The following is a 115343-nucleotide window of genomic DNA, read 5'->3' as shown; positions in this document are numbered from 1 at the left end:
GGCCCACCACACGAGGCCGGAACAGTCGAACTCCTGGCCGGGGATGGCGTTGCCGGCCCACGAGTAGCTGACGCCGAGCTGGGACTTGGCGGCGGCGATGGCGCCGGAGATGCCGGAGCCGAAGTCCTGGTTGCCGCTGGAGTGCGAGCCGGAGTTGCTGTGCGAGCCGGAGCTCGAGTTGCCGTTTGAGCCGGAGTTGCCGCCCGAGTTATTGCTCGAGCCGGAGTTGCCGGAGGTGGCGTTGTTCGAGCCGGAGTTGCTCGAGCCAGCGTTGCCGCCGGCGTTCGCGGCGGCCTCCGCCTCGGCCCTACGCTGGGCCTCCTCGGCGGCGAGCGCCTCCTGGACCTCACTCGACAGCGAGTTCACATAGGACTGCTGCTGCTCGAGCGCGCTCTGGATCTCGCCGGCCTTGGACTGCGCGTCATCGACGAGCCTCTGCTGCTCCTCCTGCTGGGACTCGAGCTCGTTCTGCTTGGCGGCGAGTTCAGCCTGGACGCCCTGGACCTGGCTGATGACCTCGGCGTCAGACTCCGCCACGCGGTTCGCGTAGTAGACGCGGCTGACGAGGTCCTCGAAGCTCGAGGAGTCGAAGAGAATCGAGACGAGTGAGACGCCGCCGGTCTTGTAGTTGGAGGAGACACGGCCGGCGAGGGTGTCCTGCGCGGCATCGAGTTCGGTCTGCTTCTGCGAGACCTCCTCCTGCGTGGAGGCGATCTGAGCTCGGGTGTCCTCGAGCTCCGCCTGGAGCTGCTCGAGCTCGGCGAAGGCGTTGTTAGCCTGCTCCTGGTACTTGGCGGTCTGGGCCTCGGCCTGCTGGAGCTGGGCCTGGAGGTCCGACGAAGACGCCGCGAGGGCGGCGGTGGGCGACGTGGCAAACAGAAGCCCCGCGGTAACAACGGTGACGACGAGGCGCTTGCCGACGGTGGGGGCTGTGCGTTTAAGGTTCATTGTCCCTCTCCTTTCGGGTGGTATCAGTATAGGCGAGGATTCCGCCGCGCCCAACCCCCGATGACAGATGGCGTCACCGTATGCCCACACGGCCTGGTCAAGCGGCAATTTGGCCGTTAACGCCGGTGCCCCAGCGGCAGGCGACGTGTCGAGGCCCAGAGCGATCGCGGCGTGTCGGCGGCAGCGGCAGCCCGGAACTGCAGACGGCACGCCGGAGGCCCCGGACAATCGAGGCATCTCGGCGGTCCCGGCGTCCCGAAGCGGCAGACGGCACGTCGGCGGTCCAGAGCAATCGCGGCATCTCGGCGGCACCGGTGGCCCGAAATGGCAGGCAGCACGCCGGAGGCCCGAAGCGGTCACGGCATCCTGCCAGCTTGGCCCGCCGCCTTCGTCTTTGCGGAAACGAGCGGTCGTTTTTGGATTTCCCCGAAGAGAGTGACGAAATGACGTGGCATTTTTCGCCCGCGCCGAGTAGAGGCCCGATCCTCATTTGGGAAACCGCAGGTAGACTAATTGCTGTAAAAAGGTCTACTTTGCGTTCGTCGTTTTTGCCACGTCATTTCGACTCCGCTAATTGAAAGGGCCCGCGTCAGGCGCTCGACTGAGCGCCTGACGCGGGCCCAAGCGCAGAAAAACCCGCGCACTCTCACGTGCGTCGTTCACGAACGGGCCCGAGGAGCGCGCGGGCGCCGCAGCTTGGGCGACCCCTAGCGGCGGAACTTGCGCAGGATACTGCTCACAAAGCTGGCCTCGGGGAGTTTGAGCGCGACGGCAATGCCGTAGGTCACGAGCACGGACGGGATTCCGCCCGCAACGATGACGACAAGCGCGCGCGTAATCGTCAGGGAGCCAAAGCCGCCCATCAGCCATACGACGAGCGCGCCCACGGCGCCGCCCGCAAGCCCCAGCACCAACGCGCGGACGCTACTAATCACAAGGCCGCGGATGCCAATCCGACCCATGGCGTGGCGCAGGAACGCAAGCGACACCACACACAGCATAAGCATGAAGATAGCGCTGCCGAGGGAAACCGCATGAATGCCAAGGACGCCCACCATCCCGACGGTGAACGCGACCTGCACGACGGAGGCCGCGACATTGGCGAGTGCGAACAGCGTCATGCGCCTCATCGCGGAGAACACCTTCTGGAAGAAGGTCTGGAGTCCGTACCACGGGAGCGCAAGCGCGAGCGTCGCGAGGTAGGCGGCGGTGAGGTTGGCGCTCTCGGCGTCGAACTGGCCCACGCGTAGAAGCGACATGAGCGGCTTCGAGAAGACCATCAGATAGACCATGAACGGAATGAGGGCGAACATCACGTGCCCCATGCCCGTCGAGACCTGGCGCCTGAACGAATGCTCGTCACCCTTGGCGAAGCTCTCGCTCATCTCGGTGAACATCGCCACGGTGATGGGCACGGCGAGCACGGCGTAGGGCAGGGTGTACCACAGGCGCGCGTAGTACTGGATGGAGCCGCCCTGCTCGGGCACGGCCGCAAGCGCCATCGACGTCATGACCGAGGTCGTCACAAAGGAGCACGCGGTGACAATGAGGGTAGGGGCACCGATGCCCACGGTCTCGCGCAGTGCCGGATCATGCAGGTCAATGCGGAAGGTGAGCTTGATGCCATGGCGGCGCAGGCTCGGGAGCTGCATGAGGACCTGGACGGCGACGCCGAGGGGGTTACCCAGCGCAAGGATGAGGAAGGCCGCTGAGTAGTTCACGTTGACGAGCGCCGCGAAGCCGATGAACGACGCGATGGTGATGAGGTTGTTGAAGATGGGAGCGGCGTTGCTCCAGAAGTAGTCGCGCTCGGCGTTGAGGATGCCCGACGCCAGGCTCGAGAGGCAGTAGAGGACGATCTCGATCGCGAAGAAGCGGAAGAGCGTGATGCCATCGGCCATCTGCGCCTGGTCGGTCTTGGCGGACTGCACCCAGATCAGGGGCGCGGCGAAGACGAGGCACAGCACGAAGCATACGCCGAGCAGGACGAGCAGGATCGAGAGCAGGTTGGAGATGTAGGTGTTGGCGCCCTCCTTACCCTTGTGCTCGCGAACGTCGAGGTAGACGGGGAGGAACGCCGTGATGAGCATGCCGCCGATAACGAGCTCGTAGAGCTGGTTGGGCAGGTTGTTGGCCACGGTGTAGCAGCTCGAAAGCAGCGTGGTGCCAAGCGCGAAGGCCTGGCCCCAGGTGCGGAAAAAGCCGGTGAGGCGGCTCACGATGACGAGGGCGGTCATAAGCGGGGCGGTGCGGGGGACGTTGAGGTCGGCCGCAGCGGTGGCGGCCTCAGCGGGCACGGCGGCTTCGCCGGGCGCGGCGGCTTCGGCGGGCGCGGCGGTGACACCGGAGGCGGTTTCGGCCCCCCCACGCTTCTCGGCCAGGGCGTCACCCTGCTCGGATGCCTTAATGTCGTCGGTCATCGGAGGTCCTCTCGGCAGATGTCGGCGAGGGTGGCGCCCAGGAAGGAGACGAGCTCCTCCGGGTTCAGCTTGAGGGTGAGGCCCAAGCGCCCGCCGGAGATGTAGATGTCATCGAAGAGCTGCGCGGTCTCGTCGATCAGGGTTGGGAACTGCTTCTTCATGCCCACGGGCGAGCAGCCGCCACGCACATAGCCCGTCGTGGGCTCGAGGTCACGGACGTGCATGAGCGACAGGGACTTCTCCCCCGCCGCGGCCGCGGCCTTCTTGAGGTCGAGCTCATCGCCGGAGGGGACGCAGCAAACGACGTGGCCGCCAGCAGGCGTCACGCACACGAGGGTCTTGAATCCCTGCTCGGGGGCATAGCCGAGCATGTTCGCGATGCGCACGCCGAGGTCGCTCACGCCGGTCGGGTCGGGCTCCTCGAAAGTGATGGCCTCGTACGCCACGCCGCCACGCTCGAGCTCGCGCATGGCGTTCGTCTTCTGGACCTTCTCCTTGCGTGCCATTCGGCTCCTCCCGACGGGTGTCGCGCGGGCAACCCCGTTGCTTTCCGTGCGAGGCGCGGGGCAAAGCCGCACCGTCCGCGGCGACCCGCGCGCGGGGCGCCATAAAATCGCTCGCAGACGGGCCTTCGCAGGACCGTCACAACGCATCCATTCCGAAGGGTATAGTTAACCACTACGTAAGACCGAATATGCGCAGGTCGCATGGAGAAGACGGGCTGGTGTGCATCATGGAAAAGCTAGGCGTCATTGGCGGCATGGGCCCCGAGGCTTCGTCGTACTTCTACAGCGAGGTCATTCGCCATACCAAGGCGGAGCGCGACCAGGATCATCTCGACCTCGTCCTCATCAGCCAGGCCTCGATGCCCGACCGCACGGAGGCCATCGAGACCGGTGACGACGCCAAACTGCTCGAGAGCATGCGCGTCGACCTCCAGGCACTCGAGGCGTTCGGGTGCGCGCACGTCGCCATCACGTGCAACACCTCGCACTACTTCTACGACAAAATCCAGGCATTCACGAAGGTACCCATCATCCACATGCCACGCGAGGCCGTGCGCGAGGCCGTCGAGGGCCGCGGCGCCAAGTGCGTCGGCATCATGGGCACGGACGGCACCGTCCGCACGGGCATCTACTCGCACGAGTGCGAGGCAGCCGGCGTCGAGTGGGTCGTACCCTCCCCCGAGCGCCAGGCCGACGTCATGTCGATCATTTATGACGACGTAAAGGCAGGCAGGCCTGCGGACATGCACAAGTTCGACCGTGTGATGCGCGAGTTCATCCGCCTCGACTGCGACGCCGTGATCCTCGCCTGCACCGAGCTCTCCGTCGTCAAGCGCGACCACGAGGTTCCCGACCTTTGCATCGACGCGATGGACACCCTGATCCGCGAGTCGATCGTCCGCAGCGGCGCCACCTACGTGTAGGGTCCGCACGACGTCCGACGCACGACATCCCCGCAAACGACAGGCGGTGCGGCACCATTCGTGATGCCGCACCGCCTTTGCGTACGCATGCGCGCCCGCGCGCCGGGTGCGTTGCCCTTCGCAAGCCGGGTGCGCCGCCCTTCGCAAGCCGGGTGCTGCCGCCAGTCGCGTGCCAGCCGGCAGCACCCGCGAGCCTACTCCTCCGCCGGGGCGGCGCCAAACGCGCTCACGCGCGGAACCCACTCGCCCTTCCCCGAGGCGTCGAGGGCATCCTGCAGCTCGCGCGTGCGCTCGAGCACCGGCCCGAGGAACTTGCCGGTATAGCTCTCCGGACAGGCCGCGACCTCCTCGGGCGTGCCGGTGCACACCACGGTGCCGCCGCCGTCACCGCCCTCGGGGCCCATGTCGATTAGACGGTCAGCCACCTTGATGACGTCGAGGTTGTGCTCGATGACCAGCACCGTATTGCCCGCGTCGACCAGGCGCTGGAGGACGTCAAGCAGCTGGCGCACGTCCTCGAAGTGCAGGCCCGTCGTGGGCTCGTCGAGGATGTAGAAGGTCTTGCCCGTCTGCTGGCGGTGGAGCTCCTTGGCGAGCTTCACGCGCTGCGCCTCGCCGCCAGAGAGCGTCGTTGCCGGCTGGCCCAGGCGGATGTAGCCCAGACCCACGTCATAGAGCGTCTGGAGCTTCTTCTTGATGCGCGGGATGTTCCCAAAGAACGCCAGGGCCTCGGTCACGCTCATGTCGAGCACGTCCGAGATGCTCTTGCCGTGGTACTTCACCTCGAGCGTCTCGCGGTTATAGCGAGCACCATGGCAGACCTCGCACGGGACGTAGACGTCTGGCAAGAAGTTCATCTCGATCTTGATCTGGCCATCGCCCTTGCAGGCCTCGCAACGGCCGCCCGGCACGTTGAACGAGAAGCGACCGGGACTATAGCCGCGGGCACGGCTCTCCGGCGTGGACGAGAAGAGCGCGCGGAGGTCATCCCACAAGCCGATGTACGTGGCCGGGTTGGAGCGCGGCGTGCGGCCGATCGGGCTCTGGTCCACGTCGATGACCTTGTCGATTTGGTCGATCCCCGTGAGCTTCTTGTACTCGCCCACCGGACGCAGCGAGTTCTGGATGGCGTTGGTGAGCGCGGGGGCGAGGGTGTCCGTCACGAGCGAGCTCTTGCCCGAGCCTGAGACTCCCGTGACCACCGTGAGCGTGCCAAACTCAATGCTCACAGTCACGTTCTTGAGGTTGTTGTGGCTCGCACCGACGATCTTGAGCTCGCCGCGGCCGGGACGGCGGCGTTCCTCCGGCAAGCGAATGAGTCTCCTACCCGTGAGATAGGCGCCTGTGATCGAGTCCGCGCACTCGCAGATCTGCCCGGGCGTGCCCGCGGCGACCACCTCACCACCCAGCTCGCCCGCGCCGGGGCCCATGTCGATCACGTAGTCAGCCGCGCGGATCGTGTCTTCGTCATGCTCGACCACAATCACGGTGTTGCCCTGGTCGCGGAGGCGCTCGAGCGTCTTGATCAGGCGGTCGTTGTCGCGCTGGTGCAGGCCGATGGAGGGCTCGTCGAGGATATAGAGCACACCCATGAGGCCCGCGCCGATCTGCGTGGCCAGGCGGATGCGCTGCGCCTCGCCGCCGGAGAGCGTCGCCGAGGCGCGGGCGAGGGTGAGGTAATCCAGGCCCACGTCCACCAGGAAGCGCAGGCGCTCGACGATCTCCTTCACGATGCGCCCGCCGATGAACTCCTGGCGCTCCGTGAGTTTGAGGTCACGGAAGAACTCGAGGGACTCGCGACAGCTCATGCAGCAGACGTCATAGATGGACTTGCCGCCCACCGTGACGGCGAGAATCTCCGGCTTGAGGCGCGCGCCATGGCACGTCGGGCAGGGCACCTCATGGATGTACTTCTCCAGGCGTGCGCGCATCTTCTCGTTGGTTGTCTCCGTGTACTTCTCGAACAGGACGGAGCGCACACCCGAGAAGGTGGTCGACCAGTTGGTATCTCGACCGTCGAGCGTGTGGTAGTCGACGCGGACCTTCGTGGAGCCGAGACCGTCGAGGAGGGCATCGCGCACCTTCTTGGGCAGCTTGTTGAACGGGGTGTCAGGGCTCGCCTTAAAGTGGCGGCACACCGCAGCGAGCACCTGCGGGTAGTAGTTCGACCTGCCGAAGAAGCTGCCAAACACCCCCTCGGAAACGGAGAGGTTGGGGTCCTCGATGAGCGACTCCGCGTCCACCACGCGCCTGAAGCCGAGGCCGTCGCAGTCCGGGCAGGCGCCATAGGGAGCGTTGAAGGAGAAGTCGCGCGGCTGTGGATCATCCATCGAGTGGCCGTGGATGGGGCACGCGAGCGCGAGCGAGTACTGGAGCAGCTCGCCGGGAATGCCCTCGGGGTCATCGCGGTCGGGCAGCATGTAGACGCCCACCTTACCGGCGGCGAGGCGCGTCGCCGTCTCCACTGCCTCCGCGATGCGGCCGAGGCTCGTCTCGCGAATGACGATGCGGTCCACCACGACCTCAATGTCGTGCTTGAGCTTCTTGTCGAGCTTGATCTCCTCGTCAAGCTCGCGGACCTCGCCATCGATGCGAACGCGCGAGAAGCCCTCCGCGCGCAAATCATCGAGGAGCTTCGTGTACTCGCCCTTACGGCCAAGAACCACGGGGGCAAGCACCAGCGCGCGCCGGCCCTGACCCGCGGCGAGGATCTTATCCGCCACCTGGTCCGTCGTCTGGCGCTCGATCACGCGGCCACACTCCGGGCAGTGGGGCGTGCCCACGCGGGCGAAGAGCAGGCGGAGGTAGTCATAGATCTCCGTCACGGTACCCACGGTTGAGCGCGGGTTCTTCGACGTGGTCTTCTGGTCGATGGAGACCGCCGGGGAGAGGCCGTCGATCGAGTCGAGGTCCGGCTTGTCCATCTGGCCGAGGAACTGGCGCGCATAGCTGGAGAGACTCTCCACATAGCGACGCTGGCCCTCGGCATAGATGGTGTCGAAGGCCAGGCTCGACTTGCCAGAGCCCGAGAGGCCCGTGATGACGACGAGCTTGTCGCGCGGAATCGATACGTTGATATCGCGCAGGTTATGCTCGCGCGCGCCCCTGATAACGATGGAATCGGAAGCCATGGACCACTCCCCCGTTGTGCCGTTTCTCATAGCTCTTCAGTGTAACGAGACGAGCCGCGAGGCGCCAAACGCCATCGCGGCTCCATAGAACATCCGTTCGTTGTTCGCCCTGGAGTAGCAACCTGCGGCTACTAGCGAAGCCCACCCTGTGGCCACCAGCGCAGCCCGGGCCGGCACCCCGCGCCCATCAGCGCAGGCCGGGCCGGCACCCCGCGGCCGCTAGTGCAACAGCGGGTTATCGAGGTGAAGCTCCGGCCTCGGGGCACGCGAAGGCACGCGTGCGACGGGCGCTGAGGCCACGGGGGCCTCCTCAACGACGCGGAGCTCCCACGCACTCGCCACCTCGGCGGATGGTGAACCCTTGCGCACGCGAGCCAGAGCGGTGGAGAAGACCGGGCCCACGACGTCACAGCGCCAGACGCGAGCTCGCACATGGCGCCAGGCAATACCCTCGCGAAGCCACAGCTCGACCGGCTCGTCGAACCAGAGCGCCCGGGCAAGGCCCGCCCCCAGGTCGCTACGGTCCTCTCGCAGGGCAACGACAACGCCACGCTCGCCCGCAAGCTTGGAAACTCCCAGCTCAGAGGCGGAGAACGCCTCGCAGAACAGAGTCCCCTCCTCGCCGGGGACGCTCACGCGCGGTGCGCCCTCGCCCGAGGGCGTCTCGCCCGCGGCGACAACCTCGGGAGAAGTCTCCTCGCGGTTCAGGCCCTTCCAGACGGAGGCGTCGATTCGCTCGAGGTCCGCATCGGGGTGGTTGCCGCACATCTTGTAGTCGTCCTCGAACGCAACCAGCCCATGGCTCGCGCGCACGTCGTGGAAGCCCTTCGCGAGCTCCACGTAATACTCGATGGGAGGCATCGGGCGCCAGCCCAACACGCTGCGACGATGCGGGCGCCAGATGACGGACAGGCAGGTCACGCCGCGCTCGGCGAACCACTCGCACGCCTCAAGGTTGCGCTCGATCGCCTCCTCGGACGTGAGCACCGCGCCGTCACCGGCGAGCTCGGCCCCGCCAACCACCTGCGTGTAAACGTTGCCCGCACCGAAGACGTCCACGGCGTCGACCGTGCGACGAAGCCACTCGTCATACCCTACGTGAGCGTTCTTGCCAGGGCACAGGCGCGCGAACTGGCCCGCGCCCCAGACCTCGAGGTTCGGGCTATACGAGGTGACACCCGACTCATCATGCAGGCGCTTGACGAGCTCGCGAGGCCAGGCGGGAGCCATGACCTGGCACGAGAAGCGCCCGGAGAACGTCTCCCCCATGGCGCGAACGCAGCGCAGGTAGCGCTCGAGCTCACGCCCGAACGGCGGCTCGCCCGCATAGTCCGTACCTCCGGAGATGTAGAGCTCGGAGTAGCGGCCGGGCTCGGCGAGAGCCGTGCGCACGGTCTCGCCAAGCTGGGCGCAAGGGACCTCGGGCTCGATGCCGTGGCGCGTGAACAGCGCGCAGAAGCGGCATTGCTCGCCGCGGCCCCAAAACTCGCAGCGACGATAGGACGTGAGGATCAGCTTCTGGGCGCGAACGTCGGCAAGCTCGTCCATGGGAACGCCGCCCGTCGCCTCATGGTCGAAGAGCTCGGGGCGCAGCACGAAATCCACGACGTCCAGGATGCCCTCGCGGACGTCTCCCGCAGGGTCGCCGTCCGCAGCGATCGGGCCGGCGGCCGGTTCGCGAAGCACGAACTCGCCCGCACGCTCGTCAAAGTCGATGACGTAGGGGTCGTCGTACGTCTCGCCCCAGTTTATGTAGACGTAGGTGGCGTCGCGGAGGAGCACGCCGCCGGGCATGACGAGGCGCGCGGGCCTTCCACCAAACGCGATGTCAAAGGGCTCGGCGGAGGCAAAGCGGTAGTCGCCCTCCTGCAGACGAGCGAGCGCCGTCGCGGAAAGACGGGCGCCATGCCAAACCATCGAGATCTTGAGCAGCACAAACGGGCTCATGCCCGGGTTCTCCGAGCAGAGCCTGCGCCACTGCTCGGCCTTGGTCTCTCGCATGGAAAGCTCCCTTCGAATCGGATGAACGGCGAAAAGTTGACAAAGTGACAAAGGGACAGTCCCTTTGTCAACTTTGCGGACGCGCGCAGCGCGGACGGGCGTGGGGAGCTCGCGCGACCCCACGCCCACCCCACCTACGGCACCAGAACGAGCGCGGCGACAATCGCCGCGTTCAGCCCCACGGCGAAGGCGACATCACGAGCGCGGAGCGGCACCTCGAACGCGCAGCGTCGTTCGCCGGAGTCCCCGAACCCGCGAGACTCCATTGCCATGGCAAGGCTCTCCGAGCGCTCGAGGGCGTGCGCCAGCATCGGCACGACACGCCTAGGAGACAGCGGGTTCACGTGAACGCCGCGGGCCTTAAGCGCAAGGCCGACCTCGGCGTACTCGTCCTTGACCACGGGAAAGAAGTGGTAGGCGGCCAGTACGCCGTAGGCGAACTTCGGCGGCAGGCGGAACTGCTGCATGAGGCTCATAACCAGCTCGAAAGCATCGCTCGTGAAGGCGAATGACAGGCCCAGGCCGCCGTATGCCATGACGCGGCTCGCGAGCTGCGCGGCGGTGGTCCAGTCACTGGCGAACAGGGTGCGCTGGCCAAACACGTCCGCCTCGATGGCCGCGGAGGCGTTTCCGCCCGAGCCATACATGAGACCGGTCACAAAGAGCGCCGCCGAGGTCAGGGCGAAGGGCACGAGCGCCGCTGCGACGCCGCGACGGTTCGTGCCAGGGCTCGCGAGCGTCGCCACAAGGGCGGTGACGCAAACCGCGAGGTTGACGCGCGTGTTGAACGTGACGGAGAGGATGAGCGACGCCACGGTGAGCGCGGCGAGCTTGATCCCGGGATTCAGGCTCCTCATGAGGCACTCCCCTCTCGAACGGCGGATGCGGCGGCATCGGCGGGCGCGGCAATCGAGACGGCGTCGGCAGGCGCGGCGGTCGTCGCGGGCTCACGACGAGCCTCGACGTAGGCGTCAAGCTCCTCGCCCTCGAGCGGACGCACATGCCCGTCACCTACGAGCAGCACCTGGTTGGCGATGGCGCGGGCGAGCACGAGGTCGTGCGTCGCCACGACGACGGTGAGGCCAGCGGCAACGCGTCGCTCGAGTACGTCGAGCATCTTCCGCGTCGAACGCTCGTCCTGCGCATACGTAGGCTCGTCGAGCAGAAGGACGTCGGCACGCCCCGCTAGCATCGCGAGCATGGCGAGACGGCGCTGCTGGCCCTGGCTAATCTCATACGGCGAGCGCTCGCCCAGGCCCTTCAGGCCAAACTCGGCGAGAAGGTTGGGCACGCGTGCCGCAAGCTCCTCCTCCGCCACATCTGGATTGGCGGCACGCAGCGTCACCATGACTTCCTCGGCAACAGTGAGCGCGAGGAACTGCAGACGCGGGTTCTGGAAGACCAGGCCAACGGATCCCTCGACCGCGAGCTCGCCGGACGTGCGACACGCGCCCGCGATGGCATGGAGCAGCGTGGACTTGCCGCTGCCGCACTCGCCCACGAGGGCAGCCACGCTGCCGTGAGCCACCTCGAACGAAACACCCGAGAGCACGGTGGACGCCGACCGGCCTCGCCCATAGCCAACGGACAGGTCGCGGACGCGGACGACCTTCTCGGCATCCTCGGAAACGAGCGCGGGGCGCAGGCCCCTCGCCCATTCGTCATTCACGAACAGGCCGTCGGCGCGCATTTCCGCCTCATGGGCCGCGAACTCCGCGACCGGGAAGCTTGCCTCGTCAAGGCTGCCATGCTCGCGCATGAGCACGACGCGGTCCGCAAAGGGCAACCACCAACCGGCACGATGGTCGACCACCACGAGCGTCACGCCCTCTTGCTCGTTGAGACGGCGAAGCTCGACGGCGACCGAGGCGCACGACGACGGATCGAGATTGGCGAACGGCTCGTCAAGCACGAGCGTGCGGGCGCCGCACGCGAGCGCGGTGCACAGCGCGAGCTTCTGCTTGGTGCCGCCGGAGAGCTGGCCGATGCGGTCCTTCTCGCGTCCCTCGAGGCCCACGAGCGCGAGGAGCTCGCGACAGCGCTCGCGCATGTCACCAGGCCAGGCGACGTTTTCGAGCGCAAAGAGCACCTCGCGCTCGACCGTATCCATGCAGAACTGGTTGTCAGGATTCTGGAACAGTATCGAGACTTCGCGGCTTCGCTCGCACGGACCCATCTTCCCCACCGGACGACCAGCCGCAAGGACCTCGCCCTCGAGCTCGCCTGCATAGGCCGGGTAAAGCCCGGCGAGGCAGAAGGCGAGCGTCGACTTGCCCGACCCGGAGGCCCCCATCACGAGGACGACCTCCCCCCGACGCACGGTCAGGGAGAGGTCGGAGAAGACCGGGCCCGAGCCCTCGCTGTAGCGAAAGCCCAGGCCACGAGCCTCGAGCGCGATGTCCGTCTCGGCGCTAGGCACGCGAGCGACCCAGGGCGTAGCCCTTAAGCAGGCCGGTCTTGGCGAGGCCGTCGCCGATGGCCTTGGAGAGTAGGCCGGCGAAGAGCATGGAGCTCACGAGCCTCACGACGAAGAACAGCACGAGCACCGGGACGGCAATGAGGCCGTAGCCGGAGCGGATGAAGCTCCAGACGAAGCTGATGACGGTGCAGAAGGCGCTCGCGAGCAGCATGTCCTTGGTCTCGAAGCTCTTGTAGTGGCCGAGGGCGAAGGCGAGCTCGGCGCCGGCACCCTGGACGAGGCCGGTCACGATGACCATCGGGCCATACATGTTGCCGAGAAGGACCTCGATGAGGGCGGCGACGACCTCAGAGACGAGAGCGACGCCCGGACGCTGGATGATGTAGGCCGCGAGCGTGGACACCATGAACCAGATGCCAAACACGATCTCGTTGCCCATGGGGCCGATGCCCATCGGGGTGAAGGCGGCGACCATTGCCGCGGCGGCGTAGACCGCCACGAGGTAGACAACGCCGAAGACGACGCAGAGCATCGCCACGAAGATGATCTCCTGGAGCTTCCAGCCGCCCTTGGCGGCACCGTTCTCGTTAGCCATTCCTTGTTTCTCCTCTCGTCACCTGAAAAAGGGACTGTCCCTTTTTCAGGTTCTTGCGGTAAGTGCGCGGGCGTGGGTCGCCCGTCGCGTCGTTCAGCGCGACAGCCAGCGCGCTGGCCAAGCCCTCGTGGTCCTACTCGACCGTGGGGCTATTGACGTTGATCGTGAAGTGCAGCACGTAATGGTGGACGTTCTCGCTCGCTTCCATGAGCTCGCAGACCTCCTGCAGGTAGGTGAAGACGTCCTTGATGCTGCCCTCGATGCGCGTGGCGTAGTGAATCGTGGTGGGGTTGAGGCCACGCTTCTCGGCGAGGCGCCAGACCTCGGCGATGTCGTCGATGTAGTCGCCCACGCCCATGGGATAGAGGGCGAGCTTGCACAGGCACGGCTGGGTGGCAGCCTCGACGATGGCGTGGTTGGGAGCCTCGCCCGTAGCCTCGAGCACCGAGTCGCCGGAGACGTCACCCGGGCAACCCTTGGAGACCTGGCCCTCGATGGCCATGTGGACGCCCTCAGTCCAGGAGCTGGCGAACAGCGCGGAGACCGCATCCATCACATAGGGAAGCTTGCCGCGGTAGACCGTCGAAAGGGCGTCGGTCTCGCTCCAGACGCAGGAGGTGTCGACGCGCCCGAGGGCACCGAGAATGATGTCGATGAAGTTGTCGCACATAGGGTAGAGCGTGAATCGGCAGCCGGAAATCGGCAGGTCAGTGCCCCTGCCAGCCCAAGGCAGATCGGGGCGGTTGCAGCCCTCACAGCAGTTTTCAGACATGTCTTCCTCTCGTTCGTGACGCAGGCGGGCTGCGTCGTGGCCGCACGGGCCACATCCGCGGCCGTAGGGACCGCATCTGGATGCAAGCAGGAACGAGAGGCTTGAACGAGCCGGCAAGACAACGTCGCCGCACGAGACGGCGGGTGCGGCAAAGCCGCGCGCCAGAAGAACGACGCCTCGAACGCGAGACGGGTAGCTTCCCTACGCTGGTCCTAACCAGGTCAGGTTCAAGGGGTTGGAAATCCTCTCAGCTCTTGCGAGCACCCCCAGCACGCGTGCCGCGCGTGGCGGCAACGGTTTGGCATTGTACTAACCCCGACGATGCTGTCAAGAGGCGTTGCAATTGCACGCTAGCACGCCAACAGCCCGACGTAGCCACCGTCTTAGCTGCTCAGAAGCTCTGTCACTCGTCGCGACGGCACTTGACGGGCCTTTGCGCCCGCTTGCACTCTGTCATGAAACTGTTACGTCTGCGTCCGGAACGCGTTCGGCGGGGAATACTTATGTAAGACTGTGCCGGTGAACCAAAAAGACGCCCTGCAGGGATCGCGACGCGCCCCGCCGTGGCGGATCAGAAGGGAGCTCCCATGCTCAGGATTGGCCTTCTTACCAGCGGCGGCGACTGCCAGGCGCTCAACGCCACCATGCGTGGCATCGTGAAGACCGTGCTCAGGAACTCGAAGGAAAAGGTCGAGATCTACGGCTTCGAAGACGGCTACCAGGGCCTCATCTACGGTCGCTATCGCAAGATGAGCTGGGCTGATTTCTCTGGCATCCTCATCAAGGGCGGCACAATCCTGGGCACCAGCCGCACGCCCTTCAAGCTCCTCGACACGCCCGAGGCGGACGGTGTCGAGAAGGTCCCCGCGATGGTCAAGAACTATCGCAAGCTCGATCTCGACTGCCTGTTCGTGCTGGGCGGTAACGGCTCCACGAAGACTGCCAACCGCCTTCGCGAGGAGGGCCTCAACATAATCGCCCTGCCGAAGACCATCGACAACGACACCTATGGCACCGACATGACCTTCGGCTTCCCCAGCGCCATTGACATCGCGACGAAGTGCATCGACGACATCCACACCACGGCGGACAGCCATCGTCGCGTCTTCGTGATCGAGATCATGGGCCACAAGGTTGGCTGGATTCCGCTCTACGCGGGCATTGCCGGCGGCGCCGACGTCATCCTCATTCCCGAGATTCCGTACGAGATGGACAACGTGATTGACGCCATTGAGCAGCGCGAACGCGATGGCGGGCGATTCTCGATCGTCGTCGTGGCCGAGGGCGCCATCACCAAGGAGGAGGCGGCGATGAAGAAGAAGGACTATAAGCGCCTGGTCGCCCAGCGCGTGAAGCCCAGCGTCGCCTACGACATCGCCGAGGAAATCGCCGCTCGCACCGATCGCGAGGTTCGCGTCGCGGTACCTGGCCACACGCAGCGCGGCGGCGAGCCCAGCGCGCAGGACCGCATCTTCGCGACCCAGTGTGGCGTCGAAGCCGCAAAGAGCTGCCTCGCCGGCGAGTACGGCTGCATGATTGCCCTGCGCGATGGCCGCATGACGCGCGTCCCGCTCAAGGAGGTCGCCGGCAAGCTCAAGTACGTCGACCCTAACAGCGAGCTCGTCCGCGAGGCCAAGATGCTTGGCATTTCCTTCGGCGACGAGTAGGACACGAACGGTTTATCCGTCTCCCGCCAATAGGCTCAGCTAGACCAATCAGGCGCCGCCCAGCTTCTCCAGCCGGGCGGCGCCTTTTCTGTTAGGGGGTGCGGCCGTAGCCACACCCCCTCAAAACGTTAGATTTCCCTGCGCTACCCGCCCGATACTTCGACTTCCTGGCAATAGCCGGGTGTTACCCGAGCGTCACGGCATCGGCACCGTCGATGCGGAGGTCGGCGTTATAGAAAGCCGTGAGAGCCTCGATGGCGAGGGTCACATCGCGCGCTCCGCCTGTCTCGTAGCTCGAGTGCATGGCCAGCTGCGGCAGGCCCACATCAACGGCATGTACGCTGACCTGCGTGTTCGAAAGGTTACCGAGCGTAGAGCCGCCCGCCATGTCGCTGCGGTTGGCAAACGTCTGAAGCGGCACGCCCGCATCGGCACAAACCGCCTGGAGCACGGCGCGGCTGAAGGCGTCGGTGCAGTACTTCTGGTTCGCCGCCTCCTTCACCACGAGGCCGCCGTTAAGGCGACAGCGGTTGACGGCGTCGCACTTACCCGCCTGGTTCGGGTGAACGGCATGCGCGTTATCGCAGCTCACGAGCATGGACTTGGCAACCGCCTGGCACAGCTCGTCGCTCGTGTGCCCGAGCGCCGCATTAACGCGCGCGAGGGTATCGGCGAGCACGGTGGACATGGCGCCCTGCTTCGTGTTCGAGCCAACCTCCTCGTTGTCGAAGCAGCAGTAGACGCTCACATCACGCTGGTTGTCGCTCGCAAGGAACGCCTTGAGCGACGTGAATGCGCAGGCAAGGTCATCAAGCTTGGGCGAGGACACGAACTCGCTGGCAGCACCCCACACGCAGCCACGCTGACGGTTCACGAGGAACAGATCGCGCGCGACGATGTTCTCGGGCTCGATCCCAAGATGCTCTGCCACGAGCGCGTCGACGGTGCCCACGGTGCAGTCACCTGCGGACATGATCGGGCACAGGTCGGTCGCGCGGTTGGGCGAGAACTTGTCGTTCACGGCACGATCAAAGTGAATGGCAAGGCTCGGGATAATCGCGACGTCACGGTCGAGCGACACGAGGCGGCTCTCGATGCGAGAACCCTCGCGCACGAGCACGCGACCAGCAAGCGACAGGGGCTTATCGAACCAGGTGTAGTCGATCATGCCGCCGTAAGCCTCGGTGTCGAGACGCAGGTAGGCCTCGGGGCCTTCCATCTCGGCAACGTTCTTGAGCTTAAACGCCGGCGAATCCGCGTGAGACGCCGCAAGCTGGAAGTGATAGCTCGAGTCCTCCTCGGCAACGCGCTCGCCCACCTTCCAGGCGATGACGGTCGAGTTGTTGCGACACGTGTAGTAGCTGCCGCCCGCGCGGACATCCCACGCGCCGGCCTCGGGGAGGTACGTGAAACCGGCCTCGTCGAGGTAGGAGCGAATGGTCTTAACGGAGTGGAACATGCTCGGGCTCTTCTGAATGAAGCTGACGAGCTCCTCAGCAGCGGCGATTTCCGCCGCGGAAGTCTTAGTGGTGACGCCCATGCGATTCCCTTCTGACGTTTGGTTGCCCGTCCAGTCTATCACCCGCATGCGAACAGGGGATGCAGCCCGACTGCGCACGCGAGGATGCCGTCGCCGCGCGCAAACGAAAGACACGGCTCCCCCGCATCATCCTCCGCCGTCCCCTAATCCAGGCGGTTCACGCCAATCGCGCGGTACTTGGCATAGCGCCTTTCGACGAGCTCCTCGGCATCCAGGCCCGCAAGCTCGTCGAACGTCGTCTGTGCCTCGCGCACGATGTCACGGGCAAGCTCGGCCTTGGTAAGACCGGCATCGGCGATGACGCCATCGACAAGCCCAAGTTCCCGCAGCTCTGGTGCCGTGAGGCAAAGCACCGCGGCCGCGTCCTCGGCACGCTTCGGGTCCTTCCAGAGGATGGAGGCGCAGGCCTCGGGGCTCACAACCGAGAAAGCCGAGCTCTCGAGCATGAGCAACTTGTCGGCAACGCCCAGCGCGAGCGCTCCACCGCTACCGCCCTCGCCCGTGATCACGCTCACGACGGGCACCTTAAGCCCACTCATCTCAACGAGGTTCCGAGCGATGGCCTCGCCCTGGCCACGCTCCTCGGCGCCAATGCCACAGTAGGCACCCGAGGTATCGACGAGGCACAGCACCGGACGGCCAAACTTCTGGGCCTGCCGCATGAGGCGAAGCGCCTTTCGATACCCCTCCGGATGAGGCATGCCAAAATTGCGGCGTACGCGCTCCTTGGTCGTCGCGCCTCGTTCGATGGCAATGACGGTAATCGCGCGGCTATCCTTCCAGCCAATGCCCGCGACCACCGCGGCATCATCGCCAAAGAGGCGGTCTCCATGGAGCTCGACAAACCCGTCGAGGCCAGACTCGATGATTTCCGTGGCGGTCACCCTATCCGCCGAGCGAGTGAGCTTGACGACGTCATACGCACTCCTCGCCGCCGCTCCCCTCTTCGCCTTGCCCACGCGCTTGGCCAGGCGGCTTGGCACGCCACCAGCGTGCGAGTGGGGCGAGTCCCCCGCGGGAGCCTCCCCCTCATGAAGGGCCAGCAGCTCCGCGAGGGTGGCGACCATGTTCCCGCGCTCAACGATGGCATCGCAAAAGCCGTGCTCAAGGAGGAACTCAGATCGCTGGAAGCCAGCGGGAAGCTTCTTCCTGGCGGTCTGCTCGATCACGCGCGGGCCGGCGAAAGCCGCGAGCGCACCCGGCTCGGCGAGCGTGACGTCGCCCTCCATGGCGAAGCTCGCCGTGACGCCACCCGTCGTGGGGTCCGTCAGAACGCACACGTAGAGAAGCCCCGCCTCGGAGTGACGACGCACGGCGGCCGACACCTTCGCCATCTGCATGAGCGACGTAACGCCCTCCTGCATGCGAGCCCCACCGGAAACGGTGAAGCCCACAACGGGAAGTCGCAGCTCACAGGCCTTCTCGAACGCACGGCAGATCTTCTCGCCAACGACTGATCCCATCGATCCCATCATGAAGTCGGCGTTCATGAAGAACAGCGCGCAGGCATGCCCGCCTATGGTGCCACGCCCGCAGATGACGGCATCGTTCTCGTGAGACGACGCGCGCGCCGCCTCGAGCTTCTCGGCATATCCCGGAAACTCCAGGAAGTCCGTCGCCCGAAGGCCGGCGTCCCACTCCTCGAAGCTCCCCGCGTCGACGGTCGCGCGCATGCGAGCACGGCCAGACAGGCGCAGGTGCTTGCCGCAGCGTGGGCACACCTCGAGGTTCTCGCGGAGCGTCCCCTCGTCAATGGCACGGCGGCAACCAGGGCACTTAACGAGCACGTGGCGCGCGGGAAACTCGGCACAGACCTCGGTCATGGGCCCCTCGAGCGCGTTCAGGGCATGGCCGATCCTATTGCGCAGCATTGATGCCCTCCATCAGGTTCGTGTGGTAGTTGCCGGAGAGGAACTCCTCATTGGCAAGAATCCGCAGCTGGAGCTCGCTATTCTCATCGACGCCCTCGATCACAAGCTCGCCCAGGGCAGAGCGCATCTTGCGAATGGCGCCGTCGCGCGTAGACGCGCAGACGATGACCTTCGCGAGCATCGAGTCGTAGTAGGGCGGCACGACGGCGCCGGGGAAGAGCGCCGAGTCGAAGCGCACCTTCGGCCCGCCAGGAACGTGCAGCATCGTGACGGTGCCGCACGAGGGCAGATAATCGGGCGTCTCGGCGTTGATGCGGCACTCCATGGCGTGGCCAGCCACCGGAAGGTCCTCGCGCTCGAAGGGCAGGGCCTGGCCCGCCGCCACGCGCAGCTGCCATTTGACGAGGTCAACGTCAGTGACGAACTCGGTAACGGGATGCTCGACCTGCAGGCGCGTGTTCATCTCCATGAAGTAGAAGCTGCCATCGTCCGAGTAGAGGAACTCGACGGTGCCGGCGCCCTCGTAGCCCACGGCGCGAGCGAGGTCACGCGCGGCGCGATGCATGCGCTCGCGCACGTCAGGGCGACCCTCGAGACAGGGCGCCGGGCTCTCCTCAACGAGCTTCTGGTTGCGGCGCTGCACGGAGCACTCGCGCTCGCCGAGGGAGAAGACGTTGCCAAACTTGTCGGCCATGACCTGGACCTCGACGTGGTGAGCGGGCGAGACGAACTTCTCCATGTAGCACTCGCCGTCACCGAAGGCGGCCTCCGCCTCTGCGCGCGCCTCGCCGAAGGCACGCCCGGCATCCTCGACACGCTCGACCTTGCGGATGCCTCGACCGCCGCCGCCCGAGCGGGCCTTGATGAGCACGGGGCACCCGATGCGGCGCGCCTCGCGCTCCGCCTCCTCGGGGGACTTCAGCAGGTCGCACCCGGGAACCACGGGCACGCCCGCGGCCTTCGCGGTGCGGCGGGCGGCGTCCTTATCGCCCATGCGGTCGATGACCTCGGCGGAGGGGCCCACGAACGCAAGACCGCACTTCTCGCACTCACGCACGAAGCCCGCGTTCTCCGAGAAGAACCCGTAGCCGGGATGGATCGCCTTGGCGCCAGACTTCACGGCCGTGGTCAGGACCGCGTCCTCGTTGAGGTAGCTCTCCGCAAGACGCGAGCCGCCGATGCAGTAGGCCTCATCGGCGAGACGCACGTGCAGGGCTTCGGCATCCGCGGGCGAGTAGACGGCGACGGTCCGCACGCCCATGTCGCGGCAGGCGCGAATCACGCGAACGGCGATCTCGCCCCGGTTCGCGACCAGAATCTTGTCGAACATCGACCCATCCCCTACCGGACTTCGTCCACGAGCGCGAACGACATGGATGCCTTGCAGCAGACCTCGCCATCCACGGTCGCGGTTCCCTCGCAGAAGCGGAAGGGGCCGCGCGCACGGGTGAGCCTGCAGCTGAGCTCGATGGTGTCGCCCGGGCGGACCGGGCGCTTGAAACGCACCTTGTCGAGACTCGTGTAGAGCGGCGTGCCACCCTGGGCGAGCTCCTCGGAGAAGAGCACGCAGCAGTTCTGGGCAAGCATCTCGCACTGGATCACGCCCGGCACCACGGGGTTGCCAGGAAAGTGCCCCTGGAGAAAGAACTCCTCACCGGTGATGGTGATGCGCCCGCGGGCCTCGTCACCCACGAGCTCGGCCTCGTCGAGCAAGAGCATCGGCTCGCGATGCGGCAGGACGCGCTTGATCTCTTCCCTGTTCATGTCTGACCCCTAACCGATCCTCATGAGGCAACTGCCGTACTCGACCAAATCGCCGTCAGCGGCCTCGATGGAGAGGATCTCGCCGTCCGCCGTGGCGGCGACCTCGTTCATGACCTTCATCGCCTCGATGATGCAAAGCGTCTCGCCCTTGCGGACCTTCGAGCCCACGCGCACGAAGGGCTCGGCATCCGGCGCCGGGGAGGCGTAGTAGACGCCCACCATCGGAGACGTGACCTCCACGCCCGCGGGTTCCGCCCCCGCAGGCTCAGGCGCCACCGACGCCGCGACCTCGGCCTCGACCGTGGCAGCCCCCGCGGCCGGCACGGCCAGCGGCGCGGCGACGGCCGTACCGGCGACGACCTGCGGCATCACGACCGCGGGAGCCGCCTCGCGGACGGCACGCTCGAGCTCGAAGGCGGAGCCATCCGGCTCTTCGACGCGCACGCGGGTGAGACCACGGCCCTCCATCACGTCCGCTATCTCGGCAATCTTGTTGGAATCCATGCCTATGCCTCCTTGGCGGCTCGCAGGGCGACGCACGCGTTGTGACCGCCAAAGCCGAGGTTCGTCGAAAGCGCCCACCCAAGCTCGCAGGCACGGGCCTCGTTGGGCGTGTAATCCAGGTCGCAGGCGGGGTCGGGCGTCACGTAGTTGATGGTGGGCGGCACGATGCCGTCGCGCAGGGCGAGGGCACACGCCATGATCTCGACGGCACCGGTCGCGCCGAGCATGTGGCCGGTCATCGACTTGGTGGAGCTCACGTGGGCGGCATGGGTGGCATCCTCGCCCAGCGCGCGCTTGAAGCCGAGCGTCTCAGACGCGTCGTTGAGCTTCGTCGAGGTGCCGTGGGCGTTGATGTAGAGCCCTTCCCCGGGATTCACGCCGCCCTCCGCCACAGCCTGGCTAATGGCGCGAGCGATACCCGCGGCCTCAGGGTCCGGGCTCGTGATATGGTGGGCGTCATCGGTGTTGCCATAGCCAACGACCTCGGCATATATGCGCGCTCCGCGAGCGACGGCGTGCTCCCACTGCTCGAGAGCAAGCACGCACCCGCCCTCGCCCATGACGAAGCCATCGCGCTCGGCGTCGAAGGGGCGGCATGCCGTCGCGGGATCCGGGTTGGTGCTGAGCGCACGGCACGCAGTAAACCCCGCGACGACCTCGCGGATGATGGGTGCCTCTGCGCCACCCGCGAGGATGGCGTCCGCATAGCCGTGCTTGATCGCGCGGAACGCCTCACCCACCGCGTGGGCCGAGGTGGCGCACGCGGTCACCACGGGCAGGGTCGGCCCCTGGGCGTTGTGGCGGATGGCGACGTTGCCCGCGGCCATATTCGGGATCATCATCGCGACCAGGTAGGGAGAGGCACGACGCGGGCCCTTCTCCCCCATGAGGCGCACCTGCTCGGTGTAAGTCTCCACGCCGCCGATGCCCGAGCCGATGTAGACGCCCAGGCGCTCGTGGTCGACGGCTCCCTCGGCATCGAGTCCGGCGTCCGCCATCGCCTCGTCGGCTGCCGCCATCGCGAACTGCACGCAACGGTCGAGGTGCTTCGCCTCGCGACGCCCAAAGTACGCCTCGCCGTCAAAACCCTTGACCTCCGCCGCAACGCCCACCGAGAGGCCCTCCGTGTCGATGCGGGTTATGGGGCCGATGCCGCAACGCCCCGCGCACATGGCCTCCCAGGTCTCGGGGGTCGTGTTGCCCAGAGGCGTGACCGCGCCAATACCGGTGATCGCCACCCTATGTTCCATCGTCTTCTCCAAACCAGACCGAGGCACCCCGGCCCCTCTCTACATCGCCATTCCGCCGTCTACGCGAATGACCTCGCCCGTCACGTACGCCGCGGCGTCACTAACCAGGAAACGGACCACGCCCGCGACCTCGTCCGGGTCTGCCAGCCTGCCCAGGGGAATCTGGCCCTCGTATCGCTCGAGGACCTGCTCGGGCAGCGCCGCGGTCATGTCCGTGCGCACGAATCCGGGCGCCACCGCGTTGACGGTCACGTCTCGACCGGCGAGCTCTCGCGTTACGGACTTCGTAAGGCCGATGAGACCCGCCTTCGACGCGGCATAGTTCGCCTGTCCCGCGTTTCCCATAAGGCCCACGACCGACGACATGTTCACGATGCGGCCCCCGCGCTGGCGCATGAAAGCACGCGTGAGGGCACGCGTCATGTTGAAGGCGCCGGTGAGGTTCACACCGATCACACTCGCGAAGTCCTCGTCCTTCATGCGCGCGAGCAGCGTGTCGCGCGTGATGCCCGCGTTGTTGACGAGCGCCCAGACGGACCCGAAGTCCGCTAGGACGGCATTGACCGTCGCCTTGACCTCGTCGGCGTTGGCCACGTCACAGCGATAGGCGCGCGCCGTGGCACCCGCCGCCTCGCACTCGGCGACGGCCTCCGCCGCGGCTTCGGCGTTTCCCGCATAGACGAGCGCGACGTCAAAACCATCGGAAGCAAGCCCACAGGCAATGGCGCGACCGATGCCGCGCGACGCTCCCGTCACGAGGGCGACGCGCCTCGACCCCTCGCGTGCGAGCGCCCCTTCCCTACCGTTGTCCATCGCTTGAGTCCTTTCCTCCGCAAAGCGCGGCAGCAACCGCCTCGAGCTGCTCTGGCGTCTCGACGCCAGAGACCGAGACACCTTCGAGCGTCCGCTTGGCGAGCCCCTGGAGGGTCTTACCGGGACCAACCTCCACAAAGGTGTCCACGCCGGCGTCCGCCATCCAGTGCAGGGTCTCGACCCAACGCACCGGGCTCTTCACCTGCTCGGACAGAAGCGCCGCGGCCTCGCTCGCGCCAAGGGGATACGGACGAGCGGAGCGGTTGGCCACAACGGGCACTTGCGTCGCCGCGGGCTCGTGCGTCTCGAGGTATGCAGCCAGGCCCTCGGCCGCCGCGGCCATATACGGGCTGTGGAAGGCACCCGAGACGGCCACCCTCACCGCGCGACCGCCAGCCTCGCGCACGAGCTCGTCGAGCCTCTCGCAGGCAGCGGGCGAGCCCGCGACCGCGGTCTGAAGCGGGCTGTTGTAGTTCACGGGCCAGCAGGCGCCGTCCGTGTCCGCCCCGGCCCGGGAGGCAAGCTCCTCCACCGTGACGGCGTCGAGCTTGAGCACGGCGCGCATGGCACCGGGATGAGCCGCGGCCGCCTCTGCCATGAGCTCGGCACGACGGCACACGAGAGCAAAGCCCTCCTCGTCGTCAAACGCACCGGCGAAGGTCAGCGCCGCCACCTCGCCGAGGGAAAATCCAGCCACGACATCAGGGCGAACGCCGCGCTCGAGAAGGGCGCGAGCGCAGGCGAGGTCCACGGAGAAGACGCAGGGCTGCGTGTTCGCGGTCTGCGACAGCTCCTCCGCCGTACCCTCGAAGCACTGGGCGGAAGTCCCGGGGCGCACGGCGTCGGCGGCCTCGAACACGGCTCGAGCTGCGGGAGAGACGCTGGCAATGCCCGCGCCCATGCCCGGGCGCTGGGATCCCTGGCCCGCGAAGAGGAAGGCTACCTTACCCATCGGCCCGCCCCCGAGAGAACCTCCTGCGCGCCCTCGACCAGGTCATCGACGATCTCTCGCGCGCTCTGGCGCTCGTGCACCATGCCCGCGATCTGACCGCAGAGGAACGAGCCGTTCTTGACGTTGCCGTCCTTGGCGGCACGACGGAGCGCGCCCGTACCGACCTCCGCCAGCTTCTCCGGGCTCGCGCCCTCCGCCTCGAGCCTCGCATACGCGTTGCTGAACTGCGTCTTGAGCGCGCGGACCGGATGGCCCGTCGTGCGGCCCGTGGCACGGGTGGAGATGTCCTTCGCCTTGAGCACGAGTTCCTTGTACTCCTCGGAGACAGTGCATTCGTCCGCCACGAGGAAGCGCGTGCCAACCTGGACGCCCTGGGCGCCCAGCATGAGGGCGGCCGCGACGCCGCGGCCATCGGCGATGCCGCCCGCCGCGACGACGGGAACGTCAACGGCATCGACGACCTGCGGAACGAGGACCATCGTGGTGAGCTCGCCAATGTGGCCGCCGGACTCCGTGCCCTCCGCCACGACGGCGGTCGCGCCGGCACGGGCGACGAGCTTGGCAAGGGCCACCGAGGCGACGACCGGAATGACCTTGATGCCGGCAGCGAGCCAGCCCTTCATGAACCTGCGCGGATCACCGGCACCGGTGACGACCACCGGGACCTTCTCGTCGATGACGACCTGGGCGACCTCGTCCGCAAAGGGGCTCATGAGCATGACGTTCACGCCAAACGGCTTGTCCGTGAGGCGACGCAGCTCATGAATCTGCTCGCGGAGCCACTCGGCGTCCGCGTTCATGGCGGCGATAATGCCGAGGCCGCCCGCCTCGGAGACGGCGGCGGCAAGGGACGCGTCGGCGATCCAGGCCATGCCGCCCTGGAAGACGGGCTTCTCGATGCCCAGGACGTCGCAGAGAGGAGTCTTCAGCATCGTTACTTCTCCAGCTGGGCCTCGACCAGGTCGACGAACTCGCCGACGGTCTCCGGGTTGACGGACTGGTCAAGCTCGATGTCGAACTCGCCCTCGATGGCGACGACGACCTCGACGGTGGCGAGGCTGTCGAGGCCGAGCTCAGCCATGGTGGTGTCACGAGTCAGCTCGACGGTGTCGTCGCCGGCGTTGTCGCGGATGATGTCACAGACGCGCTCGAAGGTGTTGTCAGTAGCCATGTTCTTCTCCTTTGCTTGCCCTTTGGGCGTTGGCGTTTGTCTTGCCGATTGGTTCTTGCTATGCGAGTCACTGCTCCCAGCGAAGCAGACAGGCCCCCGTGTCAAGGCCAGCCCCAAAGCCGACCAGCGCAACGAGCTCTCCGCGCTCGAGCTCGCCCGAGCGGACGAGGCTGTCGAGCGCGAGCGGAATGCAGGCACTCGAGATGTTCCCCGTACTCCTGAGGGTGCGGACCACGCGCGCGTAGTCCACGCCCAGGAGCTTGACGGCGGCGGAGAGGATCCTCTCGTTCGCCTGGTGAAATACGAAGTGGTCAATATCAGAGAGCGCGACGCCGGCCTGGCCCGCCAGGGATTTGACGGCGTCACAGATGGCGCCGACGCCAAAGCGGAACACGCGACGGCCATCCATGGAAAGGGTGCTCGCGGCATGGTTCGCCGGCCTGAACGGACAGGTTCCGGAGACGCCCGGAACGTTCAGGGAGGCAACGTCGGGCGTCGTCGAAAAGCTCATCGCGAGGGGGCTCTCGCCCTCGTCAGCAGAGATGACGGCCGCGCCGGCACCGTCGCCAAACAGAACGCACGTCGCGCGGTCCTCCCAGTCGAGGATGCGGCTCATCTGCTCCGCGGCGACCACGAGGACACGCGAGGCACGGCCGCGGGCCATGAAGCCATCGGCGACGTCGAGGGCGAGGACGAAACCCGCACAGGCTCCCGAGACGTCGAACGCCGCGCAGTTGGCGCCCAAGCCCTCGGCGATGGCACACGCCTCCGCGGGAACGAGATGGTCGCCCGTCGTGGTCGAGCAGACGATGAGGTCGAGGTCCCCAGCGGCGACGCCCGCCATGTCGAGAGCTCGACGACTCGCCTCCATCGCAAGGTCGTCGAGGGTTTCCTCCGTGCAGATACGGCGCTCCTTGATACCCGTACGAGTGAAAATCCACTCGTCGGAGGTGTCGAGGAAATCCGACAGGTCGTCGTTGGTGACGACGCGCTCTGGAAGGGCAGATCCCGTACCGAGAATCCGGAAGGACAAGGCTTGGCACCCCTTTCGCGTGACGCTTGTTGACGTGTTAACATCTTATAGGCAGAAGAGCCTACCGGTCTGTTGTTGACTCGTCAACATCTAAGATGCCGTTCCTCACAAGTGCTTCATACGGAAAGCTACGGGCAAGAGAATCCATCTCTCACAAATGGATCGAGTCCATCCCCCGCATATGACTCGAGAGAACCTTGCAAGGCCGTTAAGCAATACGCGCCGACGCACGGGCCTATCCGTGGTGTGCGTAGGATACGGCCGAGAATAGCGCCACGAGAGGAGAGCCCATGCCCGGCAGTACCCTTAACGTCCTTGTCCTTCCGCCGTTCAATGAACAGCAGCGCACTCGACTCGAGGCATCTGCCCCGCACGCGCGCTTCACGTATGTGACGCCCAAGCCGGGCGCCATGCTCGGAAACCCCACCAGCGACCAGGTCGCCGAGGCGAACGTCATCGTGGGCAACCTCTCGCCCGAGCGTCTCCCCGAGGCAACCTCGCTCAAGCTGCTGCAGCTCAACACGGCCGGCTATGACAATTACCTTGCCGCGGGCACCCTTCCGGCAGACCTCGCGCTGTGCTGCGCCGTCGGCGCCTACGGTCAGGCGGTCTCCGAGCATCTCTTCGCGATGACGCTCGCCCTCATGAAGCGCCTCCCGGGCTACTACGATCTACAGCACGCCCATGACTGGGGCGACCTCGGCCCGGTCACCACCCTCGCCGGCGCACGAGTCCTCGTTCTGGGCACGGGTGACATCGGCAGCCACTTCGCTCAGCTCTGCCAGGCGATGGGTGCACGCGTCACCGGCGCGAACCGTCACGGCGGCGAGGTGCCTGCCGGCTTCGAGACGGTCCACCCTATTGACGAGCTGCCGCAGATTCTTGGCGAGGCGGACGTCGTCGCATCGTTCCTGCCGAGTTCACCGGCAACGCAAGGCCTTGTGGACGCCACGTTCTTCTCGGCGATGCGCCCGGGCGCCTTCTTCGCCAACGGCGGCCGCGGAGACCTCGTCGTCGCGGACGACCTGGTCGCGGCGCTCATGAGCGGGCACCTCGCAGGTGCCGCGCTCGACGTCACCTCGCCGGAGCCGCTTCCGGAGGACAGCCCGATTTGGGATGCACCCAACCTCTTGATCACGCCGCATGTCTCCGGCGGGTTCCACCTCTTCACGGTCCTCGACAACATCGTGGACATCGTCGCGGGGAACATCGCCCACCTCGAAGCCGGGGAGCCCCTGCGCAACCTCGTGCGGCACTAGCCTTGAAGCCGAGAAGCCCCTGCGCAACCTCGTGCGGCGCTAGCAACCACAGCCGTAGCGGCGGCGCCGGCAATCACGGCCTCACCGCACCACCTAGCGCTCGAACAGCTCCCTCACGCGCTCGCGGATGCCGGCACGATTGATGACGCTCTCGTAGCGCTTCATGCACATGCGCGGGAACGCATTGAAGAATCGCAGGTCTCGCCTGCCAAGACGCGACACGAGCGACTCGGCGGCGGAGTTGAGCCACTCCGTCGCCTGGGCATTCGAGGCCGCATGCCTCAGACGCGCGTTCTCGCCGGCGGCACGGAGCTCGGCCAGGCGGCCCTCGCCTCCGTGCTCCGCGATGCCATCACGCAGCATCTGCGTGGCCTGGCCAATGCCAGCCGCGACGACGCGCGGATCAAGCTTCGAGACAAGGTCCCCGGCAGCGTCGCGCGTGCGTTCATAGACCTCGGCGGCACCCTCTACCACGGGTTCCGGCAGCGCTTCGAGCATGCGCTCGGAGGCCTCGCCCATCGATTCGTCAATCCTGACCTGGATCTGCGTGCGCAGCGACTCGAGCTGGGTGGACAGGCGACGCCAGCTCGCCATGGCAAACACCAAATCAACGACGAGGGCTATCGCGCACACCACCGCCACCGCCTCGAGCGCGACAACAGGCACATTCACGAGCACGCCGAGAAGCGCAGGCTCGAACACACGGCAGATCAAGACCGCGCCGGCGCCAAACATCAGGAAGCCGTAGAGGCAAACCCGTCCGTTGATGTTGGCCGGCTTGTCCTCGTAATCCCAAAAGCGCGCGCCCGTCGTCGCTTCGAGCATGACGCTCACCGCGTATTCGAGTGTGCAGCACAGCAAGCCCGACACGAGGAACTGCGACAAGACGTCCGGAATCTCGCGGAGGAAGAGCCAGCACGCGAGAGCGCCCACGCCGTAGATCGGGCAGATGGGCCCAAGCAGGAAGCCGCTGTTGGCGAAGCGCCCCTGATTCATCATCGCGCAGGCGGTGGACTCCCAGAGCCATCCGGCAAAGCTATAGACGAGAAACGAGATGAAGAGTCCCGAAAGCGGGGCGGCGGGCACGGATGCCGCCAGAAGCGGGATCATCGCGGCGGATTCAGGACTCATCGACCGGCCTCCTTGAGCCAGCGGGGAAGCAGGCGCTTCGGCACACGCGAATCGAGCGTCTCGCGCAGGGCAACCAGCTTGTCAGCGCCGCACACAATCCATGCCTCCCGACACGTGGGTGGCATCGGTACCAGCGGAAACATGTGCCTCGCAATGATGTTGCGCTCGCGCTCGCCCAAGGTGAAATCGTCCTCCGCATTGCGCAGTGCGAAGAACGGGTGGCGAAACCCATGGAGCCGATGGCTCGGATCCGGATCGTGCCAGTCATAGAGGAAGTAATCGTGGAGAAGCGCCCCGCGCACGAGCGAGGGCCGATCGACCGCGATGCCATGACGCGCGAGGGCGTCCGCCATGCGACAGCTCTCAACCGCGACCGCCACCACATGCTCGTACACGGACACATCTCCATGCTGGACGAACTCGCGGCAAAGGCCGAGACGGCCCTCACGCTCGAGGCGAGCCGCCTCGGTGGCAACCTCGGGGGCAGTCGTACGGGCGCGCGACGGACGAACAGGGGCAGCGGGGTCACGCGCGACGTCCGCGGCCTTCGCGGCTTTGGTGCCCGCGGTGCCCGCCGCCGTCGCGGCCTCAGCGCCCACGTGGCTCGCGACTTCATGCATCAGACCACTCGTCAACGCCATCGCCCCCTAAAATAACCTCGCCAATCGACACTATTCTGCCGCTGGCACATCCCCACCACACTTTCTTTCCCCAAATGTGCCAATCTATATGTTTATGCGCCCTAAATAGGCGCACTTTTTAGCACGATTCAAGAAACCGCAGGTCAGATGATGGGAGGGCACATGTATCTCGAGGGCATTGCCACACCGGCAGACGTTCGCGCTCTCCCCGCCCAAGCGATGCGTCCCCTCTGCGAGGAAATCAGGTCCGCCATCATTGCGACCTGCGCCAAGGTGGGCGGTCACGTGGGCCCCAACCTTGGTGTCGTCGAGCTTACGGTGGCGCTCCACCGCGTCTTTGACTCCCCTCGAGACAAGATCGTGTTCGACGTCTCCCATCAGACCTATGCGCACAAGATGCTCACCGGCCGTGCCGAGGCATTCATAAACCCAGAGCTCATGGGCGCAGTCTCCGGATTCGCCAGCCCCGTTGAGAGCAAGCATGACCACTTCTCCATGGGTCACACCTCGACCTCGGTGGGCCTCGCGCTTGGCCTCGCGAAGGCACGCGACCTCGCGGGAGACACCTATGACGTCGTCGCCGTCATTGGCGACGGTTCGCTGTCCGGCGGCCTCGCCTTCGAAGGTCTCGACAACGCGGCAGAGCTCGGCACGAACCTCATCATCGTCGTGAATGACAACGAGTGGTCCATCTCCGAGGACCACGGTGGCATCTACGCCAACCTCGCCGAGCTGCGCGCCACGCGAGGACACGCCAAGGACAACTACTTCCGCTCGATGGGCCTCGACTATCGCTACCTCGAGGACGGCAACGACGAGGCCGCCTGCGAGGAGGCCCTCGCGAGCCTGCGCGGCTGCGACCACCCCGTCGTGCTCCACGTCCACACCCGCAAGGGCCTCGGCTTCGCCCCGGCGGAGGAAAACGAGGAGAGCTGGCATCACGTCGGCCCCTTCAACCCGGAGACTGGCGAGAAGCTCTCCGGCGGGCGTGCGAGCGGCGGCATCGTAATCACCCCGCCCGCCACCTATGCGGACATCACGGGTGAGTATCTACTCAAGCGCATGGCCTCTGACCAGCAACTTGTTGCCGTCTCTTCAGCCACGCCCTACATGATGGGATTCACGCCCGATCGTCGCGCCGCGGCAGGCAAGCAGTTCGTCGACGTCGGCATCGCGGAGGAGCACGCCGTCACGCTATGCGCCGGCCTCGCAGTTGGCGGTGCCAAGCCCGTCTACGGCGTCTACGGCACCTTCCTCCAGCGCACGTATGACCAGCTCTGGCACGACGTCTGCCTCAACGCCGCGCCGATCACGGTCCTTGTGTTCGGCTCGAGCGCCTTTGGCACGACCGATGCCACTCACCTGGGCTTTTATGACATCGCAATGCTCAGCGACATGCCAGGTCTCACCTACCTCGCGCCCACGTGCCGCGAGGAGTACCTCGCCATGCTCGACTGGGCGATCGACTGCCGCCGTGGCCCGTATGCGATTCGCGTGCCCGGAGCCGGCGTCGTCTCCCGCCCGAGCGTCGAGATTCCTGACGGCGGCTACGTCTTCGGCATTCCCGAGATCGTCCACGAGGGCACGAGCGGCGCCGCGATTCTCGCGCTTGGCTCCACCATGCCCCTGGGCGAGAAGGTGGTGGCCCTCCTCGCGGAGAAGGGCATCGACGTCACGCTCGTCAACCCGCGTTACGCATGCGGCATCGACTTCGACTGGGTGTACTCGCTCACAGACGAGAACCGCGTCGTGGTGACCCTCGAGGACGGCGTGCTCGACGGCGGCTTTGGCAGCCACATCGCCCGTATCCTCGGCCCCACCAACGCGCGCGTGCGCGGCTTCGGCCTGCCGTATGGCTTCCCGGATCGCTATGAGCCAGAAGACCTCCTCAATTGCTGCGGCCTGACCGAGAGAAGCGTCGCGAGCGAGGTCATCGAGCTGCTCGAGGAGACGTCCTAGCCCACCGTCCGCCGGACAGGCCGCGCCCAGGTGCGCCCGCGAGCCGCGTGCCCGCGCCAGGCAGCGAGGCAGAGGATGCGACCGTCATCCTCAATCCACCTGAAGGTGGGCTATCGCGTGCCGCCGTTCGCGATGGCGAGTCTGAACGCATCGAAGGCGCCCTTTATCTCAGCCTCTGAGGCAACGCCGCCGAGGCCCTTGAGGAAGTCCACGAGCTCACTCATATGCATGACGGGACAGGCGCAACGGACGCCCGTAAGGTCCGTCCCGTCATCGAACACGATCACGTACGTCACGTCCCTCTCGATGAATCCACCGAGGAACTTCTTCTGACGGCGAACGTAGGTCAGAGGAGACGGGAAGGCCTGGCTCTCGCCGTCTCGCTCGATTCGCCACACCCCGTCGTCGCCTCCGCTCACGGTACCCGTCGCATGTAAGCAGCACGCGGAGACGAACCCGCGGGTAGTAAGGACGGTCGCGAACCGCGCCGCCTCGTTGTCCAGCGCGTCATAGTAGGAGTTGAACGCCAGGCGATGCCTACCGAGCTCGTGCTCGAGCCACGCTGAGTGGGAGAAGTCCTGGTCGCCGCAGTACTTGCGGAAGTATTCGAAGAAATTGCCAAAGAGCTGCTGGTAGATAGAGCCCTTGTAGGACGTCCATGCACTCATCGTATGCCTTCCGATGGCTAAGGAAATCAATGCGTAGAGGGTAATGATAGCCTTCGTGGCCAGGCGCGGGCACCAGGCGCGCGGGTTCCGGCCACCTCCTGCATGCCCGCCGCACGCGAGTGCGGTCGCGCGCACCAGGCACGCGTGGCGCCTACTTGTTCTCGATGCTGCCGATGTTCTTGAGCTCGATCGAGATGAGGCCGTTGGCCTCGGTGGAGAACTGGATGAACTCCGGGTCATCGCCGTACTCCGCCGGGAACGAGACCTCGATGCCGGTGTCCGTCACGATGCGGTGGCAGCGCACGCGCTTCTGGGCGACGGCACGGCGATCGACGGCGACGCGCTCCGGCAGGTGACGCACGTCAGCCGCAGTCTCGAAGGCACGTCGCGCGGGCTCAGAGTCCTCGAAGACCTTCTCCGCGAGGCCATCGCGCGAGAAGGAATCCTGTTCGTCGACCTGCTCGGCGACATAGGCCTTGGCGCGGGAGAGAGCCAGGGCGGCATTGGCACCGTGCTCCTCGGCGACCTGTTCCACGATCTCGGTCACGCAGTCGATCGTCTCGCGAGCGCTCGCCTCGGAGCTGCACTGGAGCAGACCCTCGGGGATGAGCAGCGTGTCCTGGCCGTCGATGGAACGCGGCTTGTCGACATAGGCAATCTCGAGGTTGTCCGCACGCACGAGGGCCCAGCTCGCAAGCTTCTGGGTGGCGGCGGGCAGCACGCCATAGCGACGAACGATGTCACAGCTCACCATCGAGCCAGCCTGGCTGACCTCATGGACGAAGGCCTTCTTGCCCTCGAGGAGGAAAAGGCCGATGTAGCGCGTATCGTCACCATCGAGGAAATCCGTCATGAGAAGGTCCGTGCTACGGGCACCATCCGCACGCTGGAGCTCACCGAACAGGAAGCTCGCCACGGTTGCCGTCAGCGGAACGAACTCATCCGCGCCATGGAGGTAGCGGCTCACCTGGGTCGCGAGGGCGTTGTCCTGTCCGAACTTGCCGTGGCGGCAGTCCGTCGAGCCGAGGGACTTGCGGCAGATGCTCTGCACATAGGACTTGACGGGCTTCTCCTCGAGGTCAAGCTCGGCCTTAGAGATGACGCTCACGGCAGAGTCGAGGTCGAGGACGTGCAGGACGGCCTTGTTCAGGCGGACGATCATGGGTGCCTCCAGCGGTTGGTACGAATTGCGAGGGTCTACTATACCCTGCCTCTGTGACATGACGAGGGCTGTCGCGGCGGATGTGGATGCTTGTTGACGCATGGGGTGGCCACGGCGAACGAAACGCGCGAGCAGGCGTCCCGCCGAGCGCAGCGGGGCGAGCGGCGTCACGGCAAGCCCGCAATCCCTACCCCTCGAAGCCCTCATCCTCGAGGAGCTGGGCGGCAGGCGCGGTTGCGGCGGCAACGGCAAGCTGGTCGCAGCGCTCGTTGAGCTCGGCGCCCGCGTGCCCGCGAACCCATACCCAGCGCACGTCATGGGGCTTGGCAGCCGCGATCAGACGCTTCCAGAGGTCCGGGTTCTTCACTGGCTCCTTCTTGGCGTTCTTCCATCCGCGGCGCTGCCAGCCATCGACCCAACGCTGGTTGAACGCGTTCACGACGTATTGCGAGTCGCTGTGGACCTCCACCTCGCACGGACGCTTGAGCGCCTCGAGTGCAGCGATGGCAGCCATAAGCTCCATGCGATTGTTCGTGGTGCGCGCATAGCCCTGCGAGAGTTCGCGCTCATGAAGGACGCCCGCCGGATCGGTATAGCGCAGCACCGCCCCAAAGCCACCAGGACCAGGATTGCCCCTGCTAGAACCATCCGTATAGATAACGACCCTCATACGCTCCCCTCGTGTTTGTTGACTGAATACGCCGACTGACGCCATGCGTGCCTCGCGGCGGCAGCGTCCGTCGCCACCCGGGAATCGCGCCCCTCGCGGTGGTAACGGCTATCGCTGCCCAGGCACCACGACTACTTCGCGGCCGCCCAATCCTCACCGTAGGAAACCTCGGCCACCAGCGGGACGCTCAGCGTCACCACGCCCTCCATGGTCTCCTTGACGAGCGCGCTCATTGCTTCGAGCTCGGCCTCCGGCACCTCGAAGTCGAGTTCGTCGTGAATCTGGAGAACGAGCTTGCTCGTCATCCCCTCCTCACGCATGCGCGCGTCTACCGCGACCATCGCGAGCTTGATGATGTCTGCCGCGGTGCCCTGCATGGGGTGGTTCATCGCCGTGCGCTCGCCAAAGTTGCGCAGGCTGGCGTTGCGCGCCAAGATGTCCGGAACGTGACGCTTGCGACCGTACATCGTGGACGCCCAGACATTGCGCTTGGCAAGCGCGACGGTCTCGTCAAGATAGCGGCGCACGCCGGGATAAGCCGCAAAGTAGCGGTCAATCATCCCCTGCGCCTCCGCGCGCGAGATACCAAGCGACGTGGAGAGGCCGTAGGCCTGTTGTCCGTAGACGATGCCGAAGTTCACGGCCTTGGCGCGGCTGCGCATCACGGGCGTGACCTCGGACACGAGCACGCCAAAGACGCGGGCGGCCGTCTCGGCATGGAAGTCCTCGCCCTCGCAGAAGGCCTCGATGAGATGTTCGTCGCCAGAGAGGTGCGCGAGCAGGCGCAGCTCGATCTGCGAGTAATCGCACGCGAGGAACACGCTGCCCGGAGCCACCTTGAAGGCCGTGCGCACGCGATGCCCCAGCTCGGAGCGAGTCGGGATGTTCTGCAGGTTGGGGTTTGAGCTCGAAAGGCGGCCCGTCGCCGTAACCGTCTGGTTGAGGCTGGTGTGAATGCGGCCGTCGCCCGCGATGAGCTCGGGAAGGGCGTCGAGATAGGTGCTCTTGATCTTGGCCTTCTCGCGGTAAGCGAGCACCTCGGCAACCACGTCGTTCGTGCGGGCGAGGTCCTCGAGCACCTTGGCGTTGGTGGAATAGTAGCCACGCTGGGTCTTCTTGAGACCCGCCGTGGGTAGCCCCAGGTCATCAAAAAGCACACCGGAGAGCTGCATGGGACTATCAACGTTAAACTCGCGACCGGCGGCGGCAAAGATCTTCTGGCGGCTCTCCTCGATGTCCGCTCCCAGCTCGCGCGATTGGGCAGCAAGAACCTCGGGGTCAACAGCGAGGCCCATGCGCTCCATGCGTGCGAGTACACCCACGAGCGGCATCTCCATCTGGTCCATCAGCTGGGCGGAGCCGTCACGCTCAAGCGCCTCGCGCAGGACGGGCACGAGTACGCGGCTCGCCGTCGCGGCGACGGCGGCGGTGGGAACAGCATCGGTTGCCTCGGGCAGCTCTCCCTCGAGATAGCGCTCGGCCACCTCTGCCACGGGATACGAACCCTTGGAGGAATCGAGGAGGTAGGCAGCCACGCCCGTGTCGAAGAGGTTGGCCGGGTTGCAAAGGGCGGGATCAAAGGGGCTGCCGTCCTCATTCACCGCCGGCGCAACCGAGGAATCGCTCGGGTAGACGGCGTGCATGAGGGCCTTCACGTCGCCCGAAGCGACGCGCCAACCCTCGAGCGCGCGGACGAGCAGCGCAGAAGCCGCGTCGCCCTCGAGCTTGCCCATGCCAGCCTCGCAGCTCGCCCAGACCATAAGCTCAGGCGCGGAATCAAACAGCGTCGTCTGCGCGGGGGCCTCGCCGAGGGCGAGACCGACCCACTCCCCCGCCTCACCGGCGTCGCGAAGTGCCTCCTCAAGAGCGGAGCCCGAGAGGACCTTCGGCAGCACGAACGCGGGCTTCGCCGCAGCGGCGTCGCCCTCCGCCGTTGCGAGGGCGAGGACGCGGGCCGTCATACCCGTAAAGCCCAGCTCGCCCATGGCGGCACGGACCGTCTCGACGTCAAACGTGGGAAATTTCGCCGTAGACAGATCGAGCTCGATAGGCGCATCCGTGCGAATGGTCGCGACCTTGCGACTGAGCAGGGCGTCGTCGATGTGGGCGCGGAGGCTCTCGCCCATCTTGCCCTTAACCTCGTCCGCATGGGCGATGACCTCGTCCAGGCTACCGTACTGACAGATGAGCGCACTTGCCTTCTTGGGACCGATGCCCGGCACGCCGGGAATGTTGTCCGAGGTATCGCCCTTGAGTCCGTAGAAATCCGGAACGAGCTCCGGGGTGATGCCGTGGTAGAGATCATCGACGCTCTCCGGCGTCATGATATTCACGTCTGAGACGCCCTTGCGCGTGGAGACGACGTTCACGTGTTCCGTGACCAGCTGGTACATGTCGCGGTCGCCCGTGACAAGGTACATGTCATAGCCGGCAGCCTCGCCACGGCGAGCGAGCGTGCCGAGGATGTCATCACCCTCCCAGCCCTCGAGCTCCACCACGGGAACGTCCATCGAGCGCAACAGATTCTTGACCATGGGGAACTGCTCGTGCAGGACCGGATCCATCGGCGGACGCTGAGCCTTGTACTGCGGGAGCATCTCCATGCGTACGCGTGGCTTGCCCTTGTCAAACGCGCAGATCACACCGTTGGGACGGAAGCTCTCGACGAGCTTCACGAACATCGACACGAAGCCGAAGATGGCGTTGGTGGGGCGGCCGTCCGGCGCGGTCATCGTAGGTGGGATGGCGTGGAACGCGCGGTGCATGAGCGAGTTGCCATCGATAACGGCGATGACGCGGCGCTCGGGGGCATCGGGCGCGGTGACAGGCGCAGAGGCGGCGTCCTCGGCGGCGGCCTCGGCGGATTCAGGCGCGGTTGCAGCGAACTCGGTGCCCCCAGGCACGGATGCAGCTGCCACGTTCTTCTCGGCCATGTTCTCAGTCGTCATCGGCGTCTCCCTCGCTCGTGTTGTCCGCCGTCCATTGTACGTGGGAACCCTGACACGCGGACGATTCGACATCCGAGCCACATCAACCCGACGTGCCCGAGCCCGTGCTCGAGCACGCCGCACGCCGCCCACAGCCCGGCGTGATCCGCGCGTCACGCGTTCGAAGCGGCTAGCACTTCCCAACGCTCGGGCAAATATCCGCCATGGGACACTCAGCGCAACGCGGGGCCTTGGCGCTGCAAACCTCACGCCCGAAGCGAATCCACTGGTGGTTGACGTCGCGCCAATACTCGCGCGGCAGCAGCTTGAGCAGGTCCTGCTCGGTCTTGAGCGGCTCCTTCTCGTGCGTCTTGGGACTCAGGGCCAACCTGTGCGCGATGCGGTTCACGTGCGTGTCCACCGCGATGCCCTCGACGATGCCGAAGCTCACGTTGAGCACGATGTTGGCGGTCTTGCGCCCCACGCCCGGCAGGCGCGTGAGCTCGGCCATCGTGTGCGGCACCTCCCCGCCATAGTCGCTCACGATCATCTGCGCGGCCTCGACGGCGTGCCTCGCCTTGCTCTTGTAGAAGCCCAGGCTGCGGATGACCTCGGCGACCTCCTCCGGCGAGGCGGCAGCAAGGGCCTCGGGCGAGGGCCAGCGACGAAACAGCTCCGGCGTCACCTTGTTGACCTGTGCGTCCGTCGTCTGGGCGGAAAGCAGCACAGATATGACGAGGCGATAGGGGCTCTCATGGTCGAGAAAGCACTCGACTCGCCCGTACATCTCCTCCAGGCGGTCGCAGAACTCGATTGCGCGCGCCCGCTTGGCGGCGTTCGTCTCGCGCGGCATAAACCCTCCCCTAGACAAAACGAGCCCCAAGCCATGCCTGGGGCCCGCGATGATCAACCGTAAGCGTTAGTCGTCGCTCGGCATGCCATACGAGCTCATGAGCTCGTCAATGGTAACGAAGCGATATCCCTGTGCCTTGAGCTGCGGAAGCGCGATCTTGAGCGCCTCGACAGTCTGAGAGCGATCGCCGCCACCGTCGTGCATGAGCACGACGTCTCCGGGCTGAGCGGACATGATCCTGTCCGCAATGGCCTGAGCTCCCGGACGACGCCAGTCCTCCGTATCGACATTCCAGCCAATCTCAGCCGTGACGTGATCGGCAAGGTTAGTGATGATGTTGCCGCTGCTTGTGGCGTGATAGTTGCCGCCCGGCGCGCGCATGACGCGTGTGACCGAGGTCCCAAGCACGTCTTCGATGGCCTGGAAGCCCTTGTCGACCTCCTGAATCTGCTCGTCAGTGCTCATCTTCGTAAGGTCAACGCCACCACCCGAGCCACTCGCGTGATCCCACGTGTGCGTGGCGATCTGGTTTCCCTCGTCATGAATGCGCTTCACGACATCCGCGTTTTCCGCGACCTGGTTCCCAATCTCGAAGAACGTGGCGTGCGCGTCATTCTCCTTGAGAATGTCGAGGATCTCCGAGGTGGTGCCGGGCCAGGGACCATCGTCGAACGTCAGCGCGATGACTTTGTCGCCATTGGTGTTCGTCGTGTAAACGTGGTAGCCGGCGTCAACGGGTTGCTTCGTGACCTCGGTGACCGAGATACCAGAGACGTTGCCGGTCCTCGTTACCTGTTCGCCGTCCTCGCCGTTCGAGTACACATGCATCGAGCCTGCCCAATACAGGTTAAACGAGCTCATGTCCTCGCCGCCCTCGCCATGAGGGAGGGTCTCCGTGGTCTCAGTGCACTCCTCGTCAGTGTCGTTGCCGTCATTGATCTGGACGACGGCATGACGCGGGACCACCGTCGTGGGATCCGCGGTCTCCGTGCCATTGACGGTTGCCTCGAAGGGGTCACCGCCACCCTCCTTGCAGACGGAGCCATCAACGGCGATAAGGTCACCGGCCGTGGGCGAGGCAAAGCCCTCGTCGACGACGTCCTGAAGCGTGGAGCCAGCACGCACCATGCGATCCGTGCCGTTGACGTTGACGCGATAAATGGGCGGGTTGAAGTAGAGATAGGCCCCGCCTCCGCCAAGAACGGCAAGAACGAGGAGGACGACGACGATCGCCGGCACGCGGCGGCGGCGCTTGCGCGGGGCGCCCGGAACGCCCTGGCCGGCGGTGTTCTTGTGGCGACGTCCGTCACGGGAGCGCGATCCAACCTGCTCATGGCCCATCTCGACCGCGCCCGTGGAGGGGCCGGAAGCATAGGGATTGTCCTCGTATGACGCCTGATAGGGCGAGGCGTACGGGTCACCCGCGGCATAGGGGTTGGTCGCCGGCGGAACATAGGCGCCGGCCTGGGGCGCGCGCTGCGTCTGGTCAGCGGGAACGGGAGCCACGGCGCGGCCTGTGGCATTGGGCGACGCAGCATGGCCGGCGGCATAGGGATTCGCCGGGGCGTCCCCGTGGGAATCCGGCTGAACACCGGCATGGCGAACCGTAGCGGGCTGGCCCTTGAAATGCGAGCCCGAACCACTCGAAGCGGAATGACGCTGGCCGTCATCCGACTCAGGATATTTGAAGCGAGGCATGTTGTTCCTCCTTGAACGCACACGATCATGCGACGTTTGCTCAACCCATCCTAGCAGCTATCCCGGACATCGACTTGACGCACACGGAGCCTACCGGACCCACACGACCATAAAAAAAGCGGCCCCGCCAGAAGCGAGGCCGCCAATAACTCAGCGTCTAAAGACTATCGTGAAGCTACACGTAGAACAGGATCCTGTTGTAGCTCGGGACAGGCCAGTAGTCGTGACCGCAGACCTTCTCCATCGCGTCGACGGCGGCACGCAGTGCGTCCATGGCCGGGATGACGGTGTCGCGAATGGCCTCGTCCTGCTTGGTCGGGCACTCGAGAGCCTGGGCCTCGGCGTTCTTCTTCTCGAGGTCAGCGACGAGCTCGGCGATGTTATCGATGCTGTCGGTAAGCGACTGGACGAGGGCCTTCTCCGCCTTGGCGGCGATGCCCAGCTCGGCCTTGGTGGCAACGGTGGAGGCGATGTCACCAGAGTAGTCGTACAGCGCCGGCAGGTACATGTGCTTGACCATGTACACCATCGTGTTGGCCTCGATGTTGAGGAGCTTGGCGTACTGCTCGGCCTTGGAGATGTAGCGGGCCTTCATCTCGTCGGCGTTGGCAACGTGGTACTTCTCGAAGAGCTCGACGTTCTTCTCATCAACGATGCACGGCAGGGCGTCCGGCGTGGTGCGCATGTTGAGCAGGCCACGCTTCTCGGCCTCAACGGGCCACTCATCGGAATAGCCGTTGCCGTTGAAGATGATGCGCTGGTGATCGGTCAGGGTCTTCTTAACCCAGGCGAGAGCCTCGGAGAGGAAGTCAGCCTCGGCGACATCAGCCATGTCGGTGGCGAACTTGTCGAGCTTCTCGGCAACGGCGGTGTTGAGGACCATGTTCGGATCAGACAGGTTCTGCTGAGAGCCGCACATACGGAACTCGAACTTGTTGCCGGTGAAGGCGAACGGAGAGGTGCGGTTGCGGTCCGTGCTGTCCTTCGTGAGGTCGGCGAGCTGCGGGACGCCGAGGTCCATTTTCTCACGCGGGTGGCTCGTGTACGGCTTGTCGTTGATCAGCGCGTCCACGACGGCGGCGAGGTCATCGCCCAGGAAGATGGAGACGATCGCGGGAGGAGCCTCGTTGGCACCCAGGCGGTGATCGTTGCCAGCGGAGGCGACGCTCGCACGCATGAGGTCCTGGTGATCATCGACGGCGGCGATCACGCTGCTGAGGAAGACGAGGAACTGCAGGTTCTCCTCAGGGGTGTCGGACGGGTCGAGCAGGTTCTTGCCATCAGCGGAGATCGACCAGTTGTTGTGCTTGCCAGAGCCGTTGACGTAGTCGAACGGCTTCTCGTGCTGAAGGCAAACGAGACCGTGGTGGGAAGCGATGATCTTCATCTTCTCCATCGTGAGAAGGTTGTGGTCGATCGCCTTGGAGCTGGACTCGAAGATCGGGGCGAGCTCGTGCTGGCACGGGGCAACCTCGTTGTGCTTGGTCTTCGCCGGAACGGCGAGCTTCCAGAGCTCGTCATCGAGCTCCTTCATGAACTCGTTGACCGTCGGGCGGATGGCGCCGAAGTAGTGCTCCTCGAGCTCCTGGCCCTTGACCGGCTCGCAGCCAAAGAGCGTACGGCCGCACATGATGAGGTCAGGACGGGCAGCGTAGTCCTCCTCCTTGATGAGGAAGTACTCCTGCTCCGGGCCAACGGTGGTGGAGACGGACTTGACGTCCTTGCCAAAGAGCTTCAGGACGCGCTTGGCCTGGGCGTCGAGGGCAACACAGGAACGAAGCAGCGGGGTCTTCTTGTCGAGCGCCTCGCCGGTGTAGGAAATGAACGCGGTGGGGATGCAGAGGACCTCGTCCTTGATGAAGGCGGGGGAAGTCGGGTCCCAAGCGGTGTAGCCGCGGGCCTCGAAGGTGGCGCGGAGGCCGCCAGAGGGGAAGCTCGAAGCGTCAGGCTCGCCCTGAATAAGTGCCTTGCCAGAGAAGGTCTCGAAGGCGCGACCGTCACCAGTGGGCTCCATGAAGGCATCGTGCTTCTCGGACGTGATACCCGTGAGAGGCTGGAACCAGTGCGTGTAATGCGTGGCACCCTTCTCGAGCGCCCACTCTTTCATAGCGTGGGCCACCTCGTTGGCGATGTCGAGGTTGAGCGCCTTGCCCTCCTTGATAACGCGCGAGAGCTCCTTGTACGTGGGCTTGGGCAGCCGATCACGCATGACGGAGTCGCTGAAGACTAGAGAGCCGTACTCCTCTGTGACCTTTGAAGCCATATGGACTCGCTTTCTCTTCTGAGAACTGATCCCTGACGCGGTAATACTCTAACGGGGCGTTGTTTCTCTGTCATTAACCATTTGCTTCCCGCACGTCACCCAAATGTGAGCAGCGCGAGACGCGAGCATTAGCAACGTGCGACACTTACGTGAGCGATGCGTGGTGCGCGCGTGAGCATAACGCGATTTCGCGTGGTTAAGGCGGAGAACGGCGAAATAATTAGCGCATAGACAAACGCGCTTGCCATGACGAGCAATCCCAGGACGCCATACATGCTGTTGAATATAGTCCTCACCCTTCTTAAGAGGGGCACGAAAGCCCGCAAGATGTGACGTGGATTTACCCGGCCGGCAATTGCGTCCGTTGTTTTCCTTTTCCACAAGGTAAATTGAATCGAATGGCGTCAAAAACGCATCGAAATACGCGGACAATGCAGTTAACAACAAACTTCGGCAGCAAGCGTCAACACGGCAAGTTGCCAAAGCGAGCACTAGCGAACACCACGCGTAAAAGCGCCATCCCAATATGGCGGTAGGCAGAGGAGAAACCATGGCAGAGATGGCAACGCCCGATACGAACACCGCCGCCCGCGGCCTTATCGTCATGGATATCGACTCCACGCTCATCAACGAGGAGGTCATCGACCTCCTCGGCGAAGAGGCCGGCGTCGGCGACCGTGTCGCCCAGATCACCGAGCGCGCTATGCGCGGCGAGCTCGACTTTCGCGAGGCGCTTGCGGAGCGCGTCGGGCTCCTGGCGGGCCTCGATGAAAGCGTCTTCGACCGCACCTTCGCTCGCGTGACGTTTACTCCCGGCGCTCTCGAGCTCGTCGAGGAGGCCCACCGTCGTGACTGGAAGGTCGGCGTGGTTTCAGGCGGTTTCCATCAGGTCGCAGACAAAATCGTTGCCGCAGCAGGCATTGACTACTGCCTCGCGAACCAGCTCGAGGTCGTGGATGGGCGTCTCACCGGCAAGGTGATCTCTGAGGTCGTCACCAAGGAGAGCAAGGTCCAGGCGCTGCACGAGTGGGCAGACGAGCTGGGTCTCTCTCGTGAAAAGACCGTCGCCATGGGCGATGGCGCCAATGACATCCCAATGATTCTCGAGGCCGGCATCGGCATCGCCTTCTGCGCCAAGCCCAAGACGCGCGCCGCCGCTCCCCACTCGATCGACAAGCGAGACCTCATGCTCGCCTGGTCGATCATCGACGGCAAGCAGTAGGGCAAGCAGCTCGACTCCGTCGGGGAGGCCGGCGCGTCACTCGAATCGGGGAGGCCGGCGCGTCACTCGAAAAGCCTTATCTGGGAAGGCCGCCAGATCCGCACCGCACGCCCCAAGCGGCCTATTCTGCCTTCATCGTGACGCCGGCAGCGACTTCCGTGATGCCATCGAAGATGAGCGCAACGCCCGCGATGAGCATCACGAACTCCGCCATCGTGAAGGGCGAAGTCACAACAAGGACGCCAGCCGCAAGCGTAAGAAGACCCACCACATAGCGCCAGCCACGACCCGGAAGCCCAAGCCTGAACACGACATTTGCCTCGATGATGTCATTCACGCCCGTAATAAGGATGATCACGCCGATAATCACGTAGATACCGGCAACGAAGGCGTCCGGCCAGAGGATGAGGCACATGCCAAGGACGGTCTCCACGAGACCGATCGCCAAGTCAGCCTGGCTCAGGAACAACGCACGGCGCGCCCAGCAGCCAAGCAGCGTCACGACGCCCACCAAGGCAAGCGTCCACCCGGCGACCTGCACGATCAAAAGCGTTGCCCCAATCGGGCTCACGAACATCGCGATGCCGAGCACCAGCAAGGCGATCCCCATAAGGATGACCGTCGCCTTCGTGCGCTTGAAGAGTTTCTCGAACGCGTTCATGTTTGCCTCCCAAGACAACGCTGGATATGAGTGCGCCCCGTCATATCAAGCGGAACGATGCGCCATCGTCGCTCCGCGAAACGAAACGCGAAGCCGTGTATCCAACGGATAAGCTCACGCACTAGACATACCCAGGCGCGCGGGAGTTATGCGCGCGCATCGCGGCGCCTCTGGCGCAGGGACCACGCGCGCCGCGCAACAGTGCTCCCCAGCACGAGAAGCGCAAGTGCGCACCACGGGGCACCTCTGGCGCGGAAGCCACGCGCACCACGGGGCACCTCTGGCGCGGAAGCCACGCGCACCGCGCGGCAGCATCCCCGAAAGAAACTATGCGAAGAAAGCCTTGAGGCCAATGATGATCAGCACGACGCCACCGGCGACCTCGGCGCGATCGCCTAAGACCTCACCGAGCTTACGACCGATGAGAAGCGCAATCACGCAGCAGGCAGCCGTAGTCAGCGCGATGATTGTCGCCGCAGGCACAATGGCAACCGCCTGGGCACGGAGGCTCACGCCAACGGCAAACGCATCGATAGCGGTCGCGATCGCCTGAACCAGCAGAGTCGCGACGGTGAGCCGCTTTACCGCGGGGCCATTGCCAGGCTCGTCCGCGTCATCGCCAAGGCCCAGCAAGGCGCACACGCCCTCGCGAACCATATTGCCCCCGATGAAGCCAAGGATAATCAACGTGATAATCCCGGAATACTCCTCGATGACCTCGGCCGCAAGGCCTCTCACGAAGTAGCCTAGCAACGGCATAAGCCCCTGGAACAGGCCAAAGAATACCGGCATGAGCGCTAGGCGGGCCTTCGCCTCGCCAGTGTAGACAAACGTATTCGAAATGGTCACAGCAAAGGCGTCGGCGGATAGCGCCACGCCCAGCACCAGGATCTCAACGATACCCAAGAAACCCGCACCCTCCCCGAGGTGGCATGAGACAAAAAGGTTGGCCGGTCACCCATGGACCGGCCAACTCTCGAGCGCTATGAATGATAGAACCAAACGCCAACGACGAAGAGCCAGCACCGACGCACATCACGAATGACATCGCGCGCCCCGGCGAACCAAGACAAACCTTCGCGAAATGCCGTGGGCGAACTGCCCTTATGCAGCCCTCTCGCCGCGGGCGTCTGGCAGGGTGAGCAGCATGACGAGACCCACCACGAGCAGCACGCCAATGGAAAGCACGCCCAGGTTGGCATTGCCGGTCGCGGCGGTGATGACGCTCACGAGGAAGGTGCCCATGACACTCGCGTAGCGACCGAAGATGTCGAAGAAGCCGTAGTACTCGTTGGCGCGCTCCTTGGGAACGAGTCTGCCAAAGTAGCTGCGGGAAAGCGCCTGAATGCCACCCTGGAAGAGGCCCACAAGAATGGCAAGGATCCAGAACTCAACCGCCGTCTTCAGCAGGAACGCCGCGAACAGGACGATGCCGCAGTATGCGAGCACGGCCACGATGATCATGCGGAGCGTGCCGAACTTGCCAGCAAGCTTGCCGTAGATGATGGCAGAGGGGAACGCCACGAACTGTGTCACGAGCAACGCGAGCACGAGCTGCGTCGAGTCAATGCCAAGGGCAGATCCATAACTCGTCGCCATCGAGATGACCGTGTGGACGCCATCGATATAGAAGAAGAAGGCAATCATATAGATCAACAGCACACGGTCCTTGGCGATACGACCCATGGTGTCGGCCAGGCCAGAGAACGTGGAGGCGACGATCTTGCCAAGGGTGTCTCCCTCACCGCGCTCCTTGCCGTACTTCTGCTTGTAGGTACGGATGAGCGGCAGCGTGAACGCGAGCCACCAAATGCCCGTAATCACGAAGGAGAGACGCGTGCAGAGCATCATCTCGAGGCCCAACGCCGGGCCGCCGAAAATCAGGGCGAGGCAGATGATGAAGGGGATGGTCGAACCAACATAGCCCCAGGCATAGCCCGCACTCGAGACCGTGTCCATGCGCTCGTCCCTCGTGACGTCGGTGAGCATGGCGTCATAGAACGTCATCGACGAGTTGAGGCCCACCGTGCAAAGCACGTAGAGCACGAGGAACGGCAGGGCGGCCATCGGAATCGCCTGGGCGAAGCACAGGACGAGACCCGTGAGGAAGAACCCGAGGAAGAACTTGATCTTGTTGCCCGCATAATCCGCGAGCGAACCCAGGATGGGCATGAGCAGCGCCACCACGAGGGAGGCAATCGTCTGGGCGTTAGCCCATGCGGTCACGAGCTCTGCCGAAGAGGCGCCCGTGTTGATGGCGTTGAAGTAGATCGGCACGATAGAGGTGTTGAGCAGTACGAGCGCCGAGTTTCCGACGTCATACATGACCCAATTGCGCTCGAGCTTCGTGAACTTCGTCTTGGCCATGTAGGCTCTCCTGTCTGCATCATCGAGGCGCGGGCTCGGGCGCGCGCCATGTGCATCCCATGCATGATACCCGGACTTGATGACGCCTTATGTAATGCAACGGTAAGCGGCCCCTTTATAGGGGCGGCGATGCCATAAGTGTCCGCAATGCATGTCAGAATCCAATAGACGGATAGTCAGACACGAATGTGATTGATACCCGCCGCCTCATGGATAGCACTCCCCCGGCAGGGGCATAATGGACGCAGCAAATCGACCGAGGAAGGACTCTCATGCCTGCTCTCATCACTCATCATCTGTTCGGCGAGAGCTCAGCCGCGCTCCTCCCGGAAAACGTCATTACCGGCGAGGAGGAACTTCTCGCGTTCCTGCTCGGCAACCAAGGCCCGGACCCCTTCTTCTTCCATGTGCTCGGCGCACCCTCAGCGACCAGCGCCTCTCACCAGCTCGCCCATCGCATGCATGACGAGCGCATGACGGCAGCGTTCACGGCACTTCGCGACGGAGTGAGCCACCTTCCCGCCCATGACGCCGGCATCGGCCGTGCCTTCGCCCTCGGCATGCTCTCCCACTATGCGCTCGATCGTTCCGCACACACCTTCATCTACGCGCAGCAGTACGCCATCATCGCCGCGAATCCCGAGCTAGACGATGCCGGCAGCGAGGTTCATGCCGTCATCGAGGCAGACCTCGACTCTTGGATGCTCTGGACGCGCCGCCGCGCCACGGTTCATGATTGCCCGCCCGCCGGTGAGCTAGCGCGCACAGACCGCATCTGCCGCGTCGCCGGCGCGCTCACAAGCCAGGTTGCCTGGGCCGCCTTTGGCATCGGCCTCTCCGCGACCGAGTACGCTGCCGCCGTCGATGATATGGAGCTGTGCTATCGCGCCATCGAGCCCAACGGTTCGCTGAAGAGCCGCGCGCTCGGCGCCCTCGAGCGCATCGCTCGCCCGCACTCGCAGCTCACCTCGCTCTCGCACCGCGTCACCACGAGCGACGACTGCTGGGTGGCAAATCTCTCCCACCTGCCTTGGGAGAACCCCTTCGCAGGCGGTACCTCTCGGGATTCCTTCCAGACGAGGTTCGACGCCGCCCTCGACGGATGGCCGGCCCTCGCCCAGGCCTTCACGCATGGCGGAGAGGAGCTTCGCCGCGCAATCAACGGCCTCAACTACTCGGGACGCCCCCTCGGCACCGCCGAGGAGTGCCCGGAAGACCAGCGCGGCTAGCACCAGCACGCCCGAGCCCATACCTCGCCAGCACAAGCGCGGCCAATGCCAGCGCAGTCCGCGGAGCCAAGAGCCCGGCGGCGCGGGCGCGGCCAACGCCAGCACGCCCGCCTTCAGCACAAGACAGGACTTCACATGCAGATTCGCATCGCTACCAGAGAGGATCTTGACGACCTCGTTCGCATCTACGCCGCCGCCCGTCGCTACATGGCAGAGCACGGCAACCCCCATCAGTGGGGCGATGGCCGCCCCTCTCCCGAGGAAATTGCGAGCAGCGTCGAGGAAGGCGCATGCCGCGTTGGCGTCGACGAGGATGACCGCGCGCATTTCTCGTTTACCATCTATAGCGAGGAAGACCCAACCTACCAGCAGATCTATGATGGCGCCTGGCTCAACGACGAGCCCTACGTGACCATCCATCGCGTCGCGAGTGACGGCACCATGAGAGGCGTGTTCTCCTCCGTCTTGGCTCGTGCAAAGGACGAGGCAAGCAAGCTGGGCATCCGCAACCTACGCATCGACACGCACAATGACAACCTGACCATGCAGCACATCGTTGCCAAGGCGGGATTCTCGTACTGCGGCATCATCCACCTCGAAGATGGCGACCCGCGCCTGGCCTACCAGCTGGTGTTGTAGGCACGCCAGCAAATCACATCTCAGCGAGAGGCGTACGCCGGATTGGCCACGCGCACCGCCTCCGGATGCGCAGCCCTAAGACGCGCGAACGCATCCTCCACGTCGCGCGGAATATCAACGTGCGCGATCCAACCAGCCCCTTTGGGTCCATAACCCGAGGCATCGTCTCGCAGACGTGGTACCTCCCCCATAAGCAGCGTGCGATATCGCTCTATGCCCCACATGCCCAACGGCTCATCCTCGTAAGAGAGGCTGCCTGAATCAGCAATGACTCTCGCCGCATAGGTCGCGTATGCCAAAACGGCAGCGTCAGGCCTATGGAAGCGCAGCCCCGCAACCATGCGCCTCATCATCGCCGCGTCCTGCATGAGAAGGAAGCTCTCCGCGGTAATGTCCTTCGACTCGAGCAGCTCGAGGAGATACGTGATGTTATTTCCGCAGTTAGTCGACTGCGTCTCAAGAAGGTCGGCGGACATGCCGTGATATTCGCGGAGATAGGCATCGAAAATCTCCGCCTCCGCGGCGCCAGGAGCGACATCGATGCGTGGCCATATCGCCCGCGCCCGTTCGCGTAGTGTCTCCGTCGTATGGCCAGCGCCACCAACGATAACGTAGGTACGGGCGATGCCCGCCTTCATGGCATCAGCAAGAACCTCGCCACCCACCAGGATCGATCCCCCAAAGAGGACCGCCACATCAACCTGGGTGCTCGCCACACGGGCGACGCCTGGGCCACCCGTCGCGTCCGTTCTGGACGCACCGTCAGCAGCACTGGCGCCTGCCACGGTGGCACCATCTGCCCCGGCAGCAGCACTGGCGCTTGCCGCGGCGACGCCGTCCCGGCTCAGCAGCGGAAGGTCTCGTTGCCCGAGAAACCTCGCGAGTACATTGAGGTCGCGAGCCTCCTGACGCAACGGGAGTGAGGCCGCGCGCTCGCCACGAGCCTCTTCGCGCGCCATGCCTGAACACACGTGTTCCGATCGCCCTTCCTTGCCCATCGCAAGCCCCGCGCCCTAGTGCATGCGCTCGAGTTGAGAGCGAACGGCATAAACCTGACGCATCGCATCCGCAACCTGCTGCTTCGCGCGGTCAATCTTGTTCTGTGCGATCCAGTCAGCAAGCACACCGTCGAAGAAGATATCCGCGAACTGAAGGCCACTACCTAGCTCGACGTTGAGCCCAGTGGCCTCATCCACATCGTCAAGCTCCTTCACGAAGATGCGAAGCGCGCGCTTTGCCTCGTCAATCTCGTCTTGAGCATCGGAGATCTTGCGATGCTTGAGTAGGGTTGTGATGAGCCCTCCGCCAAGCATATCCACGATGCCCCAGCGTCCGGCATCATCGAGCATATCTGCGGCATTCCCAAGATGCTTGAGCGCGGCATCCGCGGCATCGATCGCCTCTCGGATCTCCGTAGCCCTGTCCTTCGTCATCGGACCTCCACACGCTAGATGCCAGCGATTTGCGAATAGCCTACCATTCAAGGCCGTCAAAAGACGACGCGGCCCTTACGGCCTCAAGGGTTCGCGCGACGTCGAAACGCGCAAACCGCCGCACCCGCATTTGCTCACGAGAGGAGAGGTATGCAAGCAATTACCCTGCTACTGGCACTCATAACGCTTGGCGGCATCGCATGTCGCATGCTACCTGCTTCGCTCGCGGCACTCCCCTTCGTCGCGAATGTCGTCTCGCTCACGCCATGGCTCGTAGGATCAGCCGTCATCGCACTCGCATTCTCCTTCATTCCAGCATGGCGTCACCATCATGAGGCACGCCTCTTCGTGCGCATCATAGCCGCATGCGCGATCGCCCTCGAGATTGCCTGGCAGACGCCCTTCTTCATTCCCAGCCAGCGTGTCACCTCGGCGCTCGCCGCGGATGATAGCCAGGCAACGACCCTCCGCGTCATGACCTGCAACGTCTACAAGGGAAACGCCAGCGCCGAGCGCATTGTCGAGCTGGTGCGCGAGAACAACATCCAGGTCCTCGCTCTGCAGGAGACCACGGTCGACTTCGTAAGCGAGCTTAAGGCGGCGGGAATCGACGAACTCCTCCCCTATTCCGAGCGCTCGAGCTCGGACGGCGTCTACGGCAACGGCGTGTGGAGCGCGCTCCCCCTCTCGGACGCCGCGAGCGACGACATCGGCTCGTCCGCATCCGCCATGCCCGCGGGCACCATCGAGGTCACACGCCCAGACGGCGCGACTGCCCGCCTGCGCATCGTCTCCGTCCACACGTGTTCGCCCGCCCTGGGCTACTGGGCCCTGTGGGAGAGAAGCATTACCGAGATTGGCGTGGCGCGCGAGCGCCTAGCGGAGGACGATAGCCTTGATTACGTCCTTCTCGGCGATTTCAACGCCACGTATGACCACGCACCCTTCCGCGAGATGCTTGGCGAGGGTACGGTGGCTGGCGCGCCCAGGCTTCACGACGCCGCTCGCGAGTGCGGAGCCGGCATCACGAGCACCTGGCCCGCTAACCTGGAGATCCCCGCATTCTGTAGCATCGACCACGTCGTCACGAGCGATCGGGTGATCGCCACAGAGGTCTCCACGGCAGAGGTACCGGGCTCGGACCACCTTGCCCTCATCGCCACGCTCGAGCTGTAGGCGTAAAGGCGGCTCGCTCCGTCATGCGCGAACCACGCACCACCCTGCCCATCGCACTCAGGGCACACCCGCTCGCCGCGCCGCCGCGCCGGCCGGAGGCCATGCGCGGGCCACGCCGCCGCGCGCGGATCCGCGCCATCTACTCGCTGCGCAGGGCCTCGACCGGATCGCGCTTCGCGGCGGAGAAGGACGGGATAAGTCCGGCGACCACCGTGAGCAGCACCGATATGCAAATCAGCGCAACAGCGGCACCCGCGGGCAGGCTCATGATGTTCGCGACGTTGTGCTCGCGCAGCACCCAGGCGTTCACCGGAACCGACACGATAAGCACCACCGCAATCGCAAACACGCCCGCGATGAGGCCCTCGATGAAGGTCTCCGCATTGAAGACGTTCGCGACATTGCCCTTGGAAGCACCCATCGCGCGCAGAATACCAATCTCCTTCTTGCGCTCGAGCACACTGATGTAGGTGATGATGCCGATCATGATCGAGCTCACCACCAGTGAGATGCTCACGAACGCGATGAGCACGAGGCTGATCATGTTCACGATGTCCGTGACGCTGCCCATGATGACACCCATGTAGTCCGTGTAGGAGATCATGCGGTCCTCATCGCCGGCCGCCTTGGCGGTTTCGTTGTATGCATCAATGCTCGCGACCACGCGGCTCTTGGCCTCGAAATCAACGGGATAGATCTTCACCATCTGCGGGTTGCTCTCGTCAGCATAGCCAAGCGTGGAGAGGTTGTTGTCATACGTAAGACGTCCGGCGTTTGCATAACTCGTCATGAGCGAGGTGAGGTCGTCCGCCGTCATGTTGAAGTGGATGGCATTGGCAAACGCACTCGCATCCACGTGGAAGGCGCTCTGCATGCCGCTCGCGAGCTGCGAGCCCATGCTCTGCGCAGCCTGGCCCATAACCCCCGCGAGCGAGCTCTGGAGCTGCGAGGAGATCGCATTGCCAATCTGCTGGCTCATCTGGTCCATGACCTGCTGCATCGCCTGCTTCAGGTACGGCGCGAAGCTGTTCTGCATATAGTCAGTGAGCGCTTTCTGCAGCCTCCCGGCAACGCCCTCCCCTGCAATTGCCTTGATCTGGGCGAGCGTCTCCTGGGCGCCCGTATCCTCCGCCAGATACTTCTGGAACGCCGCGACTACCTTTGACGGATCGTTCACATCAGTTCCAAGGTCACGGAACTGGTCAGACGTCAGGAAGTTCGCAAGGAGCTGGTTCGCGAGGTCGCCGAGCTGCTTGATCTGCTCCGGCGTAAGCGGGTCTTGGAAAACGCCCGAGAAATCAGGCACGGGCGCTCCGGCCATGATCTTGTTCATATCGATGTCGAAGTCGATATTGGACAGGTCGAGCTTCACGTTCCCCAAATCCATGCCGGAGAAGTCAAATCCCTGCAGGTTGAGCGCACTCTCATCGAAGGAGAACGCACGCTTGAGCGCCGCCTCGTCAACGGAGAACATGCTGGAGAGGTCGAAGCCGCACTTGCTCTCCTCCTGCAGCGTGTCAAAGGTCTTGCCCGTGAAGACGTCGACCTCGGGATTCGCGAGCTGCTGCTTCACAATGTCGGAGTTCGTGGCGCGGGCCATGAGCTCCTCCGTGAGGCCATGCGTGTAGGCGACGCCCGGGGAAAGCGCCCTCGAGCTCGAGCTGCCGTTGGGCCTCACCACGCCGACAATCTTGAGGTCGAGGCCGCTGGCGACCTTATCCGCCATAAAGGCGGCGTCGTTGCTCATGTCGGTCCAGCTGCCAGTTTCGTCGTTCCTGCGATAGGCGTCTGAGGGCGAAAGCACCTTGAACTTGGTCTGGAGAGCCTCGTCATAGGTGAAGTCCACGTCGGTATCGGGCGTGGTGATATTGCCATCCGCTGACATAGCACTCGAAACGAGGCTGTTGAGCTCGTCGATGTCGAGTTTGCCGATGCTGTAGAGCGTATAGTCGCCCACGGTGCCCCGACTCGAGAGCACGAGCACCGCCTCATCGGGCGCGCTCGCCCAACGGCCAGCGACGACGTCGTACTGGGAGTCGAGGAGCTCCTGGTCGTCGATCATCTCGTTGAAGACGCTCGAGCCGTTCATCGACGACATGCCCGCCATCGCGGCGTTCGAGGCGCCTCCGCTCGCGGCGGTGGTCATGTTGTTGGGCACGAGCTTCACCGGGTCGGCCCCGTCCTGCTCGCGGTAGATGATGGGCGTGATGCCGTAGTCATACTGGATGGCGTTGACGTCGTCCGTGATGCCGTCGCCGCCAGCGTCGAGCCACTGCTTGAAGGAAGCGAGGTCGTTCGACTTGACGCTCGCGAACATCTCCTTGAGCGCCGTGACCACGGGAATCTTGTCGGAGCCGCTCGGGTTCTCCGGCACCTCACTCTGGGCCGCATCGTCACTCGCCGTGCCGGCCTCGTCCATCATGCCCGTGAGGTCGTAGTCCTGGCGAGAGATGGAGAGCGGATAGCTGGAGAGCGTGTCCTGCTCAACACGGGCGATGTACTCGTTCACGCCGTTGGAAAGCGCCAGGATCGCAGCGATGCCGATGATGCCAATCGAGCCGGCAAAGGCCGTCATGGCCGTGCGGCCCTTCTTCGTCATGAGGTTGTTGGCGGAGAGCGCGAGCGCCGTGAGGAAGCTCATCGAGGAGCGGCGCTTTGGCTGCTCTGCGCCCTTCTCGGCGGCACGGCGCTCCGCGAGCTCGGCGTCGGCGATGGGACGGGAGTCATCCACGATGCGGCCGTCCTTGATGCGGACGATGCGCGTGGCGTAGTCCTCCGCGAGCTGCGGGTTATGGGTGACCATGATGACGAGGCGGTCCTGCGCCACCTCGGCAAGGATATTCATGACCTGGATGCCGGTCTCCGTGTCGAGAGCGCCCGTGGGCTCGTCCGCAAGTACGATCTCAGGGTCGTTCACGAGGGCGCGGGCGATGGCGACGCGCTGCATCTGGCCACCGGAGAGCTGCGCCGGGCGTTTGTTGACGTGGTCGCCCAGACCTACGCGCTCGAGCGCAGCACGGGCACGCTCGCGACGTTCCTCTCGGCCAACACCCGCCAACGTGAGCGCGAGCTCGACGTTCTGGAGAATCGTCTGGTGCGGGATAAGGTTGTAGCTCTGGAACACGAAGCCGATGCGGTGGTTGCGATAGGTGTCCCAATCGGCGTCTGAGTAGTCTTTGGTCGAGACACCGTTCACGATGATGTCGCCGGAATCAGCATGATCAAAGCCGCCGAGGATATTGAGGAAGGTCGTCTTGCCGGAGCCCGAGGGTCCCAGCACCGCCACGAACTCGCTTTCGCGGAAGGTAATGGACACGCCATCAAGGGCGCGCTGGACGAAGTCTCCGGTCTTGTAGGACTTGGTAATACCCTGGATCTCGATCATGTGGTTCCCATCGCGGTGTTATTTGGGGTGGAGCGCGCGGAGCGGAGCGGCGCCGGCTATCTATACAGCGGCAGCTGACCCGTCACGGGCGAGATCGCGCTCACGTCCATGGGCGCGAAGCCGACGCAGGTCCAACGGCTACCGGAGGCGTCCGGCGTGAGCTCGGTGCGACACGCGTCGCGGATGCAGAAGAAGTCCATGCCCTCCATGAAGCCGCGGCTCTCCGCACGACTCACGAGCGCGGCAAGTGCGCGTTCGCCATCGACTGCGAGCACGATCTTGGGCTCACCCTGGCGAACCCACTCCGCCAGCACGCCTGCGTCAACGGATGTGCGCGCAAGGCTACCGCCCCACTCGAGCCCGATGGGGCCGCACGTAGGGTCGCCCTCGACGTAGCGCTGGGTGCCAGCGAGCAGCGCCGCCACGCTCGCATGCGCCACCTGCGCGGCGACCTTGCCCGCGCTCATGCCAAGAGAGCGATCAATCACGACATACTGCCGGATATCCGGGCCCGTAGGCTCAGCCTCGGGCTCCGTCTCCTCGCGCGCCGACGTCGCCGTGCCCATCATCGTTGCTGACATTGCGTACCTCAAACCCCTCGTATCGATTACGCCCGAGCGCGCGCTTCCTCGAGAACGCGACGCATCTCGGTCTGAACGGCCTGCTCGGTATTCTTCCCAATCACGCGCTCGGCAATCTGTTTGACGGCGTAGCGGCCATTGCCCATCGCCACGGGATGACCCACCATGCTCAGGATCTCGTAGTCGTTCATGGCATCACCGAAAGCCATGACCTCGTTCGCCTCGATGCCCAGGTACTCCATAATCTGGCGAATGCCCGTTGCCTTCGAAACGCCCACCTGCATAACGTCGATCCACCTCGAGCCCGAGGGCGCGAAGACAAAGCGATCGCCCAGCTCGCGCTGGAGGACGTAGGCCATGTCCATCGTGTATTCGGGCGTGTCGCAGAAGACCGAGGTCTTGAGGATGTTCACCTCGGGTGCGGGCACGTCATAAACGCGGACAGCGGCGAGCAGGTCCTTGTCGATCTCACGCTCGAAGCGGTCCTCGTCATCGAGCAGGAAGCTCTGGGTGCGGTCGAAAAGGGCGATGTGGAGGCAATCGAAGTTGTCGACCGTCTCCTTCAGACGCCTGAGCCCGATGTGCGAGAAGACCTCGCGGTCGATGAGCTCTCCAGACACCACGACCTGGGCGCCGTTCGATGCCACGAAGTCCATCTGGTCCACAACGGGGGCAAAGAACTCATGGAGCGTGTCGAGCCTGCGGCCGGAGCTCGCCGCGAAGTGAACGCCCGCCTCGCAAAGCTCGCGAATGAGGCCGAAGGTCTCCGCCGGCACCTCGGAGTGCTCGTCGAGCAGCGTGCCGTCCATATCCGATGCGATGAGCTTAATCACGGTGTCTCCGTTCTCTGGATTGTGGCGATGTGGTCGGTTGTCGTGACAGCAAGCCGCTTGGCTTGGACGCCTGCCAGCACAAGGCGGCAGGCACCCGAGTTAAGCGGCGAGGGGAGCGACGAAAAGGGCGCGACGAATCGCCAGGCGCCCTTCGCCGCGCGCGATTACTCCTGCGGAGCCGCGAAGCGGGCCACGAGCTGCTCGAGTGCGTCGACCATGAGCTCCATGCTGCGCACGGGAATGAACTCGCGAACGCCGTGGAAGTTGTAGCCGCCAGTGGGCAAGTTGGGGCACGGCAGGCCGCGGAAGGTCAGCTGGGCGCCGTCGGTGCCGCCACGGACGGGCACGACGCGCGGTTCCATGCCACACGCCGCCATCGCGGCAAAGGCGTTATCGCGCAGGAAGTCCATGCCACGCAGGTGCTCGGCCATGTTGCGATACTGCTCGCGAATCTCGACCTCGACCGTGCCGGTGCCATAGCGCCTGTTGAGAAACTCCGCAGCATCACGAAGCTGCTGCTCGCGAGCGGCGAAGTGGTCCGCGTCGAAGTCACGCACGATGTAGGTCAAGCTTGCCTCGCCCGAAGAACCCGAGACCTCGATCGGGTGGAAGAAGCCCTCGTAACCCTCCGTGTGCTCCGGGCGCTCTGCCGTGGGAAGGAGGGCGTCAAATTCGCCGAGCACGGTGATGGCGTTGACCATGACGTTCTTGGCGCTACCGGGGTGCACCTCGACGCCATGGGCCGTGACCTTGGCTTGGCTCGCGGAGAAGCACTCCCAGTTGAAGTCGCCGAGCTCCTCGCCATCGACGGTGTAGGCCCAGGTCGCGCCGAACTTCTCGAGGTCGAGCAGGGACGCGCCATGGCCAATCTCCTCGTCCGGCACGAAGGCAATCTTGAGCGTGGGGTGCGGAAGTTCGGGATGCGTGGCGAGGCGGGCGACGAGCGCGACAATCTCCGCAACGCCCGCCTTGTCGTCCGCGCCAAGAAGCGTGGTGCCGTCCGTGACGACGATGTCCTGGCCGACGAATCGCTCGAGCGCGGGAAGCTGCTCGGGCGTGGTGTCGATCACGTGGCCGTCACGCTCGCCAGCGACGAGCGCGCCGCCTTCATAGCGGATGACGCGCGGCTTGACACCGGCGGCAGGCGCGTCGGGGGCGGTGTCGATGTGGGCGATGAGGCCGAGTGCGGGGAGATCCTCCGCTCCGGCCGAGGCAGGGAGCGTCGCCGTGACGTAAGCGTTATGCGTAGCCTCAACCTCGCTACAGCCCAGCTCAGAGAGCTCGGCGGCAAGCTGGCGAGCCATGTCGCGCTGGCAGGCGGTCGACGGAGTCTCCTCCTCGTTGTGGGGATCGGACTGCGAGTCAATCTGCACGTAGCGCATGAATCGTTCAAGGACGTCGCTTGGCTTCGGCGTGTAGCTATCCATGGCTCCTCCTCAGGGAAATCCCGCGTTGGGCGGGATGAATGAATGTCCGTAAAGAGTTTACTCCCCAGGTGACTTGCGTATCGAAAGGGGTTTGTCATGAGGCATGGAGTCGCTAGCGCGTCGGTGGCCTCCGGCACGCAGGAGGTTGCCAATACGCAGATGTTTGCCGTGCTCAGCCGGCCGCCAATCCCATGGCGCACGCCGCAGCCCCGCCCGTTTCACGCGCAGTTAGCCTCCTCCGAGATCGCAGACGCCCACTCGACCGAGAAGTATGGACCTGAATCGCGGCCGTCAGAGTAGAGGTAATTGTTTAGCCATCAAACCTGCAGGTAGATTTACCACTTATTAGGAGACTACTCGAGGCGATTCGATTCATGTCCATACTTCTCGAGTGAGTTGAATACCAGGACAATTTCTTCGCTAGCAGGGTGCCGCACAAAACAACGCTAAGTAGGGGGCTAATCCGTGATCGTCCGAGTAGACCGCTCTGCCGGCGCAACAAAACCGCAGGTAGGCAGATTGCGTTTTTAGGGACTACTCGAGCAAAACCGAATTAGCCCCCTACTTAGCAACTTTTTAAATCTCGCCGTGCGAATTCGAAGGCAGCCAGGCGCGAATCGATGATTAAACGCCATGTTTGAAGAGCAATTAATGACACCGTGCGCGAAGGCACGAGCCGATCCCCGGAACAGAGTTACATGCCGCAAGCGACAGAGGCTCAGCAGGCAAGCCGTGATAGCCTAGTACCTTGGGACATAACGCGGCGAGCAATTATGCGGCCGCAAGAATAAGGGGCATCTCATGGCAAAGAAGCAAATCGTCGACCTGCCCGTGCAGCTCACGGACGCAAACAAGCTCTACCTTTATCGTCTTCTCGGCAACGCGCTGGGCGTCGGCCGCCAGGCCTTCCTCCCCCGTGCCGTCGAAGCGCTGGAAGCGGAGGGCATCACGCACGAGGGGCTGGGTTACGCCACCGCGCAAGACCTCTTCGCCTCGCTCGACGAAGTCTGCGAGCTCACTGCCTTCAAGGGCGGTCGCTTCTACGTAACCGTAACGCGCAACGAGACGTTCGACACCGCACTCGCCGCGGGCGATGAGTCCAAAAAGAGCTCAGGCAAGGGCAAGCCGTGGAAGCGCAAGAAGGGCGCGCTCAAGCCCGTGCGTCCCAAGATGCGTGAGCTCAAAAAAACGGAAGAGCCCATTGAGACGCCTCCGACAGAGGAAGTAGAGGAGGCCGTCGCGCACGTCGCAGGCGAGCAGACGCAGGACGCGGCGCCCGCCGAGAAAAATGACCCCACCCCGAAGGCTACCGTAGCCGAAGCGCCGCGGGAGACCATCGAGAAAGCGTCGGCAGAGGCCGTCGTATCCCCCGACGTCACAGAAGCAAATACCTCGCAGGTAGATGCCACCGCGTCCGACGCGCCAGCCATTCCCTCCATCCTTGAGCAGATTGCTGCACAGGAGGCCGAGTTCGAGTCCTCTCGGGAGGAAACCATCGTCGCCAACGCAGCACTCGAAACGACTCACGCGGATGAAGCTGCACCCACGCCCGCGGTGCCCGCAGCCCCCGCACCCACGTCCGCGCCCGCGGTGCCCGCCGCGGCTCCCGTGCCCGCAGCTCCTGCACCCGCGCCTGCACCCGCGTTGCCCACAGCTCCCGCACCCGCGCCCGCGGCGCCCGCACCCGCCACAGCACCCACCGCACCCCACATCCCCGATGGCCTACCCCACACCTTCTCTGAGGAGGTCTCCATCAAGCCGTCCTTCGTGGGTATGCTCACGCGCATGCTCCCTATCGACGAAGACCTCATGTGCGTCCTCGATGAGGACTGGCGCGTCGCCCGTGCGACCGGCACGGCCAGCGGATCCCGAAACCTCGTGACTTTCCCCCTCAGGTACCTGCAGGAAGACGGCACCACTCCCGTAACCGTCACCATTCGCCGCACCTCGCGGCCGGGTGATGCGCGCCGCTGGCACCTCACGCTTGTCGATGGGGACGACGGCTCCGGCAACGTCCACATGGCCGTTGGCATCGAAGGTCTGCCCCAGGCCGAGGGCGGATGCTGGGCTCAGCTCGCTCCTGCCTCCTCTGCGGGCGCCCCCAAAGCAGATCCCATACGTGACCTCGCCCAGTTCATGGAAATCGGCTCCTGGGACACGATGCTGGGCACCCTTGCCCGCGCAGCCGCGCCCGAGCGCTGGAACTACCCTGGCGAGGGCGTCGGCAAGGAGAGCCGTTACGGCATCCTGCGCGACTACCTCGCCTCAACGCTTGCCCGCCTTCGCGCCACCGGCGGCGTCGTGACTTCGCCGGACGGCACACTCGCAGCGTTCGACACCGGTCTTGCCACCCCGATGGACGAGGAGCTCTACGCCATTCTCTCCCCCACCGGCACCGACATCCCCTGGCACCTCGACGGATTTGCCACAGCCGGCGACGGCGAGCTTGGCAGCCGCCTCACGGCGCACCTCCCCACGCTGCCGCCGCGCGCATGCTACCTCGAGAGGATTGACGACGTTGTCCCCCACGATGGCGCCCTTGTGATTCCAGACTACAAGTCCCTCCTGGGTGCGAACATCGAGCGCCTGCCACTCGGCTTCGTCGCATCGCTCGTCGCCGGCACTGACGCCCAGGCCCCTCTCGACCGCCTTGCCGCCGCTGGCCCCGCCGAGCGAGCCGCCGCGAGACGCGACCTCTCTCGCGCCATTGAGGGCGAGCCCGGCCGTTATCGCCGCGCGTGCCGTGCGCTCGATGATGCCATCGACCTCTCGCTGCGCCGCGCGCGCCGCAGCTACCGCCACGTCGCGCCCGCCTTCGACGCCGCCCTCGGCCGCAAGCTCATACTCCTGCCGCTCGCTCTCGTTGACGACACAAGCATCGACTGCGCGCTGGTCCTCGAGCTCATGCCGAGCGGCGCCTACCAGGCGGCGGCCGTTGCCTCCCTGTCGCGCGCCTACGCGGCCGCGCGCGTGGTGAGCGAGCAGCTGCCGTCTTGGCTCGAGGCTGATCGCGCCCTGGCCTAAAGCTACAACCGGCAAACAAGCAATCCCGCGCAGCACGCACGCAAAGCAAATCGCCCGGACCCCAAAGGGACCGGGCGATTTCGTTTACTTCGGTTGCTCCGCATGCGACGCGAAAAAGTTGACAAAGGGACTGTCCCTTTGTCAACTTAGGCAGCGGGCGCTTCTCCCGTCTCGAGGATGCGGTCGAGCGCTTCCTCGTCAAGCACGGGCACGCCGAGCTGCTCCGCCTTCGTTAGCTTCGAACCCGCGGCGGCGCCCGCCACGACATAACTCGTCTTCTTCGAGACCGAGCCGGACACTTTGGCGCCAAACGCCTGGAGCGCAGCCTTTGCCTCGTCGCGCGTGTGGCGCTCGAGCGTGCCGGTCAGCACGAACGTGAGACCCGCGAGCGTCTGCGGGGCAGCCTCCCCCGTCTGCTCTTCCTCGAGGATAACGCCCGCCTCGCGCAGGCGCTCGAGCACAGCGGCGTTTTCCTCGACAGAGAGGAACTCGCGCACACTATGGGCGATCTTTGGCCCCACGCCCTCGACCGCAGCGATACGCTCCTCGTCGGCCGACATCAGGCTCGTGAGGCTGCCGAATTCCTTCGCGAGCGAGCGCGCGACCTGCTCTCCCACGTGACGAATGCCCAAGCCGAACAGCACGCGCGCCAGGCCGCGCCCGCGCGATTCCTCTACCTGAGCCATCACCTTGGCGGCAATAGTCTTGCCCACGAGGATGTCGTCGCCCGCGACGCTCACGCGGCCCGTCGGGCACGCGGCAAGCGCCGTCTCAGTCAGACGATCATAGAAATCCGCGACATCGGAGACCATGCCGGCAGCCACGAGCTTGCCGATCAGCTCGTCGCCCAAGCCGTCTATGTCCATCGCCTTGCGACCCACCCAGTGGCAAAGACGCTCGTGAGCCTGTGCGGGGCAGTCGATGGAGACGCAGCGATAGGCAACCTCGCCTTCCTCGCGAATGACGGGGCTTCCACAGCTGGGACACGTAGTAGGCATGTGGAACTCGGGCGCGTCCTCCGGGCGCAGCTCGAGCACCGGACCCACGACCTCGGGGATGACGTCGCCGGCCTTGTGAACCACGATGGTGTCACCCACACGCACGTTCTTACGGCGGATCTCGTCGATATTGTGAAGCGTAGCTCGGGCGATGGTAGAGCCCGCCACGAAGACGGGATCGAACTCGGCGACCGGCGTCAGCACGCCCGTGCGCCCCACCTGAATACGGATCTCGCGAAGCACCGTACGCTTCTCCTCCGGCGGGAACTTGAAGGCAATCGCCCAGCGCGGAGCACGCGCCGTAAAGCCCAGTGCCTCCTGGCTAGCGAACGAGTCGACCTTGACTACTACGCCGTCGATGTCATAGTCGAGGTCCTCGCGATGTGCCAGCGCATCGGCGCAGAACTCGTGCACCTCATGGGCGCTCGTGCAACGGCGGGCGTTGGGGTTGACCGAGAAGCCGCAGGCACGGAGCCACTGTAGGAACTCCCACTGCGTGTTCACGGAAAGCGGGGCCTCGTCGGCCACGGCGTAGATGAAGGTCTCGAGGTCGCGATGGGCCGTGACCTTCGGATCCTTCTGGCGGAGGCTGCCAGCGGCGGCGTTGCGCGGGTTGGCGAAAGGCTCGCGGCCCGCGGCGTCCGCGCCCTCGTTCAGGCGGACGAAGCTGTGCTTGGGCATGTAGACCTCGCCGCGCACCTCAATCGACTGGCCGAGGCCGCCGTCGGCGACCTTAGCGAGGCCATTCGCGGCGAGCGCGTGCGGGATGCCGGCAATCGTCAGCACGTTGGCGGTGACGTTCTCGCCAGTGGTGCCGTCACCTCGCGTCGCCGCGCGGACAAACTGCGCATCACGATATGTGAGGGCAACGCCCAAACCGTCAATCTTGAGCTCGCAGGTGTAGGCAACGGGGTGCTCCGGCGTGGAGCCCAGGGCCTCGTCAGTGCGGGCAAGCCACTCGTCAAGCTCCTCGAGGTTCATCGCGTCATCGATCGAGTACATGCGGCTCGCATGGCGCACCGGCTCGAACTGCTCGGAGACGTAGCCACCCACGCGCTGGGTGTAGGAGTCCGGACCAACAAGCTCGGGATGAAGATCCTCGATAGCTTTAAGTTCGCGAACGAGACGGTCAAACTCGGCATCCGTGACGGCGGGATCGTCGAGCGCATAATAACGATAGGCATAGGTATTGAGGAGGCGGTTGAGCTCCGCCGCACGAGCACGCGGAGACTTCGCGGCATCGGATGAGGGCGCCTCGGACATGCCCTCCTCTACCTCCGGCATATCACCAAAGAGAGAAATCTGCCCGTCTGCCTGCGTGTTATTTGACTTGCCCTGCGCCATCGAGACTCCCATCGGTCACTGTCGATTGTTCAGAATGGTACCGCAGGTCCCGGACACGCCGCGAGGCTGATGCGGTCATTCAAGCAAACGCCAGCGCTCCATAGCAAACGTCAGCATCACACAACCCGTCGCGCCACACAAAGGCGCCGGCCCCACGCGAATTCGCGCGAGACCGGCGCCTTGCATCAAGCCAAATCGTTCCGGGCATCAGGCCGCCCGCGAGCCCGCCTTACCGCTGGCTGAACCCGTTACCACGGGAGCCCGAGTTGCCGTTTCCGTTGCCATAGCCATACTGGTTGAGATATTGCTCGAGAAGAGAGCCCTGCGAGGACTCATCCTGCTCGCTGTTCTGCATGGACTCGTCCGATCCAAGCGTCACGTCAACGGACATCTGCTTGCTGCCGCGCATGAGGGTCACGGTCACCTTGTCGCCCACGTTGTGCGAGCGCACGGCGAGCACCAGCCCGTCTGAGCTCGTGATTTCCTCCCCGTCGAGGCTGGTGATGATGTCGCCCTTGCGAATACCCGCCTGCTCGGCCGGGCTTCCGCTCGTGACCTCGGCGACATAAGCGCCCTGATTGACGGAGAGATTGTTCTCGCGTGCGTTCTGCGGCGTCACGGTCTGGAAGGAGCCGCCGAGATAGGCATGCGTGACCGTCTCTCCGTTGATGATCTTCTGCGCCACCTCGACCGCATAATTTCCCGGAATGGCAAAGCCCACGCCCGAGCTCGAGCCCGAATAGCTCTCGATGAGCGAGTTGATGCCAACGAGCTTGCCCTCGTCATCCACGAGCGCACCGCCGGAGTTGCCGGGGTTAATCGTCGCATCAGTCTGGATGAGGTTGGTATAGATCGTGTTACCCGAGGTGCTCTGCATCATCGTGGAACGATACAGCGAGCTCACGATACCCGTAGAGACGGACTGTTCAAGGCCGAAGGGGCTACCCAGGCTCATGACCCAATCGCCAACCTGAAGCGAGCTCGAGTCTCCCACCTCGATGGGCGTGAGCATCGCGCCATTGGGATTGATCTTGATGACGGCGAGGTCACTCGACTCGTCAGAGCCAACGACCGTGGCGTCATACGACTCGCCGCCAACAGAGACCGAGATGGTCTGCGCCCCCTCGATGACATGATAGTTGGTGAGGATATTGCCATCCGTATCGAGGACGACGCCAGAGCCGACGCCCTCGGCATCGTTCGTCTCCACGTTGATGGAGACGACGGAAGGCAGGCACTTCGCCGCGACGGCGGTCGCAAGCGAGGTGTCCTCGGAGGAGGGATCGATCGTGATGGACTGACCGGCGTTCGTCACGGTTGTGACGGTGGCGGGTCTATCGAAGAAGCCACCGAAGTTCAGCGCCGCCACGACACCCGCAGCACCCAGGACACCGCCAATCAAACCGAACACGAGGGCCTTGAGGCCGATGCGCGGCTTCTTGGGCTTAGGCGCGCCAGCGCCAGCCCCCGCGTCCGGGACAGGCGGCACCTGCGTAGGCGGCACCTGGCCCGTGGCCGCCTTCTGCGCGTACGCCTGACCCGTGGCAGGCTGCGCATATGCCTGCGTCGTCTGCGCGGCCTGCTGGCCCGCCGCCTGCTGGCCCGCCGCCTGCTGCGCGTACGTCTGCGTCGTCTGAGCGGGCGGCACCTGGCCCGCCGTCTGCTGGCCCGCCGCCTGCTGCGCGGAGGACTGCTGGTAGTACGTCTGGGCCGGCGGTACAGGCGGAACCTGCTGCGTCGGCTGAGCGCCCGGATAGACCGGACCTTGGTTGTCAGTTGGCATGATCGCTCCCCGTTCTATATATGCGATCGCTCGCGAATTTCGCTTGTGACTGTTGTACCCTACCGCACCACGACGCTCGGCTTCAACGTCCATGAATCACAGTCGCGAAACAACGCTTGCAGGAGCCTGAAAACAATTCAGCCAGGAAGATGGAGCCGGCGCGGCGCCTCGCCCACGCGCGGCTTGGCATCCACGGCCTCGCCCACGCGCGGCTTGGCATCCACGGCCTCGCCCACGCGCGGCTTGGCATCCACGGCCTCGCCCACGCACGCCTTGGCGCGGCGCCTCGCCCACGCGCGGCATGGCACCCTCGGCCTCGCCCGCGCGCGGCATGGCACCCTCGGCCTCGCCCGCGCGGCACAGCGCCCGTCCACAAAAAAAAGACGCGCCCAAAAGGACGCGCCCAAATGCAACCCAATACAGGCTTACACCTTAAACAGGTAGCCCACGCCACGAACGGTGACGATGTGGTTTGCCACCTGCGGACCCACCTTTGAACGCACTCGACGGATGTGCACGTCGACCGTGCGCGTGCCGCCGCAGTACTCGAAGCCCCAGACGCGGTGCAGCAGCGTCTCGCGCGAGTAGGCGCGCGAAGGATGCGTGGCAAGGAAGCTCAGCAGCGAGTACTCCATGAGGGTGAGGTCGACGGGCTTATCGTCGATGTAGATCTGATACGTGGCGAGGTTGATGGTCATGTTATCGATGACCACGATATCGCTCGGGGCGTTCTCCTCGCCGGGCCACAGGAGCTGCGTCATGCGCACCTCGAACTCGGCCTGACCAGCACTGGCGAGAATGAAGTCATTGCGGCCCTGAACGGGCATGCGCAGGCTATCGAGCTTCTCCTCGTCCACAACGAGAAGCTCCGGCACGCAGCCGTTCTCGGCAGACCAGGCAGAGACGCGAGCAACGAGATCGCCCGTCACGCCCGCGAGGTCGAGCGTCACGAGACCAAAGTCGTTACCGCTGGTAATGGCCTGATCGAAGGTGTCCGGCGTAGCCAGCAGAATGGAGATGTCGAGCTCGTGAGAGAGCTCGCGCATGCGATCATGCAGGCGCGTGGTACGCGATATGAGAAGAACCTTCTTGTGATGCATGCCGGGTGCCCCTAATCCTCGACGGTTGAGAAGGTGCCCGCTAAGGCCACGTTACGATTCGAAAAGCTTAACACGGCCGTCCCAGCCAAACCTTTTGGTTAAGCATAGTTTACACCGATGCCCACCCCGTGTAATCAATTCGCAACGCTGCCTTTTGCGGCCCTATACGTCCTTGATATTGCCAAGAAACGCCTTGGTGCGCTCGTGCTGGGGATGATCGAAGACCTGCTCGGGCGTTCCCTGCTCCACGATGACGCCGCCATCCATGAAGACGACGCGATCAGCGACGTCGCGAGCAAAGCCCATCTCGTGCGTGACGACAATCATCGTCATGCCCTCGCGAGCAAGGTCGCGCATGACACCAAGGACGTCGCGGACGAGCTCCGGGTCAAGGGCGCTCGTCGCCTCGTCGAACAGCATCACGTGCGGGTTCATAGCAAGCGCACGGGCAATGGCCACACGCTGCTGCTGGCCACCGGACAGCTGGCTCGGCATGAAGTCGACGCGATCGGCGAGACCCACCTTCGTGAGCTCCTCGATAGCGATACGCTCGGCCTCCTCAGCGGTACGCTTAAGCACCTTCTGCTGGGCGAGCATGACGTTCTTCTTCACCGAGAGATGCGGGAAGAGGTTGAACTGCTGGAACACCATGCCAAGGTGAGTGCGGACCTCGTTGATGTCCACGTTCTTGCCGGTGATTTCGGTTCCCTCGACGGTGATGGTGCCGCTCGTTGGGGTCTCGAGCAGGTTGATGCAGCGCAGCATCGTGGACTTGCCCGAGCCCGAGGGGCCTAGCACCACGACGACCTCGCCACGATGGACGTCGAGGTCGATGCCCTTCAGGATGACGTTCTCCCCGTCATAGGTCTTGTGCAGGTCACGAATCCGGACGACTACCTCGTCCTTCTCGGCGGTCTTGGTCTCTTGGGCCTTCTCGGCCTGGGTCATATCAGCCATGGTGTCCCTTTACGCGATGTGATCGCCGTCGATAACGCCGGCTTCCTTGAGGGTCTTCTTGCGACGCTTGCCGGCATCCGTTCCGAGCATGCGCGACTCAAGCATACTCACGACGCGAGCGAGCGGGATCGTCACCGCGAGATAGAAGAGGGCGGCAACGATGTAGGGCGTGATCGAGCCGGTGGAGGCGACGATCGTCTTCGAGTACATGACGACCTCCATGACGCCCACCGCGGCGAGCAGCGACGTGTCCTTGTAGAGCAGGATAAACTCGCTCGTCATCGTCGGGAGGACGTTGCGGAAGGTCTGGGGGATGATGACGTAGATCATCGTCTGGGTCGCAGTCATGCCGAGGGACCTCGCGGCCTCGTTCTGGCCCTTGCTAATCGACTGGATGCCAGCGCGGAAGATCTCGCACAGGTAGGCGGCGGAGTTCATCGCCAGAACGATGACGCCAAGCGGATAGCTCGGGACCTTGACGCCAGCAAGAGGAAGGCCAAAGAACGCGATGTAAATCTGCAGGAACGCCGGCGTGCCACGAATGATGTTCACGTAAAAGCCCGCAATCCCGCGCAGGACGCGCGAGGGGGAGATACGCATCAGCGCCAGGATGAAGCCGAAGGGAATCGCAAGCGGAAACGCCACGAGCACGATGGCAAGTGCCATAAGGAAGCCCTGGAAGACCGAGGGGATGCTCGAGACAAGGATGGGCGGGTTGAGGAAGAGGCGCAGGAACGTATTCTCGTTCCACTTCTTCACCCAGTCCTGCTGCTTAAGCCAGGTGGCGGCACCATCCCACATCGAGACGCCCGTGACCGTGATGGAAGGCACGTCAGAGAGCTCCTTGGTGGAGCCATCGGCGAGCTCATAGGAGACCTGGACCTGCTCTTCTCCACCGGCGGTGGGGAACTTCACCTTGTAAACCTCGAGGCGGATGTAGGAGCCGGCGGGTGCCGCCTCGTCAAGGTCGAACGTGAGTGCCTGGCCATCGGCGGAGACCTCGACGGAAGGGCGCTCACGGTCCATGAGGTCAGCGCCGGAGAGCAGCGTCACGCGAGCATCGTCCGTTCCAAACGAGGTGCCCTCGGGCAGGGTCAGCGTGACGCTCTTGACCTGTTCGGAGGAATCCGCCTGGCCCTCCCAGGTAATGCGTGTCTCGGAACCACCAAGGACGTCGCTCGAACCGCTTGCGTTGGGCTTGGCCGTGCACTTCGCGGTCTCGAGCGCGTAGGCGGGCACGGGGGCAGCGAACGCGAAGGCGCACGCGGTCACGATGGCCGCGAGCGCGACGATAAGCGAGCGCTTCGCGCCGGCGAGGTTCCTCTTGTCAGTGTTGTCGAACATGTTCATCCGTTCCATCCAGCTGTCGCTTGCGGGCAACCCGCCGCCATGCGCGCGCAAAGCCGTGGATTGTCCGCAAACGGCAAACGCCCCTCCGCCACGGCGGACGGAGGGGCGCCGCAAAGCAATCTCGTTAGCCGAAGTACTTGTTCACGATGCTGTCGAGGGTGCCGTCATCGGTGATGGCAGCGAGAGCATCGTTGACGGCGTCGAGCAGGGCGCCGTTGTCCTTGCTGACGGCGACGCCGTACTCCTCGCCCGTGGCGATCTCCTTGATGACCTGGGCATCGGTGTAGGACTCAGAAACCATCTTGGCGCCGACGGCCTTGTTGGTGATGACGGCGTTGGCCTGGCCAGCCTGCATCGCGGCAAAGGCATCCGTGGCGTTGCCATAGGGCTGGGTGGTGGCGTTGGGGAAGTTCTCCTGAGCATAGGACTCACCCGTGGTGCCGGACTGGACGGCAATGGTGACGCCAGCCTGGTTGAGGGCGTCGGCGTAAGTATCCGCCGTGATGTCAGCGTTAGCCTTCATGGCGACGACGGCGAGGTCATCGATGTAGTAGGAATCGGAGAAGTCGACCTGCTCCTCGCGATCCGGATCGATCGTGATGCCAGAGATGCCGAGGTCAACCTGGCCACCAGCGGCAACAGCCGGGACGATGGCGTCAAACTGCAGGGTCTTCATCTCAAGCTCGAGGCCAAGCTTGTCAGCGAGCGCCTGGGCAAGATCGATGTCGAGACCAACATACTGGTCATTCTCGAGGTTCTCGAACGGCGGGAAGTCCGGCGAGGTGCCAACTGTGAGCTTGCCATCGGTGACGAGGCCAAGGCCGGCGTCGGCGGCAGCAGAGGAGGCGGCGGCAGTGGTGGCGGCGCTGCCCGAGCCACCGCAACCGACAAGACCCATCATGCCGGCAAAAAGACCAGCGGTGGCGACGAACTCACGCCTGCTCATGTTCTTGTTCATGTAAATCCCCTTCCTTCGCGCCTAACGGCGCGGTTATTGACGCATGGATACGGGCGCAAAGCCACCCGCGCCCGGAGGCGCCGTTCCCTGGAGCCCTTGCCCCGCCGCGAGCATGCAACCAACTAGTCACATGCTCGCGATTGGTTTCCTATTGTAGTCATTCCAATGCATTACAAACGCTAAATATTCTATTTCTTGCATATTTCCAACAAGATACAAACTGTCCGTGTATTTTATGCGCCCGAATGGATATTTTCGAAGTGCCCTATAACAAAAGCGGAACGCCACCCATCCCGCGATGAGTGGCGTTCCTGTCAATTCATCTCGGCGCAAGTTAGCACGCAGTTGCGAATGCCCGTGACCCCATGCAAGCTCGCATGCAAGCCGCGCAGGCCCTCCGCCCCTTAGAAGCCTCCGTAGTAGTGGCGGAGCTCCCAGTCGGTCACGGTCTGCGAGTACTCGGCCCACTCGCGGCGCTTCTCCTCGAGAAGGTAGTTGAAGATGTGGTCACCGAGCGCCTCGTGCACGAACTCGGAGTTCTCGAACTCGTGGATGGCCTCGCCAAGGTCGCGAGGAAGGCGCGTGGCGCCGGACTCGGCAAGCTGGTCGAACGACACGGTCGACTCGGGCGGCAAAGGCAGCTCGTCGGCGATGCCCTTCATGCCGGCGGCAAGCGTCACGGCCATGATGAGGTAGGGATTGCAGGTGGGATCCGGACCGCGGAGCTCGATGCGGCGGCTCAGCTCCTTACCCGGCTTATAGGTGGGAACGCGCACAAACGCGGAGCGGTTCTTCGAACCCCAGGTGGCATAGCACGGAACCTCGCCGTTGGGGACGAGACGCTTGTAGGAGTTGACGGTGGGATTCGTGATGAGCGCGAACTCCGGAGCGTACTTCAGGATACCCGCAGCGTAGTGCTGGGCCGTCTTCGAGAGGTGGTGGATTGAGCCCTCTCCCCTCGCCCAGAACAGGTTGTTGCCGTCATGATCGAACAGCGACTGGTAGAGGAGCATAGCCGAGCCGGGAATGCCCGAGAGCGGCTTAGGCATGAACGAGGCGAACAGGCCATGCGAGAATGCCGTCTGTTTGATGACGAGACGAGCCGTCATGATGTTGTCGGCGCAGGTGATGGCCTCGGAGTAGCGAAGCGATACGCCGTTCTGCGACGGAGCCAGCGCGTGGTAGGAGTACTCGACCGGCACGGACATCTGCTCGAGAGCGAGGGTCAGGTCGCGGCGGAGGTCGCGAGCGGAGTCCTCGGGCGTGAGGTCAAAATAGCCGGCGTTGTCGAGCGGGACCGGAACGGCAGAGCCGCTGGAGACCGTCGTGTCCTCCTTGAAGTAGAAGAACTGGATCTCAGGGCTGACGTTCATGACGTAGCCTGCCTTGTCCGCCTCGCGGAACTGACGCAGCAGGCAGGCGCGCGGATCGCCCAGGAAGGGCTCGCGCTGAGGGGTCCTAATGTCGCAGAAGATGCGGGCGACGCCGCTCTCAGAGGGGCGCCACGGCAGGACCTGGAAGGTCGACGCATCCGGGAACGCCAGCATGTCGGACTCCTCGAGGGAGGAGAAGCCCTTCACCGCAGAGCCATCAAAGCCAATGCCCTCCTCGAAAGCCTCCTCGAGGTCCTCGGGAGAGATGGCGAAGGACTTGAGGTTGCCGAGCACGTCAGTGAACCACAGACGCACGAAGCGGATGTCGCGCTCCTCGACGGAGCGCAGTACGAAATCGATGTTCTGCTCGTTAGTCATCGAGCTACCTCGCAGACGGACGCAGGATTAGCAAGAATAGGACCGGCAAGGCTGAACCTAGTTGTGCCAGTGTACGCAACAACTTTCCCACAGGCGTGTTACGGAGCTGTTACCCTTACCGAACCTCCCCGACAATCGATTTTTGCCATCGGCGAACGGTAGCATCATCTCGGCGAGACGCCTTGACCGGGCACTTCGACCGGTCAAGGCGTCTCGCGGGGCGTAAGTCTGCCAACGCTGCAACCAGGTGACCGCTCGGCAGAGATGCGAGCTTGCCAGTACCACGAGCAGGCATTCTCGCCCGAGGCACGGGCCCACCTACGCCACGGCTAGGCGCCCTTCTCCGCCTTGTAGCGCTCCGCTGCTGCGGCGGCACTCGCCATGAGCTTGGCACTCTCCTTGCAATGGCCGCTCTTGCCCGCATTGCACGAGCCGCCCGAGGCGCAGTCCGCGCACTCACCGCTCTTGGCCCCGCGAATCATGGAGCGAACGCACAGAGCGAAGACGGCAAGCACCACAAGGATGATGATCAAATCAACGGGACTCATTTCGCATCCCCTCTCGTAGCTGGGGTTTCCGATGTCGTCGTCGGGCAAGACCAAGCCGAGCGTCAGCCGAGCAGGCCATGCGAGGCCAACTCGTCCGACGGCACGAGACACAGCACCGCACCGTTCCGAGTCTCATCTCCACGCACGGCATCACCATACCGGAGCACATAAGTTTACTCCTGTTAACTATAGGCATCGCAACCACCTCACGCAAGCGGCAATGGCCGCGTAAGCAGGAATACCCCACACGAACAAGGCGTCGGCCGAGCCGGTCCGGCGTTCCGCAGCAAGCACTCCCCAGGTATTCCGTCAGGGCGATATACTGTAGAGACGCTGGCGCTATGCAGTTTTGCGCCCGCCTCACCCACGACCGCGGGAAGGCCCGCCGCACAGCCAGGGGGATGCTCATGGCATACATCGAGTTCGACCACGTAGTAAAGGCATACGGGTCTGGCGCGACCGAGATTCATGCCCTCGACGAGGCGAGCTTCGCCGTCGAGAAGGGCGAACTCGCCGTGATTCTCGGCGCTTCGGGCGCCGGCAAGACCACCGCCCTCAACATCCTGGGCGGCATGGATACCGCCACCTCGGGCCGCGTCGTGGTAGACGGCCGCGACATCACGCGCGCGAACGAGAATGACCTCGTCGAGTATCGCCGCGCGGACGTGGGCTTCGTATTCCAGTTCTACAACCTCGTGCCCAACCTCACCGCCCTCGAGAACGTCGAGCTCGCGGCCCAGATTTGCCCGGATTCTCTCGACGCGCGCGAGACCCTGGAGAAGGTCGGCCTCGCCAACAGGCTCTCAAACTTCCCCGCCCAGCTCTCCGGCGGCGAGCAGCAGCGCGTCTCCATCGCGCGCGCCGTCGCCAAGAACCCGAAGCTTCTCCTCTGCGATGAGCCCACGGGCGCACTCGACTACGTGACCGGCAAGCAGATTCTCCAGTTGCTCCAGGACACCTGCCGCAAGGACGGCATCACCGTCGTCCTCATCACGCACAACGCCGCCCTCGCCCCCATGGCAGACCGCCTCATTAGGTTCAAGAGCGGCAAGGTTATAGAGATGAGCGTCAACCCCTCCCCCACGCCGATCAGCCAGATCGAATGGTAGCCGGGCCACGCCCCTCGCAAGGCAAACGCCCCACATGCAACACGCAACGCCAGCTCACAAGCACGGAAAGAGAGGCTCATGCGCTCTGCCCTCGCCACAGACACCCTGCGCACCATCCGCAATAGCGCCAAGCGCTTCGTCTCGCTTGCCGCAATCTGCGTACTCGGTGTCACGATGCTCGTCGGCCTCACGATCGCGTGCAGGGACCTTCGCCTCTCCGCAGACAAGTTCTTTGACCAGCAGCGGCTCTATGACGTGAGCGTGCAGTCCACGCTTGGCCTCACGGATGACGACGTCAACGCTCTTGCTGCGCTTGGCAGCGTCGAGGAGGCCGAGGGCAGCTGGAGCGAAACTGCCTACACCACAGTCGACGGAGCCCATGCATCCGTCACGGTACATGCCTTCAAGGCCGGCGGCATGAACCAGCCCTATCTCGAGGAGGGCCGCCTCCCCGAGAACTCAGACGAGGTCGCCGTCACACAGGACTACCTCGACGCCACCGGCAAGCGCGTGGGCGACACCCTCACCTTTGGCGTCAGCGCGGATGATACGACCTGGGCCGTCGGCGACACGGCACAGCCACAGGCAGACGCCGATGATGACGAGGACCCCGACGACCTCGATCTCGATAGCGAAGACGCTCAGGACAGCGAGCTCTTCGCCCGCCACACCTACACCATCACCGGCCGCGTCATCGACCCCACCAACGTCTCCGCCAAGAACGGTTCCTCGTCATTCCGCTCCTCCGGCCCGAAGTACAGCTTCTTCGTACCCGCGAGCGCCGCTACCGCAGAGGCCTACTCCGTCATCTACCTGCGTGCCACCGACGCCACCGAACTCTCCTGCTTCTCCCAAAAGTACAAGGACGTCGTGAGCCGCATGACAAGCGAAGCCGAGGGCATCAAGGCAGAGCGCGAGGCCGCGCGCGACGCGGAGATTCGCGACGACGCCAACGCCCGCATCGACGATGCCGAGCAGACCGCCAACGACAAGTTCGCCGAGGCCGAAGACAAGCTCGCCGAGGCTCAGAAGACCATCGACGACGCCATTGCCCAAATCGAATCCGGCCGCAGCGAGCTCGCGGAGCAGAAGGCGTCCGCGCTCGACCAGCTTGCCAAGGCCCAGGCAAAAATCGACTCCGGCAGGGCCCAGCTCGAAGACCCCGCGACCCGCGATCAGGCCGTCGAGCAGGCAAAGGCCGCCGCGACTGCCGCCCTTGAGGAGAGCGACCAGTACAAGCAGCTCGTCTCCACGCGCGACGCCCTCGTCCAGACCAAACAGAACTACGACGCGCTCGTCGATGCCAAGGCGCAGCTCGAGGAAACACAGGGCCAGCTTGAAACCGCCATAGACCAGCTCGAACAAGGCAAGGGCGAACTCGAGACCGCAAGGAACGCGCTCGAGCAGAGGATCGCCCAGCTCGAGAAATTGGGCCTTCCCGCAGATGACCTCAAGGCCCAGCTCGCCGAGGTCGAGGGCAAGATCGAGGAGCTCGACACACAGCTCGCGGAGGCTGAGGCGCAGCTCGCCCAGGTCGAGGCCCAGCTTGGCACCGTGAACGACGGCATCACCGCCATCACCGCAGCACTCGCCCTCCAGAACCTCACACCCGAAGCGCTCGAGCCCACCATCACCCAGCTCGAGGCCGGCATGGCCGCCGCAAGGCAGCAGGCAGAAGAAGCCGCGACGGCCGAGGTCGATCGCAGCATCGCCGAGAGCCGCGCGCAGCTCGACCAGGGTCAGGCTGAACTGAACTCCTCCCGTGCCGAGCTCGATGCCCAACTTGCCGCCGCCCAGGCAAAGCTCGACGACGCCCAAAGCGAGGTTGACGAGGGTACGGCCGAGCTCGAGGAGAACCGCGCCGAATTCGAGCGCCAGAAGGCCGAGGCCCTCCAGAAGATCGCCGACGCCCGCGCCAAGGTCGAAGACATAGGACGCGCCACCTGGTATGTCCAGGATCGAGGTTCCATATCGTGTTTCTCCTCCATCGACACAGACGCAAGTTGCATCGAGACGCTAGGCTTCGTCTTCCCGGTCATCTTCCTTGTGGTCGCCATTCTCGTCGCCCTCACGACGGCAATGCGCATGGTCGAGGAGGAGCGCGGGCTCATCGGCCTCTATAAGGCACTTGGCTACCGTCACGGCAGCATCATGGCCAAATACGTCCTCTATACCGCAGGCGCCGCCCTCGCAGGCGGCATCGTCGGTGCCATTCTCGGCTTCGTCGCGCTGCCGCTGTTCCTCTTCAAGTTCTTCGCGCTCATGTATACGCTGCCCGCTTTCGAGCTCTCGTTCTCGCCAGCGCTCTGTGCGCTTGCCATGGGCATCTTCGTTCTCGGCATCGGCGCCACCACGGCGCTCACCGTAAGCCGCGAGCTGTCGGAACAGCCCGCCCAGCTCATGCGCCCGCGCGCGCCCAAGGCGGGCAAGCGCATCCTGCTCGAGCGTATGCCCATAGTCTGGAACCACCTCGGCTTCCTCAACAAGGTCACGGCCCGCAACCTCTTCCGCTACAAGGGCCGCCTCGCGATGACGGTCTTTGGCGTCGCCGGTTGCTGCGCACTCATGATTGCCGGCTTCGCCATCAACGACACCGTCGAGGGCCTCTCCGCCAATCAGTACGGCGCCGACGACCGCACCGGCGTCTACTCCTACGACCTGCTTGCGGTCACCCAGGCAGATGACCTCGAGGCGGTGGCACGCGAGCTCACTCAGGCGCCCGAGGTCGCAACCTACACCTGCGTCTACACCGACAACGTCACCGTCGAGCGCAACGGCAGACAGGACACCGCCCAGTTCATCGTCGTACCCGACGGCTTCTCCCTCGACGGCTTCATCGACCTGCACACCGAGGATGGCACCAGCGTCTCCCTCGACGACGCCGCGCGCGATGGCGGCGTGCTCTTCACCAAGAGCACCGCCAACGTTCTCGGCTTTGGCGCCGGAGACGAGGTCACGCTCAAGGACACCAAGCTCAACCAGGCGGATGTGAAGGCATCCGGCGTCGTCATGAGCTACCTCGGCAACGCCGTCTACATGACGCAGTCCACCTACGAGGAGCTCTTTGGCGAGAAGCTCGAGGCCAACGCCCTCATCGCTAACCTCCTCGGCACGGATGACGAGAAGATTGACCTCTGCAACGAGCTCGCCAATGACACGCGCTACCTTAACGTCACCAACGTCCGTCAAGGCGTGCGCGACTTCTCGGACGTCTTCATCCTCATCCGTTGCGTAACGGCCCTGCTCATCGTGCTCGCCGCCGGTCTTTCCTTCGTTGTGCTGTTCACGCTCTCGACCACCAACGTGTCCGAGCGCGAGCGCGAGCTCGCAACGATTAAGGTACTCGGCTTCCGTCGTGGCGAGGTGCGCACCTACATCAACAAGGAGATGCTCATCCTCACGTTTATCGGCACGGTTCTCGGCGTTCCGCTTGGTCTCGCGCTATCGCAGTCGCTCACCTATGTCCTCAACATGCCTTCCATGTACTTTGCCGTCGAGGTCGCGCCCGCGGGCGTCCTCATCTCCTGTGCGCTATCGCTCGTGTTCGCCGTCATTGTCTGCCTCATCACGAGGCCCTCGATCGACCGCATCGACATGGTCGGAGCGCTTAAGTCAGCGGAGTAGCGACGAGACAACGCAGCGGATTTAGGGCAGATGCGCACGACGCCAGCAACTCGGCCGGGCAGGGGCGTGAGCACACGCTGCCGATGACGCCCACGCCCGGCGAGCACTCGTAGCAGCATTGTTAAGCCATGGCAAAGGTGTGATCGTCGTTCCGGGGCTTGGGTAGAATGAACCCCGATTCACGCGACGAAGGGCACACATGATCAATCCGCTAGCTAATAGGTCGGGATCCGAGCAAAACGCAACGCGCGGACGAAGGCTGCGCAATAGCAGCGAGGTTGCCGTCCGTCCGAGGGGCACCCGTTTCTCCTCTGACACCGGCAATGACGAGACGATGGACGAGGAGGCGGATCGCGGACGCAGCAGGATGCGCGGTCGTGGTGGTCGTGGCAATCGCGTCCAGCGTCCCAAACGTCCTCGCAAGCCCAGCCGCCTCGGCATGATCGTCGGCGGTTGGTGGAACCGCCTCATCGGTGCCGTGTACTCCGGCTCCCTCTCGAGCCAGACCGAGCAGTATACCGCCCACAACACCACGCAGGACTACATTTGGAACTCCGTGGGCCTTGGCGCCTGGGGCGTGGTCTTCCCCGTCCTCTCCGTCGTCACGACGCAACTCTTGAACGTCGATCAGGGCGGTCGCTTCTCGATGGCGTTCGTCACGGGTACGCTGCTCCTCTTCATCGCCAACTTCGGCGTCCGCACCTACCAGGCATCTGACATCTCAGAGAACCACTCCTTCGCGGACTACCAGGCCTGCCGTGTCATCACCGTCGCCGCGATGCTGCTCGTCGGCGTGCTCTACTGCCAGATCCGCGGCTATGATCCGGAGATGTTCGGCCTCTGCATGGGTATGTTCGTCTATCGCGCCGTCGATGGCCTCGCGGATGTCTACGAGGGCCGTCTCCAGCAAATGGACAAGCTCTACCTCGCCGGCATCTCGCAAGCAGTCCGCTCGGCCGCCGCCATCGTCGCCTACTGCGTGCTGATCTTCATCACGAGGAGCATCTCTGCCGCCGGCATCGCCATGGGCGTCGCCGCCGTCGCATCGTTCGTCCTGCTCACGCTTCCGCTTACGTTCTTCGAAACGCCCAAGAGCGAGAAACTCCGCCTGGCGAGCGTGAAGGATCTCTTCGTTCAGTGCTTCCCGTTGTTCGTGGCGCTGTTCCTCTATAACCTCATCGACAACATGCCTAAGTTCGCCATGGAAGGCGTGCTGTCGTACGACAACCAGCTCTACTTCAACGCGCTCTTCTCGCCCGCGCACATGATCATCATGGTGATTGGCTTCGTCTATAAGCCGCAGCTCATGCGTCTTGCGGAGATTTGGGCTGACCCCGAGCGCCGCGGCCGCTTCGACATCATCGTTCTCGCCGTGCTCCTGCTGATCGTCGCGCTCACGGGTGGCGTCGGCGTCTTCATGGCAACCGCCGGTATTCCCATCATGAGCTTCATGTATGGTGTCGACTTCGAGCAGTTCCGTGGTCTGTGCTACGTCATGATCGCAACGGGAGGCGTCTGCGCCGCAATCGACTTCCTCTACCAGATCATCACGGTGCTGCGTCGCCAGAAGGCCGTCACGCGCGTCTACCTGTTGACGCTCGGCTTCTCGCTGTTCGTGCCGCCGCTGCTCATCGGTTTCACGGGCCTTCCCGGCGCGGTTCTCGGATACCTCATCGTTATGTGCATCCTCCTCGTGCTGCTAGTGACCGAGTACCTCTCGATTCACGCCGAGCTCTCCGAAACGCTCAAGAGCTACCGCAAGCGCGCCGTCCGCGACACGAAATAGCCCCCGAACATAAGGCTGCACTATCTGCGGCGATAGGCCTCGGGCCAAGTCATAAACAGGAGCAGACAACCAGATTGCTTGGTTCATAGCCGTGCCCTCAACTCCCATCGCCCGGTGACGTCAAGCATAGAGAAGGGCCCCGCCACTTGGTGACGAGGCCCTTCGCATGTTCGAGTTGTCATCCCGAGGTAGCAGTGAAGCTCAGCGACGACTGAGACCACCGGCGGACTACATCAGGCGGAGGCCAACTTCCTTGAGCTGCTTGGAAGAAACCTCGCTGGGAGCGTCGCTCATGAGGTCAGAGCCACTCGAGGTCTTCGGGAACGCCATAACCTCGCGAATCGAATCGGATCCGGTGAGCAGCATGCACACGCGGTCGAGACCAAGGGCAAAGCCGCCCATGGGAGGCGCACCAAACTCGAGGGCGTCCATGACGAAGCCGAACTGCTCGCGGGCGCGCTCCTCCGTAAAGCCGAGAAGCTCGAGCATCTGAAGCTGCATCTCCGCGTCGTGGATACGCATGCCGCCGCCACCGGCCTCATAGCCGTCCATGACGAAGTCATACGTGAAGCTGCCAGCCACCAGCGGGTCAGCCTTGATCTTCTCGACGTCAGACTCGGTCGGGAGAGTGAAGGGCTGGTGCTCCGCCGCGTAGGCCTTACGCTCCTCGTCCCAGTGGAACAGCGGGAAGTTGACGACCCAGAGGAAGTCATGGCCCTCGCGCTTGACGTTGAGGGCGTCAGCCATGTGGCAGCGCATGCCGCCGAGAATCTCGCAGGAAGCGAGACGCGGGCCGGCGGCGAACATCACAAGGTCGCCAGGCTCGACATTAGCGCGCTCGCGAAGGGCAGCCATCTCCTCATCGGAGAAGAACTTGACGATGGGGCTGTTGATGGAGCCGTCCTCTCGGAAGGCGATCCAAGCGAGGCCCTTGGCACCAAAGGTCTTTGCCACGCCCTCGAGCTTGTCGATCTGGGCGCGCGGCCAGGTGCCAGCACCCTTGGCGTTGATGCACTTGACGACAGAGCCCTCGGTGTTCGCAGCGGAGGAGAAGACCTTGAACTTAGACTCGGTAAAGATATCCGTGACATCAACGAGGTGCATGCCGTAACGCGTGTCCGGCTTGTCGATGCCGTAGGTGTCCATGGCATCCCAGTAGTCCATGCGACGCAGCGGCGTGGGCATGTCGACGCCCATCTTGGCGAAGGCATCGTGGAGGACGTCCTCGAGGGCGCTCATGACGTCGTCCTGGTCGACGAAGCTCATCTCGATGTCGACCTGAGTGAACTCAGGCTGGCGGTCGGCGCGGAGGTCCTCGTCACGGAAGCACTTGGCGACCTGATAGTAGCGCTCGACGCCACCAACCATAAGCAGCTGCTTGAGGAGCTGCGGCGACTGCGGCAGAGCGTAGAGGCGACCCGGCTGGATGCGGCAGGGCACCAGGAAGTCGCGCGCGCCCTCGGGCGTGGACTTGAAGAGGCTCGGCGTCTCGACCTCCATAAAGGCGCGGTTGTGAAGCGCCTCGCGGATGGCGAAGGTGAAATCGGAGCGCAGCTTGAGATTGGCCATCATCTCGGGCCTGCGGATGTCGAGGTAGCGGTAGCGCAGGCGCGTGTCCTCGGCGGTGTCAATGCCATCCTCGATCTGGAACGGCGGCGTCTTGGAGCGGTTGAGGATCTCGATGGTGTCGACGCGAACCTCGATCTCGCCGGTGGGAAGCTTGGGGTTGATGGTCTCCTCGTCACGACCGCGAACGACGCCGTGGACGCAGATGGGCCACTCGGGGCGGATGGTCTCGGCAGCGTGGAAGGCGGTGCCGCCGGAGTGCTCGGGGTCGAAGGTGCACTGGGTCATGCCAGAGCGATCGCGGAGGTCAACGAAGATGAGGCCACCGTGATCGCGGCGACGCCACACCCAACCCGTGAGCGTGACCTCACGGCCGATGTCCTCGCGACGAAGCTCGCCGGCGGTGTGGGTGTGCATGGAGTGCTCGTGCATGGCGCCCGTCTCGGCGGCGAAGGCGCTGGCGGCCTGCTCCTCGACGGCGGGGGTGGTGCTGGTATCGTGCATGTGATTCCTCTCGTCTGGGCCATCCCGTGTCGGTACGGACGGCCTGCCATCAGACGGCGAGCCGCCGCGTAGACAGCGTGGTAACTCGCGCAAGAAGACATGATAGCGCAGCTTCGACACCCACAAGTTGCCGGCGTGTTACTCAGGACGCCCGAATGGGGTGGCAAACCTTGGGGAGACGGCGCTCCAGATCAAATAGCGTCCGTGCGCGTGGCGAATAACGCCCCGCCTTCCGCACGCGTGTCGAAAAAACGCCCCGCCGCGACTGTTCGCGACGGGGCGTGTCGGAGCAACGTGGGCGAGCCACTAGCGCGTTAGCACTTGGCGAGTGCCTGATCCAGGTCAGCAATCAGGTCAGCCGTGTCCTCAAGGCCGCAGGAGAGACGCACCATATCGGCGGAGATGCCACAGGCGAGGAGCTCCTCGTCGTTCATCTGGCGATGCGTGGCGTTCGCCGGATGCAGGCAGCAGGTGCGGGCATCGGCCACGTGCGTGGCGATCTGGCACATCTCGAGGCTCTTCATAAAGGTCTCCGCCGCGGCGCGGCCGCCGTTGAAGCCAAAGCTCACGACACCGCACGTGCCATTGGGCATGTACTTCTGAGCGAGGTCATAGTACTTGTCGCCCTCGAGGCCGGGGTAGCTCACGAAGCGCACCTTGGGGTGATTCGCGAGGTACTTTGCCACGGCCATGCCGTTCTCGCAGTGGCGCGGCATGCGTACGTGCAGGCTCTCGAGCGAGCTGTTGAGGAAGAAGGCCGCCTGCGGGTTCTGCATGGGGCCAAGGTCGCGCATGAGCTGCGCGGTCGCCTTGGTGATGAAGGCCCCGCCCATACCAAACTTCTCCGCGTACGTGACACCGTGATAGCTCTCGTCCGGCGTGGTGAGGCCGGGGAACTTGTCGGCATGGGCCATCCAGTCGAACTGCCCGTGGTCGACGATGACGCCGCCGAGGTATGCCGCGTGGCCATCCATGTACTTGGTGGTGGAGTGGGTCACGATATCCGCGCCCCACTCGAACGGACGACACATCACCGGCGTCGGGAAGGTGTTGTCGACAATCAGGGGCACACCGTGCGCATGCGCCGCGGCGGCGAAGCGCTCGATGTCGAGCACGGCGAGCGCCGGGTTGGCAATGGTCTCGCCGAAGACGAGCTTGGTGTTGGGGCGGAAGGCCGCCTCGAGCTCCTCGTCCGTGCAGTCAGGTGCCACAAAGGTACAGGTGAGGCCCATGCGACCCATGGTATGGGCGAGAAGGTTGTAGGTGCCACCGTAGATGGCGGAGCTCGCCACCACGTGATCGCCCGCGGCAGCCAGGTTGAAGATGGCGAGGAAGTTCGCCGCCATACCAGAGCTCGTCAGCATTGCCGCCGTGCCGCCCTCGAGCTCGGCGATCTTCGCCGCGACGAGGTCGCAGGTGGGGTTCTGGAGACGGCTGTAGAAGTAGCCGGACTCCTCGAGGTCGAAGAGCTTGCCCATGTGCTCGGACGTGTCGTACTTCCAGGTGGTGGACTGCCAGATCGGCACCTGGCGCGGCTCGGCGTCGCCGGGGTGATAGCCACCCTGCACGCACACGGTCCCGACGGTCTTGGCGGCGCTATTGTTGGTGGGCTGCTCGCTCATATGTAACTCCCTCGGTTTGGTGCTGTTTGCATGCCCATGAGAATAGGCGTGCGAATGCCCAGGTACAACCTAGTATTTTGGTGGGATTTACACCGCGGCGGCCAGCGCGGCTTTGGTCCCCAGCACGCGCACGTGCGGCTGGAGCGCGGCCTTGCCACCGGCGTGCATCCGGACCACCGCAGAGGCGTCCCCATTATCATCACTTTCCATCTTGACGCATGCGGGACTCCGCAAGCGCGAGCGTGCTACCCTCGACTGGTGATTAGACCTGAGCGACGGGGAGATGCACATGGCACAAGGGGCGGATATCGAGCGCGAGGCATGCGCCGCAAGCATGATCATCGCGAGGCGGGCGGAGACGAGCGACTATGTCATTGGCCGTCGTCGCTGGTACCACGCCCATCCTGAGATTGCCTATCACGAGGTTGCCACCACCGAGCAGATCTGCGCAGACCTCGAAGTCCTCGGCATCCCCTACGAGCGCCCAACGGCAACCGGCGTCGTGGCGACAATCCGCGGCACCGCTCAGAGCGCCTATGGCACAGACGACTCCCCGCGCCGACGCATCATGCTCCGCGCCGATATCGACGGCCTCCCCGTGGCGGAGAGGACCGGCGAGCCCTTCTCGTCAGAAAACGACGGGTTCATGCACGCCTGTGGCCATGACTGCCACATCGCGATGCTCCTGGGCGCCGCCCGTCTCCTCGCCGGCATGACCGACGAGCTCGAAGGCGAAGTTCGTCTCGTCTTCCAACCGGCCGAGGAGGGCGGCGACGGCTCCAAGACCATGATTTCAGCCGGAGTCCTCGAAGGTGTCGACGGAGTCTTTGGCATGCACATCTGGAGCGATGTCCCCGCAGGCAAAGTCTCCGTAGAAGCCGGCCCCCGCATGGCAGCGACCGACTGGTGGCGCATCGACGTCACCGGCCGTAGCGCCCACGGCGCCATGCCCAACCAGGGCGCCGATGCGGTGCTCGCCGGAGCCGCCATCGTGGAGAGCCTGCAGGCGATCGTAAGCCGCAACATGAGCCCCTTCGAGCCCGCCGTGGTGACGGTGGGACAGTTCCATGGCGGCACGGCACGCAATGTCATGGCCGGCAGCTCTTGGATGGAGGGAACCGTCCGCACTTTCCACGAGGATGCCCACGAGTTGGTTCCCAGTCTCATGGAACGCATGGCAAACGACGTCGCTGCGGCGTTTGGCTGCACGGCAAAGCTCACGTACGAGAACGCCCACTCCACCGTCGTGAATGAGGCCGCCGCGAGCGAGCGTGCCATGCGCGCGACCCGCAAGGTGCTTGGCGAAGACGCGCTCGTTCGCTACCAGGGCTCCATGCCCGGCGAGGATTTCTCCGAGTACCTGAAGAGGGTTCCGGGCGCATTCGCGTTTCTCGGCAGCGGCACGGCAGATCCCAACGGCAAGGTCTGGCCGCAGCACAGCTGCTTCTATGACCCCAACGAGTCCGTCCTCGTGCGCGGCTCCATGCTCGCCGCCCAGTACGCGGTCGACTTCCTCGCGGAGTAAGGCAAGCCTGGGCGGCGCAGGCGCAACGAGCCCGAGCTCGCGCAAGATCACGCACGTATATGCCCAACAACAAACGAAGCGCCGCATGCCAGCGAGACATGCGGCGCTTCGACGTCTTCTAGGGCTCGCGCGAACGGCGCTACTCCTTCTCCTCGCCGGAGATGAGGCGCTGGTACATCGTCTCGTTCGCGGCGAGTTCCGCGGCATCATCGAGCGGCTCGAGGGAGCCGTCGCCGTACTTGCGCTCGAGCGCGCGTGAGATGAGGTAGTCCGCCACGCCGGGGTTCTTGGGCAGCAGCGGGCCATGGATGTAGGTGCCCACGACATTCTTGTAGAGGCACCCCTCGTACCCGGTCTTTCCGTCGTTGCCATGGCCATGAATCACGCGGCCCAGGGGCTCGACGCCGGAGCCGAGGTGCGTGCGGCCGCCGTGATTCTCGTACCCGACGATGGGGCGGTCCACGATACGGCTCTCGATGGCAATGTTGCCGATGAGGCGCGGCGCGCCGCGGTCCGTGTAGAGGTCGACGAGCGATAGGCCCTCGACCTCCTCGTCACCCATGAGGTAGGAATGGCCCAGAAGCTGGTAGCCGCCGCAGACGGCACCGAGGGCACCGCCGTCTTCGACAAAGGAGACGAGCTCCTCGCGCTCCGCCAAAAGATGCTCGCAGACGATTCTCTGCTCACGATCCGAGCCGCCGCCGATAAATGCAATGTCCACGTCCGAGAAGCTCGGGCGGTCGTCGATGTGGACCTCCTCCACCTCGCAGCGAATGCCACGCCACTCGAGGCGCTTACGCAGCACGAGGATATTGCCGCCGTCGCCGTAGAGGTTCAGGAGCTCAGGATAGAGATGCGCGATACGCAGGGACTTTTCGCTCACAGTCGCTCCCCCATCTGCTCGAGCTCCGCCTTCGCGGGCCACAGGGCCGAGTAGTTCGTCAGGACATACAGGGGGCGATCCAGCGGCAGGTCTGCCACGGCATCGAGCGCCTCGCGCACGGTCAGCGCGATAGGAGCCGAGATCCCCGCATACTTCAGGCGAACGCGAACGTCATCCGCACGGTGGCCGCCAGCAACAACGGTGAGGTCATCAGGCTCGACGACGCCGCCACACTCGCGGGGACTCCCCACGGCGAGACGCTCGAAGTCGACGTCCCAGATCCAGGAGATGTCCTTACCATCGTTGGGGTTGTCGTTGATGACGAAGAAGGCCGCCTTCTTGCGGTCATCCGCCAGCATGAGCGAAATGTTCTGGTTGAAACCCGTGGGGTTCTTCGCCAGGTTGAGAATCACGTCGCGTCCGTCGACGCGGAAGTGCTGGAGGCGACCGTTCTCCGGATGATATGCGTCAAGAGCGGCCTGGAACTGCTCAGGCGTGGTGCCGGCGAGAGTCGCGCCCACAAAGGCGGCGAGCAGGTTATAGACCATGTATACGCCGCCGAAGCTCGCGCTCACGCGCACGGGCTTATCAAGACCCACACCGCTCACGTCGAAGGAGACGCCCTCGCGACCGACCTTGACGCCAGTGGCTCGCCAGTCAAGCTCGGGACGGCAGAAGTCTCCCTTGGGGCAACGGAAGGCGCCCAGCTGGGCGTAGGCGCGGTAGTCATAGGAGAGCTCCGTGCCACACACCTGGCAGAAGCGCGCCTCGGGCACGCGATCCGCCGGCAGGTGGAGGTCCTCGCCGATGCCAAACGCCAGGACCTTGGTGCCGGCCTCACGCGCGCGACGCGCGACGCCCATAACGAGGGGGTCGTCGCCACAGGCCACAAGCGTGGTCTCGGGCGAGGCAGCGAGCGCGGAGACGATGACGTCCTGGACGCGCTCAATCTCGCCGGCACGGTCGAGCTGATCGCGGAAGAGGTTCAGGAGCACGAGATAGCGCGGGCGGAGCTCGGGCAGGATGTTGATCGTGGAGAGCTCATCCGCCTCCATGACGGCCCAGTCGGCAGAGCGGCCAGGAATGAGGGCCGCCGCGACGCCAGGAGCCATGTTGGCGCCAACGCGGTTGCACAGAACGCGGGCACCGCTTGCCTCGACAGCACTCGCGAGCACGTTGTTCGTGGTCGTCTTGCCGTTGGTTCCACACACAACGATGGCACCCTGCGTGAGCTTTTTGGCGGAGTGTGAGATTGAGGCAGGATCGATGGCGAGCGCGATGCGACCAGGCAGCTGCGAGGCGGAACGGCCCGCCATGTGCAGTGCGCCGGCGCAGGCGCGGCCGAGACCCTGCGCGAGAGAGGCTCTGAGACCCACGGCCTACTCCGCCTCTTCCTCGTCGTGGCTACCGCCCTGCATGTTCTCGTACTCCTCGGGAGTGAGAACGTCCTCGATGCGAAGGTTGACGCCGCCAACCTCAAGGCCCGTCATCCCGACGACTTGCTTGACGACGACCTTCTTGACGTCCTCGAAGACCTGCGGGGCGAACGCGCCATATTCGATGAGCACGGAGATGTTCACGCGAACAGAGCTGTCCGGCATGACCTCAACGGAGACGCCCTTCGTGGGATCCGCCGCGCCAAAGGTCTCCTGGACGCGGTTGATGAAGCCGCCCTTCATGCCAAGGACGCCCGGGACGTCACGCACGGCAATGGCAACGATCTTCTCGATGACACCGTTGGAGAAGGTGAGCGAGTCTTCGGAATCAAGATCCTCATCGGCATCGGAGAAGGTAAGGTCGCCCTCCTCGGAGGTGGCAAGCGACGCAGTGGCGGCCTCCTCGGCGGGAGTCTCGGCTGTCTCCTCGACGGTTTCCTCGGTGAGCGGGGCCTCGACCTCAGGCTCCTGCGCGATGGTGGGCTTCGTGCTCATGTTGGCTCCTATCCACCGGGATTTCCCGGCAATCACGGGCGTGACCCTTAGCGGGCGCCCTAGCGCTTCTTCATCAGGCTCTGGACAAAGCGGACGATTTTGGGGTCGCCGTCAAGGTACTGGCCGCAGGCAACGCCGACAACCACGAGGATGGCAATGACCAGGGTCTTCAGGACGCCAATCGCAAAGAGGAGAAGCGCCACGACAAGACCGGTCACGCCCCCGAGAACCGCATTGCGGCTATTGGGGAACGTCTCGTCAAGCCAGTGCGAGGCACGTGCAAAGGCTCCCGGTTGCGCCGTGGGCTCGGGGCCACTCGCAGGCTGCGCCGCATCGCCCGAGGGCTGCGCAGCAGTGGACTGAGTGCCAGTGGCATCGGCTGCAGACGGGCCGTTGGTTGGCACCTTATCTGGCGAGGCGGAAGTGGGCGCATCCGCCGGCTCGATGCGACAAGTGAGCTTCTCGGACATGTCTTACGCCTCCTTCTCGACGCTCATGGGAATCGTGATGTCACCCGTGGACTCTGCGGGTGCAGCCGCAGGCGCTGCCGCGGCGGATTGGTTCTCGGAAGCGCCCTCGTCCTCGTCATCCTCCTCAACGGGAACGACGAGGGACGTACCACGCTGCGGCTCGAGGAACTCGACGTTGATATCTCCCAGGCATTCGCCGCACATGGCGGAGAGCCCGGTGACGAGCGCCTCGTGGAGCACCGGCGCCTCGCTCGTGATATCGACGGACTCATACGGCATCACGTGCACGTCAACGGTGACGACGCCGTGCTTTGCGGCGCGGACCTCCACATCCTTGGCAATGCCCAGGCCGAGGGCCTCCACGATGTGGCCCGCTTGCGAGGCGACGGCGTTACGAGTCACCGTGATGGCGCCACCGTCGATATTCATGACGGAGATGGCGGCCTTGGGACGGCGCGAGAAGATTGAACGCAACAGGTTGAAGACGAGCCATGCCGCCGTCATGCCAAGACAGACCTCAAGCGCCACATAAGCCGCGTCATACGACAGAAACGCGGAGATTTCCGCCACGCCAATGCCAAACGCAGGCAGGGCGAGCATGGCGAGGGCAAAGAGCCCCGCCAGCGAGAACAGGAAGAAAACGATGCGCTTGAAGCCACCCATGAGCACCCTTTCTAACAAAAAGCGCCCCGGCCTCCCGACCAGGGCGCGTCTTGCTCTAGAATACCCCGAACCCCTGACACGATACATACCGGGCGGGGATTAGAACCGCTTGGGCGAGGTCTACTCGTCCTCCTCTAGGGCGGCGGCGATCTCGTCGGTCACGTCCATGGTGTGGTAGACGTTCTGGACGTCCTCGAGCTCCTCGAGGCGGTCAACGAGGCGCTGGACCTTCTTGGCGTCAGCGACGGTGACGGTCGTCGGGGTGGTGGGAACCATGGTCAGCTCGGAGCCCTTGACCTCGATGCCCTGGGCCTCGAGGGCCTTCTGGACATCCTGCATCTTGTCATAGGCGGTCCAGACAACCCACTCCTCGCCGGCGTCCTCGTAATCGTCTCCGCCAGCCTCGGCGACGGCCATCATGAACTCGTCCTCGTCGACGGCGTTCTCCTTGTCGGCGACCTTCTTGTCATCGGACTTGATGATCTTGTCGACAGCGATGGAGCCCTTACGCTCGAACTGGAAGGCAACGGAGCCGGTGGTGCCCAGGGAGCCGCCAGAGTGCGTGAAGGCGGAGCGGACGTCAGCAGCGGTGCGGTTCTTGTTGTCAGTCAGGCAGTCAACGTAGACGGCAACGCCAGCGGGGCCATAGCCCTCGTAGGTGACCTCAGAGTAGACCGCGGCGTCAGCGCCAGCGCCAAAGGCCTTGTCGATGGCGGCCTTGATGCGGTCCTTCGGCATGGAGGACATGCGGGCCTTAGCCACGGCAGCAGCCAGGGAGGCGTTGTTCTCCGGGAGCGGGTCGCCGCCGAGCTTGGCCGCAACGGTGATGTTGCGGGAGAGCTTCGAGAACAGCGCGGAGCGCTTGGCGTCCTGCGCGCCCTTACGATGCTTGGTGGTTGCCCACTTAGAGTGTCCGGACATTCACGTCTCCTTCTTGTACACAGCGCCGGTCCCTCTGGCCAGCGCCCATACTGCAAGCTAGCGTGCGCACGGTCTAAGGCACATGCGCACAACTAGTGAACTTTATCACTTTTGCAGTGTCGCATACGTCATCTGCGGACATATCTTTGATCGGCTTGATTACGTCACATAATCGAGCGCAAATACGGACGCCCCTACCCCACGTGCCCAATCTGCGGGCGCTTGGCACGCGCCGCCCACGCAAGCACGACGATGCCCAGCAACACGAGCGGCAGGCTCAGCAGCTGACCCATCGTGATGGGCCCAAGCAGGTAGCCAAGCTGTGCGTCAGGCACGCGGACGAACTCGATAAGGAAGCGGAAAACGCCGTAGAGCACGAGGAACGTCCCCATGAAGGTGCCCTGCGGGCGAGCGGGCCTGCGTCGGCTCATCATCCACAGCACACAGAAGATGACGAGACCCTCGAGAATGGCCTCGTACAGCTGACTGGGATGACGCGCGACGTTGCCGCCCGTCTCGAAGACTACGCCCCACGGAAGATCCGTGGGCTTGCCCCAAAGCTCACCGTTCACGAAGTTGGCGCAACGACCGAAGAACAGTCCCAGGGGCGCGCCGATAACGCCGAGGTCGCAGACTGTCGGGACGGAGAGATGGCAGGAGCGGCACATGAGCGAACCACCAACGATGGCCCCCACGAGGCCGCCGTGGAAGCTCATGCCGCCCTCGTTCAGGGCGAAAATCTTCAGCGGGTTGGCGAAGTAGTAGCCATCTCCGTAGAAGAGCACATAGAACAGGCGGGCACCGATGATGATACCCCACGCCATCGCAACGATGATATTCGCGACCTCGTCCCCGGTAATATCCAGGCCCCAGCGACGCGAGACGCGGTAGATCACGATGCCCGCCAGGACAAAGCCCGCGAGGTAGGCAAGCGCGTACCAATGAACTTGGACCGGCCCGATCGAAATCGCGACGGGATTGAGGCTGTGGTAAAGCTCGTTGAGCATGTAACTCCTCGAAACGATATTTGAGCGCCGGGCCGACAGGGCGCATGCGGATGCGGCACACGCAGACGGGGCACACGCGGATGCGGCGCAACAGACGCGGCGCACAAGACACCGTCAGGAACGTGCCTCAGCGCGGGGCGATACGGCCGTTTTTAGCGCGTGAGCGTATGGGCGGCAGCAGCGCCACGCTGGCCCTGGTAGTGGCTCCCAAGACCAGCAGAGCCATACGGACGCTCGGCCGGGCTCGACATGCGCTCGAAAGACATCTGCCCGATACGCATGCCCGGATGAAGCACGATGGGCAGCGTGGCGACGTTGGAGAGCTCAAGCGTGATCTCTCCATCCCAGCCCGGATCGACATAGCCAGCGGTTGAGTGAATCATGAGGCCGAGGCGACCCAGCGTCGATTTGCCCTCGAGTTTGCCGAGGATGTCATCGGGCACGGCGATGCGCTCGAGCGTCGTGCCGAGCACAAACTGCCCAGGATGCAGCACGAACTGCCCGCCCTCGGGGACCACAACCTCCTCGGTGAGGTCCGGCTGAGGCAGCGTCGGGTCGATGTAGGCGTGCGTGGAGTTGCGGAAGACCCTGAAACTCGAGCCAAGACGCACGTCTACCGAAGCCGGCTGGACATCCTCCATGTCGAGCGGCTCGATGACGATGCGGCCGGCGGTCATCTCGGCCTTGATGTCGCGGTCTGAGAGGACCACCTACATCACCGTCCTCACACCGGTGACGCCGGGAACGTTGTCTTTGAGCACGCGCTCGATACCCTGAGAAATCGTGACCTCGGAGAGCGAGCAGCCCGCGCAGGCGCCCGTCATCTCGATGGTGACGACGCCGGTCTCGTCATCGACGCCAACGAGGGCGCAGTCGCCGCCGTCCGCCTGAAGACTCGGACGCACTGCATCGAGCACGACCTCCAGAAGGTCCTTGTCAATCGCCATGTCTCCTCCTTGCCGTTCGCGTGAGGCGATCAGACGCGAGCGCGGCCCGGTTGAGCCGCGGGCACGCGCCGCCCGATCAAGCGCTAGTACATTACGGGGCGTACCGCGGTGACGCCGGGGACGTGCTCCTTGATGATGGTGTCGATGCCCTCGGAGATGTCCGTCGAAGCGAACATGCAGGCGGCGCAGGCACCCGTCATCTCGATGGTGACGACGCCGGTCTCGTCATCGACACCGATAAGCTCGATGTCGCCGCCATCCGCCTGGAAGCTCGGTCGAATCGCGTCAAGGACGTCCTCGAGCAGACGGTGGTCGATCTTGGCCATCTTGTCCTTCTCCGACGCGCTTTCCGTGGTGTTCTCGTTGTCAGCCATGTCTATCCTCTCCCCCGCAAGGCGGGCGTGTTCTCAAATCACTCTTGGATGCTACCCGACTCGCGCCTATCCGATGCCCCAGAACAGATGCCCACTTGAGGCGTGGCGCTCGCGCGAGGCGGGCTTTCGCCCCTCTCGAACGGCGGCGAGCGCGTTGACGAGGCGCTCAACGGCAGCCCTGGTCTCCGCCTCGTTGAGAAGCGTCGCGTCGACCGCGAAGCGTGTCACGCCCGCCTCGATGAGCTCGCCTACCTGCGGTGTCAGGTCGAGGGGCACCGCGTCATAGATGCGCGAACGGCCATTGAGATCCGTTCTGACGGGCAGGAGACGGCCATCTCGATCGCGAAGCGAGATCATACGCCGGCGTAGCGCACACCGCGCGCAATCGTGGATGCAGCGATTCGCCGCCTTAAGAACGCAATGTTCGCTCGTCATAACGCGCGGACGGCCCGAGACGATGATGCCCACGGGCACGTTGGCGCGCGGGGCGAGAGCCTGGATCTCCGCGAGTGTGAGCTCGGGCGAAAGCCAGACGCCAGCCGCACCGGCGCGCTCGAACTTATCGAGGGCGAAGGCGTTGTGAATGGGGATGCAACCACGAATCTCCGCCTTCGCGCCGCAGCTCGCAGCAAGCGCGAGCTCGGAGACGTTACCCGCGGCAACGGAAGCACCAGCCGTTACCCACGGGTCGATGCGAGCATGCTCTGGGTCGCGGCAGACCTCGTCAAGGATAGGGACGCTGCCGACAGGCCAGACGGGCGCAGGGCTTCCAGGCTCGCCAAGCTCGTCGGACGCAGCGTACACGCGCGTAGCGCCGGCAGCCGTGGCAGCACGGGCCACCTCGGGCGACGGCGCAATGACGCAGGCCTCCGGAGTTGGCGTCGCGACAGCGCAAGCGGTGTCTTCCGCACCGGAGGCGACGGCAGGCATGGTGGCAACGGCAGGCATCGCGGAGACGGGTGCGAGCGCACGGGCACGGTCGGCATACGGCGCGAGAATGGCTTCCTCCAGCGCCTCGCAAGCAGCAGCGCGGACCTTGTGCACGACGGAGAAGCCCATGCCACAGCCCTCGTCAAGTTCAACCTCGACCGAACGCGGCTCAAAGGCCGAGGCGCCCATGCGTCCGACATGCTCGGCCAGGTCCTCGCTCGTCAGCGCCTTCGTGCGCGCGGCCTCGACAACCGGGCCCGTAGCCACGGCCTGTGGAAGTGAGCCATCGGGCAACGCGGGACCATTCACGCAGGTGAGCTCAACGGAAAGAGGCTCTCCTAGCCGCGCGACAACGCGCACGTCGACCACGCGCTTGCGAGCGACCTCGCGAGAAAGGTCCGCCGAGCTGCCATCGTGCGCTGCCTTGCTGCGGATGACCCTGACCGGGCAGCCCACCGGCATCGGGCGCGCCACTCGACACTCGACCGTACCGCCCGCGGGAACATCGCTGGGAACGGTCGCCGTGAGAAAGGCATCCGGGTCGTTGTCCGGACGAAGCTCAAGCAGGTCTCCAGCGCCAACGGGCTCGTCAACGCGCACGATAACGGTACAGCGAGCGCTCTTCTTGTCCTGGCGCGGATCGCGGTGGAGGTTGCCCCTTCCGTCCCTGCGCTGGAGCTGGCCACCCGAGCTCGAGAGGACCTCGCCAACGAGCTGGCCGCGGTTGTTCGAGCGTTCGTAGCTCATCATCTCGTCATCAGCGGAACCGCGCAGGTAGGCATCGGTGAAATCGCGGTTGAAAGCGCGCTTGAGACGACGCACGACATGGGCGGGGACGGGCGTGCCGCCAAGCTCGGCCGACGCGGGCGCTCCCGTCAGAACAGAATCGATCTGTTCGCGATAGGCCCCGATAACGCTCCAGACGTAATCAGGCGCCTTCATACGGCCCTCAACCTTAAGCGAACCGACACCAGCCTTCATAAGCGCGGCGACATCACCAGCGGTGCAGGCGTCCTTCGGGCAGAGGGGACGCGTGCGCCCCGGAGCGGCAATGTCGATTCCAGCCTCATCGACAAGGCGATAGAGCAGCCTGCAGGGCTGGGCGCACAGACCGCGATTGGCGCTGCGACCTCCGGCCATGCTCGACATGAGGCACACGCCGGAGTAGCAGAAGCAAAGGGCTCCGTGGCCGAATACCTCCAGCTCGACGCCCTCCTCCGCGATGCGAGAAATCTCGGTAAGAGAGAGCTCGCGGGACAAGGTCACACGATGCGCGCCCTGCTCGCGAGCCCAAGCAACGCCGCGCGCATCGTGGACGTTCGCCTGCGTGGACACATGTAGCTCAAGCTCGGGCCAGGTCTTGTGGATCTGGTCGAATAGGCCCCAGTCCTGAATGATGAAGGCATCAGCGCCACGCACGGATGCCTCGCGCACAAGGGCGAGAGCACGCGGCATCTCCTCATCGCGAACGACGACGTTAATGGTCACGTAAACGCGTGTGCCCGCAAGATGCGCCTCGCGGCACGCAGCCTCAAAAGCATCGAAATCAAAGTTGTGAGCGTTGCGGCGAGCATTGAAATCATTGCCGACGCCGCAGTAGATCGCATCAGCACCGGCAGCCAGCGCCGCGCGGAACGGCTCCGGGCCACCCGCCGGAGCCAATAGCTCCATCGTCATCGAATCCCCAATCGCACGCGGCGCAAGCCGCCTTTCGTTTTCCAACTTTTTAGAATAACAGTCAGACAGCAGGAGCACATGTCAACAAGCGCCCCTCATTCCGGTATCCCAAGAGCGCTCAGGAACGTTTTTCGTCGGCGATGGTCAAAAACACCATCTTGGCGTACGCACGACACACCATAAAGGGCCTTCGGGGAGGCTTCGCTTAAATATTAATGAGACATAGTCTCATTAAACGGGCAAATCGCGCCCATTTTGCTCACTTATGGCAACGCTGTTTTGCCAAACTCCATCAAGGGCGCTCTTTCGTAGTTCGCCAATTCGATATCGCGTACGCCAAGATGGGTATTTTGACCATCTGGTCAAAATACCGCCTGCCATTTATGGCAGGCGGCATCGCCAGGCGACCGTAACCATGCACCCATAACCGAGACAAACTGCGCGGATAGACGACCGCCTTTTCATCTCCGGAAATTCTCGTCACGCTATCGACGCCCACTTCCTCAAACGCGGAATCAATCGAGCTCGAAGGCATTGCTGTCGGCCGCGAAAACTATCCGAGCGAATCCTATCGCGCTTCCCTGCCGCCTTTAATGCCACCGACTCCAGACGCGCGAACAATTGCGAATCAACGAGGTCTTCGTACCAGACGTTGATAACCGTCCACCCGAGCCCGACCAGTGAGTTCTGCCTCCTATCATCACGTCCCGCCTGCTCAGGCAGATGATACCTACGTCCTTTGTATTCAAATACAATCTTAAGCTCCGGAAACGCAATGTCGGCAAAACGATCTCCCGACGGGGTAGCGATGCGATAGTTCGCCCTCGCACCAGACAAGCCAAGACCTCCCAGACGCCGCGGAAACGTCAGCAGGGCAAGAAGCACGCTCTCCATTGGGGAATGGCAGCCATCGACAACAAGCCCCATGGCTTCTCGCGCCTTCCCAAGGCCAGGCCTCCACTTCAAGCGGTTAGCAATTCGCCCAATCGACTGCCTCGAAGTCATCGGCATATCGATATTAACGAAGCCGTCCCAACCACTCTGACCATTGTCGAGGAGGTATGTTCCGCACAGTTCAAGACCCACCAGCGCAAGGTCCACAACGTCAAAATCCTGCGATGAGGCAAGGTCGAAGAACATGAGCTCCGGAGATTCCACCAAAACGTCTTTCGACAATCGAATAAGGGACCTGGAAGGAGGGTCGGTCCTCCATTCGTGTCTGATGGCCCACGGCTTGCTCCGTGCCTTATCTGCCAGAATCATCAAATGGCAAGGACGCGACACCTCTCCAAACGCCGCAAGAGCGTCCTCGAGCTCTAGCTTTCCTGGAATTCCGCAACCCTGAAGCGTTGAAGCACGACACATGTCTAGGAGCTCTGGGGCGAGCTTGCCTCGCGAGCGAAGGAGTTCGAGTGCCGATATGTTGCAGATGCAGATAGCCATGGCACAACGCTATCAGGTTCGCATCCGTCCGCGAAAATCGAGGCCAAGAAAGTCCCACGCACTCAAACCGAAACCTGACATGAATCCAACACGTTTTCGCAAAAACGAGCCAAAGTGCGTCAAACAATGACACTACAAAAGCTTTACCTGCGACGATACTGGCAATCCATTCCGAGAAGGACGAAACATTCTGCAGGGAATTACTTATTGTCACGTAAGGTCCACGACCCGCTCGCGAACGCGAACGAGTCGTGGGCCTTACGTCACATGAAACAAAGCAGATTGATGCTCGCCATCGAACGCGCCAGGGGCAAAGCACAGTTGAGCTCAGCCCGTAGACGCAGTTGGAAGAACAAACCCACAGGCGTGCTAGACGAGTCCGCCCGCTGGCACGTTAGGCGAACCCGCTCGCAGGCATGTCAGGCAGCCTGGTCGAAGGCACGTCAGACGAACCTGGCCGTCGCTAGCGCGTCAGGCAGCCCGCCCGCTGGCGCATCAGACAAACCTGGTCGAAGGCGCGTTAGACGAGCCTGGCCCAGCGCCTCTTGCCGGACTGGACAACGGCACCCGCCACGAACGGCGTGGGGTCGACGTTGTAGCACTTCGGCGCGAGAGCCTCGCCATTCACCTTGACGCCACCGCCGTCAACGAGACGACGAGCCTCGCCGGCGCTGCTGGCAATCCCCAGGTCAACGAGGAGCTTGCCGAGGTAGACCAGACCCTCATCGTTCACCTCGACGACAGAGGCGGGGAACTCCGGCACGTTCTCGGGAACCTCACCCTTCTTGAACTGGGCGTCGAAAGCCTCGAGCGCCTTCTGGCCAGCACCCGCGCCGTGGTAGAGGTCGACGATGTTAACGCCAAGCTCGCGCTTGAGCTTGTAGGGATCGGCGGAGCCGTCGGCGAACGCGGCGTCGATGGCCTCGATCTCCTCGATAGTCTTGGTCGAGCAGAGGCGATAGTACATCGGGACGATCTCGTCGGCGATGGACATGATCTTGCCAAACATATCGGCAGGCTCGTCGGTAAGGCCAATGTAGTTCTTGTAGCTCTTGGACATCTTCTTCACGCCATCGGTGCCCACGAGCAGCGGCATCGTGAGGGCGACCTGCGGCTCCATACCCTCGGCACGCATGAGGTCGCGGCCGGCGAGCAGGTTGAAAATCTGGTCGTTGCCGCCCATCTCGACGTCGGCCTTGACCACGACGGAATCATAGGCCTGGAGCACGGGGTAGATGAACTCGTGCAGGGCAATGGAGAGACCGTTGGTGTAGCGGTTGTGGAAGTCCTCGCGCTCGAGAATGCGGGCGACGTTGAACTTGCTCATGAGGCCAAGCATCTCGCCAAGGTTGAGCGGCTTGATCCAGTCACCGTTGTGGACGATGGTCGTCTTCTCGGGGTCGAGGACCTTCATGGCCTGCGCAACGTAGGTCTCGGCGTTGGCCTCGACCTGCTCCTCCGTGAGGGGCGGGCGGGTGGAGTCGCGACCGGACGGGTCGCCAATGAGAGCGGTGCCGTTGCCGATGATCAGGGTGACGTTGTGGCCCAGGTCCTGGAACTGGCGCATCTTGCGCAGGGGCACGGCGTGGCCCAGGTGGAGGTCCGGGCTCGTGGGATCGACGCCCAGCTTGATGTTCAGGGGCTTTCCACGACGTAGCTTCTCGCGGAGCTCCTCCTCGGGGACGATCTGGGAGACGCCAGAAGTGATGACCTTCATCTGCTCGTCAACTGAAAGCACTGTTCCTCCAAAATACCTGCTAGCACCCTCACCCGGTTGGGCGGTGCTCATGATTGTGTGGCGCCGCACAGGCGCGGCTCGCCCGCATAAACGGGACGGTTGCTAAGTGTAGCGAAAAGCGGCGGTCGGCGAGCCGTCGCTTATGCGGTAGGCATCCCCGTGGCAGAGCTAAAGTTCCACACCGAGATCATCTTGCTCGAGATGGCGCCGGCGCCGAGGTCAGAGACCTTGGTGGCGATCACCGAGGGGTCGACATGCTCTTGCAGATAGGCCTCATAGAGCTTCGCCGTCGCCTCGGTCGCGACAAGCGTCATGTCGCGGCGCGTGGCGAGTTGCATGAGGGGTGCGGCATCCGTGAGACCCCAACGCTCAAGGCAGGTGTCCCACGGCGCGGTCTCGCTCTCCCATCCTCCCACAAGCAGAATGTTATCCGGGCACTGCCACCTCGCGGATGCGAAGGCGTCGGTCCCGCTGAACCAAGCGCTCTGGGTGTGGCCGAATACCACGAGCTCATCCGGGTGGCTCTCGACGTACTCGCTCGCCGCAGCCGCGAAGGGAAGCGAAAGCCTCGACTGAAGCGGGCGCACCGTCGTCACCCAGAACATGCCGAGGCCCGCCGCGCAGACGACGCACGTAATCGCTGCCACCACGCGGGCGCGGGCGCCCGGGGCAGGAACCGCATCAGCACTGTGGCGGCCCTTACGCTCGGTGGGGCCCTGACAGCAGACAAGAAGGGCGAATAGTGTGACGATTGCCACGGGAATAACGATATGAAGCCTCGGACGGCCACGCATGACGATGAGCATGTAGTTCAGGAGCGCCATCGCGACCACGCCAAACGAAAGGACGCGAACGGACTTCTCCAGACCCTTCATCCGCGAAAGGGCAGCCGCAACAGCGAGCAAAAGAGCCGACAATGCGATCAACAGATACGTGACCTTCGCCTTGAACGACGCGATGAGATGCGCGAGCCCGTAGGTGGACTCAGCCTTGGAGATGCGCTCGAACAGGTCCGTCGAGAAGACCTCGTGGTCGACGAAGTCCCAGTCGTACATCATGGCAACATCATTGTCGCTGAGCTCCGGCGCCTGCTCGCGAACCCTCGAGACGTCCATTCGCTGCGTGTCGAGCACCTTGCGGCCGGCATCGAGATAGGAGGGGAAATCCTCCCAACCAGGAGTCGCGCGGTAAGCGGCCTGGCCAGCCCCATAGGAAATCGCAATCACGGCAACGACCGCCACGGCGCGGAGCAACGTACCCGCGCGACGACTGCGAGCGAGCGCCCAGACGAGGAAGGGAGCGAACAGGACGAGGGCTGCGACTCCGGACTCGGGGCGCAGAGAGAAACCGAGCGCCACAAGCACGTAGCCCGCGATGTCAGCCAGGCTCGGGCGGCCGGCGTCGCCAAAGACCGCGCGCGGCATGATGAGCATAAGGCCGGCGGCAAGCACAATGAACGCAACGATGGTGTACGTGAAGTACCACACGCAAACGATCTCGCACGAGAGCAGCACGGCACCAAGGCATACAAGCCGTGCGCGAGAGAGACCCAGGGAGATGAGCTGGCTCCAGGCTATCCAGAACGAGACGACCAGCATCGCAAGCAGCATGAGCGCATACCACGGAACCTGCGGCATAAGTTGGTAGAGCGCCGAGAGCGGCGCGCTCACGAGGACGAGCGTATAGGGCATGAGCGAGCTCGCGGCGGCCTGGAACTGACCACGCGCGAAGAGTCCCTGCACGAAGTCATCCGGAGGGGTGGCATAGACCGGCGCATGCAAAAGGCAGAGCGCCACCACAGGTAGAAGCGCCAGCAAAAAGGGTGCGATCATGCGGAAGGCGCGACCATGCGGAACGCGCGGGGCGACGGCTCGCGAATCGCAACTGGCAGGCTTGGGCTTTGGCTCTATCGGCATCGAGCGTCTCCAAACGGACAAGGAGACGTGCTAGATCGAGCGCCCGCCCCCAATTGCAGACTTCGCCCATTGTAAAGCTTGTTCAAGGCCCTCCGCCGCAAGGGGAAGGACCACGATGGCAAAGGGCAACACATAGACGGCCTTTGCCTCCCAAAGCAGGTAGCAGCCAAACCCCGTAAAGAAGGTCGCGGCAATGAGCAGGGTCGCGCACGTCACGGAACCATCGCCCACGCACACGTCAGGAGTCGGGGCGACGTCATGTCGCCGTGCGCCCGCAGAGGAGCCGACGCCGCCAGTCGGGTCAGCCGCAGGCGCGCCCGCAGAGGAGCCGGCGCCGCCAGCCGGGTCAGCCGCAGGCAAGCCTGCGACCTCCTTCCCCTCGCTGCCCCTCCCCCATCTACGGCAGGCCCAGGCCACATAGCCAAACGCAGCGGCGAACTCAACCGTCTGGTAGCCGTCGAGCAGGTAGGTCAGCCACGAGGAAATGGCGCCCAGGGGCTTGCTCGCATCCCCCAGGTTGAGGCGTCCGCCACCGGGGATTCCGCACATCGAGAGGTAGTAGAGGGACTGATAGGTCGGGTCCGCCCACTCCGTGGCGAGTTTGACGGAGAAGAAGCGAGCCGCGTAGGAGGGGTCGGAGACGAACTCGGTGACGTCCGCCGCGATCTCCCCAGCAGCAATCTCGTTCTGAATGTCGGCGCTCTCGCCCGAGAAGAACCACGTGGCGTTGGCGTGATTGGACCAGCCGCCAGGCGCGAACTCGGGCGCGCCGCCGTCCAAGCTCACGTAGAACTCGCCCGCACCCATGCGAAGCCCAAGCTCGAGGTGGTTAAGCGTGGTCAAGGCATCGCCAAACTCATAGCCAGAGGCTGCACGAAGCGCCTCGAAGGGCAAACCCGCCGCGGAGCGCGCGAGGAGCACGACGGAAAGGCACGCCGCAAGGCCCCAGGCGCTCTTGCGGCTGACGGCAAGTACGAGCCATGCGAGCACGGCGGCGATTGCGAAGAGCACGAAGGTCGCCTTGACGCAAAGCGCGAGAACGAGCGGCACGAACGAAAGCGCCAGCCACCTGAAGGCGACGCGCAGCTCATCCGCCCGCATCGCGCGAGCCTGTAGGGCGAGGAAGGCGAGCGCGAAGCCGCAACCCATCGCGTTTCCGTAGAGGAACGCGGAGAGCCAGTACATCGGCAGGCACATGGCCACGAGCACCCAGAGGATGCGGCGCGCGCCCGCGCTCGCCCCAACGTTCGACCCCAGGTCGAGCAGCGCCCACACGCCGAGGCAGGTCACCAGCGACGACAGCAGCTGGAAGACCATGTAGGAGTATTCGCCAAACGCGAGGCGAAGCGCATACATGATCCAGAAGAGCGATGCCTGGAACGGATAGCAGCAGAAATAAAGACGCGCGTCGGTGAAGAGCGTCCCGTACGGGCCGGAAAACGCCGCCGCGACGCCCCCTCCCTCAATCGCCTTATGGACAAAGTCGCGGATCATCCACGAGTCGCCCCAATAGGTATCGCGCGCCTGGATGCCCAGAATCATCAGCACCTGGAAGACGAGCGCACCAAGGATAAGCACCCTCGTGGCACGCGGTCCATCGAGGACGCTGCCGTGGCGCCAAGCCACATAGCACAAGGCCGCGGTCGCCACGCCGCCAACGGCGCCCGCGATGAGGGACGCCTTCGGGCCCGCCCAGGTGTAGATCGACATGGATTGCGTGAGGTTGCCGTCCTCCGCGCCCACCATGAGCCAGACGGTAGAAAGCACCACCACGAGAAGGACCACGCCGAGCATGAGCGCGCACAGCGCGAGGCCGAGACGAGCGAGGCCGTCGCCGACGCGGCGCCAGCGGTCGCCATCGTTAAAGGCGCTGGAGCGCTCGGGGAGACGGGCCACCTTTCGCGCGATGGTCCTGCCCGACAGGGGCTGATGCACGGCGCCATCCGTCGCGGGCATCATCGCGTTATCCGAGCTCACGAGACAGCCACATCCGTCGTGGCGGTATCCGTTACGACGGCGTCAGCCGCGGGCACATCCGTCGTGCCCGCATCCGTCACGACATCGCTCGCCATGGTGCCGGAAGGCGCATGATAGGCCACAATCGACTTCTTGCCATACCACTGGCAGAGGCGGTAGTTGATGTAGTTGTCCATGTTGTCGCGGATGTCGCCCATGAGCAGGACGTGCGGCACGTTGGTGTAGAACGGCACGCGGAGCTCGTCTGCGGTCGAGGTCTCAATGGTCGCGAGACGATCCTCTACCTGGGCGTCATATGCGGCGGCCTGCCCGGAGATGATCGAGCGCGCCGCGGAGACACTCGAGAGTTCCTCACCCATATCCTTATCGGTAGCCATAGAGCCCACGACGCACGCAAACACCAGGATTACGAGGCCAGCCGCGACTCCAACGTGCTGAGCCGTCATAACGTGGCCACGCGTCGAGCCCGCACCCAGCTCACGGCGACGCGCCGCGACCCAGCCACAGAACCAGAAGACGTTCAGAACGACAAGCACCACGAACAAATCGAAGCGGCAGTTCTGAACGCGGCCAGGGCCCACCGTTCCCTCCGCCCAGAACGTGGGCGTGAAGCTCGTGGCAAACAGCGCGATCGAGCCGGCGGCGACGAGGGCGGGCATGGGAAAGCGCCAGCCGCGCTCGGCGGCGCGGACGCAGACGCGCACGGCAATGACGGCCGCGAGCACCGCAAGGAGCAGCACGAGACCGCCACTCCACTCCTCCAGATACTGGAACGCCGCAAGCGACGACTTCACGATGGTGCCGACAACCCCCGCGGAGTCCTCGGGGAACTGCGTCTGCTGACGAACTTCGTTGCCGGGAGCGGCAAGCGACAGCGCAAGCCCCACGACCAGGAGTCCAAACGGCGCGAGGACATCAGACGAGGCCCGCCTACGGCGGGCAATCAGCACGACGAGCACGCAGGTCATGACCTCTACCACAACGAGCGCCGTAACAAAGTTGCCACCCGCAACGAACACGGCGAGCACGCACGCCCATATCTTGGCCCCTCGAGGAGCCGTGCGGCGGGCGGGATCGGCGATGCGCGCCACGCAGCCCAAGAGGGCAAGTGCGGCGGCGTGGTAGGTGGTGTAGTAGACGGCGCTGTTAAACCAGAAGATACCCTCGACGGGGCTCGGTTGCAGAAGGAGCTGGACGGCTACCGTCACGCAGGACAGCCCCAGCCAGGCGCCCCTCTCGGCACCAAGCAGCTCGACCATGACGACATGCGTGAAGAAGAAGGTGCCGGCGATGAGGCTTGCGAGCACGAGCGGCGCGGCGATCACGTAGAACTGCTCCCCAAAGACGCTCGGCTCGAGCGCCATAAGGAAGATCGCGGAATAGGTGCCCTGCCAGTCAAACCAGGCATTCCCCGCCTGCTGGAGCGCGGTGATCAGCGCGACGCCAATGTTGCCCGTCCTCTGAAGTGCGAGATGCGCCCACACGCCATAGTGCCAGTCATCCGCATAGGAGTGGTTGTACGCGCTGATGAGCACGAGGGGCACGAGGACGGCCACCAGCAGCGCGACGCCAGCGACCCCGACGGCCGTCATGGCGCGGGGTTCACGCGGGTGACCATCACGCTTGGGACACTTCATCTCGCGCTTTGCGCCTTCATGCTCGGCGCGGCGATGACGCGCGCGCCCATAGGACCCCTCCGGGGCCACGACACGACTCTCCATGCAATTCCCTTCAGTCATGTCCACAGTTTAAGGCAGGCGCGTCTCAAGCGATGTGGACGCGGCGTTAACTCAGCCGCGCGCTCAACGCTCCACCACGATTTAGCAGATAATGGGTAAGTCTGTGTACCTGTATTGGAGGACTGCATGGGAATTCGCAACCGTCGCGCCCGCGCCCACTCTAAGACGCACATCGTTGGCTTTTCCGCCGCCGGCGTCCTGGGTTTCCTGGTGCTGCTCGCCATCGCTCTCGCCGTCTCTCTCGGCGCCGTGATCGAGTCCTGGCTCCAGGACCTGCCCGACTACACCTCCGCCGACGCCTACCTCGTTGCCGAGCCGAGCGAGGTCTATGACGCGGACGGCAACGTCATCGCGACGTTCTACCTCGAGAACCGCCGCTCCATCTCGCAAGACGAGGTCTCTCCCTACGTCTGGAAGGGCACCGTCGACGTCGAGGACGAGCGCTTCTACAGTCACAACGGCGTCGACCCCATCGGCATTGGCCGAGCCGTCATCTCGCAGCTCTCCGGCCGCTCCGAGGGCGCCTCGACCATCACCCAGCAGCTCGTGCGCAATACGGTCCTGTCTGACGAGCAATTCGAGAAGTCCCTCAAGCGCAAGATCCGCGAGGCCTACATCGCCGTCGAGATGGAGAAGACCTACTCCAAGGAACAGATCCTGTTGATGTACCTCAACACGATCTTCTACGGTCATGGCGCCTACGGCATCGAGGCCGCAAGCATCACCTACTTCAACAAGCATTGCAGCGAGCTCACGCTCGCGGAGGCGGCCACGCTCATCGGCCTGCCCAACTCGCCCTCCTACTATGACCCCACGCAAAACCCCGACGCCGCCAAGGAGCGCCGCAACAAGGTTCTCGACAACATGCTGCGCCTCGGCGACATCACGCAGGAGGAGCACGATGCCGCGCAGGCGGAGGACCTCGTGCTCAACCTCGGCAACACGAACATGGACAGCCAGGGTACCTACCCCTACTGGACCAACTACATCAAGGGCCTGCTCGAGGGCGACTTCTCGCAGGACACTATCGTCCAGAGCGGTCTTAAGATCTACACCACGCTCGACCCGACCTACCAGGATGCCGCTCAAAGCGCGGTCGAGCGCATGCTCGACGAGACGGGCAACCCCGACAACGATGGATCGCTCGTCGCAATCGACCCACAGACCGGTTACATCAAGGCCATGGTCGGCGGTCGTGACTTCTACGCGGATTCCGACACCGCCCAGGTAAACGCTGCGACGTCGAACGCCAAGCAGACCGGCTCGAGCTTCAAGATGTTCACTCTTGTCGCCGCACTCAAGGCGGGCATGAACCCCACCACCAAGATCAACTGCAACTCCCCCATCCAGGTCAACAATTCCTGGAAGGTCCAGAACGCCGATAACGAGCCCTACGGCACCCTCAGCCTCGCCGATGCCACCGCTATCTCCTCGAACACCGGATACGTTCAGGTCGGTATGGCCGTCGGCGTCGACAACGTCGTCCAGACCGCCCACGACATGGGCATCTCGAGCGACCTCGACCCCTACGGCTCCACGATCCTCGGCGCCAACGGTTGCTCCCCGCTCGAGATGGCGGAGGCCTACGCCACCCTCGCGAGCGGTGGCCTTCACCGCGACGCCGTCGCCATCAGCAAGATCGAGGACCGCAACGGCAACGTCGTCTACGAGCACAAGGACAGCCCCACGCGTGTCCTCGACGAGAGCGTCGCCAAGGTCGCCGTCCAGACGCTCGAGGGCGTCCTCACCTACGGCCGCGGCACGGCCAAGCAGCTCCCCGGCCTCCTCACCATCAACCAGCCCGTCGCCGGAAAGACCGGCTCTACCGACAACCTCGAGAGCCTCTGGTTCTGCGGCATCACGCCCCAGGTCTCCGTCGCCGTCTGGACGGGCCACAAGGACGGAGACTACACGGTAAGGCTCGGCTATGGCGCGGGCGCGCACCCGTTCCAGACGTCGAACAAGGCCTTCGCCTACTTCGTCAACGCTGTCCTGTCCGACACCCCGCGTGCGGACTGGCCGATGGCAAGCGCGTCCGATCCCTCCTACAAGCCCAATACGAGCTGGAAGTTCTCCAACACGAGCACCGGCGAGAACGACCCGGACGCCGCGACCACGGAGGCAGCGACGACCGAGGCCGCCACGACGGGGAACGCGACGACCACGACCGAGCCCACTCCGGCGCCCGAACCCACTCCGGCGCCAACGCCCGAACCCACGCCTTCCCCGGAGCCGACCCCCGACCCCGACACGCCAACCGAAGGACAGTAGTCCTTTCAAGCCTGTCCTCCGGCCAGTGAAAACACGAACGCCCGCCTGCTTCGGCAGACGGGCGTTCTTCTTAACCTGTGAGCTATATCGCGCGCGGGCACCTCAGATTGCACGGGATGGCGGCACCGCTTGCAAGTCAGTGGCTATCCCGGCAACCCAACGCGAAGCCCGGCGCGGGGTCGGCAGCGACCTACGCCGTCTCGGCGGCGAGCACGTCGCGAGCCTGGGCGAGTTGCGCGCGAACGGCATCGTGGCCGGTGCCGCCGAGCGTCGTGCGACGGCGCACGATGTTGTCGATGTCGAGCGCCTCGCGAGCGCCATCATCGAAGAGCTCGGAGTAGCTGCGGAGCTCGTCGGTGGAGAGCTGCTGCAGGGTCACGCCCTCGCGCACGCAATCACCCACGATGCGACCCACCACGGCGTGAGCCTGGCGGAACGGCAGGCCCTTACCCACGAGATAATCCGCGAGGTCCGTCGCGGCCATGTAACCCTCGTGAGAGGCCTCGCGCATGCGGTCGGCCTTGAAGGTGCAGGTGGCGAGCATACCCGTGCAGGCCATAAGCGAACCCAGGACGGTATCGGCCGCGTCAAAGAGCGGCTCCTTGTCCTCCTGAAGGTCCTTGTCGTAAGTAAGCGGCGTGCCCTTCACGGTGACGAGCAGGCTCATGAGGTCGCCCACGACGCGACCAGACTTGCCACGAACGAGCTCTGCGAAGTCCGGGTTCTTCTTCTGCGGCATGATCGAGGAGCCGGTGGAGTGGGCATCGTCCATCTCCACGAAGCCAAACTCCGCCGAGCTCCACCAGACGAGCTCCTCGCAGAGGCGAGAGAGGTGAATCTGGCAGACGCTGCAGGCATAGATAAGGTCGAGCAGGTAATCGCGGTCGCTGACGGCATCCATCGAGTTGGCGACCGGCTCGTCAAAGCCGAGCTCGGAAGCCGTCATCGCGCGATCAAGCGGATAGGTGGTGCCGGCGAGCGCGGCGGCACCAAGCGGGCACTTGTTGGCGGTGGCCCGGGCGTCGGCGACGCGCTTGTGGTCGCGGGAGAACATCCAGAAGTAGGCGAGCAGGTGGTGCGAGAGAAGCACCGGCTGAGCCGGCTGCATGTGCGTGTAGCCAGGCATCACGACGCCAAACTGCTCCTCGGCGCAATCGAGCAGCACCTGCTGGATCCCCTCGAGCGAAGCGAGCAGCTCGTCGGCCAGGTCGCGAGCAATCATGTGCGTGTCGACGGCGGTCTGGTCATTGCGAGAACGGCCGGTGTGGAGACGGCCACCGGCAGGACCGATGCGCTCGGTGAGCACGCGTTCGATGGCCATGTGGATGTCCTCGTCACGGTCAACGTCGAACGTGAACTCGCCACGCTCGATCTCGCCGGCTATCTCGTCAAGGCCGGCGCGAATTGCCTCCGCGTCCTCCGCCGAGATCACGCCCTGGCGCGCAAGCATGGCGGCATGGGCCTTGGAGCCGCGGATATCCTGCTTCCACATGCGCTTGTCGAACGGCAGCGACGCTCCGAACCTCTCGAGCTCGCCCGTCGGCGCGGCGGAGAAGCGCCCGCCCCACAGGGGCTTCGGCTCAGCAGCCGTCTGCGTCGCCTTGCTCTCGTTGTTCTCGTCCATCACGTATCCCCTCTACGTAAGAGGCGGCCCGACCGCACCCGCTTGCGCGATCGGGCCGCCCGTCAATCTCTTAGGGCTCTATGGTAATCGAGCAGGCTACGATTCGTCCGCTTCCGTTTCGTTCTGTGACGCATCAGACATCTTGGGAGCGTCTGCCACACCAGCACCCTCCTCGGATCCGTCGGCACCCTCCGCGCCAGCCTCGGGGCCATCGACAGGAGCGGGCTCATTCGCGTCGGCGGCAGCAGCGCGCTCCGCAGCGCGGGCCTTGGCGGCCTCGATGCGGTCAAGCTGCATGCGGCTCAGCGGAAGGACGCCGGAGTCGTCGGCGGCATTGGCGCCGAGCCCGCAGGAAGCCTCCTCGACACGATCCCGCTCGCCCTCCTCCACATAGGGAGCCACGACGTTCGTGGTGGGGTCAACAGGATTCTCGAGGCGGAACTCGGCCACGTTCTCCGCGGCGCCGCCCATCTCTGCCGCAGCCGCACGGGCAGCGCGGAAGTTCTCCTTGGCCACGCTGATCATGAGCTTGATGCGGTTGAGCTGGTTGACCTCGGACGCGCCGGGGTCATAGTCGACGGCGACGATGTTGCTCTCGGGGTGCATCTCGCGCAGGCGCTTGATGACGGACTTGCCCACAACGTGGTTGGGCAGGCATGCGAACGGCGAGCAGCACACGATGTTGGGCGTGCCGCACTCGATGAGATCGCACATCTCGGCCGTGAGGAGCCAACCCTCACCCATCGTGTTGCACAGCGACAGCACCTGCTTCGCCTTGGCGGCGAGCTCGTAGATGTCCGGATACGGCTCGAAGCGGGTCGACTTCTCGAGCATACGGTTGATGGGCTCGCGCATCGACTCGATGAGCTTGATACCAGCCTGGTGAGTGAGGCGCTTGCTGAGCTTGGTGCCCAGCTCGCCCTTCATGTTCTTCGGGCTCGTCATGCCAAAGAGGAAGAAGTCGACGAGGCCGGGCACGACCGCCTCGCATCCCTCTTGCTCGATGACCTTGACGACCTGGTTATTCGCCGTCGGGTGGAACTTGACGAGGATCTCACCCACGACGCCCACGCGCGGCTTGGAGCGATCGGCCACGACGGGCAGCGTCTCGAACGCGTCGACCGTGTCCTGGCACAGCTTCAGGAACGCATGCTGGCCGCAGCTGGTCACCTCATCCTTGGCACGAGCCATGAACTGGTCATACAGCGCGTCGGCAGAGCCGGGCTCGGCCTCGTAGGGACGCACGCGATAGAGCACCTGCATAAGCAGGTCGCCATAGAGCAGGGCATAGACGGCGTGGACGATGATCTCGGGCTTGAAGATGTTGAAGCCGGGGTTGTCCTCGTCAAGGCCCTTCGCCGCGGTAAGCGAGACCACGGGGACCTCAGGGTGGCCGGCGTCGCGCAGGGCCTTGCGGATGAGGGCGATGTAGTTCGTGGCACGACAGCCACCGCCAGTCTGAGAGATCATGACGGCCGTGCGCGAGAGGTCATACTTGCCGCTCTCGATGGCCTCCATGATCTGGCCCGTGACCAGGATGGACGGGTAGCAGATGTCATTGTTGACGTACTTGAGGCCCGCCTCGACCGCACCGTGGTCGACGGAAGGCAGCAGCACGGCGTTGTAACCGTTCTTCTTGAGCAGCTGCTCGACGAGCTCGAAGTGGATGGGCGACATCTGCGGGCACAGCAGCGTGTAGCCGCTGTCCTGCATCTCCTTGGTGTAGCGCACCTTGTGAACGGCAGCGCTCTTCGCCTCGCGCCACACGGGCAGCGCCTGCTTGCCATCCTCGCGAACCCCCAGCGGCTTGGCGCGTTCGAGCGAGCCGTTCGCGCGGCGGACGTCCACAGGGCCGGCGGCCACAAGCTCGCCCGCGGCAGCCTCGCGCTCGAGTTCCTCGCGCTGCTCAACGAGGGCCGCCATCAGCGAGCGGATACGGATGCGCACCGCGCCGAGGTTCGAGACCTCGTCGATCTTGAGGGTGGTGTAGATCTTGCCAGACGCCTCGAGGATCTCCTGGACCTGGTCCGTCGTGAGGGCGTCGAGACCGCAGCCGAAGCTGTTTAGCTGGATGAGGTCGAGGTCGTTCCTGCTGGCGACGAAGCGCGCGGCGCGGTAGAGGCGGCTGTGGTACATCCACTGGTCGACGACGCGGATCGGGCGCTCGGGACGCATCTTGTGGGCGACGGAGTCCTCGGTGAGCACCGCGAAGCCGAAGCTGTTCACGAGCTCGGGAATGGCGTGGTTGATCTCGGGGTCGTTGTGGTAGGGACGGCCCGCGAGCACGATGCCGTGGACGTCGTGGGCCTCCATCCACTCGAGAGTCTCGTCGCCCTTGCGGTGCATGGTTTCCTTGAACTCGAGATCGGCCTCCCAGGCGACGTTCACGGCGCGGTCAACCTCGGCACGGGTGATGTGCTCGCCACGGAAGCGGCCGCGGCCGTTGGCGGCATCCTTCTCGCGCTGGACGGAGATCAGCTCGTAGAGGCGGCGCTTGAGCTCCTTTTTGTCGTCATACGGGATGAACGAGTCGAGGAACTCGACCTGGGGCGCGGCGAGCTCGTCGACGTTCAGGCCGAGCGCCTGCGGGTAGCTCATGACAATCGGGCAGTTGTAGTGGTTGCCCGCCGTCTCGTCCTCCTTGCGCTCCCAACGGATGCAGGGCATCCAGATGAAGTCCGGGTCCTTCTCGAGCAGGTTCATGATGTGACCGTGGCTGAGCTTCGCCGGATAGCAGACGGACTCGGACGGCATCGACTCGATGCCCGCCTCGTAGGTCTTCTTGTTCGACTGGTCAGACAGCACGACCGAGAAACCCAGCTCCGTGAAGAACGCGTGCCAGAAGGGGTAGTTCTCGTACATGTTGAGGGCACGCGGGATACCCACGGTGCCATGCGGTGCGGTCTTGGGGTCAAGTACCGGGCGATCGAACAACAGCTTGTTCTTGAAGGCGAAGAGGTTGGGGGCGAGCGCCTTGGCACGCTTGCCGCCAGAACCCTTCTCGCAGCGATTGCCCGTGATGAACTTGCGGCCGTTGCCGAAGTTGTTGATCGTGAGCAGGCAGTTGTTGGAGCAGCGGCCACAGTGGGCCTTGGTCTGCTTCACCTGGAGGTTGTCGATCTGCTCGCGGCTGAGCAGGGTCGAGGTGCCGTCCTTGCCGGCACGGTCGCGGGCGAGCAGGGCGGCGCCATAGCAGCCCATGCAGCCGGCGATGTCCGGGCGAATCGCCTCGCGACCGGTAAGCTTCTCGAACGCGCGCAGCGTCGCGTCGCTCATGAAGGTGCCGCCCTGGACGACGACATACTTGCCAATCTCCTCCGGGTCGCGCATCTTGATGACCTTGAACAGGGCGTTCTTGATGACCGAGTAGGAGAGGCCGGCCGCGATGTCGCCAACGGTCGCGCCCTCCTTCTGGGCCTGCTTCACGCGCGAGTTCATGAAGACGGTGCAACGGCTGCCAAGGTCAACGGGCTTCTCGGCACCCATGGCGGCGTGCGCGAAGTCCTGGACGGAGAGGCCCATCGAATCCGCGAAGCTCTCGATGAAGCTGCCGCAGCCCGAGGAGCACGCCTCGTTGAGCATGATGTGCTCGATGATGCCGTTGTGCACGCGCAGGCACTTCATGTCCTGACCGCCGATATCGAGGATGAACTCAACATCGGGGACGAAGGCCTTGGCGCCGCGAAGGTGAGCGACAGTCTCGATCTCGCCGGAGTCGGCGCCGAGGGCCTCGATGAGCAGGGCCTCGCCGTAGCCCGTCGTGGTGACGTGACCGACGGTGCAACCCTCGGGGAGCTTGTCGTAGATGTCATCCATGATGACGCGGGCGGTGCCCAGGACGTCACCACGGTTGTTGCCGTACCAGGTGTAGAGCAGCTCGCCGTCCTCGCCCACGACCGCGGCCTTCATCGTGGTTGAGCCGGCGTCGATGCCGATAAATACGCGGCCCCGATACGTGGCGAGATCACCCTTGGGGACCACTTGCGCATCGTGGCGGGCGTGGAACTCGGCGAGTTCCTCGTCATTGGCGAACAGCGGGTCGAGACGCTGGACCTCACTGCCCTGCATATCGCCAAGATTCTCGAGGGCGTCAATGACCTCAGCGAAGGTCACGCGCTTGTCGGACTCGCCAGCAAGGGCGGCGCCGGTGGCCACGAACAGATGGGCGTTGGTCGGGACGATGCGGTGCTCCTCGTCGAGCGAGAGCGTTTCATAGAAGCGACGGCGCAGCTCGGAGAGGTACTGGAGCGGGCCACCGAGGAAGGCGACGTGGCCGCGAATGGGATGGCCGCACGCAAGGCCGGAGACCGTCTGGTTGGCAACGGCCTGGAAGATCGAGGCGGCGACGTCCGCGGGAGCCGCGCCCTCGTTAAGCAGCGGCTGGACATCGGACTTCGCGAAGACGCCACAGCGGCTGGCGATCGGGTAGATATGGGTCGCCTGCTTCGCGAGCTCGTTAAGCCCGCCGGCGTCGGTGTGCAGCAGGCTCGCCATCTGATCGATGAACGCGCCCGTGCCGCCCGCGCAGGTGCCGTTCATGCGCTGCTCGATACCGTTATCGAAGTAGATGATCTTGGCGTCCTCGCCACCGAGCTCGATGGCGACGTCAGTCTCCGGAATGAGGGTCTCGACGGCACGCTTGCTCGCAATGACCTCCTGGACAAACTCGAGGTCGAGCCACTTGGCGAGCAGGAGGCCGCCGGAACCGGTGATTGAGACGCGCATGGAGGCGTTGCCGAGCACGGCGCGGGCCTTCTCGAAGAGCTCCTTTGCCGTGGCACGGATGTCGGTGTGGTGGCGCTGGTAGTTTGCGTAGACGATACGGTCCGCGTCGTTGATGACGGCGAGCTTGACCGTGGTGGAGCCCACGTCGATGCCCAGGCGCAGGTTGGCGCGCGAGAAGTCCGTGGTGTTGGCGGGGCGCAGCTCGGCCCCGTCCTCAACCAGCTCGATGCCGCGGGCCAACTTGGCCTGAGCCGCATTGGATGCTGCGGGATTGTTAGTCATGGATGGGCTCCTTTTCCTCCGCGAAAGCGCCCCTGCGCTCCGCATTGTTCTTGAGTTGCATAAGGGCCAGCGCATAGGCTGGCACGTTGAAGTCAATGGACTTGCCGTAGAGGTCGCCCGGGCGGACAAACATGAGCGAGGTCATGATCAGCGCCATCGTGCGGACGTCCTCTCGCATGCCACCCGTAAGCCAGCGCGTAAGGACGCCGGCCTCGGCAGACACCGCAAAAGCGAGGTAATAGTCGAAAAACGGGCCGAGGGCTCGGGAGTCGATGCCGTCGAGAGCACGAGAGACGACCGCCTCGCGACAGACGTCCTTGATCTTCTCGACGAAGGCGGGGTCACCGCCCTCGCCCAGAAGCGCCGTGAGATGCGAGGCGTTGTCGCGGAAGTAGCTCAGGAGCTCGACGGTTCCGGGGGCGGCCTCGAGCGATGCGAGGGCGGCGGTGAGCTCGTCGAGGTGCGACGACGAGATGTTCTCGACGAGGTCCCTTATGTCGTCAAGGGCCTCACGCTCGACGGCGTCGACAAGATCCGGGATGTCGCGGAAGTGCGAGTAGAACGTGCGACGCGTGAGACCCGCGCGTTCGGTGACAGCAGTGACCGTCACGCGCGACAGGTCGCCCGTGGCTTGAATCTCCGCGGCGAGGGCGTCGCGAAGCTGGGAGCGAGAGCGAATGCAGCGCCTATCGGCTCTGGCGCGACGGCGCGCAGCAGCAGCCTGAGTGAGAAGGTCTTGCACGCAACCCCCAGAGGTCTTGGTGTTGGCGGCGTCATCGAGCCGTCAGGTTCCTTTTATTACACAGCGTGCGCAGTATTTCACAATGTGAGCAATATCTTGCAACCGTTTGCCGACCCGCACGGTTAGGACACAATCGCTGCAAGTCATGCGGCGGTTTCGTCAGATATGGTTGCTGTCGGCTCTCCTCAGCTAGCATGAATGCTGACAACGGGGAGGGCAGTACATGACGCAGGGCAGCTCCACAAACGGATACGGGCACGGCACGACACCGTTCGAGAACAGGGACGCGAGGGCTGCATCCGGCGCGCCGATTCCCTCCCCTGCGCAGCAAGCGCCCTACCTCCCGCATAAGACCCCCGCAAGAGCGGCAAAACGCGCGGCGAAGCCCGCTCGTCGACCCGCGCGGAGGCACCACCGCCCGCGTCACCTGCTCGTCTCGGCATTGCTCTGGCTCGCCATGCTTGGTGTCTGCGCGCTCATGGCGCTAAGGGTCCTGCCTACGGGCCTCGCGAACGGCCGGATTATCCCCGAAGTGGTCTCGTTCGTCCCGCTCGCCCTCATTCCAACCATCATCTGCCTCGCGGTCGCCCTCTTGTCGAGAAGGCGCCTCCTCCTTGTCGTCTGCGTCCTCGCGCTCGCCATAAACGGCTGGTGGCACGTCGGATACTTCGCAGGCCGCGCGCGGGTCTCCCCCGCCGCCGAATACGCCGTGTCCACGAGCGCCACCACGGACGACTCATATGCGCGCGTCATGACGGTCAACACACTGAACGGAGCCGCGAGCGCCAAGCAGATCGTCGAGGTCTGCCGCACCGAGCACGTCGAGGTCCTCTGCCTGCAAGAACTCACGGACGGCATGGTGGTAGACCTCACGGCGGCGGGAATTGACGAGGTCCTCCCCTATCACGTGGTCTCCGAGGGTGCATCCGCCATCAGCAACGGTGGCCGCAACGGCATCTGGACGGCGGCACCCCAGAGCAACGTCTCGCGCAATCTCCTGCCCATCGAGACGAGCTCCATGCCCGCCGCGGACATCGCCATTGGCTCGACCACCGTTCGCATCGTGAGCGTCCACCCCAACTCGCCCGTCCGCGGGGCGGAGGACCTTTGGGACAAGGGGCTTTCCATAATCGGATCGCTTTCCGACTATGGGCACGCCTACCTCATCTTGGGTGACTTCAACTCAACCTGGGACCACGCGCGCTTCCGCACGCTTCTAGGCACGCGGTTCGCTGACGCCAGCCAGGCATCCGGCGAGGGATTCCACATGACCTACCCCTCGAACAAGATCGTGCCGTCGCTCATCGAAATCGACCACATCGTCTACGCGAGGGATTCCGGCATCACGGTGAGCTCGCTCAAGACCGTCGAGATCGCCGGCACGGACCACAAGGCCCTGATCGGCACCCTCGAGGCGAACTAAGATTAGGCCTATTGCTTCGCGACGGCAGCTCAAAATGGGCAGATTGTACTCAGTGGGAGCCAGCCCGGCTATTTGTCTTCTTCGTCGCCCTGGCATTCCCGTAGCATCAAAATCGTGGCACGCGCCAGATCGAGCCGAAACTGTAAGTCGGCGATATAAGACTTAAGCAGGTCAGGGGAGTCGGGCATGGTGGCTACGTCGTCATCCGCCGAGCAGCTCCAGAGCTTCTTCCCAAGCCTTCCGTCAAATGGCCGATAAACCATGGCGGCTATTACGACCATACCCGAATGGAGCCATGACCCGTCAACTGTTCTCATCGTTCTCCCAACGCCCTTCACCATAGCACCGTCAGACTTTCCGACGCCGGGAAGAGAGATGGCCTTGCTTTTAATAGCGGATTAACCATGAGCTATGCTAGCTGCATATTTGAATTTAGAAACCATCTATATGTGTGTTGCGTAGCAAAACATACAGATGCGTCGAAATCGGACACTATTTTTTGTGTCCGCAACAATATGACGTCGTGCCCGCAATGACAACGTCGCCGTGTCCGCAACAATATGTCGCTGTGTCCGTAACAGCACGGCTCCATATCCGCAATGACAGCGTCGCTGCGTCCGCAATGACGGCGTCGCTTCGTCCGTAACGACACGTCACGTCCGCCAAGCAATTCCTCATTGCCAGTTGATGAAAAACCATAAATTCCTACTGGATTTGTTGGTTTATTGGTGACATACTTGCCCCCAACGAAGCGGAGGTCCCGCGCGACGCGCGCTCAACCCCCGCGTCGGCAAAGAGGAGAAACCTCTCCTCTCGCCTATGGACGGCAAAACCCGTCCGCCAGTCTGGTCGGAGCCGCGCTCCGTCCGCAGCCACAAGGAGGCTCTCATGCACGTCGCAAACCATGTCGAGGCACTCATCGGCTCCACCCCTCTCGTTGACCTCTCCTCGCTCCTCCCCGCCGACGCCCAGGCCAAGGGCACCCGCGTCCTCGGCAAGTACGAGGCGACCAACCCCGGCGGCTCCGTGAAGGACCGCGTCGCCCGTTACATGCTTGACGCAGCCGAGGCATCCGGCGAGCTCAAGGCAGGCGGCACCGTCATCGAGCCCACGAGCGGCAACACCGGCGTAGGCCTGGCAATGCTCGCGGCCGCCCGCGGCTACAAGATGATCCTCACCATGCCTGAGACCATGTCCATCGAGCGCCGCAAGCTGGCCGCCTCCTACGGCGCGGAGATTGTCCTCACCCCCGGCGCCGAGGGCATGAAGGGCGCCATCGCCAAGGCTGATGAGCTGCACGCCTCCACACCCAACAGCATCGTCGCCGGCCAGTTCACCAACCCCGCCAACCCGCGCGCCCACTACGAGACCACCGGTCCCGAGATTTGGGCCGACACCGAGGGCTCCGTCGACGCCATCGTCGCCGGCGTTGGCACGGGCGGCACCATCTCCGGCACCTCCAAGTTCCTGAAGGAGCACAAGCCGGGCGTCTACGCCGTCGCCGTCGAGCCGGCAGAGAGCCCCGTGCTGTCAGGCGGAAAGCCCGGCGGCCACAAGATCCAGGGCATCGGTGCCGGCTTCGAGCCTGAAAACTTCAAGCGCGAGCTCGTCGACGAGATCCTGCCCGTCGCCTCGACTGACGCAATCGCCGAGCGAGCCGAGCTCGCCGCCAAGGTGGGCGTCCTCGTGGGCATCTCCTCCGGCGCCGCCGCCTTCGCCGCGCTCTCCGTCGCCCAGCGCCCCGAGTTCGCCGGCAAGACCGTCGTCGCTATCCTTCCCGACACCGGCGAGCGCTACCTCTCCATGGACCTGTAGCTTCAAGCGCCTCAGCGCGCTCGAGCCCCAATCCACGCGACTCCCTTCCAACGTCCCGCTCAGCACCTTGCTCAAGCGGGGCGTTTTCTGTGTATACAGCCGGTGAGCCGCACGTTTACGCCCATATGGGTTAACCTCGGCAGGAGATGTGAGGGGCAAGCAGCCCCCTTACGGGCAAATGGTGACCCGATCGAAAGGTGATGCGCATGGCAGACACGCATGAGTTCTTCGCAACTTGTCCCAAGGGTTTCGAGCGCCTGCTCGCAGGCGAGCTCGCGAGTCTGGGAACCACAGGCGTTCGCGCCCTCCACGGCCAGGTGGCCTTCTCCGGCGCCCTCGCCGACGCCTACCGCGTCTGTCTCTGGAGCCGCATCGCCTCGCGCGTCGTCCTCGTCCTCTCCCACGGTGCCGCGACCGACGCAGACGAGCTCTATGACGCAGCCTCCTCGATCGAGTGGGAGAGCCACCTTTCCCTATCCTCTACCTTTGCCGTCGATGCCCACGGCGTGAACGACCAGCTCAGGAACACCCAGTTCGTCGCCCTCCGCGTCAAGGACGCGGTTTGTGACAAGATGCAGGCTCGCTTCGGCGGCCGCCCGAGCGTCGAGGTCCGCCACCCTGACGTCACGATCATCGCACGCGTCCGCGGCGAGCGCGTGACCCTTGGCATCGACCTCTCCGGCGAGCCGCTCTTCCACCGTGGCTTCGGCAGGCGCTCTACGGACGACGGCCTCGGCGGCCTCCGCGCAGACTACGCGGCCGCGATGCTCGCCGCCGGCTCCTGGCACCGCTGCCTGCGCCACGACGCCCCCACCCTAGCCACCGCATACGCCGGCTCGGGCACCATCCTCGTCGAAGCAGCCGGCGCCGCGCTCGACCGCGCCCCTGGCCTGCTTCGCTCACGCTGGGGCTTCGACCGCTGGCTGGGCCATGACGCCGCAGCCTGGGAGACCCTCCTCGACGAAGCGGACGAGCGTGCCGAGAAGGGCGGCGAGCGTGCCGGCTCCCTTCGCCTCGTCTCGCTTGACGATCGTCCCGGCGCCGCCTCCGCCGCCCGCACGGCCCTGCGCTCGGCAGGCCTCGACGTCTCTCTCGATACGCTGACCTCGCGCGATACCCTCGCGGATGTTCTCGCGGACTCCGACGCCTCCTCCACGCTCGGCGTTTGCGATCTCTCCTGGCTCCGCACCGCAGAGCTCGCGCGCGAGGTCTCCGCCCTCGGCTGCGTCACCGCCCTTGCGGACTCCCTGCCCACGGGCTCGCCGCTCGCCGCGTTCGTGCTGGGCGACAACCTCGACGCCGCCCTCGGCATGGCGCCGACAGACAGCGTCTCAACGCTGCTCGGCCGCGACGAGGCCACGATTCGCCTCTACGCCGAGACGGACGATGCCCGCGCCACCGGCGGCGGCGACAACGGGACGCCCGCAGCACCCGCGCCGCGCGCCACCGTCACCCTCAAGGACGGGACGACCATCCCCGTGCTCGTCTCCGCGTCAGACCAGTTCGCGGCGCGTCTCCAGAAGGTCGCGAAGCTCCGCGCCAAGTGGTCGAAGCGCGAAGACGTGAGCTGCTACCGCGTCTACGACGCAGACCTCCCCGACTACGCCGTCGCCATCGACCTCTACCAGGCGAGCGAGGCCTCGCGCGGCCGCGACAAGGGCGGACGCTGGCTTGTCGTCCAGGAGTACGCCGCACCCAAGGGCATCGACCTCGACCTCGCACATCGTCGTCTACTCGACGTCCTCGCCATCGCGCCGCGCGTCCTTGGCGTCGACCCCAACGACGTCACCCTACGTGTGCGCAAGCGCGCCAAGGGCGGCTCCCAGTACGCG

86 protein-coding genes and 1 riboswitch (2 of these 87 running past the window's edge) are annotated in these 115343 nt (G+C 64.4%); of the genes, 17 read left to right on the top strand and 69 right to left on the bottom strand.

Annotation, left to right across the window (positions count from 1 at the left end; translation table 11 throughout):
• From ACTQ1Z_RS01215 to ybaK, 3 genes are all read right to left on the bottom strand, one after another.
• Window positions 1-948 carry the 5' portion of a coiled-coil domain-containing protein gene (locus tag ACTQ1Z_RS01215; protein WP_320679653.1) on the bottom strand. The gene continues 282 nt to the left of window position 1, outside the view, so only the first 948 of its 1230 coding nucleotides appear in the window; it begins with the start codon at window positions 946-948; the stop codon falls past the left edge of the window.
• Between the two features lie 707 nt (window positions 949-1655).
• Window positions 1656-3368, bottom strand: coding sequence for a murein biosynthesis integral membrane protein MurJ (gene murJ / locus ACTQ1Z_RS01210; protein ID WP_441858110.1), 1713 nt, complete (start codon window positions 3366-3368; stop codon window positions 1656-1658).
• Window positions 3365-3874 (bottom strand): Cys-tRNA(Pro) deacylase, encoded by a 510-nt coding sequence (ybaK, locus tag ACTQ1Z_RS01205; RefSeq protein WP_441858108.1) that lies wholly within the window; start codon window positions 3872-3874, stop codon window positions 3365-3367. The genes murJ and ybaK overlap by 4 nt, the downstream gene beginning before the upstream one ends.
• 227 nt (window positions 3875-4101) lie before the next feature.
• On the opposite strand from ybaK, the gene ACTQ1Z_RS01200 reads away from it, so the two are divergent.
• A complete protein-coding gene (locus ACTQ1Z_RS01200) occupies window positions 4102-4797 on the top strand; it encodes an aspartate/glutamate racemase family protein (protein ID WP_441858106.1) in 696 nt (231 codons plus the stop codon).
• A 194-nt stretch (window positions 4798-4991) separates the two neighbouring features.
• On the opposite strand, the gene uvrA is transcribed toward ACTQ1Z_RS01200, so the two are convergent.
• The 6 genes from uvrA to ACTQ1Z_RS01170 all read right to left on the bottom strand — a co-directional run bounded on the left by uvrA (window position 4992) and on the right by ACTQ1Z_RS01170 (window position 13715).
• A complete protein-coding gene (gene uvrA / locus ACTQ1Z_RS01195; RefSeq protein WP_441858104.1) occupies window positions 4992-7928 on the bottom strand; it encodes an excinuclease ABC subunit UvrA in 2937 nt (978 codons plus the stop codon).
• A gap of 219 nt (window positions 7929-8147) precedes the next feature.
• Window positions 8148-9929 (bottom strand): radical SAM protein, encoded by a 1782-nt coding sequence (locus ACTQ1Z_RS01190; protein ID WP_441858102.1) that lies wholly within the window; start codon window positions 9927-9929, stop codon window positions 8148-8150.
• A 134-nt stretch (window positions 9930-10063) separates the two neighbouring features.
• A complete protein-coding gene (locus ACTQ1Z_RS01185) occupies window positions 10064-10786 on the bottom strand; it encodes an energy-coupling factor transporter transmembrane component T family protein (RefSeq protein ID WP_441858100.1) in 723 nt (240 codons plus the stop codon).
• On the bottom strand, window positions 10783-12348 hold the full coding sequence (locus tag ACTQ1Z_RS01180; protein WP_441858098.1) for an ABC transporter ATP-binding protein: 1566 nt from the start codon (window positions 12346-12348) through the stop codon (window positions 10783-10785). The genes ACTQ1Z_RS01185 and ACTQ1Z_RS01180 overlap by 4 nt, the downstream gene beginning before the upstream one ends.
• A complete protein-coding gene (locus tag ACTQ1Z_RS01175) occupies window positions 12341-12943 on the bottom strand; it encodes an ECF transporter S component (protein WP_293814675.1) in 603 nt (200 codons plus the stop codon). Before ACTQ1Z_RS01175 ends, ACTQ1Z_RS01180 begins: the two co-directional genes overlap by 8 nt.
• A 133-nt stretch (window positions 12944-13076) precedes the next feature.
• Window positions 13077-13715: a YkoF family thiamine/hydroxymethylpyrimidine-binding protein gene (locus ACTQ1Z_RS01170; protein ID WP_441858096.1), complete on the bottom strand. Its 639-nt coding sequence runs from the start codon at window positions 13713-13715 to the stop codon at window positions 13077-13079.
• Between the two features lie 181 nt (window positions 13716-13896).
• A riboswitch (TPP riboswitch) is annotated at window positions 13897-13993 on the bottom strand.
• A 309-nt stretch (window positions 13994-14302) separates the two neighbouring features.
• Here ACTQ1Z_RS01170 and ACTQ1Z_RS01165 point away from each other — a divergent pair.
• Window positions 14303-15382 carry a 6-phosphofructokinase gene (locus tag ACTQ1Z_RS01165; RefSeq protein ID WP_441858094.1) on the top strand — a complete coding sequence of 360 codons (1080 nt, stop codon included), beginning with the start codon at window positions 14303-14305 and terminating at the stop codon, window positions 15380-15382.
• Between the two features lie 184 nt (window positions 15383-15566).
• Here ACTQ1Z_RS01165 and ACTQ1Z_RS01160 read toward each other — a convergent pair whose 3' ends face one another.
• The 11 genes from ACTQ1Z_RS01160 to ACTQ1Z_RS01110 form a co-directional block, all read right to left on the bottom strand.
• Entirely contained in the window at window positions 15567-16922 is a 1356-nt protein-coding gene (locus ACTQ1Z_RS01160; RefSeq protein ID WP_320680015.1) for a M18 family aminopeptidase, read from the bottom strand.
• A 143-nt stretch (window positions 16923-17065) separates the two neighbouring features.
• On the bottom strand, window positions 17066-18793 hold the full coding sequence (gene accD, locus ACTQ1Z_RS01155) for an acetyl-CoA carboxylase, carboxyltransferase subunit beta (protein WP_441858092.1): 1728 nt from the start codon (window positions 18791-18793) through the stop codon (window positions 17066-17068).
• Window positions 18780-20123, bottom strand: coding sequence for an acetyl-CoA carboxylase biotin carboxylase subunit (locus ACTQ1Z_RS01150; RefSeq protein ID WP_441858090.1), 1344 nt, complete (start codon window positions 20121-20123; stop codon window positions 18780-18782). The genes accD and ACTQ1Z_RS01150 overlap by 14 nt, the downstream gene beginning before the upstream one ends.
• Before the next feature lie 11 nt (window positions 20124-20134).
• Window positions 20135-20557, bottom strand: coding sequence for a 3-hydroxyacyl-ACP dehydratase FabZ (gene fabZ / locus ACTQ1Z_RS01145; RefSeq protein ID WP_441858088.1), 423 nt, complete (start codon window positions 20555-20557; stop codon window positions 20135-20137).
• Between the two features lie 9 nt (window positions 20558-20566).
• The gene (gene accB, locus ACTQ1Z_RS01140; protein WP_441858086.1) at window positions 20567-21061 is read right to left on the bottom strand and encodes an acetyl-CoA carboxylase biotin carboxyl carrier protein; all 495 of its coding nucleotides are present in this window, start codon (window positions 21059-21061) and stop codon (window positions 20567-20569) included.
• A 2-nt stretch (window positions 21062-21063) separates the two neighbouring features.
• Window positions 21064-22299, bottom strand: coding sequence for a beta-ketoacyl-ACP synthase II (gene fabF / locus ACTQ1Z_RS01135; RefSeq protein WP_441858084.1), 1236 nt, complete (start codon window positions 22297-22299; stop codon window positions 21064-21066).
• A gap of 51 nt (window positions 22300-22350) precedes the next feature.
• A complete protein-coding gene (gene fabG, locus ACTQ1Z_RS01130; RefSeq protein WP_441858082.1) occupies window positions 22351-23124 on the bottom strand; it encodes a 3-oxoacyl-[acyl-carrier-protein] reductase in 774 nt (257 codons plus the stop codon).
• Window positions 23111-24076 carry an ACP S-malonyltransferase gene (locus tag ACTQ1Z_RS01125; RefSeq protein WP_441858080.1) on the bottom strand — a complete coding sequence of 322 codons (966 nt, stop codon included), beginning with the start codon at window positions 24074-24076 and terminating at the stop codon, window positions 23111-23113. Before ACTQ1Z_RS01125 ends, fabG begins: the two co-directional genes overlap by 14 nt.
• A complete protein-coding gene (gene fabK / locus ACTQ1Z_RS01120) occupies window positions 24064-25008 on the bottom strand; it encodes an enoyl-[acyl-carrier-protein] reductase FabK (protein ID WP_441858078.1) in 945 nt (314 codons plus the stop codon). The genes ACTQ1Z_RS01125 and fabK overlap by 13 nt, the downstream gene beginning before the upstream one ends.
• A 2-nt stretch (window positions 25009-25010) precedes the next feature.
• Window positions 25011-25247: an acyl carrier protein gene (locus ACTQ1Z_RS01115; protein ID WP_293814687.1), complete on the bottom strand. Its 237-nt coding sequence runs from the start codon at window positions 25245-25247 to the stop codon at window positions 25011-25013.
• A gap of 67 nt (window positions 25248-25314) precedes the next feature.
• A complete protein-coding gene (locus ACTQ1Z_RS01110; protein ID WP_441858075.1) occupies window positions 25315-26280 on the bottom strand; it encodes a beta-ketoacyl-ACP synthase III in 966 nt (321 codons plus the stop codon).
• A gap of 290 nt (window positions 26281-26570) precedes the next feature.
• Here ACTQ1Z_RS01110 and ACTQ1Z_RS01105 point away from each other — a divergent pair, with 290 nt between their 5' ends.
• Window positions 26571-27539 carry a D-2-hydroxyacid dehydrogenase gene (locus ACTQ1Z_RS01105; protein WP_441858073.1) on the top strand — a complete coding sequence of 323 codons (969 nt, stop codon included), beginning with the start codon at window positions 26571-26573 and terminating at the stop codon, window positions 27537-27539.
• 93 nt (window positions 27540-27632) lie between these two features.
• On the opposite strand, the gene ACTQ1Z_RS01100 is transcribed toward ACTQ1Z_RS01105, so the two are convergent.
• Both ACTQ1Z_RS01100 and ACTQ1Z_RS01095 read right to left on the bottom strand, forming a co-directional pair.
• Complete coding sequence (locus ACTQ1Z_RS01100) at window positions 27633-28670, bottom strand: putative ABC transporter permease (RefSeq protein ID WP_441858071.1); 1038 nt, start codon at window positions 28668-28670, stop codon at window positions 27633-27635.
• Entirely contained in the window at window positions 28667-29290 is a 624-nt protein-coding gene (locus ACTQ1Z_RS01095; RefSeq protein ID WP_441858069.1) for an HD domain-containing protein, read from the bottom strand. Before ACTQ1Z_RS01095 ends, ACTQ1Z_RS01100 begins: the two co-directional genes overlap by 4 nt.
• A 183-nt stretch (window positions 29291-29473) precedes the next feature.
• Between ACTQ1Z_RS01095 and ACTQ1Z_RS01090 the strand changes: the two genes are divergently transcribed.
• Window positions 29474-31270, top strand: a complete 1797-nt coding sequence (locus ACTQ1Z_RS01090) for a 1-deoxy-D-xylulose-5-phosphate synthase (protein WP_441858067.1) — start codon at window positions 29474-29476, stop codon at window positions 31268-31270.
• A 110-nt stretch (window positions 31271-31380) separates the two neighbouring features.
• Here ACTQ1Z_RS01090 and ACTQ1Z_RS01085 read toward each other — a convergent pair whose 3' ends face one another.
• The 7 genes from ACTQ1Z_RS01085 to ACTQ1Z_RS01055 all read right to left on the bottom strand — a co-directional run bounded on the left by ACTQ1Z_RS01085 (window position 31381) and on the right by ACTQ1Z_RS01055 (window position 41511).
• Window positions 31381-31938: a hypothetical protein gene (locus ACTQ1Z_RS01085; RefSeq protein WP_320680033.1), complete on the bottom strand. Its 558-nt coding sequence runs from the start codon at window positions 31936-31938 to the stop codon at window positions 31381-31383.
• A 151-nt stretch (window positions 31939-32089) separates the two neighbouring features.
• Entirely contained in the window at window positions 32090-33100 is a 1011-nt protein-coding gene (locus ACTQ1Z_RS01080; protein WP_293836301.1) for a nucleoid-associated protein, read from the bottom strand.
• 187 nt (window positions 33101-33287) lie between these two features.
• Window positions 33288-33770 (bottom strand): ribonuclease HI, encoded by a 483-nt coding sequence (gene rnhA / locus ACTQ1Z_RS01075; RefSeq protein WP_441858064.1) that lies wholly within the window; start codon window positions 33768-33770, stop codon window positions 33288-33290.
• A 131-nt stretch (window positions 33771-33901) separates the two neighbouring features.
• The gene (gene polA / locus ACTQ1Z_RS01070; RefSeq protein ID WP_441858062.1) at window positions 33902-36718 is read right to left on the bottom strand and encodes a DNA polymerase I; all 2817 of its coding nucleotides are present in this window, start codon (window positions 36716-36718) and stop codon (window positions 33902-33904) included.
• Between the two features lie 169 nt (window positions 36719-36887).
• Window positions 36888-37550: an endonuclease III gene (nth, locus tag ACTQ1Z_RS01065; RefSeq protein WP_441858060.1), complete on the bottom strand. Its 663-nt coding sequence runs from the start codon at window positions 37548-37550 to the stop codon at window positions 36888-36890.
• A 66-nt stretch (window positions 37551-37616) separates the two neighbouring features.
• Window positions 37617-39248 (bottom strand): polysaccharide deacetylase family protein, encoded by a 1632-nt coding sequence (locus tag ACTQ1Z_RS01060; RefSeq protein WP_441858058.1) that lies wholly within the window; start codon window positions 39246-39248, stop codon window positions 37617-37619.
• A 175-nt stretch (window positions 39249-39423) separates the two neighbouring features.
• Complete coding sequence (locus ACTQ1Z_RS01055; RefSeq protein ID WP_441858056.1) at window positions 39424-41511, bottom strand: glutamine synthetase III family protein; 2088 nt, start codon at window positions 41509-41511, stop codon at window positions 39424-39426.
• A gap of 550 nt (window positions 41512-42061) precedes the next feature.
• Here ACTQ1Z_RS01055 and serB point away from each other — a divergent pair.
• Entirely contained in the window at window positions 42062-42733 is a 672-nt protein-coding gene (gene serB / locus ACTQ1Z_RS01050; RefSeq protein ID WP_441858054.1) for a phosphoserine phosphatase SerB, read from the top strand.
• Between the two features lie 121 nt (window positions 42734-42854).
• Here serB and ACTQ1Z_RS01045 read toward each other — a convergent pair whose 3' ends face one another.
• The 3 genes from ACTQ1Z_RS01045 to ACTQ1Z_RS01035 form a co-directional block, all read right to left on the bottom strand.
• Window positions 42855-43394 carry an HdeD family acid-resistance protein gene (locus ACTQ1Z_RS01045; protein WP_441858052.1) on the bottom strand — a complete coding sequence of 180 codons (540 nt, stop codon included), beginning with the start codon at window positions 43392-43394 and terminating at the stop codon, window positions 42855-42857.
• A 327-nt stretch (window positions 43395-43721) separates the two neighbouring features.
• Window positions 43722-44300, bottom strand: a complete 579-nt coding sequence (locus ACTQ1Z_RS01040) for a manganese efflux pump MntP (protein ID WP_441858050.1) — start codon at window positions 44298-44300, stop codon at window positions 43722-43724.
• Between the two features lie 198 nt (window positions 44301-44498).
• Window positions 44499-45761: an MFS transporter gene (locus ACTQ1Z_RS01035; RefSeq protein ID WP_441858048.1), complete on the bottom strand. Its 1263-nt coding sequence runs from the start codon at window positions 45759-45761 to the stop codon at window positions 44499-44501.
• Between the two features lie 272 nt (window positions 45762-46033).
• Between ACTQ1Z_RS01035 and ACTQ1Z_RS01030 the strand changes: the two genes are divergently transcribed.
• Both ACTQ1Z_RS01030 and ACTQ1Z_RS01025 read left to right on the top strand, forming a co-directional pair.
• Window positions 46034-46990 carry a zinc dependent phospholipase C family protein gene (locus tag ACTQ1Z_RS01030; protein ID WP_441858046.1) on the top strand — a complete coding sequence of 319 codons (957 nt, stop codon included), beginning with the start codon at window positions 46034-46036 and terminating at the stop codon, window positions 46988-46990.
• Window positions 46991-47125: 135 nt separating this feature from the next.
• Window positions 47126-47629, top strand: coding sequence for an N-acetyltransferase (locus ACTQ1Z_RS01025; RefSeq protein WP_441858044.1), 504 nt, complete (start codon window positions 47126-47128; stop codon window positions 47627-47629).
• Between the two features lie 20 nt (window positions 47630-47649).
• On the opposite strand, the gene ACTQ1Z_RS01020 is transcribed toward ACTQ1Z_RS01025, so the two are convergent.
• Complete coding sequence (locus ACTQ1Z_RS01020) at window positions 47650-48627, bottom strand: hypothetical protein (protein ID WP_441858042.1); 978 nt, start codon at window positions 48625-48627, stop codon at window positions 47650-47652.
• A 15-nt stretch (window positions 48628-48642) separates the two neighbouring features.
• Entirely contained in the window at window positions 48643-49062 is a 420-nt protein-coding gene (locus ACTQ1Z_RS01015) for a hypothetical protein (protein WP_293814707.1), read from the bottom strand.
• Window positions 49063-49212: 150 nt separating this feature from the next.
• Here ACTQ1Z_RS01015 and ACTQ1Z_RS01010 point away from each other — a divergent pair, with 150 nt between their 5' ends.
• Window positions 49213-50238, top strand: a complete 1026-nt coding sequence (locus ACTQ1Z_RS01010; protein ID WP_441858040.1) for an endonuclease/exonuclease/phosphatase family protein — start codon at window positions 49213-49215, stop codon at window positions 50236-50238.
• A gap of 139 nt (window positions 50239-50377) precedes the next feature.
• Here ACTQ1Z_RS01010 and ACTQ1Z_RS01005 read toward each other — a convergent pair whose 3' ends face one another.
• From ACTQ1Z_RS01005 to pepT, 4 genes are all read right to left on the bottom strand, one after another.
• A complete protein-coding gene (locus ACTQ1Z_RS01005) occupies window positions 50378-53623 on the bottom strand; it encodes an ATP-binding cassette domain-containing protein (protein WP_441858038.1) in 3246 nt (1081 codons plus the stop codon).
• 56 nt (window positions 53624-53679) lie between these two features.
• Window positions 53680-54204, bottom strand: coding sequence for a peptidyl-tRNA hydrolase (locus ACTQ1Z_RS01000; protein WP_441858036.1), 525 nt, complete (start codon window positions 54202-54204; stop codon window positions 53680-53682).
• 26 nt (window positions 54205-54230) lie between these two features.
• The gene (locus ACTQ1Z_RS00995; protein WP_441858034.1) at window positions 54231-55037 is read right to left on the bottom strand and encodes an HAD family hydrolase; all 807 of its coding nucleotides are present in this window, start codon (window positions 55035-55037) and stop codon (window positions 54231-54233) included.
• Window positions 55038-55201: 164 nt separating this feature from the next.
• Window positions 55202-56464 carry a peptidase T gene (gene pepT / locus ACTQ1Z_RS00990; RefSeq protein WP_320678681.1) on the bottom strand — a complete coding sequence of 421 codons (1263 nt, stop codon included), beginning with the start codon at window positions 56462-56464 and terminating at the stop codon, window positions 55202-55204.
• Between the two features lie 801 nt (window positions 56465-57265).
• On the opposite strand from pepT, the gene ACTQ1Z_RS00985 reads away from it, so the two are divergent.
• Window positions 57266-59488: a DUF3825 domain-containing protein gene (locus ACTQ1Z_RS00985; protein WP_441858032.1), complete on the top strand. Its 2223-nt coding sequence runs from the start codon at window positions 57266-57268 to the stop codon at window positions 59486-59488.
• A gap of 146 nt (window positions 59489-59634) precedes the next feature.
• On the opposite strand, the gene ligA is transcribed toward ACTQ1Z_RS00985, so the two are convergent.
• The 9 genes from ligA to ACTQ1Z_RS00940 all read right to left on the bottom strand — a co-directional run bounded on the left by ligA (window position 59635) and on the right by ACTQ1Z_RS00940 (window position 70277).
• On the bottom strand, window positions 59635-61830 hold the full coding sequence (gene ligA / locus ACTQ1Z_RS00980; protein WP_441858030.1) for an NAD-dependent DNA ligase LigA: 2196 nt from the start codon (window positions 61828-61830) through the stop codon (window positions 59635-59637).
• 229 nt (window positions 61831-62059) lie between these two features.
• Window positions 62060-63613, bottom strand: coding sequence for a S1C family serine protease (locus ACTQ1Z_RS00975; protein ID WP_441858028.1), 1554 nt, complete (start codon window positions 63611-63613; stop codon window positions 62060-62062).
• Window positions 63614-63750: 137 nt separating this feature from the next.
• A complete protein-coding gene (locus ACTQ1Z_RS00970; RefSeq protein WP_441858026.1) occupies window positions 63751-63879 on the bottom strand; it encodes a hypothetical protein in 129 nt (42 codons plus the stop codon).
• A 159-nt stretch (window positions 63880-64038) separates the two neighbouring features.
• The gene (locus ACTQ1Z_RS00965; protein WP_320678685.1) at window positions 64039-64713 is read right to left on the bottom strand and encodes a response regulator transcription factor; all 675 of its coding nucleotides are present in this window, start codon (window positions 64711-64713) and stop codon (window positions 64039-64041) included.
• Window positions 64714-64875: 162 nt separating this feature from the next.
• The gene (locus ACTQ1Z_RS00960) at window positions 64876-65670 is read right to left on the bottom strand and encodes an amino acid ABC transporter ATP-binding protein (protein WP_414153544.1); all 795 of its coding nucleotides are present in this window, start codon (window positions 65668-65670) and stop codon (window positions 64876-64878) included.
• A 9-nt stretch (window positions 65671-65679) separates the two neighbouring features.
• Window positions 65680-67014 (bottom strand): amino acid ABC transporter permease, encoded by a 1335-nt coding sequence (locus ACTQ1Z_RS00955; protein WP_441858023.1) that lies wholly within the window; start codon window positions 67012-67014, stop codon window positions 65680-65682.
• 130 nt (window positions 67015-67144) lie between these two features.
• Complete coding sequence (locus ACTQ1Z_RS00950) at window positions 67145-67978, bottom strand: ABC transporter substrate-binding protein (RefSeq protein ID WP_441858021.1); 834 nt, start codon at window positions 67976-67978, stop codon at window positions 67145-67147.
• Between the two features lie 404 nt (window positions 67979-68382).
• Complete coding sequence (locus tag ACTQ1Z_RS00945) at window positions 68383-69729, bottom strand: glutamine synthetase family protein (RefSeq protein ID WP_441858019.1); 1347 nt, start codon at window positions 69727-69729, stop codon at window positions 68383-68385.
• Window positions 69730-70058: 329 nt separating this feature from the next.
• The gene (locus ACTQ1Z_RS00940; RefSeq protein WP_320678689.1) at window positions 70059-70277 is read right to left on the bottom strand and encodes a FeoB-associated Cys-rich membrane protein; all 219 of its coding nucleotides are present in this window, start codon (window positions 70275-70277) and stop codon (window positions 70059-70061) included.
• A 407-nt stretch (window positions 70278-70684) separates the two neighbouring features.
• On the opposite strand from ACTQ1Z_RS00940, the gene ACTQ1Z_RS00935 reads away from it, so the two are divergent.
• The 3 genes from ACTQ1Z_RS00935 (at window position 70685) to ACTQ1Z_RS00925 (ending at window position 76796) form a co-directional block, all read left to right on the top strand.
• The gene (locus ACTQ1Z_RS00935) at window positions 70685-71386 is read left to right on the top strand and encodes an ABC transporter ATP-binding protein (RefSeq protein ID WP_320678690.1); all 702 of its coding nucleotides are present in this window, start codon (window positions 70685-70687) and stop codon (window positions 71384-71386) included.
• 78 nt (window positions 71387-71464) lie between these two features.
• Entirely contained in the window at window positions 71465-75010 is a 3546-nt protein-coding gene (locus tag ACTQ1Z_RS00930) for an FtsX-like permease family protein (protein ID WP_441858016.1), read from the top strand.
• 199 nt (window positions 75011-75209) lie between these two features.
• Window positions 75210-76796 carry a lipopolysaccharide biosynthesis protein gene (locus tag ACTQ1Z_RS00925; RefSeq protein WP_441858014.1) on the top strand — a complete coding sequence of 529 codons (1587 nt, stop codon included), beginning with the start codon at window positions 75210-75212 and terminating at the stop codon, window positions 76794-76796.
• Between the two features lie 228 nt (window positions 76797-77024).
• On the opposite strand, the gene aspS is transcribed toward ACTQ1Z_RS00925, so the two are convergent.
• Window positions 77025-78794 (bottom strand): aspartate--tRNA ligase, encoded by a 1770-nt coding sequence (aspS, locus tag ACTQ1Z_RS00920; protein WP_320678776.1) that lies wholly within the window; start codon window positions 78792-78794, stop codon window positions 77025-77027.
• A 386-nt stretch (window positions 78795-79180) separates the two neighbouring features.
• On the bottom strand, window positions 79181-80488 hold the full coding sequence (locus ACTQ1Z_RS00915) for an O-acetylhomoserine aminocarboxypropyltransferase/cysteine synthase family protein (RefSeq protein WP_320678693.1): 1308 nt from the start codon (window positions 80486-80488) through the stop codon (window positions 79181-79183).
• A gap of 289 nt (window positions 80489-80777) precedes the next feature.
• Between ACTQ1Z_RS00915 and ACTQ1Z_RS00910 the strand changes: the two genes are divergently transcribed.
• Window positions 80778-82013, top strand: a complete 1236-nt coding sequence (locus tag ACTQ1Z_RS00910) for an amidohydrolase (RefSeq protein WP_441858012.1) — start codon at window positions 80778-80780, stop codon at window positions 82011-82013.
• A gap of 139 nt (window positions 82014-82152) precedes the next feature.
• Here ACTQ1Z_RS00910 and ACTQ1Z_RS00905 read toward each other — a convergent pair whose 3' ends face one another.
• From ACTQ1Z_RS00905 to ACTQ1Z_RS00830, 16 genes are all read right to left on the bottom strand, one after another.
• Window positions 82153-82896 (bottom strand): type 1 glutamine amidotransferase, encoded by a 744-nt coding sequence (locus tag ACTQ1Z_RS00905; protein ID WP_441858010.1) that lies wholly within the window; start codon window positions 82894-82896, stop codon window positions 82153-82155.
• On the bottom strand, window positions 82893-84272 hold the full coding sequence (locus tag ACTQ1Z_RS00900) for a MurT ligase domain-containing protein (protein ID WP_441858008.1): 1380 nt from the start codon (window positions 84270-84272) through the stop codon (window positions 82893-82895). The genes ACTQ1Z_RS00905 and ACTQ1Z_RS00900 overlap by 4 nt, the downstream gene beginning before the upstream one ends.
• A 3-nt stretch (window positions 84273-84275) precedes the next feature.
• Window positions 84276-84827 carry an Asp23/Gls24 family envelope stress response protein gene (locus ACTQ1Z_RS00895; RefSeq protein ID WP_441858006.1) on the bottom strand — a complete coding sequence of 184 codons (552 nt, stop codon included), beginning with the start codon at window positions 84825-84827 and terminating at the stop codon, window positions 84276-84278.
• 59 nt (window positions 84828-84886) lie between these two features.
• The gene (locus ACTQ1Z_RS00890; protein ID WP_441858004.1) at window positions 84887-85297 is read right to left on the bottom strand and encodes a DUF2273 domain-containing protein; all 411 of its coding nucleotides are present in this window, start codon (window positions 85295-85297) and stop codon (window positions 84887-84889) included.
• Window positions 85298-85300: 3 nt separating this feature from the next.
• The gene (locus tag ACTQ1Z_RS00885) at window positions 85301-85960 is read right to left on the bottom strand and encodes a hypothetical protein (RefSeq protein WP_441858002.1); all 660 of its coding nucleotides are present in this window, start codon (window positions 85958-85960) and stop codon (window positions 85301-85303) included.
• Between the two features lie 120 nt (window positions 85961-86080).
• On the bottom strand, window positions 86081-86881 hold the full coding sequence (locus tag ACTQ1Z_RS00880; protein WP_293815065.1) for a YebC/PmpR family DNA-binding transcriptional regulator: 801 nt from the start codon (window positions 86879-86881) through the stop codon (window positions 86081-86083).
• 194 nt (window positions 86882-87075) lie between these two features.
• A complete protein-coding gene (gene lgt, locus ACTQ1Z_RS00875) occupies window positions 87076-87888 on the bottom strand; it encodes a prolipoprotein diacylglyceryl transferase (protein ID WP_441858000.1) in 813 nt (270 codons plus the stop codon).
• A gap of 152 nt (window positions 87889-88040) precedes the next feature.
• A complete protein-coding gene (gene dcd, locus ACTQ1Z_RS00870) occupies window positions 88041-88598 on the bottom strand; it encodes a dCTP deaminase (RefSeq protein ID WP_441857998.1) in 558 nt (185 codons plus the stop codon).
• The gene (locus tag ACTQ1Z_RS00865) at window positions 88599-88835 is read right to left on the bottom strand and encodes a NifU family protein (protein ID WP_441857996.1); all 237 of its coding nucleotides are present in this window, start codon (window positions 88833-88835) and stop codon (window positions 88599-88601) included.
• An 83-nt stretch (window positions 88836-88918) separates the two neighbouring features.
• The gene (locus tag ACTQ1Z_RS00860; protein WP_441857994.1) at window positions 88919-89209 is read right to left on the bottom strand and encodes a NifU family protein; all 291 of its coding nucleotides are present in this window, start codon (window positions 89207-89209) and stop codon (window positions 88919-88921) included.
• A 66-nt stretch (window positions 89210-89275) separates the two neighbouring features.
• The gene (locus ACTQ1Z_RS00855) at window positions 89276-91816 is read right to left on the bottom strand and encodes a DUF3656 domain-containing U32 family peptidase (protein ID WP_441857992.1); all 2541 of its coding nucleotides are present in this window, start codon (window positions 91814-91816) and stop codon (window positions 89276-89278) included.
• Between the two features lie 480 nt (window positions 91817-92296).
• On the bottom strand, window positions 92297-92956 hold the full coding sequence (locus ACTQ1Z_RS00850) for a hypothetical protein (RefSeq protein WP_441857990.1): 660 nt from the start codon (window positions 92954-92956) through the stop codon (window positions 92297-92299).
• Window positions 92957-93779: 823 nt separating this feature from the next.
• On the bottom strand, window positions 93780-94997 hold the full coding sequence (tyrS, locus tag ACTQ1Z_RS00845) for a tyrosine--tRNA ligase (RefSeq protein ID WP_441857988.1): 1218 nt from the start codon (window positions 94995-94997) through the stop codon (window positions 93780-93782).
• Between the two features lie 140 nt (window positions 94998-95137).
• Window positions 95138-96913: a hypothetical protein gene (locus ACTQ1Z_RS00840; protein ID WP_441857986.1), complete on the bottom strand. Its 1776-nt coding sequence runs from the start codon at window positions 96911-96913 to the stop codon at window positions 95138-95140.
• A 30-nt stretch (window positions 96914-96943) separates the two neighbouring features.
• Entirely contained in the window at window positions 96944-98890 is a 1947-nt protein-coding gene (locus ACTQ1Z_RS00835) for a hypothetical protein (RefSeq protein WP_441857985.1), read from the bottom strand.
• The gene (locus ACTQ1Z_RS00830; protein ID WP_441857983.1) at window positions 98887-100611 is read right to left on the bottom strand and encodes a DUF6056 family protein; all 1725 of its coding nucleotides are present in this window, start codon (window positions 100609-100611) and stop codon (window positions 98887-98889) included. Before ACTQ1Z_RS00830 ends, ACTQ1Z_RS00835 begins: the two co-directional genes overlap by 4 nt.
• Window positions 100612-100755: 144 nt before the next feature.
• Between ACTQ1Z_RS00830 and ACTQ1Z_RS00825 the strand changes: the two genes are divergently transcribed.
• A complete protein-coding gene (locus tag ACTQ1Z_RS00825) occupies window positions 100756-102900 on the top strand; it encodes a transglycosylase domain-containing protein (RefSeq protein WP_441857981.1) in 2145 nt (714 codons plus the stop codon).
• A gap of 190 nt (window positions 102901-103090) precedes the next feature.
• Here the strand turns inward: ACTQ1Z_RS00825 and argH are convergent, their stop codons facing one another.
• The 3 genes from argH to ACTQ1Z_RS00810 all read right to left on the bottom strand — a co-directional run bounded on the left by argH (window position 103091) and on the right by ACTQ1Z_RS00810 (window position 110273).
• The gene (gene argH, locus ACTQ1Z_RS00820; RefSeq protein WP_441857979.1) at window positions 103091-104524 is read right to left on the bottom strand and encodes an argininosuccinate lyase; all 1434 of its coding nucleotides are present in this window, start codon (window positions 104522-104524) and stop codon (window positions 103091-103093) included.
• A 96-nt stretch (window positions 104525-104620) separates the two neighbouring features.
• Window positions 104621-109531 carry an acyl-CoA dehydratase activase-related protein gene (locus ACTQ1Z_RS00815; RefSeq protein WP_441857977.1) on the bottom strand — a complete coding sequence of 1637 codons (4911 nt, stop codon included), beginning with the start codon at window positions 109529-109531 and terminating at the stop codon, window positions 104621-104623.
• Window positions 109524-110273 carry a TetR/AcrR family transcriptional regulator C-terminal domain-containing protein gene (locus ACTQ1Z_RS00810; RefSeq protein WP_441857975.1) on the bottom strand — a complete coding sequence of 250 codons (750 nt, stop codon included), beginning with the start codon at window positions 110271-110273 and terminating at the stop codon, window positions 109524-109526. The genes ACTQ1Z_RS00815 and ACTQ1Z_RS00810 overlap by 8 nt, the downstream gene beginning before the upstream one ends.
• 478 nt (window positions 110274-110751) lie before the next feature.
• On the opposite strand from ACTQ1Z_RS00810, the gene ACTQ1Z_RS00805 reads away from it, so the two are divergent.
• A complete protein-coding gene (locus ACTQ1Z_RS00805) occupies window positions 110752-111696 on the top strand; it encodes an endonuclease/exonuclease/phosphatase family protein (protein WP_441857973.1) in 945 nt (314 codons plus the stop codon).
• Between the two features lie 68 nt (window positions 111697-111764).
• Here the strand turns inward: ACTQ1Z_RS00805 and ACTQ1Z_RS00800 are convergent, their stop codons facing one another.
• The gene (locus ACTQ1Z_RS00800; protein WP_320678723.1) at window positions 111765-112013 is read right to left on the bottom strand and encodes a hypothetical protein; all 249 of its coding nucleotides are present in this window, start codon (window positions 112011-112013) and stop codon (window positions 111765-111767) included.
• A 571-nt stretch (window positions 112014-112584) separates the two neighbouring features.
• Between ACTQ1Z_RS00800 and cysK the strand changes: the two genes are divergently transcribed.
• Both cysK and rlmKL read left to right on the top strand, forming a co-directional pair.
• Window positions 112585-113511, top strand: coding sequence for a cysteine synthase A (cysK, locus tag ACTQ1Z_RS00795; RefSeq protein WP_441857971.1), 927 nt, complete (start codon window positions 112585-112587; stop codon window positions 113509-113511).
• Window positions 113512-113717: 206 nt separating this feature from the next.
• A protein-coding gene (gene rlmKL / locus ACTQ1Z_RS00790) for a bifunctional 23S rRNA (guanine(2069)-N(7))-methyltransferase RlmK/23S rRNA (guanine(2445)-N(2))-methyltransferase RlmL (protein ID WP_441857969.1) crosses the window boundary here: on the top strand, window positions 113718-115343 show its 5' portion. The gene runs 1119 nt beyond the window's last position; 1626 of the gene's 2745 nt are visible here — the first part of the coding sequence; it begins with the start codon at window positions 113718-113720; the stop codon falls past the right edge of the window.

This window comes from Parolsenella sp. LCP21S3_E11 (assembly GCF_052118165.1).
Classification (GTDB): Bacteria; Actinomycetota; Coriobacteriia; order Coriobacteriales; family Atopobiaceae; genus Parolsenella.
Note: the sequence above shows the minus strand (reverse complement) of the source record. Positions and strands in the feature narration are given on the sequence as shown.

Coding starts and splice junctions, on each gene's coding strand:
- murJ (WP_441858110.1), bottom strand. CDS start 3,368: ATGACCGACGACATTAAGGCATCCGAGCAGGGTGACGCCCTGGCCGAG.
- ybaK (WP_441858108.1), bottom strand. CDS start 3,874: ATGGCACGCAAGGAGAAGGTCCAGAAGACGAACGCCATGCGCGAGCTC.
- ACTQ1Z_RS01200 (WP_441858106.1), top strand. CDS start 4,102: ATGGAAAAGCTAGGCGTCATTGGCGGCATGGGCCCCGAGGCTTCGTCG.
- uvrA (WP_441858104.1), bottom strand. CDS start 7,928: ATGGCTTCCGATTCCATCGTTATCAGGGGCGCGCGCGAGCATAACCTG.
- ACTQ1Z_RS01190 (WP_441858102.1), bottom strand. CDS start 9,929: ATGCGAGAGACCAAGGCCGAGCAGTGGCGCAGGCTCTGCTCGGAGAAC.
- ACTQ1Z_RS01185 (WP_441858100.1), bottom strand. CDS start 10,786: ATGAGGAGCCTGAATCCCGGGATCAAGCTCGCCGCGCTCACCGTGGCG.
- ACTQ1Z_RS01175 (WP_293814675.1), bottom strand. CDS start 12,943: ATGGCTAACGAGAACGGTGCCGCCAAGGGCGGCTGGAAGCTCCAGGAG.
- ACTQ1Z_RS01170 (WP_441858096.1), bottom strand. CDS start 13,715: ATGTCTGAAAACTGCTGTGAGGGCTGCAACCGCCCCGATCTGCCTTGG.
- ACTQ1Z_RS01165 (WP_441858094.1), top strand. CDS start 14,303: ATGCTCAGGATTGGCCTTCTTACCAGCGGCGGCGACTGCCAGGCGCTC.
- ACTQ1Z_RS01160 (WP_320680015.1), bottom strand. CDS start 16,922: ATGGGCGTCACCACTAAGACTTCCGCGGCGGAAATCGCCGCTGCTGAG.
- accD (WP_441858092.1), bottom strand. CDS start 18,793: ATGCTGCGCAATAGGATCGGCCATGCCCTGAACGCGCTCGAGGGGCCC.
- ACTQ1Z_RS01150 (WP_441858090.1), bottom strand. CDS start 20,123: ATGTTCGACAAGATTCTGGTCGCGAACCGGGGCGAGATCGCCGTTCGC.
- fabZ (WP_441858088.1), bottom strand. CDS start 20,557: ATGAACAGGGAAGAGATCAAGCGCGTCCTGCCGCATCGCGAGCCGATG.
- accB (WP_441858086.1), bottom strand. CDS start 21,061: ATGGATTCCAACAAGATTGCCGAGATAGCGGACGTGATGGAGGGCCGT.
- fabG (WP_441858082.1), bottom strand. CDS start 23,124: ATGGACAACGGTAGGGAAGGGGCGCTCGCACGCGAGGGGTCGAGGCGC.
- ACTQ1Z_RS01125 (WP_441858080.1), bottom strand. CDS start 24,076: ATGGGTAAGGTAGCCTTCCTCTTCGCGGGCCAGGGATCCCAGCGCCCG.
- fabK (WP_441858078.1), bottom strand. CDS start 25,008: ATGCTGAAGACTCCTCTCTGCGACGTCCTGGGCATCGAGAAGCCCGTC.
- ACTQ1Z_RS01115 (WP_293814687.1), bottom strand. CDS start 25,247: ATGGCTACTGACAACACCTTCGAGCGCGTCTGTGACATCATCCGCGAC.
- ACTQ1Z_RS01105 (WP_441858073.1), top strand. CDS start 26,571: ATGCCCGGCAGTACCCTTAACGTCCTTGTCCTTCCGCCGTTCAATGAA.
- ACTQ1Z_RS01100 (WP_441858071.1), bottom strand. CDS start 28,670: ATGAGTCCTGAATCCGCCGCGATGATCCCGCTTCTGGCGGCATCCGTG.
- ACTQ1Z_RS01095 (WP_441858069.1), bottom strand. CDS start 29,290: ATGCATGAAGTCGCGAGCCACGTGGGCGCTGAGGCCGCGACGGCGGCG.
- ACTQ1Z_RS01090 (WP_441858067.1), top strand. CDS start 29,474: ATGTATCTCGAGGGCATTGCCACACCGGCAGACGTTCGCGCTCTCCCC.
- ACTQ1Z_RS01085 (WP_320680033.1), bottom strand. CDS start 31,938: ATGAGTGCATGGACGTCCTACAAGGGCTCTATCTACCAGCAGCTCTTT.
- ACTQ1Z_RS01080 (WP_293836301.1), bottom strand. CDS start 33,100: ATGATCGTCCGCCTGAACAAGGCCGTCCTGCACGTCCTCGACCTCGAC.
- rnhA (WP_441858064.1), bottom strand. CDS start 33,770: ATGAGGGTCGTTATCTATACGGATGGTTCTAGCAGGGGCAATCCTGGT.
- polA (WP_441858062.1), bottom strand. CDS start 36,718: ATGACGACTGAGAACATGGCCGAGAAGAACGTGGCAGCTGCATCCGTG.
- nth (WP_441858060.1), bottom strand. CDS start 37,550: ATGCCGCGCGAGACGAACGCCGCCAAGCGGGCGCGCGCAATCGAGTTC.
- ACTQ1Z_RS01060 (WP_441858058.1), bottom strand. CDS start 39,248: ATGCCTCGCTTCAAATATCCTGAGTCGGATGACGGCCAGCGTCATTCC.
- ACTQ1Z_RS01055 (WP_441858056.1), bottom strand. CDS start 41,511: ATGGCTTCAAAGGTCACAGAGGAGTACGGCTCTCTAGTCTTCAGCGAC.
- serB (WP_441858054.1), top strand. CDS start 42,062: ATGGCAGAGATGGCAACGCCCGATACGAACACCGCCGCCCGCGGCCTT.
- ACTQ1Z_RS01045 (WP_441858052.1), bottom strand. CDS start 43,394: ATGAACGCGTTCGAGAAACTCTTCAAGCGCACGAAGGCGACGGTCATC.
- ACTQ1Z_RS01035 (WP_441858048.1), bottom strand. CDS start 45,761: ATGGCCAAGACGAAGTTCACGAAGCTCGAGCGCAATTGGGTCATGTAT.
- ACTQ1Z_RS01030 (WP_441858046.1), top strand. CDS start 46,034: ATGCCTGCTCTCATCACTCATCATCTGTTCGGCGAGAGCTCAGCCGCG.
- ACTQ1Z_RS01025 (WP_441858044.1), top strand. CDS start 47,126: ATGCAGATTCGCATCGCTACCAGAGAGGATCTTGACGACCTCGTTCGC.
- ACTQ1Z_RS01020 (WP_441858042.1), bottom strand. CDS start 48,627: ATGGGCAAGGAAGGGCGATCGGAACACGTGTGTTCAGGCATGGCGCGC.
- ACTQ1Z_RS01015 (WP_293814707.1), bottom strand. CDS start 49,062: ATGACGAAGGACAGGGCTACGGAGATCCGAGAGGCGATCGATGCCGCG.
- ACTQ1Z_RS01010 (WP_441858040.1), top strand. CDS start 49,213: ATGCAAGCAATTACCCTGCTACTGGCACTCATAACGCTTGGCGGCATC.
- ACTQ1Z_RS01005 (WP_441858038.1), bottom strand. CDS start 53,623: ATGATCGAGATCCAGGGTATTACCAAGTCCTACAAGACCGGAGACTTC.
- ACTQ1Z_RS01000 (WP_441858036.1), bottom strand. CDS start 54,204: ATGTCAGCAACGATGATGGGCACGGCGACGTCGGCGCGCGAGGAGACG.
- pepT (WP_320678681.1), bottom strand. CDS start 56,464: ATGGATAGCTACACGCCGAAGCCAAGCGACGTCCTTGAACGATTCATG.
- ACTQ1Z_RS00985 (WP_441858032.1), top strand. CDS start 57,266: ATGGCAAAGAAGCAAATCGTCGACCTGCCCGTGCAGCTCACGGACGCA.
- ligA (WP_441858030.1), bottom strand. CDS start 61,830: ATGGCGCAGGGCAAGTCAAATAACACGCAGGCAGACGGGCAGATTTCT.
- ACTQ1Z_RS00975 (WP_441858028.1), bottom strand. CDS start 63,613: ATGCCAACTGACAACCAAGGTCCGGTCTATCCGGGCGCTCAGCCGACG.
- ACTQ1Z_RS00965 (WP_320678685.1), bottom strand. CDS start 64,713: ATGCATCACAAGAAGGTTCTTCTCATATCGCGTACCACGCGCCTGCAT.
- ACTQ1Z_RS00960 (WP_414153544.1), bottom strand. CDS start 65,670: ATGGCTGATATGACCCAGGCCGAGAAGGCCCAAGAGACCAAGACCGCC.
- ACTQ1Z_RS00955 (WP_441858023.1), bottom strand. CDS start 67,014: ATGTTCGACAACACTGACAAGAGGAACCTCGCCGGCGCGAAGCGCTCG.
- ACTQ1Z_RS00950 (WP_441858021.1), bottom strand. CDS start 67,978: ATGAACAAGAACATGAGCAGGCGTGAGTTCGTCGCCACCGCTGGTCTT.
- ACTQ1Z_RS00945 (WP_441858019.1), bottom strand. CDS start 69,729: ATGACTAACGAGCAGAACATCGATTTCGTACTGCGCTCCGTCGAGGAG.
- ACTQ1Z_RS00940 (WP_320678689.1), bottom strand. CDS start 70,277: ATGAGTCCCGTTGATTTGATCATCATCCTTGTGGTGCTTGCCGTCTTC.
- ACTQ1Z_RS00935 (WP_320678690.1), top strand. CDS start 70,685: ATGGCATACATCGAGTTCGACCACGTAGTAAAGGCATACGGGTCTGGC.
- ACTQ1Z_RS00930 (WP_441858016.1), top strand. CDS start 71,465: ATGCGCTCTGCCCTCGCCACAGACACCCTGCGCACCATCCGCAATAGC.
- ACTQ1Z_RS00925 (WP_441858014.1), top strand. CDS start 75,210: ATGATCAATCCGCTAGCTAATAGGTCGGGATCCGAGCAAAACGCAACG.
- aspS (WP_320678776.1), bottom strand. CDS start 78,794: ATGCACGAGCACTCCATGCACACCCACACCGCCGGCGAGCTTCGTCGC.
- ACTQ1Z_RS00915 (WP_320678693.1), bottom strand. CDS start 80,488: ATGAGCGAGCAGCCCACCAACAATAGCGCCGCCAAGACCGTCGGGACC.
- ACTQ1Z_RS00910 (WP_441858012.1), top strand. CDS start 80,778: ATGGCACAAGGGGCGGATATCGAGCGCGAGGCATGCGCCGCAAGCATG.
- ACTQ1Z_RS00895 (WP_441858006.1), bottom strand. CDS start 84,827: ATGAGCACGAAGCCCACCATCGCGCAGGAGCCTGAGGTCGAGGCCCCG.
- ACTQ1Z_RS00890 (WP_441858004.1), bottom strand. CDS start 85,297: ATGTCCGAGAAGCTCACTTGTCGCATCGAGCCGGCGGATGCGCCCACT.
- ACTQ1Z_RS00885 (WP_441858002.1), bottom strand. CDS start 85,960: ATGGGTGGCTTCAAGCGCATCGTTTTCTTCCTGTTCTCGCTGGCGGGG.
- ACTQ1Z_RS00880 (WP_293815065.1), bottom strand. CDS start 86,881: ATGTCCGGACACTCTAAGTGGGCAACCACCAAGCATCGTAAGGGCGCG.
- lgt (WP_441858000.1), bottom strand. CDS start 87,888: ATGCTCAACGAGCTTTACCACAGCCTCAATCCCGTCGCGATTTCGATC.
- ACTQ1Z_RS00865 (WP_441857996.1), bottom strand. CDS start 88,835: ATGGCGATTGACAAGGACCTTCTGGAGGTCGTGCTCGATGCAGTGCGT.
- ACTQ1Z_RS00860 (WP_441857994.1), bottom strand. CDS start 89,209: ATGGCTGACAACGAGAACACCACGGAAAGCGCGTCGGAGAAGGACAAG.
- ACTQ1Z_RS00855 (WP_441857992.1), bottom strand. CDS start 91,816: ATGACGATGGAGCTATTGGCTCCGGCGGGTGGCCCGGAGCCGTTCCGC.
- ACTQ1Z_RS00850 (WP_441857990.1), bottom strand. CDS start 92,956: ATGTTCTTCGACCTTGCCTCATCGCAGGATTTTGACGTTGTGGACCTT.
- ACTQ1Z_RS00840 (WP_441857986.1), bottom strand. CDS start 96,913: ATGCCGATAGAGCCAAAGCCCAAGCCTGCCAGTTGCGATTCGCGAGCC.
- ACTQ1Z_RS00830 (WP_441857983.1), bottom strand. CDS start 100,611: ATGGAGAGTCGTGTCGTGGCCCCGGAGGGGTCCTATGGGCGCGCGCGT.
- ACTQ1Z_RS00825 (WP_441857981.1), top strand. CDS start 100,756: ATGGGAATTCGCAACCGTCGCGCCCGCGCCCACTCTAAGACGCACATC.
- argH (WP_441857979.1), bottom strand. CDS start 104,524: ATGGACGAGAACAACGAGAGCAAGGCGACGCAGACGGCTGCTGAGCCG.
- ACTQ1Z_RS00815 (WP_441857977.1), bottom strand. CDS start 109,531: ATGACTAACAATCCCGCAGCATCCAATGCGGCTCAGGCCAAGTTGGCC.
- ACTQ1Z_RS00805 (WP_441857973.1), top strand. CDS start 110,752: ATGGCGCTAAGGGTCCTGCCTACGGGCCTCGCGAACGGCCGGATTATC.
- ACTQ1Z_RS00800 (WP_320678723.1), bottom strand. CDS start 112,013: ATGAGAACAGTTGACGGGTCATGGCTCCATTCGGGTATGGTCGTAATA.
- cysK (WP_441857971.1), top strand. CDS start 112,585: ATGCACGTCGCAAACCATGTCGAGGCACTCATCGGCTCCACCCCTCTC.